This window comes from Citrobacter sp. Marseille-Q3906 (genome assembly GCF_916618775.1).
Taxonomy (GTDB): Bacteria; Pseudomonadota; Gammaproteobacteria; order Enterobacterales; family Enterobacteriaceae; genus Citrobacter; species Citrobacter murliniae.
Genome location: NZ_CAKAKA010000002.1, coordinates 1,672,477 through 1,787,819, shown reverse-complemented (window position 1 = coordinate 1,787,819; position 115,343 = coordinate 1,672,477). Strand labels below are relative to the sequence as shown.

The 115,343-nt window shown below is 50.1% G+C and carries 107 protein-coding genes, 2 tRNA genes, 1 other RNA gene, 3 pseudogenes, 1 riboswitch and 1 other annotated feature (2 of these 115 only partly in view); of the genes and pseudogenes, 55 read left to right on the top strand and 58 right to left on the bottom strand.

Annotated elements, in window-relative coordinates; genetic code table 11:
* Positions 1-85 carry the final stretch of a nucleotidyltransferase family protein gene (locus LG384_RS12645; protein WP_045443742.1) on the top strand. It extends 473 nt beyond the left edge of the window, so 85 of the gene's 558 nt are visible here — the last part of the coding sequence; the start codon falls outside the window, past its left edge; it ends in the stop codon at positions 83-85.
* Positions 86-225: 140 nt separating this feature from the next.
* Here LG384_RS12645 and LG384_RS12640 read toward each other — a convergent pair.
* The 3 genes and pseudogenes from LG384_RS12640 to LG384_RS12630 all read right to left on the bottom strand — a co-directional run bounded on the left by LG384_RS12640 (position 226) and on the right by LG384_RS12630 (position 2,377).
* Positions 226-614, bottom strand: a pseudogene (locus tag LG384_RS12640) (hypothetical protein).
* 161 nt (positions 615-775) lie between these two features.
* The gene (locus LG384_RS12635; protein ID WP_048221354.1) at positions 776-1,186 is read right to left on the bottom strand and encodes a hypothetical protein; all 411 of its coding nucleotides are present in this window, start codon (positions 1,184-1,186) and stop codon (positions 776-778) included.
* A gap of 396 nt (positions 1,187-1,582) precedes the next feature.
* Positions 1,583-2,377, bottom strand: coding sequence for a helix-turn-helix transcriptional regulator (locus LG384_RS12630; RefSeq protein ID WP_225760810.1), 795 nt, complete (start codon positions 2,375-2,377; stop codon positions 1,583-1,585).
* A 105-nt stretch (positions 2,378-2,482) separates the two neighbouring features.
* On the opposite strand from LG384_RS12630, the gene LG384_RS12625 reads away from it, so the two are divergent.
* On the top strand, positions 2,483-3,610 hold the full coding sequence (locus tag LG384_RS12625) for a Bcr/CflA family efflux MFS transporter (protein WP_225760982.1): 1,128 nt from the start codon (positions 2,483-2,485) through the stop codon (positions 3,608-3,610).
* 267 nt (positions 3,611-3,877) lie between these two features.
* On the opposite strand, the pseudogene LG384_RS12620 reads toward LG384_RS12625, so the two are convergent.
* The 3 genes and pseudogenes from LG384_RS12620 to pth all read right to left on the bottom strand — a co-directional run.
* Positions 3,878-4,536: pseudogene (locus LG384_RS12620) on the bottom strand (tyrosine-type recombinase/integrase); the annotation flags it as partial.
* A gap of 166 nt (positions 4,537-4,702) precedes the next feature.
* A complete protein-coding gene (gene ychF, locus LG384_RS12615) occupies positions 4,703-5,797 on the bottom strand; it encodes a redox-regulated ATPase YchF (protein ID WP_200011009.1) in 1,095 nt (364 codons plus the stop codon).
* A gap of 115 nt (positions 5,798-5,912) precedes the next feature.
* Positions 5,913-6,497 carry an aminoacyl-tRNA hydrolase gene (gene pth / locus LG384_RS12610; RefSeq protein WP_225760981.1) on the bottom strand — a complete coding sequence of 195 codons (585 nt, stop codon included), beginning with the start codon at positions 6,495-6,497 and terminating at the stop codon, positions 5,913-5,915.
* A 274-nt stretch (positions 6,498-6,771) separates the two neighbouring features.
* On the opposite strand from pth, the gene ychH reads away from it, so the two are divergent.
* Complete coding sequence (gene ychH / locus LG384_RS12605; RefSeq protein WP_045443721.1) at positions 6,772-7,050, top strand: stress-induced protein YchH; 279 nt, start codon at positions 6,772-6,774, stop codon at positions 7,048-7,050.
* Between the two features lie 45 nt (positions 7,051-7,095).
* Here the strand turns inward: ychH and LG384_RS12600 are convergent, their stop codons facing one another.
* The 12 genes from LG384_RS12600 to lolB all read right to left on the bottom strand — a co-directional run bounded on the left by LG384_RS12600 (position 7,096) and on the right by lolB (position 18,895).
* Positions 7,096-7,905, bottom strand: coding sequence for a cytochrome c1 (locus tag LG384_RS12600; protein WP_045443718.1), 810 nt, complete (start codon positions 7,903-7,905; stop codon positions 7,096-7,098).
* A gap of 4 nt (positions 7,906-7,909) precedes the next feature.
* Positions 7,910-9,082: a cytochrome b N-terminal domain-containing protein gene (locus tag LG384_RS12595; protein ID WP_045443715.1), complete on the bottom strand. Its 1,173-nt coding sequence runs from the start codon at positions 9,080-9,082 to the stop codon at positions 7,910-7,912.
* Between the two features lies 1 nt (position 9,083).
* The gene (gene petA / locus LG384_RS12590) at positions 9,084-9,635 is read right to left on the bottom strand and encodes a ubiquinol-cytochrome c reductase iron-sulfur subunit (protein ID WP_045443712.1); all 552 of its coding nucleotides are present in this window, start codon (positions 9,633-9,635) and stop codon (positions 9,084-9,086) included.
* A 24-nt stretch (positions 9,636-9,659) separates the two neighbouring features.
* Entirely contained in the window at positions 9,660-10,100 is a 441-nt protein-coding gene (locus LG384_RS12585; RefSeq protein WP_045443709.1) for a pseudoazurin, read from the bottom strand.
* Between the two features lie 17 nt (positions 10,101-10,117).
* Entirely contained in the window at positions 10,118-10,939 is an 822-nt protein-coding gene (locus LG384_RS12580) for an ABC transporter ATP-binding protein (protein ID WP_200011001.1), read from the bottom strand.
* Positions 10,936-12,000: an iron ABC transporter permease gene (locus LG384_RS12575; RefSeq protein ID WP_045443703.1), complete on the bottom strand. Its 1,065-nt coding sequence runs from the start codon at positions 11,998-12,000 to the stop codon at positions 10,936-10,938. The genes LG384_RS12580 and LG384_RS12575 overlap by 4 nt, the downstream gene beginning before the upstream one ends.
* 66 nt (positions 12,001-12,066) lie before the next feature.
* On the bottom strand, positions 12,067-13,119 hold the full coding sequence (locus tag LG384_RS12570) for an ABC transporter substrate-binding protein (RefSeq protein ID WP_048221362.1): 1,053 nt from the start codon (positions 13,117-13,119) through the stop codon (positions 12,067-12,069).
* 195 nt (positions 13,120-13,314) lie between these two features.
* A riboswitch (cobalamin riboswitch) is annotated at positions 13,315-13,543 on the bottom strand.
* Positions 13,544-13,776: 233 nt separating this feature from the next.
* On the bottom strand, positions 13,777-14,301 hold the full coding sequence (locus tag LG384_RS12565; RefSeq protein ID WP_225760979.1) for a GNAT family N-acetyltransferase: 525 nt from the start codon (positions 14,299-14,301) through the stop codon (positions 13,777-13,779).
* A gap of 108 nt (positions 14,302-14,409) precedes the next feature.
* Complete coding sequence (gene dauA, locus LG384_RS12560; RefSeq protein WP_225760978.1) at positions 14,410-16,089, bottom strand: C4-dicarboxylic acid transporter DauA; 1,680 nt, start codon at positions 16,087-16,089, stop codon at positions 14,410-14,412.
* Between the two features lie 124 nt (positions 16,090-16,213).
* The gene (prs, locus tag LG384_RS12555) at positions 16,214-17,161 is read right to left on the bottom strand and encodes a ribose-phosphate diphosphokinase (protein WP_001518537.1); all 948 of its coding nucleotides are present in this window, start codon (positions 17,159-17,161) and stop codon (positions 16,214-16,216) included.
* A gap of 262 nt (positions 17,162-17,423) precedes the next feature.
* A complete protein-coding gene (gene ispE, locus LG384_RS12550) occupies positions 17,424-18,275 on the bottom strand; it encodes a 4-(cytidine 5'-diphospho)-2-C-methyl-D-erythritol kinase (protein ID WP_225760977.1) in 852 nt (283 codons plus the stop codon).
* Entirely contained in the window at positions 18,272-18,895 is a 624-nt protein-coding gene (lolB, locus tag LG384_RS12545; protein WP_045443685.1) for a lipoprotein insertase outer membrane protein LolB, read from the bottom strand. Before lolB ends, ispE begins: the two co-directional genes overlap by 4 nt.
* Before the next feature lie 305 nt (positions 18,896-19,200).
* On the opposite strand from lolB, the gene hemA reads away from it, so the two are divergent.
* From hemA to kdsA, 6 genes are read left to right on the top strand one after another with little or no spacing between them, the layout of a single operon-like run.
* Complete coding sequence (gene hemA / locus LG384_RS12540) at positions 19,201-20,457, top strand: glutamyl-tRNA reductase (protein ID WP_045443682.1); 1,257 nt, start codon at positions 19,201-19,203, stop codon at positions 20,455-20,457.
* Positions 20,458-20,498: 41 nt separating this feature from the next.
* On the top strand, positions 20,499-21,581 hold the full coding sequence (gene prfA / locus LG384_RS12535) for a peptide chain release factor 1 (RefSeq protein ID WP_045443679.1): 1,083 nt from the start codon (positions 20,499-20,501) through the stop codon (positions 21,579-21,581).
* Entirely contained in the window at positions 21,581-22,414 is an 834-nt protein-coding gene (gene prmC / locus LG384_RS12530; protein WP_045443676.1) for a peptide chain release factor N(5)-glutamine methyltransferase, read from the top strand. Before prfA ends, prmC begins: the two co-directional genes overlap by 1 nt.
* Positions 22,411-22,803 (top strand): invasion regulator SirB2, encoded by a 393-nt coding sequence (sirB2, locus tag LG384_RS12525; protein WP_045443673.1) that lies wholly within the window; start codon positions 22,411-22,413, stop codon positions 22,801-22,803. Before prmC ends, sirB2 begins: the two co-directional genes overlap by 4 nt.
* A gap of 3 nt (positions 22,804-22,806) precedes the next feature.
* Positions 22,807-23,616, top strand: coding sequence for an invasion regulator SirB1 (gene sirB1 / locus LG384_RS12520; RefSeq protein WP_045443670.1), 810 nt, complete (start codon positions 22,807-22,809; stop codon positions 23,614-23,616).
* A 35-nt stretch (positions 23,617-23,651) separates the two neighbouring features.
* On the top strand, positions 23,652-24,506 hold the full coding sequence (gene kdsA, locus LG384_RS12515) for a 3-deoxy-8-phosphooctulonate synthase (protein ID WP_003020772.1): 855 nt from the start codon (positions 23,652-23,654) through the stop codon (positions 24,504-24,506).
* Positions 24,507-24,614: 108 nt separating this feature from the next.
* Here kdsA and chaA read toward each other — a convergent pair whose 3' ends face one another.
* Complete coding sequence (gene chaA, locus LG384_RS12510; RefSeq protein WP_225760976.1) at positions 24,615-25,715, bottom strand: sodium-potassium/proton antiporter ChaA; 1,101 nt, start codon at positions 25,713-25,715, stop codon at positions 24,615-24,617.
* Between the two features lie 401 nt (positions 25,716-26,116).
* Between chaA and LG384_RS12505 the strand changes: the two genes are divergently transcribed.
* Positions 26,117-26,812 (top strand): gamma-glutamylcyclotransferase, encoded by a 696-nt coding sequence (locus LG384_RS12505; protein WP_045443661.1) that lies wholly within the window; start codon positions 26,117-26,119, stop codon positions 26,810-26,812.
* Positions 26,813-26,873: 61 nt separating this feature from the next.
* On the opposite strand, the gene LG384_RS12500 is transcribed toward LG384_RS12505, so the two are convergent.
* Together LG384_RS12500 and LG384_RS12495 are read right to left on the bottom strand one after the other, a co-directional pair.
* Entirely contained in the window at positions 26,874-27,119 is a 246-nt protein-coding gene (locus LG384_RS12500) for a DUF1883 domain-containing protein (RefSeq protein WP_045443658.1), read from the bottom strand.
* Positions 27,120-27,382: 263 nt separating this feature from the next.
* Positions 27,383-27,736 (bottom strand): DsrE/DsrF/TusD sulfur relay family protein, encoded by a 354-nt coding sequence (locus tag LG384_RS12495; protein ID WP_045443655.1) that lies wholly within the window; start codon positions 27,734-27,736, stop codon positions 27,383-27,385.
* A 223-nt stretch (positions 27,737-27,959) separates the two neighbouring features.
* On the opposite strand from LG384_RS12495, the gene LG384_RS12490 reads away from it, so the two are divergent.
* The gene (locus tag LG384_RS12490) at positions 27,960-29,345 is read left to right on the top strand and encodes a YchO/YchP family invasin (RefSeq protein WP_370637103.1); all 1,386 of its coding nucleotides are present in this window, start codon (positions 27,960-27,962) and stop codon (positions 29,343-29,345) included.
* A gap of 20 nt (positions 29,346-29,365) precedes the next feature.
* Here the strand turns inward: LG384_RS12490 and narL are convergent, their stop codons facing one another.
* Positions 29,366-30,016: a two-component system response regulator NarL gene (narL, locus tag LG384_RS12485; RefSeq protein ID WP_045443652.1), complete on the bottom strand. Its 651-nt coding sequence runs from the start codon at positions 30,014-30,016 to the stop codon at positions 29,366-29,368.
* Positions 30,009-31,805: a nitrate/nitrite two-component system sensor histidine kinase NarX gene (gene narX / locus LG384_RS12480; RefSeq protein ID WP_045443650.1), complete on the bottom strand. Its 1,797-nt coding sequence runs from the start codon at positions 31,803-31,805 to the stop codon at positions 30,009-30,011. The genes narL and narX overlap by 8 nt, the downstream gene beginning before the upstream one ends.
* 340 nt (positions 31,806-32,145) lie before the next feature.
* Between narX and LG384_RS12475 the strand changes: the two genes are divergently transcribed.
* The 5 genes from LG384_RS12475 (at position 32,146) to narI (ending at position 40,591) form a co-directional block, all read left to right on the top strand.
* Positions 32,146-33,537 carry a NarK family nitrate/nitrite MFS transporter gene (locus tag LG384_RS12475; protein ID WP_045443647.1) on the top strand — a complete coding sequence of 464 codons (1,392 nt, stop codon included), beginning with the start codon at positions 32,146-32,148 and terminating at the stop codon, positions 33,535-33,537.
* 391 nt (positions 33,538-33,928) lie between these two features.
* The gene (locus LG384_RS12470) at positions 33,929-37,672 is read left to right on the top strand and encodes a nitrate reductase subunit alpha (RefSeq protein WP_225760975.1); all 3,744 of its coding nucleotides are present in this window, start codon (positions 33,929-33,931) and stop codon (positions 37,670-37,672) included.
* The gene (gene narH / locus LG384_RS12465) at positions 37,669-39,207 is read left to right on the top strand and encodes a nitrate reductase subunit beta (RefSeq protein WP_045443641.1); all 1,539 of its coding nucleotides are present in this window, start codon (positions 37,669-37,671) and stop codon (positions 39,205-39,207) included. Before LG384_RS12470 ends, narH begins: the two co-directional genes overlap by 4 nt.
* A complete protein-coding gene (narJ, locus tag LG384_RS12460) occupies positions 39,204-39,914 on the top strand; it encodes a nitrate reductase molybdenum cofactor assembly chaperone (protein WP_225760974.1) in 711 nt (236 codons plus the stop codon). The genes narH and narJ overlap by 4 nt, the downstream gene beginning before the upstream one ends.
* On the top strand, positions 39,914-40,591 hold the full coding sequence (narI, locus tag LG384_RS12455; protein ID WP_045443634.1) for a respiratory nitrate reductase subunit gamma: 678 nt from the start codon (positions 39,914-39,916) through the stop codon (positions 40,589-40,591). The genes narJ and narI overlap by 1 nt, the downstream gene beginning before the upstream one ends.
* Before the next feature lie 208 nt (positions 40,592-40,799).
* On the opposite strand, the gene LG384_RS12450 is transcribed toward narI, so the two are convergent.
* The 5 genes from LG384_RS12450 to LG384_RS12430 form a co-directional block, all read right to left on the bottom strand.
* Positions 40,800-40,930, bottom strand: a non-coding RNA gene (locus LG384_RS12450) — RtT sRNA.
* 44 nt (positions 40,931-40,974) lie between these two features.
* A tRNA-Tyr gene (locus LG384_RS12445) sits at positions 40,975-41,059 on the bottom strand.
* Between the two features lie 35 nt (positions 41,060-41,094).
* Positions 41,095-41,179, bottom strand: a tRNA-Tyr gene (locus LG384_RS12440).
* Between the two features lie 156 nt (positions 41,180-41,335).
* Entirely contained in the window at positions 41,336-42,178 is an 843-nt protein-coding gene (purU, locus tag LG384_RS12435; protein WP_045443630.1) for a formyltetrahydrofolate deformylase, read from the bottom strand.
* A 56-nt stretch (positions 42,179-42,234) separates the two neighbouring features.
* Positions 42,235-42,690, bottom strand: a complete 456-nt coding sequence (locus LG384_RS12430; protein ID WP_045443627.1) for a YchJ family protein — start codon at positions 42,688-42,690, stop codon at positions 42,235-42,237.
* Positions 42,691-42,801: 111 nt separating this feature from the next.
* On the opposite strand from LG384_RS12430, the gene rssA reads away from it, so the two are divergent.
* From rssA to galU, 3 genes are all read left to right on the top strand, one after another.
* Positions 42,802-43,707: a patatin-like phospholipase RssA gene (rssA, locus tag LG384_RS12425; RefSeq protein ID WP_045443623.1), complete on the top strand. Its 906-nt coding sequence runs from the start codon at positions 42,802-42,804 to the stop codon at positions 43,705-43,707.
* Between the two features lie 90 nt (positions 43,708-43,797).
* Entirely contained in the window at positions 43,798-44,811 is a 1,014-nt protein-coding gene (gene rssB / locus LG384_RS12420; RefSeq protein WP_045443620.1) for a two-component system response regulator RssB, read from the top strand.
* 204 nt (positions 44,812-45,015) lie between these two features.
* On the top strand, positions 45,016-45,924 hold the full coding sequence (gene galU / locus LG384_RS12415; protein WP_045443617.1) for a UTP--glucose-1-phosphate uridylyltransferase GalU: 909 nt from the start codon (positions 45,016-45,018) through the stop codon (positions 45,922-45,924).
* Between the two features lie 138 nt (positions 45,925-46,062).
* Here galU and hns read toward each other — a convergent pair whose 3' ends face one another.
* Positions 46,063-46,476, bottom strand: a complete 414-nt coding sequence (hns, locus tag LG384_RS12410; protein WP_006684280.1) for a histone-like nucleoid-structuring protein H-NS — start codon at positions 46,474-46,476, stop codon at positions 46,063-46,065.
* 644 nt (positions 46,477-47,120) lie between these two features.
* On the opposite strand from hns, the gene tdk reads away from it, so the two are divergent.
* Complete coding sequence (tdk, locus tag LG384_RS12405; RefSeq protein WP_225761304.1) at positions 47,121-47,738, top strand: thymidine kinase; 618 nt, start codon at positions 47,121-47,123, stop codon at positions 47,736-47,738.
* Positions 47,739-47,964: 226 nt separating this feature from the next.
* Here the strand turns inward: tdk and adhE are convergent, their stop codons facing one another.
* Entirely contained in the window at positions 47,965-50,643 is a 2,679-nt protein-coding gene (gene adhE / locus LG384_RS12400; protein WP_045443611.1) for a bifunctional acetaldehyde-CoA/alcohol dehydrogenase, read from the bottom strand.
* 487 nt (positions 50,644-51,130) lie between these two features.
* Here adhE and ychE point away from each other — a divergent pair, with 487 nt between their 5' ends.
* From ychE to LG384_RS12365, 7 genes are all read left to right on the top strand, one after another.
* Positions 51,131-51,778, top strand: a complete 648-nt coding sequence (gene ychE, locus LG384_RS12395) for an NAAT family transporter YchE (RefSeq protein ID WP_045449650.1) — start codon at positions 51,131-51,133, stop codon at positions 51,776-51,778.
* Positions 51,779-52,550: 772 nt separating this feature from the next.
* On the top strand, positions 52,551-54,182 hold the full coding sequence (gene oppA / locus LG384_RS12390; protein WP_048221368.1) for an oligopeptide ABC transporter substrate-binding protein OppA: 1,632 nt from the start codon (positions 52,551-52,553) through the stop codon (positions 54,180-54,182).
* 123 nt (positions 54,183-54,305) lie between these two features.
* A complete protein-coding gene (gene oppB / locus LG384_RS12385; RefSeq protein WP_005126405.1) occupies positions 54,306-55,226 on the top strand; it encodes an oligopeptide ABC transporter permease OppB in 921 nt (306 codons plus the stop codon).
* A gap of 14 nt (positions 55,227-55,240) precedes the next feature.
* Positions 55,241-56,149, top strand: a complete 909-nt coding sequence (gene oppC / locus LG384_RS12380; RefSeq protein ID WP_045443607.1) for an oligopeptide ABC transporter permease OppC — start codon at positions 55,241-55,243, stop codon at positions 56,147-56,149.
* A gap of 11 nt (positions 56,150-56,160) precedes the next feature.
* Positions 56,161-57,174 (top strand): murein tripeptide/oligopeptide ABC transporter ATP-binding protein OppD, encoded by a 1,014-nt coding sequence (gene oppD / locus LG384_RS12375; RefSeq protein ID WP_225760973.1) that lies wholly within the window; start codon positions 56,161-56,163, stop codon positions 57,172-57,174.
* The gene (gene oppF, locus LG384_RS12370; protein ID WP_045443601.1) at positions 57,171-58,175 is read left to right on the top strand and encodes a murein tripeptide/oligopeptide ABC transporter ATP-binding protein OppF; all 1,005 of its coding nucleotides are present in this window, start codon (positions 57,171-57,173) and stop codon (positions 58,173-58,175) included. Before oppD ends, oppF begins: the two co-directional genes overlap by 4 nt.
* Positions 58,176-58,221: 46 nt before the next feature.
* Complete coding sequence (locus LG384_RS12365; protein ID WP_048221370.1) at positions 58,222-59,058, top strand: ion transporter; 837 nt, start codon at positions 58,222-58,224, stop codon at positions 59,056-59,058.
* A 35-nt stretch (positions 59,059-59,093) separates the two neighbouring features.
* On the opposite strand, the gene LG384_RS12360 is transcribed toward LG384_RS12365, so the two are convergent.
* On the bottom strand, positions 59,094-59,423 hold the full coding sequence (locus tag LG384_RS12360; protein ID WP_003020691.1) for an HI1450 family dsDNA-mimic protein: 330 nt from the start codon (positions 59,421-59,423) through the stop codon (positions 59,094-59,096).
* 34 nt (positions 59,424-59,457) lie between these two features.
* The gene (gene cls, locus LG384_RS12355; RefSeq protein ID WP_045443598.1) at positions 59,458-60,918 is read right to left on the bottom strand and encodes a cardiolipin synthase; all 1,461 of its coding nucleotides are present in this window, start codon (positions 60,916-60,918) and stop codon (positions 59,458-59,460) included.
* 142 nt (positions 60,919-61,060) lie between these two features.
* Between cls and LG384_RS12350 the strand changes: the two genes are divergently transcribed.
* Positions 61,061-61,234 carry a YciY family protein gene (locus LG384_RS12350; protein ID WP_135322069.1) on the top strand — a complete coding sequence of 58 codons (174 nt, stop codon included), beginning with the start codon at positions 61,061-61,063 and terminating at the stop codon, positions 61,232-61,234.
* A gap of 55 nt (positions 61,235-61,289) precedes the next feature.
* On the opposite strand, the gene LG384_RS12345 is transcribed toward LG384_RS12350, so the two are convergent.
* Positions 61,290-61,586, bottom strand: a complete 297-nt coding sequence (locus LG384_RS12345) for a YciI family protein (protein ID WP_003020675.1) — start codon at positions 61,584-61,586, stop codon at positions 61,290-61,292.
* A 224-nt stretch (positions 61,587-61,810) separates the two neighbouring features.
* Here LG384_RS12345 and tonB point away from each other — a divergent pair, with 224 nt between their 5' ends.
* A complete protein-coding gene (gene tonB / locus LG384_RS12340; RefSeq protein WP_045449648.1) occupies positions 61,811-62,527 on the top strand; it encodes a TonB system transport protein TonB in 717 nt (238 codons plus the stop codon).
* Between the two features lie 41 nt (positions 62,528-62,568).
* On the opposite strand, the gene yciA is transcribed toward tonB, so the two are convergent.
* The 4 genes and pseudogenes from yciA to LG384_RS12320 form a co-directional block, all read right to left on the bottom strand.
* The gene (gene yciA, locus LG384_RS12335; RefSeq protein ID WP_048221371.1) at positions 62,569-62,970 is read right to left on the bottom strand and encodes an acyl-CoA thioester hydrolase YciA; all 402 of its coding nucleotides are present in this window, start codon (positions 62,968-62,970) and stop codon (positions 62,569-62,571) included.
* A gap of 164 nt (positions 62,971-63,134) precedes the next feature.
* The gene (locus LG384_RS12330; protein WP_045443592.1) at positions 63,135-63,674 is read right to left on the bottom strand and encodes a septation protein A; all 540 of its coding nucleotides are present in this window, start codon (positions 63,672-63,674) and stop codon (positions 63,135-63,137) included.
* 56 nt (positions 63,675-63,730) lie between these two features.
* Positions 63,731-64,474, bottom strand: coding sequence for a YciC family protein (locus LG384_RS12325; RefSeq protein WP_045443590.1), 744 nt, complete (start codon positions 64,472-64,474; stop codon positions 63,731-63,733).
* Between the two features lie 28 nt (positions 64,475-64,502).
* Positions 64,503-64,589: pseudogene (locus LG384_RS12320) on the bottom strand (YkgJ family cysteine cluster protein); the annotation flags it as partial.
* 256 nt (positions 64,590-64,845) lie between these two features.
* On the opposite strand from LG384_RS12320, the gene ompW reads away from it, so the two are divergent.
* A complete protein-coding gene (ompW, locus tag LG384_RS12315; RefSeq protein ID WP_225760972.1) occupies positions 64,846-65,487 on the top strand; it encodes an outer membrane protein OmpW in 642 nt (213 codons plus the stop codon).
* 701 nt (positions 65,488-66,188) lie between these two features.
* The gene (locus LG384_RS12310) at positions 66,189-67,601 is read left to right on the top strand and encodes a hypothetical protein (RefSeq protein ID WP_048221372.1); all 1,413 of its coding nucleotides are present in this window, start codon (positions 66,189-66,191) and stop codon (positions 67,599-67,601) included.
* Between the two features lie 91 nt (positions 67,602-67,692).
* On the opposite strand, the gene LG384_RS12305 is transcribed toward LG384_RS12310, so the two are convergent.
* Positions 67,693-68,040: a colicin E1 family microcin immunity protein gene (locus LG384_RS12305; protein WP_045443573.1), complete on the bottom strand. Its 348-nt coding sequence runs from the start codon at positions 68,038-68,040 to the stop codon at positions 67,693-67,695.
* A gap of 404 nt (positions 68,041-68,444) precedes the next feature.
* Here LG384_RS12305 and nikA point away from each other — a divergent pair, with 404 nt between their 5' ends.
* From nikA to nikE, 5 genes are read left to right on the top strand one after another with little or no spacing between them, the layout of a single operon-like run.
* Positions 68,445-70,019 (top strand): nickel ABC transporter substrate-binding protein, encoded by a 1,575-nt coding sequence (gene nikA, locus LG384_RS12300; RefSeq protein ID WP_048221373.1) that lies wholly within the window; start codon positions 68,445-68,447, stop codon positions 70,017-70,019.
* Positions 70,019-70,963 (top strand): nickel ABC transporter permease subunit NikB, encoded by a 945-nt coding sequence (gene nikB / locus LG384_RS12295; protein WP_045443567.1) that lies wholly within the window; start codon positions 70,019-70,021, stop codon positions 70,961-70,963. Before nikA ends, nikB begins: the two co-directional genes overlap by 1 nt.
* On the top strand, positions 70,960-71,793 hold the full coding sequence (nikC, locus tag LG384_RS12290) for a nickel ABC transporter permease subunit NikC (RefSeq protein ID WP_045443564.1): 834 nt from the start codon (positions 70,960-70,962) through the stop codon (positions 71,791-71,793). Before nikB ends, nikC begins: the two co-directional genes overlap by 4 nt.
* Complete coding sequence (nikD, locus tag LG384_RS12285) at positions 71,793-72,557, top strand: nickel import ATP-binding protein NikD (RefSeq protein ID WP_225760971.1); 765 nt, start codon at positions 71,793-71,795, stop codon at positions 72,555-72,557. Before nikC ends, nikD begins: the two co-directional genes overlap by 1 nt.
* Complete coding sequence (gene nikE / locus LG384_RS12280) at positions 72,554-73,354, top strand: nickel import ATP-binding protein NikE (protein ID WP_225760970.1); 801 nt, start codon at positions 72,554-72,556, stop codon at positions 73,352-73,354. Before nikD ends, nikE begins: the two co-directional genes overlap by 4 nt.
* Before the next feature lie 31 nt (positions 73,355-73,385).
* On the opposite strand, the gene LG384_RS12275 is transcribed toward nikE, so the two are convergent.
* Complete coding sequence (locus LG384_RS12275; protein WP_225760969.1) at positions 73,386-74,864, bottom strand: PLP-dependent aminotransferase family protein; 1,479 nt, start codon at positions 74,862-74,864, stop codon at positions 73,386-73,388.
* Between the two features lie 109 nt (positions 74,865-74,973).
* Between LG384_RS12275 and LG384_RS12270 the strand changes: the two genes are divergently transcribed.
* From LG384_RS12270 to LG384_RS12255, 4 genes are all read left to right on the top strand, one after another.
* Positions 74,974-75,711, top strand: a complete 738-nt coding sequence (locus tag LG384_RS12270; RefSeq protein ID WP_200010975.1) for a GNAT family N-acetyltransferase — start codon at positions 74,974-74,976, stop codon at positions 75,709-75,711.
* A gap of 99 nt (positions 75,712-75,810) precedes the next feature.
* A complete protein-coding gene (locus tag LG384_RS12265) occupies positions 75,811-76,230 on the top strand; it encodes a translesion error-prone DNA polymerase V autoproteolytic subunit (protein WP_200010972.1) in 420 nt (139 codons plus the stop codon).
* Positions 76,231-76,232: 2 nt separating this feature from the next.
* Positions 76,233-77,501 (top strand): Y-family DNA polymerase, encoded by a 1,269-nt coding sequence (locus tag LG384_RS12260; protein WP_048221377.1) that lies wholly within the window; start codon positions 76,233-76,235, stop codon positions 77,499-77,501.
* 864 nt (positions 77,502-78,365) lie between these two features.
* Positions 78,366-79,832, top strand: coding sequence for a GGDEF domain-containing protein (locus tag LG384_RS12255; protein ID WP_048221379.1), 1,467 nt, complete (start codon positions 78,366-78,368; stop codon positions 79,830-79,832).
* Positions 79,833-79,866: 34 nt separating this feature from the next.
* Here the strand turns inward: LG384_RS12255 and trpA are convergent, their stop codons facing one another.
* The 6 genes from trpA to trpL all read right to left on the bottom strand — a co-directional run bounded on the left by trpA (position 79,867) and on the right by trpL (position 86,535).
* Complete coding sequence (gene trpA, locus LG384_RS12250) at positions 79,867-80,673, bottom strand: tryptophan synthase subunit alpha (RefSeq protein WP_045443540.1); 807 nt, start codon at positions 80,671-80,673, stop codon at positions 79,867-79,869.
* Entirely contained in the window at positions 80,673-81,866 is a 1,194-nt protein-coding gene (trpB, locus tag LG384_RS12245) for a tryptophan synthase subunit beta (RefSeq protein ID WP_045443538.1), read from the bottom strand. The genes trpA and trpB overlap by 1 nt, the downstream gene beginning before the upstream one ends.
* Before the next feature lie 10 nt (positions 81,867-81,876).
* On the bottom strand, positions 81,877-83,238 hold the full coding sequence (gene trpCF, locus LG384_RS12240) for a bifunctional indole-3-glycerol-phosphate synthase TrpC/phosphoribosylanthranilate isomerase TrpF (protein ID WP_225760968.1): 1,362 nt from the start codon (positions 83,236-83,238) through the stop codon (positions 81,877-81,879).
* Entirely contained in the window at positions 83,239-84,834 is a 1,596-nt protein-coding gene (trpD, locus tag LG384_RS12235) for a bifunctional anthranilate synthase glutamate amidotransferase component TrpG/anthranilate phosphoribosyltransferase TrpD (protein ID WP_045443535.1), read from the bottom strand. It abuts the gene before it with no gap.
* The gene (locus tag LG384_RS12230; protein WP_225760967.1) at positions 84,834-86,396 is read right to left on the bottom strand and encodes an anthranilate synthase component 1; all 1,563 of its coding nucleotides are present in this window, start codon (positions 86,394-86,396) and stop codon (positions 84,834-84,836) included. The genes trpD and LG384_RS12230 overlap by 1 nt, the downstream gene beginning before the upstream one ends.
* A 23-nt stretch (positions 86,397-86,419) precedes the next feature.
* Positions 86,420-86,514: a sequence feature (Trp leader region), on the bottom strand.
* Complete coding sequence (gene trpL / locus LG384_RS12225) at positions 86,491-86,535, bottom strand: trp operon leader peptide (protein WP_012905981.1); 45 nt, start codon at positions 86,533-86,535, stop codon at positions 86,491-86,493. Its footprint overlaps the feature before it by 24 nt.
* A gap of 135 nt (positions 86,536-86,670) precedes the next feature.
* On the opposite strand from trpL, the gene rnm reads away from it, so the two are divergent.
* The 3 genes from rnm to rluB all read left to right on the top strand — a co-directional run bounded on the left by rnm (position 86,671) and on the right by rluB (position 89,142).
* On the top strand, positions 86,671-87,549 hold the full coding sequence (gene rnm / locus LG384_RS12220; RefSeq protein ID WP_200042262.1) for an RNase AM: 879 nt from the start codon (positions 86,671-86,673) through the stop codon (positions 87,547-87,549).
* Complete coding sequence (locus LG384_RS12215) at positions 87,546-88,166, top strand: L-threonylcarbamoyladenylate synthase (protein WP_045443527.1); 621 nt, start codon at positions 87,546-87,548, stop codon at positions 88,164-88,166. Before rnm ends, LG384_RS12215 begins: the two co-directional genes overlap by 4 nt.
* Positions 88,167-88,266: 100 nt before the next feature.
* Positions 88,267-89,142 (top strand): 23S rRNA pseudouridine(2605) synthase RluB, encoded by an 876-nt coding sequence (gene rluB / locus LG384_RS12210; protein WP_045443524.1) that lies wholly within the window; start codon positions 88,267-88,269, stop codon positions 89,140-89,142.
* 83 nt (positions 89,143-89,225) lie between these two features.
* Here rluB and cobO read toward each other — a convergent pair whose 3' ends face one another.
* On the bottom strand, positions 89,226-89,816 hold the full coding sequence (cobO, locus tag LG384_RS12205) for a cob(I)yrinic acid a,c-diamide adenosyltransferase (RefSeq protein WP_048221382.1): 591 nt from the start codon (positions 89,814-89,816) through the stop codon (positions 89,226-89,228).
* A complete protein-coding gene (locus tag LG384_RS12200) occupies positions 89,813-90,574 on the bottom strand; it encodes a YciK family oxidoreductase (protein WP_225760966.1) in 762 nt (253 codons plus the stop codon). The genes cobO and LG384_RS12200 overlap by 4 nt, the downstream gene beginning before the upstream one ends.
* Positions 90,575-90,796: 222 nt before the next feature.
* Here LG384_RS12200 and sohB point away from each other — a divergent pair, with 222 nt between their 5' ends.
* Entirely contained in the window at positions 90,797-91,843 is a 1,047-nt protein-coding gene (sohB, locus tag LG384_RS12195; RefSeq protein ID WP_225760965.1) for a protease SohB, read from the top strand.
* A 52-nt stretch (positions 91,844-91,895) separates the two neighbouring features.
* Here sohB and LG384_RS12190 read toward each other — a convergent pair whose 3' ends face one another.
* On the bottom strand, positions 91,896-92,147 hold the full coding sequence (locus tag LG384_RS12190; RefSeq protein WP_003020616.1) for a YciN family protein: 252 nt from the start codon (positions 92,145-92,147) through the stop codon (positions 91,896-91,898).
* Between the two features lie 399 nt (positions 92,148-92,546).
* Here LG384_RS12190 and topA point away from each other — a divergent pair, with 399 nt between their 5' ends.
* From topA to acnA, 5 genes are all read left to right on the top strand, one after another.
* On the top strand, positions 92,547-95,144 hold the full coding sequence (gene topA, locus LG384_RS12185; RefSeq protein WP_045443510.1) for a type I DNA topoisomerase: 2,598 nt from the start codon (positions 92,547-92,549) through the stop codon (positions 95,142-95,144).
* 209 nt (positions 95,145-95,353) lie between these two features.
* Positions 95,354-96,328: an HTH-type transcriptional regulator CysB gene (cysB, locus tag LG384_RS12180; RefSeq protein ID WP_045443507.1), complete on the top strand. Its 975-nt coding sequence runs from the start codon at positions 95,354-95,356 to the stop codon at positions 96,326-96,328.
* Positions 96,329-96,641: 313 nt separating this feature from the next.
* Positions 96,642-96,782: a YmiA family putative membrane protein gene (locus tag LG384_RS12175; protein ID WP_223306996.1), complete on the top strand. Its 141-nt coding sequence runs from the start codon at positions 96,642-96,644 to the stop codon at positions 96,780-96,782.
* A 2-nt stretch (positions 96,783-96,784) separates the two neighbouring features.
* Positions 96,785-96,952, top strand: a complete 168-nt coding sequence (locus tag LG384_RS12170; RefSeq protein WP_190284562.1) for a hypothetical protein — start codon at positions 96,785-96,787, stop codon at positions 96,950-96,952.
* A 304-nt stretch (positions 96,953-97,256) separates the two neighbouring features.
* Positions 97,257-99,932 carry an aconitate hydratase AcnA gene (gene acnA / locus LG384_RS12165; protein WP_225760964.1) on the top strand — a complete coding sequence of 892 codons (2,676 nt, stop codon included), beginning with the start codon at positions 97,257-97,259 and terminating at the stop codon, positions 99,930-99,932.
* A 69-nt stretch (positions 99,933-100,001) separates the two neighbouring features.
* Here acnA and ribA read toward each other — a convergent pair whose 3' ends face one another.
* The gene (gene ribA, locus LG384_RS12160) at positions 100,002-100,592 is read right to left on the bottom strand and encodes a GTP cyclohydrolase II (RefSeq protein WP_005126450.1); all 591 of its coding nucleotides are present in this window, start codon (positions 100,590-100,592) and stop codon (positions 100,002-100,004) included.
* Positions 100,593-100,789: 197 nt separating this feature from the next.
* On the opposite strand from ribA, the gene pgpB reads away from it, so the two are divergent.
* From pgpB to yciH, 5 genes are all read left to right on the top strand, one after another.
* A complete protein-coding gene (pgpB, locus tag LG384_RS12155) occupies positions 100,790-101,554 on the top strand; it encodes a phosphatidylglycerophosphatase B (RefSeq protein WP_225760963.1) in 765 nt (254 codons plus the stop codon).
* Positions 101,555-101,703: 149 nt separating this feature from the next.
* On the top strand, positions 101,704-102,012 hold the full coding sequence (locus LG384_RS12150) for a LapA family protein (RefSeq protein WP_006684318.1): 309 nt from the start codon (positions 101,704-101,706) through the stop codon (positions 102,010-102,012).
* A 6-nt stretch (positions 102,013-102,018) separates the two neighbouring features.
* Complete coding sequence (gene lapB / locus LG384_RS12145; protein WP_045443489.1) at positions 102,019-103,188, top strand: lipopolysaccharide assembly protein LapB; 1,170 nt, start codon at positions 102,019-102,021, stop codon at positions 103,186-103,188.
* 188 nt (positions 103,189-103,376) lie between these two features.
* Positions 103,377-104,114 carry an orotidine-5'-phosphate decarboxylase gene (gene pyrF / locus LG384_RS12140; RefSeq protein ID WP_045443475.1) on the top strand — a complete coding sequence of 246 codons (738 nt, stop codon included), beginning with the start codon at positions 103,377-103,379 and terminating at the stop codon, positions 104,112-104,114.
* Positions 104,115-104,441, top strand: a complete 327-nt coding sequence (gene yciH, locus LG384_RS12135; protein ID WP_045443472.1) for a stress response translation initiation inhibitor YciH — start codon at positions 104,115-104,117, stop codon at positions 104,439-104,441.
* 108 nt (positions 104,442-104,549) lie between these two features.
* Here the strand turns inward: yciH and osmB are convergent, their stop codons facing one another.
* From osmB to fabI, 7 genes are all read right to left on the bottom strand, one after another.
* On the bottom strand, positions 104,550-104,768 hold the full coding sequence (osmB, locus tag LG384_RS12130) for an osmotically-inducible lipoprotein OsmB (protein WP_045443469.1): 219 nt from the start codon (positions 104,766-104,768) through the stop codon (positions 104,550-104,552).
* 264 nt (positions 104,769-105,032) lie between these two features.
* Positions 105,033-105,785 (bottom strand): DNA-binding transcriptional regulator YciT, encoded by a 753-nt coding sequence (locus LG384_RS12125; RefSeq protein ID WP_045443466.1) that lies wholly within the window; start codon positions 105,783-105,785, stop codon positions 105,033-105,035.
* Between the two features lie 97 nt (positions 105,786-105,882).
* The gene (locus tag LG384_RS12120; RefSeq protein ID WP_045443463.1) at positions 105,883-106,065 is read right to left on the bottom strand and encodes a hypothetical protein; all 183 of its coding nucleotides are present in this window, start codon (positions 106,063-106,065) and stop codon (positions 105,883-105,885) included.
* A 183-nt stretch (positions 106,066-106,248) separates the two neighbouring features.
* Positions 106,249-108,240 (bottom strand): cyclic di-GMP phosphodiesterase, encoded by a 1,992-nt coding sequence (gene pdeR, locus LG384_RS12115; RefSeq protein ID WP_045443460.1) that lies wholly within the window; start codon positions 108,238-108,240, stop codon positions 106,249-106,251.
* 263 nt (positions 108,241-108,503) lie between these two features.
* A complete protein-coding gene (locus LG384_RS12110) occupies positions 108,504-110,438 on the bottom strand; it encodes an exoribonuclease II (RefSeq protein WP_048221387.1) in 1,935 nt (644 codons plus the stop codon).
* A gap of 89 nt (positions 110,439-110,527) precedes the next feature.
* Positions 110,528-111,670 carry a carboxymuconolactone decarboxylase family protein gene (locus LG384_RS12105; protein WP_225760962.1) on the bottom strand — a complete coding sequence of 381 codons (1,143 nt, stop codon included), beginning with the start codon at positions 111,668-111,670 and terminating at the stop codon, positions 110,528-110,530.
* Between the two features lie 217 nt (positions 111,671-111,887).
* Positions 111,888-112,676 (bottom strand): enoyl-ACP reductase FabI, encoded by a 789-nt coding sequence (gene fabI / locus LG384_RS12100; protein ID WP_045443452.1) that lies wholly within the window; start codon positions 112,674-112,676, stop codon positions 111,888-111,890.
* 512 nt (positions 112,677-113,188) lie between these two features.
* Here fabI and LG384_RS12095 point away from each other — a divergent pair.
* Positions 113,189-113,878: an EAL domain-containing protein gene (locus tag LG384_RS12095; RefSeq protein ID WP_045449640.1), complete on the top strand. Its 690-nt coding sequence runs from the start codon at positions 113,189-113,191 to the stop codon at positions 113,876-113,878.
* 42 nt (positions 113,879-113,920) lie between these two features.
* Here LG384_RS12095 and sapF read toward each other — a convergent pair whose 3' ends face one another.
* Together sapF and sapD are read right to left on the bottom strand one after the other, a co-directional pair.
* Positions 113,921-114,727, bottom strand: a complete 807-nt coding sequence (gene sapF, locus LG384_RS12090) for a peptide ABC transporter ATP-binding protein SapF (protein WP_048221389.1) — start codon at positions 114,725-114,727, stop codon at positions 113,921-113,923.
* Position 114,728: 1 nt separating this feature from the next.
* Positions 114,729-115,343, bottom strand: the 3' portion of a protein-coding gene (sapD, locus tag LG384_RS12085) for a peptide ABC transporter ATP-binding protein SapD (protein WP_045443447.1). Its footprint extends 378 nt past the window's final position; the window shows 615 of its 993 coding nt (coding positions 379-993); its start codon lies off the right edge, out of view; the stop codon is at positions 114,729-114,731.

The following is a 115,343-nucleotide window of genomic DNA, read 5'->3' as shown; positions in this document are numbered from 1 at the left end:
AAAGTTGGACTCTTTCAAACAACGGGTCACTACAAAGCAATGGTTGGAACGTTATCCCAGATTACAGCTCATCGTTTCCTTATAACCTCTATACGCAGATATCCCGGCTATTGCAGTTCGATTGTATGATTGACAGTCCGATGTGAGCGAGGAGCGGAAGTTCGCAACTCCCACAACTACATGACTTACCTTGAGGTGTCGTAATCAACGGAGAGCAGGTCATAGTCACTTTAGCTGCTTCAAGGGATAAGAGTTCGTGGTACTGGAACCGTCACTGTAGAGCTCGGTAATAATTATTTTTTACCATCAATAGCATATTTGACTGTACTGTCTGCAGGATCATCACGCCAGCGACCGGTACTGTCAGGATTGTCAGATGCCCACATAACTTGATCACCTATAAGTTTGCACTTAATTGCCCAACGGGTGCTATCGTTCTGTCGGATATAATGTACGTAGGCAATACCTGATTCGACTTTATCCAGTTGCATGATCTTATGGTCACGTCCAAACATCGCAGCAGAAGCAGCCTTGCAAACCTGACCTACCGTGACTTCAGAAGCCTGTACCGGCGTAGTAAACACCAGCGGAAAAAGAAGTAAGAGTTTCTTCATACGGATCAATCCATTTTGTTTATTTTCAGGAATTACGCTAAATGTACATTTCGGCAATCTAAAGCGTTTCTTGACGCTAATTTAGCGTTGCGATGAAAGGACTGATTAACTTAGTCCCTAGCGTAATCTCAAGCTCTGCCTGACTGTCAGCTTGGTTCCTGCTATGCGTCCTCAGCATGGTAAGCAAATAAAAGATCAGGCATGAGACCAGTTTTCTCTATGGTTGTCAGCACGGACTGAGTAGATACTTCAGCGATAACCTTCATTGCCTCATCACGGATTTCAACATACGCAGGGTTATCTCGGGGCACAAATGGCTCAAGGAGGTGGCCAATCGCTTTACCGTTAACAGAGAGGCTGAACGTGCCAGCAACACGATCCACATTCCAGATATAAATGAGAGGACCTAGCCCAATATCCTCACAATCATCTTCGTTACGGATCCCCGGGAGATAGACAGGCATAGACAGCTTTTCATCACTCAGCGTCAGCGCAATAAACTGTTTTGCCGTGATTGAGGAACCCTGTCCGGGCTCAGTTTCAGGTCTTTTCTTTCTAAAGAATCCGAACATACCTTTTCCTTGTTAATGGTGAATCAGAAAGATAATTAGCAATCCTACAGTACTAAGTGTTCAGGTCAATGGAATGGCCCGTTCCCCGTTGAACTACACAGATTGTTGTAAGCCATTTCCGCACCTAGACACAGAAGAAATTCATGCTCAGCAAGGTCTGTAGTGAGCGAGAAGCGGACCTTCGCACACATGACACCACTGTCTGATAGAAATCAGAATCTCAATTAACCGCCTTCCTGATGAGTCTCAGAGAGAATGCATTCAGAACGTTATCATGCCCAAAAATATCCAGGACACCTTCTACGATCAACTCTCGACTCACCCTCTGCCAGCGCACATCGGCTAAATATGGAAGAACGCAATGACAGCTCGATTAAAATAGGTTCGTACTGGCTGTTAAACCGAAGATACGTCCTGATGTTCAGCAATTGAATTCCGGAGGTAGCGGGTCGGCGTTGTCCCCGTATATTGGCGGAAGAAGACAATAAAGGCACTGTCACTGACAAAATCAAGCTGCTGTGCAACCTGACTTAGCGACCAACCGGCACACAACATTTCCATCGCTTTCAGCAGCCTCCACTGTTGCCTCCAGCTCTGATAACTCATTCCCGTTTCCCGGATAAATATACGGCTTATCGTGCGTTCACATGCACCGACCTTCTGGACTAACTGGCCCAGCCGTGGGGGTAATTCGCCTTTGCGGACCGTGTCCAGCCAGGTATTAAGTCGACTATCTGAAGGAAACCATAACGTCCAGTTTTCACGTTGAGCATTTTTAATTTCTTCACAGAAAACAGTGATTAGACTGCTTTGTCGTTCTGCGGGCATTCCCCATTGCCAGAATGCCATCCGCTCGATCACCTCAAAGAACAGGGGATTAACTTCTACAATCTGCAGGGGAAATGCCGATAGCGGTAAGCTATTTGAAAAGTAAAGAGAACGATAGGCCATTGAACCATTCATAATGGCACGATGAACCGTGCCGGCAGGAATCCAGGCAGCACGCCGGGGTGGGAGCAGGCAAAGGGTATTATCCAGCTCAATTGTGATACTTCCCGCGGCCGAAAAAAGTAACTGATGACGAAGATGGCTATGCATCCCTGAATCATGTATCCCCATATCGGATGCGATTCCGATAACCGGTTCATCGTACTGATCCGGATCGAAAGAATCTTCAGGGCTTATCTTCATTTTTTATGTCCGATTTTAAATATATACAGTCCTTATAATGATAAGGTGACAAGAAAATTTCCACAATAATAGCCGCATGTTCTGCTTATTTAAGGGATTAATGTTATGAATACCAATAAGCAGCCACCGTTGTGGCTACTGACAATACTGATTATGTTTCCCCAACTGGTGGAAACCATATACAGCCCTGCATTGCCTGACATCGCCCGTGCTTTTCAGGTAGGCAGTGAACGTGCCGCGCAGACACTTTCAGTCTATTTTGTCGCGTTTGCCGTCGGCGTTGCACTCTGGGGCTGGCTAAGCGACCGTATTGGTCGGCGACCGGCGATGATGGCCGGACTTCTGTGCTACGGGACCGGTTCCGCACTGGCGCTTGTAACTCCAGACTTTAGTGTTTTACTCCTGGCTCGCATGGTGGCGGCCATGGGGGCAGCTGCCGGGTCCGTTGTCGTTCAGACCATGTTACGGGATAGTTACGAATCAACGGCCTTAGCCCGTGTCTTTTCCGTAATGGGAGCGGCGCTGGCAATAAGCCCGGTTTTCGGTCTGGTAAGTGGAGGTTGGCTGGTTAGCCTGTACGGACATACAGGCGTGTTCGTTGCGCTGGTGACACTGGCCCTGGCGCTGCTGACACTGATCGCATTACTGCTGCCTGAAACGCGGTCGGAAAATACTTCCAGTGCCCGTTTTGGCGGGCTGGGTTACCGAATGGCGGGTGATGGAAGGCTGTGGAAAAATGCAATGCTTGTTGCGCTGCTCAATACGATGCTTTTCAGTTACTACAGCCTGGCACCGTTTCTTTTCGGGCAACTGGGCTGGAGTCCCCGTGCTTTCGGATGGACGGGGATTTTACTGGCTTTAGCTTCCCTGTCGGGCAGCCTCTGGAACCGGAAACTGTTGTCTATCGGTTTGTCACCAGAAAAACTGGTGAAGAATGCCTGCCTGCTGGCCCTGTTATCCGGTATCGCAGCATGGATATTACAGCATTCTGTCTGGATCCTTTTGCCGATGGCCGGGATTGTGGTTGCCTATGGCATCGCGATTCCAAACGTGCTCAGCCAGGCCCTGAGCCAATACCGTGAACAGGCCGGAGCGGCCGGAGCGTTGTTTGGATTAGTCTACTATATGTTGCTGGGAATGATGTTGGGACTTGCCGGTATCGTGCAACAACTGGGATTGGTTCTGACCGCTTGTGCAGTAATAGCCTGGTTTTGCAGCCTTTCACGCCACTAAGCCTGCTGGCTTTAATATTGACCCGGGAACCTGTTAGAGAATGGGTTCCCGGTGCAATACTGAATGGTTTACGCCAACTGCAGTCCGGTCAGCTAAGAACTACTTTTAGCAATTATTGCTTCCTTGAGCCAGTAATGTCCGCTTCTGGCACAAAGCGGACATTGAGGAAGGAGTTCAATCCTCGAGGTTTACTAAGTGCAATAAGTTCTACTCGAATCCTGCTACCCCTTTGCCCAGCTTATCAGCCCATTCCTGCATCATAACCTTTCACTCATCAAGATAAGTTACATGGTTGTATGTGCGACGAACATTGTTGGTATCAGCGAACGCAAGTTGGGCCTCAATAGCGTCGGGTTGATAGCCCATCTCGTTTAAACGTGTTCTTCCTGTAGTTCTGGTATATAGGTACCACTCCAGCCGAGGCTTTTAAGTAGCCGACACAGAGAGTGCGATGTCATTGGGCTTAGCGGATTATCCCTGCCCGGAAAAAGGTGCTGCCGATGCCCGGTTAATCCCTGTAGTGTTCTGAGCTTTTTGACAGCTTGGGAGGGCAGGGGAATAACGTGTTCTCTACAAGCTTTCATTCGCGCTGCCGGAATGGTCCACAGGGCGCTATCAAGATCGATTCTGCTTCGGTAACTTCAGCGGGACGCGCAAGTGTCCACCACATTAACCACATGCAATAGTTTACTTGGTACGAGCCATGACTATTGTCAAAACAGCTCAATAATCTCCCGATTTGCTGTGGGTTTAATGCCTGTTTGTGTTTTATTAGCAGGAAGCGGCTTGCGCGCAGGCCAGACGGGATCGCTATCAGCTCCAGGCGTCGCGACTGCTAACTCGAAAATTGATGAAACGGTGCGGCGAGCTTCCGCAGCAACTGTCGGGGCTCCCCGTTTAGCTGTTTCCTGAAGAATTTCAAGGATGAAGATGGAAGAATGTTGTACTCATCCGCGCACTCATTTTTGACTGCGTTGCTACGAGATGAATTGAGACTCTGTGAAATGAAAAATCCACGCAATTGCGTGGATTTTAAAGGTTTTTGTGGTTTTGATGAGATTCAGTGAAACCTCATGAGACGACAAATTTTATTTAGACGTTGAACAGGAAGTTCATTACGTCGCCATCTTTAACGATGTAATCTTTACCTTCTGCACGCATTTTACCGGCTTCTTTCGCGCCTTGCTCACCCTTGTAGGTGATGAAATCTTCAAATGCGATGGTTTGTGCGCGGATAAAGCCTTTCTCGAAGTCGGTATGGATTTTACCGGCAGCCTGTGGCGCGGTGGCGCCAACAGGGATTGTCCATGCGCGGACTTCTTTCACACCAGCGGTGAAGTAGGTCTGCAGGTTAAGTAGTTCGTAACCGGCACGGATCACGCGGTTCAGGCCCGGTTCTTCCAGACCCAGCTCTGCCATAAATTCGTCACGATCGGCATCGTCAAGTTCTGCGATATCGGATTCAACTGCAGCACAAACGGCAACGACCACAGAACCTTCAGCGGCGGCGATTTCACGCACTTTATCGAGATATGGGTTGTTCTCAAAACCATCTTCGTTGACGTTGGCAATATACATAGTTGGCTTCAGGGTCAGGAAGCTCAGGTATTTGATAGCCGCTTTGTCTTCGTCAGTCAGGTTTTTCAGTGCACGTAACATACCGGCGTTTTCCAGCTGTGGCAGGCATTTTTCCAGTGCAGCCAGTTCTGCTTTAGCGTCTTTGTCGCCACCTTTGGCTTTCTTCTGCACGCGGTGGATAGCGCGCTCACAGGTATCAAGGTCGGATAAAGCCAGTTCGGTGTTGATAACGTCGATATCGTCAGCCGGATCCACTTTATTATTAACATGGATAATGTTGTCGTTTTCGAAGCAGCGAACTACGTGACCGATAGCTTCTGTTTCACGGATGTTGGTCAGGAACTGGTTGCCCAGACCTTCACCTTTGGACGCGCCTTTTACCAGGCCCGCGATATCCACAAATTCCATTGTGGTTGGCAGGATACGCTGTGGTTTTACGATTTCGGCCAGTTGATCCAGACGCGGATCGGGCATCGGAACAACACCGGTGTTCGGCTCGATAGTACAGAACGGGAAGTTTGCCGCTTCAATACCCGCTTTTGTGAGCGCGTTGAACAGGGTGGATTTGCCTACGTTTGGCAAACCGACGATACCGCATTTGAATCCCATGTTTAAATCACCTTAATCTTTTGATATTCAACCTGTTATAGAAAACAGATTGTAGAAAAGTAAATAACTCTGCCTATTATACACAGCACGCGAGAAAAATGCCGCACATCACTGCTTATTGAGCTTTAAAGGTATGTAAGCGGCTCGTTGCTTTCGTCAGGCCATCTTTGAATAAAATCTCGGTACAACGAGCCGCTTCGTCAATAGCTTCATCAATTAACTTCTGTTCTGAAACAGGCGGTTTACCTAAAACAAAGCCGACAACTTTGTTTTTATCGCCAGGATGGCCAATTCCGACGCGTAAACGATGAAAGTTCGGGTTATTGCCTAACTTGCTGATGATGTCCTTCAGGCCATTGTGCCCACCATGACCACCGCCAAGCTTAAATTTTGCGACGCCCGGGGGCAGATCCAATTCGTCGTGGGCGACTAAAATTTCATCGGGGTTAATGCGATAAAAATTGGCCATCGCGCCGACGGCCTTGCCGCTCAGATTCATAAATGTGGTCGGCACCAGCAAACGGACATCTTCACCTTCGAGCGTCACTCTGGAGGTGTAACCGAAGAATTTCGGCTCATCGCGCAGGGGGGCTCGTAATCTCTCTGCCAGTAGATCGACGTACCATGCGCCTGCATTATGTCGCGTTGCCGCATACTCTGCGCCGGGGTTCGCCAGGCCGACAATCAATTTAATCGTCACGTATTTTGTCCTGAGTGTGTCTATAACCGGCGTGTAGTTTACTGTCTGTCGGTGCGCTTGACAAAAAACTGCGTGCGTAACTGCAAAATCTGAATAATTGCCCAAATGGACTATTAGAAAATGAGGTTGTTCAGTAGCTTATTTGTAAAGTTTTGTTGCATTGGTGTTTGTAATTGTGATCGCTCCCGCACATGCAAACGGCAGTGTTGTCTATACTTTACACATAAGGATTAGGGGTATTCCCTGTAGCAACCCAAAGTTCCGGAGGTGACACATGAAACGCAAAAATGCTTCGTTACTCGGTAACGTGCTCATGGCTTTAGGGTTGGTGGTGATGGTTGTCGGTGTTGGCTATTCTATTTTAAATCAGTTGCCGCAATTTAATCTGCCACAGTTTTTCGCACATGGTGCTGTGCTCAGTATTTTTGTTGGTGGTGTTCTCTGGCTGGCGGGGGCCCGCGTCGGTGGGCATGAACAAATCAGCGACCGCTACTGGTGGGTTCGTCATTACGACAAACGCTGTCGCCGGAATAACAGCCAACGCCACAGCTAAGCGGTGACGTTATTGTAGACCAGTCAGCTTTATGCTGACTGGTTGTTAGTTCGCCTTGTTTCTGCGCGAGCGGGAACGGATGCGCTGTAATAACACGACTAGCGCCAAAACAACCGCCAGATATCCCATAGCATACATTCCCTGATGCTTTCTCGACTCCAGCTGCGGATCGGCTACCCACGCCAGAAATGCGGTGACATCGCGTGCGTACTGTTCTTCCGTTTGGGGTATGTGTGTTTGCGTAGCCCAGATTACCTCACCGTCTGTCAGTGGTTTTGGCATATTGATAATCCCGCCCGGGAAATACCGGTTAGCCTTCATCTCAGGATCATCGGGAACATACCCCGTCAGCAATGCATAAATATAATCAGCCCCTTGTTCGGAATAAGGAATAAACGCATCCAGTAAAAATTGTGGAAATCCGCGATCGTAGGTTCGTGCCCGAACGATATAGCTCAAATCTACCGGCAGCGCGCCATTGTTGAGGTATTTGGCTTCCTGCTCATTGAGATAAGGGGAAGCAAAGACATCATTCAGATTGCCATCCCGTTCGCCGGGTTGCCCGTCGTCCTCCACGGTTGCAAAGACGTAACCGCTCGCCATTGTTTTAGCTTCAGCTTGACTCAGCTCCGGCCCTCCCGGTTTGGTCAGCGTTCGGAACGTCAGATATTTCATGCTGTGGCAGGCCCGACATTTTTCTTCGTAAACCTGCAGACCGCGTCGTAACTGCTCTGTGTCGTATTTGCCGTTCGCACCGCTAAAAGACCACGTCTGCGGTGGCGGTTGCTGCGCACTGAGTACGTTGCTGAAGAACAGACCCAGACTGAGGGTGGTGTACGTTAAAAATCGTCCCATAATGTCAGTCCTGTTTTTCCAGTAAGCGTCGACACGGCAGAACAATCAGAAACCATGCGAAATAGACCAGCGTTGAAAGCTGAGATGCTGCACGGATCCAGCCCTCGTCATGATTAAACCCATCAACTAAATCCGGACCAACCAACGCTTTTGATCCCAGCCAGCCTAAAAAGAAGGCGTTGCCTACCCAAATCCAGAAGCTGACTTTAACCAGCTTGCTATAGTTGCGAAACCGCGCACGTGACGTATCCAGCCAGGGGAGAAAATAGAAAATCAGTACCGAGGCGCACATCGCAGTAATACCCGCCAGCTCATTGGGAAAGCAGCGCAAAATAGAGAAGAAGGGCAGAAAGTACCATTCCGGTGCGACGATGGCCGGCGTGACTGTCGGGTCGGCGGGAATAAAGTTATCGGCGCTGCTGAGATAATGGGGCGCGAAGAAGAGAAACCAGGTAAATAACATTAAAAAGAGAGTGAGTTTAATGGCATCGCTCTCGGTGACGCGAAAATCAAACAGCAGCCGTTGAGACTCTTGTGCGGAAAATGTTTTCTTCATCGCATGGGCAAAAGCCGACTGAACGGTGCGTACATGCCATATCGTCACCGCGACAATCGCGAATGGAATAATAAAGTGAAGCACATAAAAACGCCCAAGTGTTGGTGTACCGGGCGCATATCCACCGACTAAATAGGTATACAGCGAATCCCCGATAAACGGAATTGCCCGGGCAAAACTGGTAATAACCGTGGCTGCCCAGTAGCTTTTTTGCCCCCAAATAAGGCTATAGCCCAGAAAAGCAGTGATCATCAGCAGCACATATAACGTCACGCTGATGGTCCACATCTTCAGATAGGGTTTGCGGTAAACGTTGTAATACATCGCGCGGAAAATATGCAAATAACAGGCAAAGAAAAAGAGTGAAGCGCCAGTTGCATGCATGTTGCGCACCAGTTCACCGTGCCTGACTGAACGCATAATATGAATAATGGAATCAAATGCGGACTCCGCCGTAGGTACGTAGAACATTGCCAGTACAATGCCCGACAGGATTTGGACACCCAGCATCACCAGCAATATCAAACCGATAGCAAATACCCACAGCCCGGAAACGGAGCGGGGAAGCGGAAGGCGAAACTGAAAGTTGCGCCATGACGTCGTTATATCAGAAGTGCTCATATCAGGCATCCTTTGCACCAATACGTACGCTCAGACCATCGGCAGACAAGGTATAGTCCGGGATTGCCAGATTCGCAGTGGCTGGACCGCGCGTCACACGTCCGGAGGTATCAAACTCTGAACCATGACACGGACAGATCCATCCCTGGCCACTGGGGTTGGCGTTAGGAACACACCCTGCATGAGGGCAGTAGCCCTGTATAACCAGCCACTGTGGATGTGCCGCTGTAACCCGTTCGCTATCTGCCTGAGGAGCCAGCAGTAATCGATTATCTGCCTGTTGCGCCGCTGCAATCTCTTGCGGAGTTCGGTGGTGAATGAGGATCAGTTTTCCCTGCCAGATACGCTTCACTGTCTGGCCTGCTGCTACGCCTGCAAGAGAGACATCAATTGGCTCATTTTCTGCCTCGGTTTTATCATCCGGACCCAGTGCTGAGATGAGCGGCCAGGCGGCGGCGGTGACACCCGCCACGCCGACAAATTTTGTCAGTTTGCACAGGCAGTCACGTCGCCCGGTCTGGATCGTTTCACTATCGGGTTTTTTATCCACCACCAGTATTCTCCCTTTATCGTGGCGTTACTGTTTATCGATGCGGGTATAAATATCCTGAAAGCGTTTATCCGCAAGGCCCGGTGCTTTAAACGCGCGGTAGTTGTCGGGCAATACGGCGTCACCGACTTTGATCAGCATGATCATGCCCTGGGCATAGTGGGGTGAGCATTTGATGCCGTAGAAGCCTGCGTTGTCGTATTTGACTTCAATCTCTTCATCGATTTTGCCAATGAAACCGGGATAGCCTGCGGGTGAGAGTTCGGCAATCGAGGCTGCATTGTGGCTCTTATGTTTGCGGATAAACTTCACGCTATCGCCCGGTTGGATCGCCAGATAGTCCGGCTCGTAGACCATTGGCCCACCAGCACCTCGGTTTTTCATCAGCACTTCATGCGTTTGTGCAAAAGCCGTGGAGGTGAAGGCTAACAGGCACAGGATTTGCAGACTTTGCTTAATACATTTCATATCAGTTCCTTTGGTATTTACGCTGGTCGTTGGTAGCGGATGAAGCAGCTCGCCCCATCAGGTGGACGTTCGACAATTGCATCGATGCCAAACCAGCAGTTAAGGTTTTCTCGGGTGAACACTGCAGAAGGATTGCCCTGCATCGCCAGTTGTCCGGCTTTCATCACCATGATGCGATCGCAGAACATTGCGGCATGATTCAGGTCGTGCAGGGCAGCAATAACGGTAAGTTTCTCGCGTTTGACAAGGTTGAGCAGGCCAATCTGATGTTGGATATCGAGATGATTTGTCGGCTCATCCATCAGCAGTACCTGGGGTTGTTGCGCCAACGCCCTGGCTATATGCAGGCGCTGGCGTTCGCCCCCGGAGAATGTATGCCAGCAGCGATGCTGTACGTTTTGCATGGAGACTTTTTCCAGCATCGCTTGCACAATCTCATCGTCAGAACGCGACCATGGCGACAACAGGCTTAGAAATGGTGTGCGGCCAAGAGAAACGGCCTGAATGGCGGTAAGACGCTCGCTGGTTTCTGCCTGTTGTTCAACAAGAGCCACTTTTTGCGCCAAATGGCGCCGCGAATAGCAGTGAACGTCTTTGTTGTTCAGCAAAACCTTGCCTGCGGAGGGTTTCAGTAAACCGGCCAGAAGCGAAATCAGTGATGTTTTCCCGGAACCATTGGGGCCGATAATCCCAACAAACTCCCCGGGAGAAACCTGAAAAGAGACATCATTTACAATTGCCTTGCCTTTCACTTCCCAGTGCAGATTTTGCGCGCAAACCACATGATTGGCCGCATTCGCTCTGCGTAGAGGTGATGTAAAGCATGGGTTAACGGTCATTTGCTCGGATTCCCTCGTATCAATATGAGTGAAAATGCGGGAGCGCCGACCAGGGCGGTGATCACGCCGATTGGCAAAACTTGCCCTGGAAGCAGGGTTCGGGAGATGACATCCGCCACGATGAGAAAAATAGCGCCAATAAAGGCGCTTACGGGCAATAAGCGGTGATGCTGGTTTCCCACCAGTAAACGGGCGGCATGAGGAATGACCAGCCCGACAAAACCAATAGCGCCTACAATCGATACCATAATGGCCGTCATTCCCGTCACTGCGGTAATAAGTACGACGCGGGTGCGTTTAACCGGAATACCCAGCGATGCGGCCGATTCAGCGCCAAAGGAAAATGCATCAAGATGGCGGGCGTAGCAAAAGCAGATAATTATGCCGACCAGCGCAGTTGGGATAGCCAGAACCACATCTGGCCAGCGAACGCCGCTAAGGTTGCCCAGTAGCCAGAACATAATGCCGCGAGCCTGCTCGGCATTGGCTGAGCGGGTGATAATCAGTGAAGTGATGGCATTGAACAACTGTGAGCTGGCAATCCCGGCGAGAATGATTTGCGTGGTGGCGGAACCGTGTTTTCCCCGCGCAGCCATCGCCAGCAGTGCGACAAACAAAAACGCCGTCAAGGCGCCGATAAAGGCGCCGAGAGACATGCTGACGATCCCTGCACCCAGTCCGGTTAATGCAATGAGCACGGCTCCGGTTGACGCTCCGGCGGAAATCCCCAGCAGATAGGGTTCGGCCAGCGCATTACGTAGCAGTGACTGTAACACTACCCCGGAAACCGCCAGACATGCGCCGCAACAGGCGGAAACCAGCGCGCGAGTCAGACGGTAGTTCCAGATAATCCCGGCATCCAACGCGTCCACCATATACTGGGTGTCAAACAGTCGGTTTGCCAGCGTATGGATAACGTGCTGCCACGGAATAAATGTTTCACCGATGGAGATCCCTGCCAGAAGAACGCCACACATCACCACACTGACCCACAGGCTGTGTAGCACTGCCCGGTTTGTTAATTGACGAATGGCCTGGCGCGTCCTGCGTAATTCACTCATTATTTTACGGCTGCCCTGAGTACAAAAGGGCGTTATGCCTGCAAAAGGCATAACGCGCGACGAGGATTAATGAGTGGCTTTTGGATGTGCCAGGCCGTACTGCACCAGCGCATCAGCGAGTTTCTCAAGACCATCGATAGTTCTTATCCCGGCATTCATGGTTTGCACGTCGATCACTGGCAGGTGGTTTTCTTTAACTGCCGGGATCAGGCTGGTGACAGGATCAGACTTGAGGTATTCCATTTTGACTTTCCAGTCATCAGCTGGGAAACGGCGACGTCCCATTTCGCCCAGAACGATAACCGATGGATCCGCTTTGGCGATGGTCTCCCAGCCTACAGTTGGCCACTCTTCGGCGGAATCAATGACGTTTTTCACCCCAAGTGATTGGGCGATCCACGCGGCGGGGCCAAATTTTCCTGCGACATACGGGTCAAGTTGCAGATCGGCGCTGGAGAACCAAAAGACGGCGGAAACGTTGTTGTCCATACCGGTAATTTTGGATTTTGCCGCAGCCTCACGTGCTTTGAGGCTGGCAATCAGTTCATCACCTTTGTCCTGAACATCGAAAATTTTTGCCAGATCTGCGACTTCCTGGTAAACCATGGCGATATCAAACATCCCCTTACGTACACCATCTCCGCCGTCTTCGTTATCTTTGGCACAATCGGCGGGAGCGGTATAAACCGGAACTTTCAATTCGCTGAATTGTTCGTAGGACGCGACCGTACCGGCAGGGCCAATTTGCCATTCAAACTGGCTGGCTACTAAATCTGGCTTTTTAGCAATAATCCCTTCAAAGCTCGGGATGTTCTGTGCAATGACCGCAATTTTATCATTCACCGCCTTGTACTGTTCCGGGACGGGACCGAACCAGAGTGACGTTCCGACAACACGATCGGCCAGACCCAGAGAATAGAGTATTTCAGTGCTATTTTGCCCTACGGTGGTAACTCGCTGGGGAGCTTTATTAAAAGTAATATCCCGGCCACAGTTTTTGATAGTCAGTGGATATTCTGTTTTGGCCGCAGAAGCCATATTACTGGCCAGGAAAAGTGCGGCGCCAGTCAAGGCCAGAAGTGAAAGTTTGGAATAAGAAGAGGTAATGTCAACGTGCATTATAATTGTCCCTTTCATGCCAGAATCTGATCGTCTGGTATATAATTTCGGGACAGGCGCATGACGATAGATGACATCGAATCATGATGTACAGACAAGATAATATGAAAAAAAAGTATATTCTCGTCTACCAGGTCAGGAATCACGATCATTAGTTCGTCAAATAAATCACCCCATGGACCATCCCGTCCACTCAATGTATACAACCTTGACAGTAGGTCTCCTGGCTCGCGGCAATCAGAATATCGGCCTTCCCATAAATAAATCTTTACAGTGACCTATGGTGATTTATTACCATACGAAGATATTCTGTATCCGCTTACAGTTGCGGGGGCAGCTATGGCATAAGATTGAAATAATCCGCACCATATTCCGTTTCAAAATAATAAGTACATTCTGAAATACTGTCATCGGCGAATGTATCGGCATCCAATTATCGCGTCAACCGCTTGAATAAGTAGGGGTATTTGTTTTGCTATTGTTAATTCCTTTAAAAACATAGTGTTATGAGAATATTTTTTAGTGTGTTCTATGTTGATGGTGAATATCAGATAAATTAAATGAGAATTATTTGATTCTGATCAATTAATTTTGCTGCGATAAAAATGACCGGAATTAATAGTGCGGATGCACAATTATTTAATTATTTGCACAATGTCACATTCCGATAGCATATTTCTCCATATGCACAATTTGTTGTTCTCCACCTTCATCTAAAAGCTCGGTGAAATGATGGCGTAGCCAAAACGGATAACCGCCAGGTAAAAAATGATGGGTGTGCAGGTAGAGTGTTTTATATTGTTGACGCAGGCAAAATTGTTCTGCCAATGAAACTAACTGACCGCCTATTCCCTGGCGACGATAATTTTGTTCAACGTAACAACGACAAATCTCAGCGGTTGTAGATAAATTATAACGCCCACGTAATGTCGATATTCTGTCATCGTACTGGCATACCGCCAGCGTGGCGATAAGCTGTTGTTGTTCATCCCATACGCCGATCAACAGATTTCGTGGCTGGTGAATGTATTGTGAACGTAACGCTAACACATCCTGACTTGAGTCGGGGAGTGGCCTGTTGGCATTAAAATAGAGATTCAGATGCCGGATAATAAACGATTGCACGGCTGGAATATCAGTCTCGGTGATTTCGCGATAGACAAATGTAGAGTCAGATTTCATGGCTACAGGTATCGTCAGAGAGCAGGAGAGATGATGATAACAACTCAGACGTGTTTACAGAAGAGAAGTGTTACCGGCAGGCAAGAGCATGCCGGTAACAGATGAACATTAAATATCCGCCAACGCTGCGTCGCGGTTCGGGAAGAATGCCAGACGGCCCGGGATCGGTTGGATGCCCGCGCGCGCCATCGTGCGCAGCGGCTGGAATTCCAGATTGCTGATGCGTAATTCACAGCCTTCCGGAAGACGTTTTACAAAACGCTGGAAGGCGTCAAGGCCACCAGCATCCAGTACCGGTACAGCGTCCCATTTCAGCACCACAATGCGTTTGCCTTCAATACGAGACTCGAGATCGGTAAATAGTCCCTCAGCTGCGGCAAAGAACAGTGGGCCAATCACGCGCAGTACCAGCACATCATCCGGTACAACCACGTTCACCGGTGCCAGACGGGTCATGCGGGCAATACGGCGCATAAACAACAGGGAGGCAAGAACGATACCGACGCTGATGGCGACCACCATATCGAACAGAACTGTCAGCGACATACACATCAGCATGACGATGATATCGTCTTTCGGTGCGTGGCGCAGCAGATCCACCACTTTATGGGCTTCGCTCATGTTCCACGCCACCATCAACAGCAGTGCAGCCATTGCCGAGAGGGGTAACCAGGAGAGCAACGGCGCTAACACCAGCAGAGCGAGGATCACAAGAATTGCGTGGATGACTGCGGAAACTGGTGAGGTTGCCCCGGCACGGACGTTAGCCGCAGAGCGGGCAATTGCAGCGGTAGCCGTTATGCCGCCAAAGAACGGTGCGACAATATTCCCCAGGCCCTGACCAATCAGTTCACTGTTGGCTTTGTGTTTGGTTCCGGTCATACCGTCGAGCACCACGGCGCACAACAGGGATTCAATTGCCCCCAGCATCGCCATAGAGAAAGCCGCGGGTAACAGTGCCTGTAATGAACTCCAGCTTAGCGTGAAGTCTGAATCCGGCAGGTTCCACGGCAATACCAGTTGCGGCAACAGTTGTGGGATACCGTTACCCTGGGAACCGTCAGCCAGAATATAGTGGAACTGAGAACCGATGGTCGCCACATGGCCGCCCATCAGGTTAACAATGCCCATCACCGCACAACCGGCCAGCAGTGCAGGAAGATGGCCTGGCAGACGGATCCCCAGACGAGGCCAGAAAATCAGGATCCCAAGCGTGACCACACCAATAGCGGCATCGCCGAGGTTGATGGTCGGTAATGCCATAAACAGTGCACCTACCTTTTGCAGGTAGTGCTCCGGTACATGAGCCATTTGCAGACCAAGAAAGTCTTTAATCTGCATGGTACCGATGGTGATACCAATACCGGATGTAAAACCTAAGGTGACAGACACGGGGATATATTCGATCAGGCGACCAAAGCGGGCGAGGCCGAAAAGGATCAGAAATATCCCGGACATGAGCGTGGCAACCAACAGGCCTGCCAATCCGAACTGCTGCGATACCGGATACAGGATCACCACGAAGGCGGCGGTCGGACCAGAAACGCTAAAGCGTGACCCCCCGGTGAGGGCAATAACAATCCCAGCAACGGCTGAGGTATACAAGCCGTACTGTGGCGCAACGCCGCTGCCAATTGCCAGTGCCATCGCCAGCGGGATAGCAATGATCCCAACGGTTATCCCGGCGATCAAATCACGGGTAAAGCGTGAGACGGTATATTTTTCTTTCCAGCAAGCGTCGATGAGAGCGCGGAAAGGCATCACATGTGAGGAAAGTAATCTGTTCACAATAATGTTTCATCCATGAGCGCATCATCTGTCAACTAAATGGCAGGTGAAGGAGGCATAAGTCATACAAATAAATGTTGCAGATAAAAAAACCCGCCGCAGCGGGTTTTTGAGCCGGGCTCGATTAATGCTCGAACATAGCAGAGATGGATTCTTCGTTGCTGATACGACGAATCGCTTCGGCCAGCATACCCGACAGGGTCAACGTACGCACGTTCGGCAGTGCTTTGATTTCATCAGTCAGTGGAATGGTGTCACAGACAACGACTTCATCAATCACAGAGTTGCGCAGGTTGTTTGCCGCATTGCCTGAGAAGATCGGGTGGGTAGCGTAAGCGAATACGCGTTTTGCACCACGTTCTTTCAGCGCTTCTGCTGCTTTGCACAGCGTACCGCCGGTATCGATCATATCATCAACCAGCACGCAGTCACGACCTGCTACGTCACCAATGATGTGCATCACCTGAGAAACGTTCGCACGTGGGCGACGTTTATCGATGATAGCCATATCGGTATCGTTCAGCAGCTTAGCGATAGCACGGGCACGCACGACGCCACCGATGTCCGGAGAAACCACAATTGGGTTGTCCAGATTCAGCTGCAGCATGTCTTCTAACAGAATTGGGCTACCGAATACGTTATCAACCGGTACATCAAAGAAGCCCTGGATCTGTTCAGCATGCAGGTCAACGGTGAGGACGCGGTCAACGCCAACGCTGGACAGGAAGTCCGCGACGACTTTTGCGGTAATCGGTACACGAGCGGAACGTACGCGACGATCCTGACGTGCATAGCCGAAGTAAGGAATAACGGCGGTGATACGGCCTGCGGAAGCACGGCGCAGAGCATCGACCATAACGACCAATTCCATCAGGTTGTCGTTAGTAGGGGCACAAGTGGACTGGATGATGAAAATATCACCACCGCGTACATTTTCATTAATTTGTACGCTGACTTCGCCGTCGCTAAAGCGACCTACAGCGGCGTCGCCGAGTGAAGTGTACAGGCGGTTGGCAATACGTTGTGCTAGTTCCGGGGTGGCGTTACCAGCAAAAAGCTTCATATCAGGCACGAGAAGAACCTCAGGCATGCGTCCATTGGTGGAAAGAATCTGCCGAAAACTGTGCGGGCCAGGCAGTATCCTCTCCAGGCGGTGTATTAAAGAGCGCGATGCAACGTCTGGAACAGGGTGACGTTGTCACCGCAACTCAGCTTGCCCGGCTTACTCATCGTCATTCACGTTTCATGTCTGCTGGCATCAATGATTCACACCGTCACATTTTGTATGCTTCCGGGGATTCGCCATCTTACCATTTTCCTGAAACCCGAATGATTTAAAGTAACGCTCTGTGCAATGGGGAGAGGTTGACACCTTTCGCCACAAAGCCTTGGAGCCATTCCGGGGCTTGCTCAAGCACCTGGCGAGCACGGGACTCTGTGTCAAATTCAGCAAAGACACAAGCCCCTGTACCAGTCAGGCGCGACGGCGCGTATTCTAACAGCCAGGAAAGCGCTGCATCAACCTCGCGAAAACGTTTTCTTGCGATAACCTCGCAATCATTGCTGAATTCACATTTTAGTAACGTTTCTATTGACCTTTTTGGCGTGTTGCGCGGCAGTTGCGGATCTTTAAAAATAAACGGTGTTGGAATGCTGACGCCAGGATGGGCGACCAGATACCATTTTTCGGGGGGATTAACCGGTGTAAGGACTTCGCCTACACCTTCGGCGAAAGCGGCCTGTCCGCGCACGAATACCGGTACGTCGGCGCCTAACGTTAATCCAATCGCCGCCAGCTCATCTTGTGACAGCCCACAACCCCAAAGATGATTTAGCGCAACCAGCACGGTAGCGGCATTCGATGAGCCACCTCCAAGACCGCCGCCCATCGGCAGACGTTTCTTAATACTGATGTCAGCGCCGCTTCCTGTGGGCAGGCGCCCACTCCCAGCGGCGGTTTTCATCAGTAAACGTGCTGCGCGAACGATTAGGTTATCTTCATGCTCCACGCCTTCAACTGCGGTTAGCAGGTGAATTTCACCGTCGCTACGCACATCGATAGTGATGTCGTCACCATAATCGAGAAACTGGAACAGCGTCTGTAGCGTGTGGTAACCATCTGCACGTTGTCCAGTAATGTACAAAAACAGATTCAGTTTTGCCGGGGAGGGCCAGTGGGTCATCATTTCACAATCCAGTTATCCATTTTCAACTTAATGCGTTGAGCGCCGTCCGACAGTTCCATATTAGCGGGCATAGCGGGCTGCGTTTTACTGTCATAGCTGCTATAGACCACTTTCCAGTTCTTACCGTCCTGACTGTAGTTCACTTCACTCAGACGGTATTTCTCATCGAGTTTGTAATCAGTAGCCTCGCCAGGCAGACCGAGGATCCACTGACGCAGACTGTTTAAAGGAATTGGCATTCCGGTCAATTTACCGATCATCTCTTCGGCGTCGTCAGCGGTGTAATGCTTACCTTTGTTATCGACAAGCTCTACATTGCCTGGCTGGGCATTCAGCTCCAGTTCGGTGCTGCCCAGTGGGTTAGTCAACAAAAGACGATAGCGATCCTGACCGGTTTGCTGCCAGAAAAAGCGGGCATAGACTTTCTGCTGGTCGGAAATGTAGGCAAACGCGCCGCGCGTCTGATACTGATGTAGTGCGCGCACTTCCTGCTGGTGTTGACGCCATTCTGGGGAGTCGGGGCTTTTGCCAGGACCTTTCGGCGCGTTGAGCGTACAGGCGGTGAGGACCAGACTTGCCAGCGGCAGCAGGCGGATCAAGCGAAAATCAGGCAGGGTCATAATGATGACAAATCCTTGTAGTACGGTGCAATAATTGCCTGATGGCGCTACGACTCATCAGGCCTACAAACTCAACCCGTAGGCCGGATAAGGCTAATTTTTAGCCATCCGGCAAAATCTTGCCATCGGTTGCAGTTATAACCCTTAATGCTAGCGCCGAGCGGGTATATCGTCTACGTTCACGTTATCTTAATTTAAACCGTAAGCTATTACTCCAAAAGGGGGCTGTCTCTTTTATTGACCGCACGCATCCTGTATGATGCCCCCAGTCTAACCTTATCAACGCTGGTACTATTCCCGCACACATGACCCTTTTAGCGCTTGGTATTAACCATAAAACGGCACCTGTATCGCTGCGAGAACGCGTAACGTTTTCGCCGGACACGCTCGATCAGGCGCTGGACAGCCTGCTTGCGCAGCCAATGGTGCAGGGCGGGGTGGTGCTGTCGACGTGTAACCGTACGGAGCTTTACCTCAGCGTCGAGGAGCAGGATAACCTGCAAGAGGCGCTGATTCGTTGGTTGTGTGAATACCATAATCTGAATGAAGACGATCTGCGCAGCAGCCTTTACTGGCACCAGGACAACGACGCCGTCAGCCATTTGATGCGTGTTGCCAGCGGCCTGGATTCGCTGGTGCTCGGTGAGCCACAAATTCTGGGTCAAGTGAAAAAAGCGTTTGCGGATTCGCAAAAAGGTCACCTGAACGCCAGTGCGCTGGAACGCATGTTCCAGAAATCCTTCTCGGTTGCCAAGCGCGTTCGAACTGAAACCGATATCGGCGCCAGCGCGGTATCCGTTGCTTTTGCCGCCTGTACACTGGCGCGTCAGATATTTGAATCTCTTTCCACGGTGACCGTGCTGTTGGTCGGCGCAGGTGAAACCATCGAGCTGGTGGCGCGTCATCTGCGTGAACACAAAGTGAAGAAGATGATTATTGCCAACCGCACGCGTGAACGCGCACAGGTTCTGGCAGATGAGGTCGGTGCCGAGGTGATCTCACTGAGTGAAATCGACGAGCGTTTGCAGGACGCCGATATCATTATTAGTTCCACAGCCAGCCCACTACCGATTATCGGTAAAGGAATGGTGGAACGCGCGCTTAAAAATCGCCGCAATCAGCCGATGCTGCTGGTCGATATCGCTGTACCGCGCGATGTTGAGCCGGAAGTTGGCAAACTGTCTAACGCCTACCTGTATAGCGTTGACGACCTGCAAAGTATCATTTCGCATAACCTGGCGCAGCGCAAAGCGGCGGCAGTGGAGGCTGAGACGATCGTTGAGCAGGAAACCAGCGAGTTTATGGCCTGGCTGCGCGCCCAGAGCGCAAGTGAAACCATCCGCGAATACCGCAGTCAGTCAGAACAGGTTCGTGATGAACTGACCGCCAAAGCGTTGGCTGCTCTTGAACAGGGCGGTGATGCGCAAGCTATTATGCAGGATCTGGCCTGGAAACTGACTAACCGCCTGATCCATGCACCAACCAAATCACTTCAACAGGCTGCCCGTGACGGGGATAGTGAACGCCTGAATATTCTGCGCGACAGCCTCGGGCTGGAGTAGCAGCACACCAATCTCATTTTTTACAGGGTGCATTTACGCCTATGAAGCCTTCTATCGTTGCCAAACTGGAAGCCCTGCATGAACGCCATGAAGAAGTTCAGGCGCTGCTCGGCGATGCGGGAACTATCGCAGACCAGGAACGCTTTCGTGCATTGTCGCGCGAATATGCCCAATTAAGCGATGTATCTCGCTGTTTTACGGACTGGCAACAGGTTCAGGATGATATCGAAACGGCACAGATGATGCTCGACGATCCTGAAATGCGTGAGATGGCGCAGGATGAACTGCGCGAAGCAAAAGAAAAATGTGAACAGCTGGAACAGCATCTGCAGGTTCTGCTGCTGCCAAAAGATCCGGATGATGAACGCAACGCGTTCCTGGAAGTTCGCGCGGGTACCGGCGGCGATGAGGCCGCACTGTTTGCCGGCGATCTGTTCCGTATGTACAGCCGTTACGCTGAATCACGCCGTTGGCGCGTCGAGATCATGAGCGCCAATGAAGGTGAACATGGCGGTTACAAAGAAATTATTGCCAAGGTGAGCGGCGACGGTGTGTATGGTCGTCTGAAGTTCGAGTCTGGTGGTCACCGTGTACAGCGCGTACCGGCCACGGAATCGCAGGGGCGTATTCATACCTCCGCCTGTACGGTAGCGGTGATGCCGGAACTGCCAGAGGCCGAACTGCCGGACATCAACCCGGCCGATTTGCGTATTGACACCTTCCGTTCATCGGGGGCGGGTGGTCAGCACGTTAACACCACCGACTCGGCAATCCGTATTACCCACTTGCCGACCGGTATTGTGGTGGAGTGCCAGGACGAACGTTCGCAGCATAAAAACAAAGCGAAAGCGATGTCGGTGCTGGGGGCGCGTATTCGTGCAGCCGAAGTGGCAAGACGTCAGCAGGCAGAAGCTTCTGAGCGTCGTAACCTCTTGGGTAGCGGCGATCGCAGCGATCGTAACCGCACCTATAACTTCCCGCAGGGGCGCGTGACAGACCATCGCATCAATCTGACGCTTTACCGTCTGGACGAAGCGATGGAAGGTAAGCTGGACATGCTCATTGAGCCAATTGTCCAGGAATATCAAGCCGACCAACTGGCGGCATTGTCCGAGCAGGATTAATGGACTATCAGCACTGGCTGCGTGAGGCGATAAGCCAATTACAGGACAGCGAAAGCCCGCGCCGTGACGCCGAGATCATACTCGAGCATGTCACTGGCAAGGGGCGGACTTTTATTCTGGCATTTGGCGAAACGGAATTAACCGGGGCGCAGCGTGAACAGCTGGACTCTCTGGTGGCGCGCCGCCAGCGGGGAGAGCCTGTGGCACACTTGACCGGTATTCGCGAGTTCTGGTCGCTGCCGCTGTTTGTTTCTCCGGCAACGCTAATACCGCGCCCGGATACCGAATGTCTGGTTGAACAGGCGTTGGCGCGTCTACCAGCCTCGCCGTGTCGTATTCTTGATTTGGGGACCGGCACGGGGGCAATTGCGCTGGCGTTGGCTACCGAGCGCCCGGATTGCGCGGTAACTGCAGTTGACCGCATGCCAGATGCTGTTGATCTGGCGACGCGTAACGCACAGCACCTGACCGTCAGTAATGTTCGCGTATTGCAAAGCAACTGGTTTAGCGCCCTGCAGGGGGAACAGTTTGACATGATTGTCAGCAATCCGCCGTATATCGATGAGCAGGACCCGCACCTGGCGCAAGGCGATGTGCGCTTTGAGCCGTTATCAGCACTGGTGGCGGGCGATCATGGTCTTGCAGATATTGTGCATATCATCGACCAGTCGCGCAGCGTATTAATTCCCGGTGGTTACCTGTTACTGGAACATGGCTGGCAGCAGGGGCAGGCAGTGCGCGATGCTTTTCTTCGCGCGGGTTACCAGGCTGTTGAAACCTGTCGCGACTACGGCGGCAACGAACGAATTACGTTCGGACACACCGCATTATGACTACATTCAGCGTGCTACTTAGCATTCATCTTATCAGCATCGCGCTTTCTGTCGGTCTGTTAACGTTACGTTTCTGGTGGCGTTATACCGACGGACGCCTTGCATCTGCGCGCTGGTCGCGTATTGTGCCACCGATCATTGATACCGTTTTATTACTTAGCGGCGTGGCGTTGATCGTTAAAACGCACATCCTGCCATTCACCGGGCAGGGGACATGGCTGACTGAAAAGCTGTTTGGGGTTATCATTTACATCGTTTTGGGTTTTATTGCGCTCGATTATCGTCGGGCGCGCAGCCAGCAGGCGCGATTAATCGCTTTTCCGCTGGCGCTGGTGGTGCTGTACATCATCATTAAACTCGCCACCACAAAAATACCGTTACTGGGGTAAGTCATGAGGTCGTTAGCTGATTTCGAATTTAATAAAGCGCCATTGTGCGAAGGAATGATCCTGGCATCGGAATCTATCCGCCTGGATTTCCCTACACAGTCTGTCTATGCCGAACTGGAACGTCTGGCAAGTCTGGCGCATGAAGAAATTAGCCAGCTCCTGTCTCAGGATGAGCAACTGGAAAAACTGCTGGCACTTTTTTACGGCGAATGGGGGTTTACGGATACCCGCGGCGTCTATCGTCTTTCTGATGCACTATGGCTCGACCAGGTTCTGAAAAATCGCCAGGGTAGCGCTGTGTCGCTTGGCGCAATCTTATTGTGGATTGCCAATCGGCTTGATCTCCCGCTGGTCCCGGTGATTTTCCCGACGCAGTTAATTCTGCGTATTGAATCGCTGGATGGCGAAATGTGGCTGATCAATCCGTTCAATGGCGAAACGTTAAATGAGCACACTCTGGAAGTGTGGCTGAAGGGGAATATCAGCCCGGTTGCTGAGTTATTTAACGAAGATCTGGATGAAGCGGATAATGCGGAAGTGATCCGCAAACTGCTCGATACGCTGAAATCTTCGCTAATGGAAGAGCGTCAAATGGAGCTGGCACTACGCGCCAGCGAAGCGTTATTGCAGTTTAATCCTGAAGACCCGTATGAAATACGCGATCGCGGATTGATTTACGCGCAACTGGAATGTGAACATGTTGCATTAAATGATTTAAGTTATTTCGTTGAGCAGTGTCCGGAAGACCCGATCAGCGAAATGATCCGTGCGCAGATCAATACTATTTCGCACAAACAAATTGTATTGCATTGATTAATGACACTTTACCTACCGTTTAAGGCGATCCTATGAAACAAAAAGTGGTTAGCATTGGCGACATCAACGTGGCAAATGACCTGCCGTTCGTGCTGTTTGGCGGAATGAACGTGCTGGAATCCCGCGATCTGGCGATGCGCATTTGTGAGCACTACGTAACCGTTACTCAAAAACTGGGTATCCCTTACGTGTTCAAAGCCTCCTTTGATAAAGCTAACCGTTCTTCCATCCACTCATACCGTGGACCAGGCCTTGAAGAAGGGATGAAAATCTTCCAGGAACTGAAGCAAACTTTTGGCGTAAAAGTGATCACCGACGTTCATGAAGCCAGCCAGGCACAGCCAGTTGCTGACGTTGTGGATGTAATTCAGCTTCCGGCATTCCTTGCTCGTCAGACCGATCTGGTGGAAGCCATGGCGAAGACCGGTGCCGTTATCAACGTGAAAAAACCGCAGTTCGTAAGCCCTGGTCAAATGGGTAACATCGTGGATAAATTCCATGAAGGCGGTAACGATAAAGTTATTCTGTGCGATCGTGGTGCCAATTTTGGTTACGACAACCTGGTTGTGGATATGCTGGGCTTTAGCGTGATGAAAAAAGTTTCCGGCAACTCTCCGGTTATTTTTGACGTCACTCACGCACTGCAGTGCCGCGATCCGTTTGGCGCAGCTTCCGGCGGTCGTCGTGCGCAGGTTACCGAACTGGCGCGCGCTGGTATGGCGGTAGGTCTGGCTGGTCTGTTTATTGAAGCACACCCGGATCCAGCGAATGCGAAATGTGATGGTCCGTCCGCGCTGCCGCTGGCGAAGCTGGAACAGTTCCTGACGCAGATTAAAGCGATTGATGATCTGGTGAAAAGTTTCGACGAACTGGATACTGAAAACTAAACTGCGGTTTTTGTCTGCCGGATAACACGCCTGAGCGTTTTATCCGGCCTGCAAAACCAGGCATGTAAGCCCGATATGCGTTAACGCTTATCGGGCTTTTTTACACGGTCAGGCAAATATCGTCATCAGATAGGCGATGAAAAGTGCCAGATGTGCCGCACCGTTTAGCACGTTAGTGCGCCCCGTTGAGAAGGAAATATGGCACAGCACCAACGAAGAAACCATCACGATCATCTCTGGCGCGCCTAAGCCAAATACCAGATCGTTCCCCGTCGCCCATGCAATCAGTGTCACCACCGGTACTGTCAGTGAGATGGTGGCTAATACTGAGCCGAAGAACAAATTCATCGCACGCTGTACTTGATTGCTGAGCACCGCTTTTAGTGCTCCCAGCCCTTCCGGGGAGAGGATCAACAGAGCAACCAGGAAACCGGTAAAGGCGACCGGTGCATTCAACTCAGTTAACAGAGTCTCCAGAGGATTGGCATTCATTTTGGTCACGGCGATGACCGCAATTAAATGGATGATAAGCCAGGCCGCATGCCACATATTGCTGTGTGCTGATGGTTTACCGTGATGCGGATCGTCGTCGTCGCTTTCATCCTCATGCTCGTAAATAAACAAGCTCTGGTGTGTTTTGGTCTGAATCAGCAGAAATACGCCATACATTGCCGCAGAGATTAACGCTACCAGCAGCGCTTGCGCGGTAGTGAAGTTTGCTTCCGGCAATGCCATCGGGAAGACCAACACAATAATAGCCAGCGGGAACAAAGCAATTAAATACTGCTTAATTCCAAACAGGTTCATATACTGAGTGGCAAATTTTTGTCCACCCAGCAGTAATGAAAAACCGACCAGACCGCCGGTAACAATCATAATGATGGAGTAGAGCGTATCGCGCATTAGCGTCGGTGCGGCATCACCAGTTGCCATTAATGCGGAAATTAAACTAACTTCAAGAATAACTACCGAAAGGCTCAGGATTAACGAGCCATAAGGTTCGCCCAGACGGTGGGCTAATACGTCAGCATGACGGACAACGCTAAAAGCGCTGCTTAATATACCAACAAGGGCAAGAGCATTAATGCCTATGACCACTGGTAGTGACTGACTGCTCCCCCATAAGAACAGGACTACCAGCGCCAAAATCGGGAAGACGAGCGAGGTCTCCTTGTGGCGGGGTTTAACCGCCTCATGTGCATGTGTCATTTAATTAATTCTCCATCTCTGCAGGTATTTATAATTATAAATGTATTAAAGAATGTAAAAAATAACAGATCTCTCGGTATTTCCGATCTGTTTTTACGTAATTTTACGGCATGAGTCAGTTTTTGCCTCAAAGTGAGTAAAATCGTTTATCTTGTTTATAGAGTGTTTAAATAACAAAGTGTTAGCTTCCATTGGGCACAAAAATTGACAATGATAATGATGCAAATACTCGGACAATTGGGGTCATCGGAACAGGATATAAAGTGCCGTTGAGCCTTTGTTGTCTTGCAAGCTGTCGGTGAATTGCCTATTGTCCTGGTATTGGTTTCAAAATGAGCAGTAAAAAAGCCCGGAAGGCGTCAAAAGTTGTCGCAGGGAAGTCGCAGTGGCGGAGGTGTAAGGTGTTAACGCGTGATTTTTTGTTGAATGCCGACTGTAAAACGGCATTTGGTACAATTGAAGAATCACTACTCTGGTCAGCGGAACAACGGGCAGCCTCACTGGCAGCCACGCTCTCTTGCCGACCTGATGATGGACCGGTGTGGATCTTTGGTTATGGATCGTTGATGTGGAACCCGGCTTTAGAGTTTGAAGAGTCCTGTACCGGGACGTTGGTTGGCTGGCATCGGGCTTTTTGTCTGCGTCTGACGGCGGGGCGAGGAACGGCGTGTCAGCCAGGACGTATGCTGGCTCTGAAGGAGGGCGGGCGCACGACCGGTGTCGCATATCGCTTACCGGATGCCACCCTGGAACAAGAGCTTTCCCTGCTGTGGAAGCGTGAAATGATTACTGGCTGTTATCTTCCAACCTGGTGTCAGCTGGCGCTGGATGATGGCAGGACGGTCAATGCGCTGGTCTTTATTATGGATCCGCGTCACCCACTGTTTGAGTCCGATACCCGAGCGCAGGTCATCGCGCCGCTTATCGCTGCCGCCAGTGGGCCATTAGGGACTAACGCACAGTATTTGTTCTCACTGGAACAAGAGCTTTCCAGATTGGGAATGAAGGATGATTGTCTTAACGATCTGGTGATAACCGTCAAAAGATTGTTGGGTGAGGATCTGCCGGAAGGAGTTATGCGACCAGGATATGCGTAAGCGAGGTCCCGCTTACCTGTAAGATGCCCGATAAGCGTATGCGCTATCGGGCATCTTACAATCAGGCTGCAATATAACTGATTGAGTGCTCCAGCGACTGGCTGTGACTGTCGATCAGCACATTCCAGACGCCTGTGTACGGTACGGTCAGCCACGCGTTATCACGATCCTGCACGCTTAAAATGTCAGTCTGCATGTCTTTGACGTGATTTTTCTCGCTCATCAGGTGGATGTGACAGCGCTCAGAGCAGCGCACAACCACCGTATCTCCACCAAATAACTTTAAACTTGCCTTCACTAATGCCATTTTTCACCCCGTTCTTGAAAACAACGTACTCTCTTTCGAAAGTGCTGCGTGATGTTGTTCACATTTCACTCATTGCATAACACCAAAGGGGGAGTAACAGGATGCTGATTTTGATCAAAAAATGGCATAACGATTAAACAAAAATGACAAAATACCTCAGAAGCGTTGAAAGGGCGTGCTAACTTTCAGTGAAACCACGCCCATGTAAGATTAAATCGGGGAATAGCTGCTCCTGGTAGTGCGCTTGCCTGAAACTTAGCGAATCAGAAGGTCAGAACCTTATCTGCCGCCAGCGTCCACTGTGCCAGTTCTACCAGCGTACCGACTTCCACTCCGTCGATTAATGGCAATGCGGTGATCCCGCGTCCATCGGTACAGGTTTTGCAGAGTTTTACCGGCACATTTTGCGCGGTCAGAATCTCCAGCATTTGCTGAATATTGTAGCCTTCCGCAGGTTTTTGCCCACGTAACCCAGCCGTCACTGCGTCCGACATCAAAAACAGACGTAGCTCCAGGCTACTCTCCTGTTCGCGCAGCGCAATGGCCAGACGCAGACTATTGAATAACGATTCGCTTCCATAGGCCGCACCGTTCGCGATGATCACAATCTTTTGCATTTTGACTCCGGTTGTCAGGGGACAGGATTACTCATCAGCATCTATGTTACTCCGTGTTGTTTGTATGGAAAAGGAAGCATGAGTAAAGGGGCGGGTCACAAGTACTTTTCGTCCAGGGATAATCCGGAAAAGAGAGAGCAGGGCTGCAAATATTGCGTGAAAACGCTATGGTTTAGGATATGTATGCCGCTGTAATTTATTGATGTAAGAAACAACTGACGTTTTGAGCCGTATAGTCTGTAGTCCGCTGTATCTCCTCCTACTCTTGCCGCCGGCAGGCGGTATTGCCAGCGCACACCCTTCCTTTCTTCAGAAAGCTGAAAACCCTTTCGACAATAATAATGATGGTCTGCCTGACCTTGGCATGGCACCGGAGTCCAGGGCAGGAGAAAAGCATTTTGCTGAAATGGTTAAAGCGTTTGGCGAAGCCAGTATGACCGACAACGGGCTTGATACGGGCGAGCAGGCGAAGCAGTTCGCGTTTGGCCAGGTGCGTGACACGGTGAGTGAACAGGTTAATCAGCAGCTTGAATCATGGCTTTCTCCCTGGGGAAGAGCCAGCGTTGGGCTCCAGATTGATAATGAGGGCAGTTTTAGCGGCAGTCGTGGTAACTGGTTTATACCCTGGCAGGATAATCAGCGTTACCTTACCTGGAGCCAGTTGGGGCTGACTCAACAGGATGAGGGATTAGTCAGTAATGTGGGTATCGGACAACGCTGGGTGCGGGACGGTTGGTTGCTGGGCTACAACACCTTTTACGATAACCTGTTGGATGAAAATCTGTCCCGGGGCGGATTGGGGGCAGAAGCGTGGGGAGAGTATCTGCGCTTATCCGCGAATTACTATCAACCGTTCTCTGCCTGGCAGGAGCGTTCAGCGACGCAAGAGCAGCGGATGGCGCGTGGGTATGACCTTACCGCCCTGATGCGGGTGCCATTTTATGAGCACCTCAATACCAGTGTCAGCGTTGAACAATATTTCGGCGATCGGGTGGATCTGTTTCATTCCGGAGCCGGATACCACAACCCTGTAGCGGTCAAACTGGGGCTAAGCTATACGCCGGTCCCACTGATAACATTGACCGCACAGCACAAGCAGGGGGAAAGTGGAGTGAGTCAAAATAACCTTGGATTAAACCTCAATTATCGTTTTGGCGTCCCGCTGAAAAAACAGCTGATGGTCAGTGAAGTGGCGAGCAGCCAGTCACTGCGTGGCAGTCGTTATGACTTTCCGCAACGTGATAATCTGCCAACGATGGAATATCGCCAACGCAAATCTCTTTCCGTCTTTTTGGCAACGCCGCCCTGGGATCTCAAACCGGGTGAAACGGTGGTACTGAAGCTTGAGGTCCGTAGTCTGCATGGTATTCGCCATCTGGCGTGGCAGGGGGATACGCAGGCACTGAGCTTAACGGCCGGGACAAATACCCACAGTGCGGAAGGCTGGACGATTATTATGCCGAAGTGGGACGGTAGCGAAGGGGCAACAAACCGCTGGCGGTTGTCAGTGGTAGTGGAAGACGGGCAGGGCCAGCGTGTCTCTTCCAATGAGATCACGCTATCGCTGGCCGAACCGTTCATCACCGTGTCGGAAAATGATCCTCGTTAAAATACTTCAGGAACTCATTATCAGAATATACGTTCCTGATGCACCCACACCGCTGCTTCAACGCGTGATTTGAGTTTCATCTTCTTCAGCATATGCTTAACATGCACTTTTACCGTGCTTTCGGTGATGTCCAGACGACGGGCAATCATCTTGTTTGGTAGGCCCTGGGCAATCAGCTTCAGAATGTCGCGCTCGCGTGGCGTCAACTGGGTAACGTCCCGGTCGGAAGTCGCACGGTTCGCCCGCAGACTGGCAGCCAGAACAGGTGTCAGGGCTTCGCTTAGTACCATTTCACCTGCTGCTGCCTGCTGCAACGCTTTCAGCAGATCTTCCGGTTCCATGTCTTTTAGCAGATAGCCATCTGCGCCGCGTTTCAGTGCGGTAACAACGTCTTCTTCATGGTTAGATACGCTGAAAACCACGATGCGGCCGGAAAGTGATTTTTCTCGCAACTTATCGAGTGTTTCCAGACCGTTCATTCCGGGCATGTTCAGATCCAGCAGAATCAGATCCGGATCAAGGGATTCAGCCAGCTCGATACCCTGCTCGCCATTACTGGCTTCACCGACCACGGTAATATCGGGCGCCATGCTGACAAGCTGTTTTACACCGGTTCGTAGCATCGGATGATCGTCGATCAACAGGATGGTTGCCGGTTCCTGATTACTCATGGGTATCTCCTTGGACATCTGTGAAGTTTGTTTCGGGAATAAAAGTGACAGTAACTTCAGTACCGCCTGTCTCGCGACGGCGAACGCGGCAATCGCCGCGCAAGCTCTGCGCACGGTCACGCATTATTATCATGCCGTAGTGGTTACTGCGTTCGGCGTTTTCCGGTACGCCGCAGCCGTTATCTTGTACAGTCAGTTTGACCTGCTTGCCATTTTGCACCACCGTCACGATAACGTCATCGGCCTGGGAGTGTTTAAGGGCATTACTCAGGGCTTCGCGGGCAATTTGCAGCAAGTGAATCGCCTGATGGGAAGGCACCAGACGTGGTGGCAATTGATAATCCAGCTTCACCGTAAAGCCAAAGCGGGCGCTGTATTCCTGACAGCTGGCTTCCAGCGCAGGCCGCAATCCAGGTTCCGTTAGCTGCAAACGGAAGGTGGTTAACAGTTCGCGCAACTGCGCCCACGAGGCGTTCAGTTCGTTACGTATTTGACTCAACAGCTCGCGGCTGTTTTCTGGTAGCGCGTCACCCTGCATCTGCAAGCAACTGACCTGCATTTTCATACAAGAGAGAGATTGTGCAATAGAATCATGCAGTTCGCGAGCAATGGTGGCACGCTCCTCCATAACAATCAACTGCTGCTGGCGCTCCTGGTGCCTGTCCAGCGCCAGCGTAGCGGTCAGTTGTTCAACCAGCGTGTCCACCAGTTGCTGTTGGTCGTGGCTGAGATGGCGTCCGTATGGCAAGGTGGCGAGCAGAATACCGTACTGGGTATGTGCATCGGTTAGCCGCCATTTCAGCGTAATTCCCCCGTCAATTGCGGGTTGAATGCCGCGTGGACACAGGTGACACCCTTTTTCATCACAGCTGACAGTAGACTGACAGGTAAACTCCTGATGGTTATCTTCATCCTCCAGATCGTAAACCCGCAGTTCAATATCATGCAGTAATGTTAAATTTTGCAGGCCGTTGAGTACCGGGGAAAGGCGTTCACAAAGTGGTATCTGGGAGTGCAGACGACGATTAGCTTGCCACAGGAAAGAGAGGATCTGATTTTTATGTTCCAGACCTGCTGTTTTCTCCTGGACCCGCTGTTCCAGTACCGCGTAACTTTCGGCCAGTTCCTCTGACATATTATTCAGTGCCGATCCCAGTGCGGCCATTTCATTACGGCCACTGATATGTGCGCGTTGGGTGAAGTCGCGCTGACTGACTGCACGAGCCATCGCCAGCAGTTGTTTCCACGGCTGCAACAGGCGCACGCGTAGCCAGATAATGGTGAAGACCAGCAGCAATGCCATAAATATCGCCATCAGGCGATGCAGCATGACCACGCGTTCAATACGCAGTTCGGTGGTGTGGTCGAAGGCCGTGACCAGTTGATCCAACCCTGTCACGAAACGTGAAACGTCCCCGGCCACCGCTGCGCCATTTTGTGCATGCGCGAGCCCTGGCGCCAGTTCGGTGTGCCAGTAATTCTGCAATGCTTTCAACTGTTCCTGCTGCCCGTCACGGAGCGCGGCGCGAGTCAGTTCCGGGCTAAACGCGGTTTTTTCCATCTCTTCCAGCAGCGGTTGGTCGTCGGCATCCAGTGGCACCGCTGCCAGCAGGCGATAGCTTTGCATTCGCAGTGAACCCGCTTTGTTGATCGCATGGGCGCTGCCCTGAACCCCCTGAACCAGCCAGCCGGAGACAGCCATACCCGCCACGCCAATAGCAGTGGACAGTAAAACAATAAGCGCCACCTGGTTGACCAGCGTAAGCGGTGAGAGACAACGTTTAAACATGGTGACTTCTTCCTTCGGGTTTTCATTGAGCAGAAAACCTTATTGAATGACGATTCTGCTGCAGGCAGTGGCGTTATTCTCAGCTATACACTGGAGTATACCCATACCTCAAACGGGCTACCCCTTAATTGCCACTGGTGGGAGCGATTCCTGACAGAGGGGAGTAGCGTGCGACAGAAGCGTGAAAAACCACATCTTTTTTACCGATGTTAGCTACTCATTTGGGGTAATGATAAATTTTAAGCATCAATAATGACACCTTTTCCTTTGATTTATATCAACTTACCACCGGCTGTAAACCCTAATGTGGCAGGCATCGAAACAAGTATCAGAGGTGTCTATGAGTCACTCATCTGCCCCGGAAAGGGCATCTGGAGCTGTAATTACAGAATGGCGGCCGGAAGATCCCGTCTTCTGGCAACAGCGTGGTCAACGAGTTGCCAGCCGTAACCTGTGGATTTCCGTCCCTTGTCTGCTGCTGGCGTTTTGTGTGTGGATGTTATTCAGCGCTGTTGCGGTGAATCTGCCGAAGGTCGGTTTCGACTTCACAACCGAACAGCTGTTTATGCTGACGGCGTTACCATCGGTTTCCGGCGCACTGTTGCGCGTACCGTACTCCTTTATGGTTCCACTATTTGGTGGACGCCGCTGGACGGCATTCAGCACCGGTATCCTGATCATCCCTTGCGTATGGTTAGGTTTTGCCGTGCAGGATACCACCACGCCTTTTAGTACCTTTATTGTGATCTCCTTGTTGTGCGGTTTTGCGGGTGCAAACTTTGCTTCCAGCATGGCAAACATCAGTTTCTTCTTTCCAAAACAGAAACAGGGTGGTGCGCTGGGTCTGAATGGCGGTTTGGGCAATATGGGCGTCAGCGTGATGCAACTGGTTGCGCCGCTGGTGGTTTCGTTGTCCATTTTCGCCGTATTTGGCAGTCATGGCGTGGAACAACCGGATGGCACGCAATTGTATCTGGCAAACGCTGCATGGGTTTGGGTACCGTTCCTGGCGGTGTTCACGCTGGCGGCATGGTTCGGTATGAACGAACTGGCAACCTCGAAAGCGTCGCTGAAAGAGCAACTTCCGGTGCTGAAACGTGGGCATCTGTGGATTATGAGCCTGCTGTATCTGGCGACCTTTGGCTCCTTCATCGGCTTCTCTGCCGGTTTCGCGATGCTGTCAAAAACTCAGTTTCCGGATGTGCAGATCCTGCATTACGCCTTCTTTGGTCCGCTGATTGGTGCCCTGGCTCGTTCTGCGGGCGGTGCAATCTCTGACCGACTGGGCGGGACGCGCGTTACGCTGGTGAACTTTGTACTGATGGCAGTTTTCAGCGCCTTGCTGTTCCTGACCTTGCCTGTAAACGGTGAGGGTGGCAACTTTATGGCCTTCTTCGTCGTGTTCCTGGCGTTGTTCTTGACAGCCGGTCTGGGCAGTGGCTCTACCTTCCAGATGATCTCTGTCATCTTCCGTAAGCTGACGATGGACAGGGTTAAAGCGGAAGGTGGTTCTGAAGAGAAAGCGATGCGTGAAGCGGCAACTGATACAGCGGCAGCGTTGGGCTTTATCTCAGCCATTGGCGCAATTGGCGGCTTTTTTATTCCAAAAGCATTTGGTACTTCTCTGGCGTTAACCGGTTCGCCTGTGGGGGCGATGAAAGTCTTTCTAATCTTCTATGTCGCCTGCGTGGTAATCACCTGGGTGGTATACGGACGGCATTCTAAAAAGTAAAAAAATAACAATTGATTATCCATTGCGCGGTGTTAGACCGCGCTTTTTTTTGTCTGGTTTTAGTTACAACATACTAATGAGTTATTTCAAGGTGACCGCCTGAGATAGTGTGCATGCAATATGCCAGGCAGGGGGCATACCCCTTAATACCCGCTTGTAAAGAAATTAACATTTGTATGATGAGTGTTATTAATAATATTATTTAATATCAATAAGTTAGATTCAATAAAAATATCCCACTTAGGGGGTATATGAAAATTAACCTTCATTTTTCATCCCTGTCTGCCTTGATCGTTATCAATTCCTACGTGCTTTCAGAGCGTTAACTTCGCAGGCAATCAAGCAATGTCGATTTATCAGAGAGCCGTCAGGCTCCTACAGGAGACAACCGATGAGTAAATTCCTGGACCGGTTTCGCTACTTCAAACAGAAGGGCGAAACCTTTGCCGATGGGCACGGCCAGCTTCTCGATACTAACAGGGACTGGGAGGATGGATACCGCCAGCGTTGGCAGCATGACAAAGTCGTGCGCTCAACCCATGGGGTAAACTGCACCGGTTCATGCAGCTGGAAAATCTACGTGAAGAATGGTCTGGTGACCTGGGAAACTCAGCAAACTGACTATCCGCGTACCCGTCCTGATCTGCCGAACCACGAACCACGCGGCTGCCCGCGCGGTGCGAGCTATTCCTGGTATCTCTACAGCGCTAACCGTCTCAAATATCCGCTGATGCGCAAACGTCTGATGAAGATGTGGCGTGAAGCGAAAAGACTGCACAGCGATCCGGTAGACGCATGGGCATCCATCATTGAAGACGCCGATAAAGCAAAAAGCTTCAAACAAGCGCGTGGTCGTGGTGGGTTTGTCCGTTCTTCCTGGCAGGAAGTGAATGAACTGATTGCGGCTTCCAACGTTTACACGGTCAAAACCTACGGTCCTGACCGTGTCGCTGGTTTCTCTCCGATCCCGGCAATGTCGATGGTTTCTTACGCTTCCGGCGCACGCTACCTGTCCCTGATTGGCGGTACCTGCCTGAGCTTCTACGACTGGTACTGCGACCTGCCGCCTGCGTCTCCACAGACCTGGGGTGAACAGACCGACGTACCTGAATCTGCTGACTGGTACAACTCCAGCTATATCATCGCCTGGGGCTCTAACGTTCCGCAGACCCGTACTCCGGACGCCCACTTCTTCACGGAAGTTCGTTACAAAGGCACCAAAACCGTTGCGATTACGCCGGACTATGCAGAAATCGCCAAGCTGTGCGACTTGTGGCTGGCGCCGAAGCAGGGTACCGATGCCGCGATGGCACTGGCGATGGGCCACGTTATGTTGCGTGAGTTCCACCTCGATAATCCGAGCCAGTATTTTACCGACTACGTGCGTCGTTATACCGACATGCCGATGCTGGTAATGCTTGAAGAGCGTGACGGCTACTATGCTGCGGGCCGTATGCTGCGTGCTGCGGATCTTGTTGATTCTCTGGGTCAGGAAAACAACCCGGAATGGAAAACTGTCGCGATTAATACCAATGGCGATATGGTCGCGCCAAACGGCTCAATCGGTTTCCGTTGGGGCGAAAAAGGCAAATGGAATCTTGAGCAGCGTGACGGCACGTCTGGTGAAGAAACCGAACTGCAGCTCAGCCTGCTGGGTAGTCAGGATGATATCGCTGAAGTTGGTTTCCCGTACTTCGGCGGTGAAGGTACAGAACACTTCAATAAAGTCGAACTGGAAAATGTTCTGCTGCATAAACTGCCGGTGAAACGCCTGCATCTGGCAGATGGTTCTACTGCACTGGTGACTACAGTTTACGATCTGACCATGGCTAACTACGGTCTGGAACGCGGTCTGAACGATGAAAACTGTGCGACCAGCTACGATGACATCAAAGCGTATACCCCAGCGTGGGCAGAAAAAATCACCGGTGTTTCCCGCTCACAGATCGTCCGTATCGCGCGTGAATTTGCCGATAACGCGGATAAAACGCACGGTCGTTCGATGATTATCGTCGGTGCGGGTCTGAACCACTGGTATCACCTTGATATGAACTATCGTGGTCTGATCAACATGCTGGTGTTCTGCGGCTGTGTCGGCCAGAGCGGTGGCGGTTGGGCACACTACGTCGGCCAGGAAAAACTGCGTCCGCAGACTGGCTGGCAGCCACTGGCGTTTGGTCTGGACTGGCAGCGTCCGGCGCGTCATATGAACAGCACCTCGTACTTCTATAACCACTCCAGCCAATGGCGCTACGAGTCGGTTACGGCGCAAGAACTGCTGTCACCGCTGGCGGATAAATCCCGTTACACCGGCCATCTGCTGGATTTCAACGTTCGCGCAGAACGTATGGGGTGGTTGCCGTCTGCACCGCAGTTAGGCACTAACCCACTGCGTATCGCCGATGAAGCGGAAAAAGCCGGAATGACACCGGTAGACTACACCGTCAAAGCGTTGAAAGAGGGCACTATTCGCTTTGCGGCCGAGCAGCCTGAAAACGGTAAAAACCATCCACGTAACCTGTTTATCTGGCGTTCAAACCTGCTGGGCTCATCCGGTAAAGGCCATGAATATATGCTGAAGTACCTGCTGGGTACCGAGCACGGTATTCAGGGGCTGGATCTGGGCAAACAGGGCGGTGTGAAGCCGGAAGAAGTGGAATGGCAGGATAACGGTCTCGACGGCAAACTGGATCTGGTGGTGACGTTGGACTTCCGTCTGTCAAGCACCTGCCTCTATTCCGACATCGTGCTGCCAACCGCGACCTGGTACGAAAAAGACGACATGAATACCTCGGATATGCATCCGTTTATTCATCCTTTGTCTGCCGCCGTTGACCCGGCATGGGAATCGAAAAGCGACTGGGAAATCTATAAAGCCATCGCGAAGAAATTCTCTGAAGTTTGTGTTGGCCATCTCGGTAAAGAAACTGATGTGGTTACACTGCCTATCCAGCACGATTCTGCCGCCGAACTGGCGCAGCCGCTGGATGTAAAAGACTGGAAGAAAGGCGAATGTGATCTGATACCAGGCGTAACTGCACCGCACATCATGACCGTTGAGCGGGATTATCCGGCCACCTACGAGCGTTTCACCTCTATTGGCCCGCTGATGGATAAAGTCGGTAACGGTGGTAAAGGGATTGCCTGGAATACCCAGAGTGAAATGGATCTGCTGCGTAAGCTCAATTACACCAAGGCAGAAGGTCCGGCTAAAGGCCAACCTATGCTGAATACGGCGATTGATGCGGCAGAGATGATCCTCACCCTAGCGCCGGAAACGAACGGTCAGGTGGCGGTGAAAGCCTGGGCGGCGCTGAGCGAGTTTACCGGTCGGGACCATACGCACCTGGCTCTCAATAAAGAAGACGAGAAAATCCGCTTCCGTGATATTCAGGCACAGCCGCGCAAAATTATCTCCAGTCCGACATGGTCTGGTCTGGAAGATGAACACGTTTCTTACAATGCCGGTTATACCAACGTTCACGAGCTGATCCCATGGCGTACGCTGACGGGTCGCCAGCAACTGTATCAGGATCATCAGTGGATGCGCGACTTCGGTGAAAGCCTGCTGGTCTATCGTCCGCCAATCGATACCCGTTCGGTGAAAGAGGTGATGGGTGAGAAATCCAATGGCAACCCGGAAAAAGCGCTCAACTTCCTGACGCCACACCAGAAGTGGGGTATCCACTCCACCTACAGTGACAACCTGCTGATGCTGACTTTAGGCCGCGGTGGTCCGGTTGTATGGATGAGTGAAGAGGATGCCAAAGAGATTGGTATTGAAGACAACGACTGGATTGAAGTCTTCAACAGCAATGGTGCGCTGACCGCTCGTGCTGTAGTAAGCCAGCGTGTTCCTGCCGGGATGACCATGATGTACCACGCACAGGAACGTATCGTTAACCTGCCTGGCTCTGAAATTACCGGTCAACGTGGTGGTATCCATAACTCGGTGACCCGCATTACGCCGAAACCGACCCATATGATTGGCGGTTATGCGCACCTGGCATACGGCTTTAACTACTACGGTACCGTAGGTTCAAACCGTGATGAGTTCGTGGTTGTACGTAAGATGAAGAACATTAACTGGTTGGATGGCGAAGGCAATGACCAGGTACAGGAGAGCGTAAAATGAAAATTCGTTCACAAGTCGGCATGGTGCTGAATCTCGATAAGTGCATCGGCTGTCATACCTGCTCAGTCACCTGTAAAAACGTCTGGACCAGCCGTGAAGGGACCGAGTATGCGTGGTTCAACAATGTTGAAACCAAGCCGGGTACCGGTTTCCCGACTGACTGGGAAAACCAGGAGAAAATGAAAGGCGGTTGGGTTCGTAAGATCAACGGTAAACTGCAGCCGCGTATGGGTAACCGCGCGATGCTTCTGGGTAAAATCTTTGCCAACCCGCACCTGCCGGGCCTGGATGATTACTACGAACCGTTTGATTTCGACTACCAGACGCTGCATAACACGCCAGCTGACAGCAAGGCGCAGCCGATTGCTCGTCCTCGTTCGCTGATCACCGGCAAGCGTATGGATAAAATCACCAAGGGTCCGAACTGGGAAGATGATCTGGGTGGTGAGTTTGAGAAGCTGTCGAAAGACAAAAACTTCGAGAACATGCAGAAGGCGATGTACGGTCAGTTCGAGAACACCTTCATGATGTATCTGCCGCGTCTGTGTGAGCATTGCCTTAACCCGGCGTGCGTGGCGACCTGCCCAAGCGGCGCCATCTACAAGCGTGAAGAAGATGGCATCGTACTGATTGACCAGGATAAGTGCCGTGGCTGGCGTATGTGCATCACAGGTTGTCCGTACAAAAAAATCTACTTCAACTGGAAGAGCGGCAAATCCGAGAAATGCATTTTCTGCTACCCGCGTATCGAAGCTGGTCAGCCGACCATTTGTTCCGAAACATGCGTAGGTCGTATTCGCTACCTCGGCGTGCTGTTGTATGACGCGGACGCGATTGAAAGCGCGGCAAGCACGGAAAACGAGAAAGACCTGTACCAGCGTCAACTGGATGTATTCCTCGATCCGAACGATCCGGCGATCATTGAACAGGCGCTGAAAGATGGCATCCCACTGAGCGTGATTGACGCGGCACAGCAGTCTCCGGTGTACAAAATGGCGATGGACTGGAAACTGGCACTGCCGCTACATCCGGAGTATCGCACATTGCCAATGGTCTGGTATGTGCCGCCATTGTCACCGATTCAGTCAGCGGCTGACGCGGGCGAACTGGGCAGCAATGGCATTCTGCCGGATGTAGACAGCCTGCGTATTCCGGTTCAGTACCTGGCAAACCTGCTGACTGCCGGCGATACCCAGCCGGTGCTGTTGGCACTAAAACGTATGCTGGCGATGCGTCACTACAAACGTGCGGAAACGGTTGACGGTAAAGTCGACACCCGTGCGCTGGAAGAGGTCGGACTGACTGAAGCTCAGGCACAGGAGATGTATCGTTACCTGGCGATTGCTAACTACGAAGATCGTTTCGTCGTGCCGAGCAGCCATCGTGAACTGGCGCGCGAAGCGTTCCCGGAGAAAGGGGGTTGCGGCTTTAGCTTTGGTGATGGTTGTCATGGTTCTGACACAAAATTCAATCTGTTCAACAGCCGCCGCATCGATGCTGTCGATGTGACCAGTAAAACGGAGCCGCACCAATGATTGAACTCGTCATTGTTTCGCGCCTGCTCGAATACCCAGATGCTGCCCTGTGGCAGCATCAGCAGGAACTTTTCGATGCACTCGCATCATCTGAGAACCTGGACAAAGAGGATGCTCAGACCCTGGGCATCTTCCTGCGTGATTTAACCGCGCAGGATATGCTGGATGTGCAGGCAAGCTACAGCGAGCTGTTCGACCGTGGTCGTGCAACCTCTCTGCTGTTGTTTGAACATGTTCATGGAGAATCCCGCGATCGCGGTCAGGCGATGGTAGACCTGATGGCTCAGTACGAGCAACACGGTTTACAGCTCGACAGCCGCGAGCTGCCAGATCATCTTCCGTTATATCTGGAATATCTGGCTCAGTTGCCGAAGGAAGAAGCGTTGGGTGGCCTGCAGGATATCGCACCGATTCTGGCGCTGCTCAGTGCGCGTCTGCAACAGCGCGAGAGCCGCTACGCCGTGCTGTTCGATCTGTTGTTGAAACTGGCTAACGCTGCTATCGACAGCAACAAAGTGGCTGAAAAAATTGCGGATGAAGTTCGTGACGACACTCCACAGGCGCTGGATGCGGTCTGGGAAGAAGAGCAGGTGAAATTCTTTGCCGACCAGGGGTGCGGCGAATCTGAAATCTCCGCTCACCAGCGTCGTTTTGCCGGGGCCGTTGCGCCGCAGTACCTGAATATCACCACCGGAGGACAGCAATAATGCACTTCCTGAATACGTTCTTCTTTGACATCTATCCGTACATCGCGGGTTCTGTCTTCCTGATTGGTAGTTGGCTGCGTTATGACTACGGTCAGTACACCTGGCGCGCGGCTTCCAGCCAGATGCTGGATCGTAAAGGAATGAACCTGGCGTCAAACCTGTTCCACATCGGGATCCTGGGTATTTTCGCTGGTCACTTCCTTGGTATGCTGACGCCGCACTGGATGTACGAAGCGTGGCTGCCTTTGGAAGTAAAACAAAAGATGGCAATGTTTGCTGGCGGTGCATCCGGTGTGATGTGCCTGGTGGGGGGCGTATTACTGCTTAAACGCCGTCTGTTCAGCCCACGCGTACGCGCAACCACTACTGGCGCGGATATTCTGGTGCTATCTGTCCTGGTTATCCAGTGTGCGTTGGGTCTGCTGACTATCCCATTCTCTGCCCAGCATATGGACGGCAGCGAGATGATGAAGCTGGTGAACTGGGCACAGTCCGTGGTGACTTTCCACGGCGGCGCTTCTCAATATCTGGACGGTGTGGCGTTCATCTTCCGTATGCACCTGGTGCTCGGTATGACGTTGTTCCTGTTGTTCCCGTTCTCGCGTCTGGTGCATATCTGGAGTGTTCCTGTCGAGTATCTGACGCGTAAATACCAGATTGTGCGCGCACGTCACTAATCCGTTATTTCCGTAAGACAAAACCCTGCTTCGGCGGGGTTTTTTTATAACTGTTTGCAGGATGGTGAATGCAGGCGTTTTTTGTAAGTCTGATAAGCATCGTGCATCAGGCAAATGGTGTGCTCGAATCGAAGCTTCTCATCCTTCCCGCATGGGCAGAATATAGGGGATTGTGATTTGATTGGGTTGAAATGCTACAGGGAAGTGATGGTGGTGGGGGAAGGATTACTCAGCGCTGCGCGCTTCGCCCTTCGGGTCGTTGCCTGCGGCAACGCTTTCTCGCTACGCTCGAATCGAACCTTAGTCGAAGATTCTCGTCCTTCCCCAAGGGCAGAACATTAAGCAGTAGTTTTTGAGTTGGTTATTGTGCTACAGGGAAGTGATGGTGGTGGGGGAAGGATTCGAACCTTCGAAGTCGATGACGGCAGATTTACAGTCTGCTCCCTTTGGCCGCTCGGGAACCCCACCAGGGGTAATTCAAATTGTAGGACGATACTTTGAAATGGTGGTGGGGGAAGGATTCGAACCTTCGAAGTCGATGACGGCAGATTTACAGTCTGCTCCCTTTGGCCGCTCGGGAACCCCACCACGGGGTAATGCTTGTACTGGCCTGCTTCCGGTGGGAAGCGGGGCGCATCATATCAAATGACGCGCCGCTGTAAAGTATTCCGTTGATAAAAAAGAACTGGTTGCCTGATTTTTACGCGTAAAGATGTAAAGGTAACCAATTTAATTATCAATCGATTACAGAATAATCGTTCGGTTACCGTAGACAAAGACTCGCTGGGCCAGAACCTGATACAAGGCCCGGCTTAAAACATTTTTTTCTACGTCGCGGCCCGCACGCATCATATCTTCTGCGGTATAGGTGTGATCCACATGAATCACGTCCTGCATAATAATTGGGCCTTCGTCGAGATTATCATTCACGTAGTGAGCCGTTGCACCGATAATTTTAACACCGCGCTCATAAGCCTGATGGTACGGACGTGCACCAATAAAGGCTGGCAGGAACGAGTGGTGAATATTAATGATCTTATTCGGAAAGCGTGAAACAAATTCTGGGGTCAAAACACGCATATATTTCGCCAATACAACATAATCGGGCTGATGTGCGTCGATGGCATCGGCCATTTTCTGATCGTGTTCTTCGCGTGTTAATCCTTCGTGGCTGACCAGCTCAAAGGGAATATCAAAACGCTCAACCAGAGAACGCAGCGTATCGTGGTTGCCAATAACCGCAGCAATTTCAACATCGAGTCCGCCATAATTGGCTTTCATTAACAGGTCACCCAGACAATGTGCTTCCTTGGTGACCAATATAACAATGCGGCGACGTCCTGCCGGCGTTAGTTCGCGAATTGAACCTTCTGGTAAGGCGCTGTCCAGATCGGTCAGTAGCGTGACGTCATTAAAAATACCTTCCAGTTCCGTGCGCATAAAAAAGCGCCCGGTGCGATGGTCAACAAATTCATTGTTTTGCACGATGTTCAGTTCATGCTTGTAACAAATATTGGTGATCCGTGCGATCAAACCTTTTTGATCGGGACAGATAGTGCGAAGAACTTTACGTTGTTGTGAATGCATTGCCGGGGTAATCCTGTTGAGAATGTTTGCATCATTGATGCGCTGTCGGGCATTGGCTAGCCGCAGCACTTTTTAAATTTTTTACCTGACCCGCAAGGGCAGGGATCGTTTCGGCCTGGTTGAGGGCGCGTACCATCAATATAATACCACTGGCCGTTTTCCTTTAAAAAACGAGATCGCTCGATAATTGCGCCTGTTTTCCCCTGTTCAGAAAAACGCGCAACGAAGCTGACATATCCGACATTGTCTGTGTCTGACGTCGCCTGTTCAAAAATGGTCAGTCCGAGCCATTCGGTATGGGCAAACCCTGCGATAATATCATCCCGATAAGCGGCTGCATTACAGTCCGGGTGCCAGGTTTTAATCAGGTAATCTGCGTCTTTCATCACAAAAGCACAGTAACGAGAACGCATGAGGTGTGACGGCGTAGGTGCTACTTGCGCGCCGGACACATAACGGTAGCAACATAGGCTATACTCGACAGCGCTACCACAGGGACAAAGCTGAGACACAAATTACTCCCTGGAATAAAAAAACGGCGTAAAAACGCCACGGTGGCACTATGTTAACTGAGCCGTGGCGATGTTGCTACGTCTGCAAGCCAGGGGAAGTCTGTAGGTACAATGAGAAAAATTAAAATTGGGCTGGCGCTAGGTTCCGGCGCAGCACGAGGCTGGTCGCACATCGGTGTGATTAAGGCCCTTAAACACATGGGCATTGATATTGATATTGTGGCAGGGTGTTCCATCGGTTCGCTGGTCGGGGCCGCCTACGCTTGCAACAAATTACCCGCCCTTGAGCAGTGGGTCTGCTCATTTAGCTACTGGGATGTGTTACGTCTGATGGATCTCTCGTGGCGCAGGGGGGGATTACTGCGCGGTGAACGGGTATTTAACCAGTATCGTAATGTCATGCCGGTGGAAGCCATCGAACAATGCTCTCGCCGTTTTGCAACTGTTGCGACCAATTTGAGTACTGGCCGGGAGCTATGGTTTACGGAAGGTGACTTGCACCTTGCAGTCCGAGCCTCCTGTAGTATTCCTGGCCTGATGTCTCCGGTTGCACATAATGGCTACTGGTTGGTTGATGGCGCAGTAGTTAACCCCGTGCCAGTCTCTCTCACGCGAGCGATGGGCGCTGATATCGTCATTGCAGTCGATCTGCAACATGATGCGCATCTCATGCAACAAGATCTGCTCTCCTTCAACGTCAGCAATGACACAGAGTCGAGTGATGATGAGCTTTCGTGGCATGCTCGCCTGAAAGAGCGGTTGAGTAATATTACTGCGCGACGTGCAGTAACCGCGCCGACGGCGATGGAGATCATGACGACCTCAATTCAGGTTCTGGAAAACCGTCTTAAACGCAACCGCATGGCCGGTGATCCGCCAGATATCCTTATTCAGCCATTTTGTCCGCAAATATCCACGCTGGATTTTCACCGCGCGAGCGCCGCGATTGCTGCCGGGCAGTTAGCGGTAGAGAAGAAAATGGATGAACTTTTGCCCCTGGTGAAGACCAACGTTTAACGCATTTTTTATCAACACTTAAGTAAATTCTGACAGGCGTGAGTAGCAATAGCATGCCACTATTTATTAAAGCCAGTCAGGGGGGAGAATATGACGCAGCCATTGGTCGGAAAACAGATTCTTATTGTTGAAGATGAGCCTGTATTTCGCTCGCTTCTGGATTCATGGTTTTCCTCTTTGGGAGCGACAACGGCTGTAGCAGGCGATGGGCTTGATGCGCTGGAGTTACTTGGACACTTCACACCTGATTTGATGATCTGCGATCTTGCTATGCCGAGAATGAACGGTCTTAAACTGGTCGAATATTTGCGTAATCGCGGCGATCAAACGCCGATTCTGGTTATCTCTGCAACGGAAAATATGGCTGATATTGCCAAAGCGCTGCGACTCGGAGTGGACGATGTACTGCTAAAGCCAGTAAAGGACCTCAACCGCCTGCGTGAAACGGTCTTTGCGTGTCTCTATCCCAACATGTTTAACTCGCGTGTAGAAGAAGAGGAGCGGTTGTTCCGTGACTGGGATGCAATGGTAGATGACCCTGCGGCGGCTGCAAAACTGCTGCAGGAGTTACAGCCTCCGGTTCAGCAAGTTATCTCTCAATGTCGAATTAATTATCGACAACTGGTTGCCGCCGACCAACCGGGGTTGGTGCTTGATATCGCGCCGCTGTCAGACCACGACCTCGCTTTCTATTGTCTGGATGTGACTCGAGCGGGGGACAATGGTGTTTTGGCCGCACTATTATTGCGTGCATTGTTTAATGGACTGCTGCAGGAACAACTGGCACATCAAAATCAACGGTTGCCGGAACTGGGAACATTATTGAAACAGGTTAACCATCTGCTGCGACAGGCCAACTTACCGGGTCAGTTTCCGTTGCTGGTGGGGTATTATCATAGTGGATTAAAAAATCTGATACTGGTATCCGCGGGTCTGAATGCGACATTAAATACAGGCTCACATCACGTACAAATCAGTAATGGTGTTCCCCTGGGGACATTAGGTAATACTTATCTTAACCAGCTAAGTCAACGCTGTGAGTCCTGGCAGTGCCAAATTTGGGGGGCTGGAGGACGCCTGCGTCTGATGTTGTCTGCGGAATGAACAATCGAATAGGAGGAGAATAAAATTACTTCACCTCCTTGTCTGCGTGAGTGCTACTATCAGCGCCAGATTTATTGGTAATTGTCTTAATTATTCCGACCCGCGTCCTTTTCAGACCTGATGCTTGTCGCGGTACTGATATACTCGGATGCGATACAGATTAATGAACACGTTCAATACATGAACAGTCCAGGAGAGTTTTAAATGGCTGCCCTAAATTCAAAAGTCAAAAAGGCCGTTATCCCGGTAGCGGGATTAGGAACCAGGATGCTACCGGCTACGAAAGCAATCCCGAAAGAGATGCTTCCACTGGTTGATAAGCCATTAATTCAGTACGTCGTAAACGAATGTATTGCTGCGGGTATCACTGAAATTGTGCTGGTGACTCATTCGTCTAAAAATTCAATTGAAAACCACTTCGATACAAGCTTTGAACTTGAAGCTATGCTGGAAAAACGTGTAAAACGTCAGCTTCTCGAAGAGGTTCAATCTATTTGCCCGCCACACGTGACTATTATGCAAGTTCGTCAAGGGCTGGCTAAAGGTCTGGGCCACGCGGTATTGTGCGCGCATCCGGTTGTTGGCGATGAACCCGTTGCGGTCATTCTGCCAGACGTTATTCTTGATGAATACGAATCTGATTTATCCCGCGATAACCTCGCTGAAATGATCCACCGTTTCGATGAAACTGGCAGCAGTCAGATTATGGTGGAACCTGTAGCGGATGTGACGGCTTACGGTGTTGTTGATTGTAAAGGCGTTGAATTAACACCGGGTGAAAGCGTACCGATGGTTGGTGTAGTTGAAAAACCAAAAGCCGATGTTGCACCTTCTAATCTTGCTGTTGTCGGACGTTATGTTCTCAGCGCAGATATCTGGCCTCTGCTGGCAAAAACACCTCCGGGAGCCGGTGATGAAATTCAGTTGACCGATGCCATCGATATGCTGATTGAAAAAGAAACAGTTGAAGCCTACCATATGAAGGGCAAAAGCCATGACTGTGGTAATAAGCTAGGTTATATGCAGGCGTTCGTTGAATATGGTATTCGCCATAATACGCTTGGCGCTGAATTTAAAGCCTGGCTCGAAGACGAGATGGGTATTAAGAAGTAACAGTCCGGTATTAATCAGGACGAAACGGCGCTGTTAATCCAGCGCCGTTTTTTTATACCTAATCCGGGTGGGGTGTTGTACGAAGTACAGATAAAAAAATCCCGCCACAGGCGGGATTTTAAGCAAACTAATTCTGAATTAATCCTTGATCAGGAAATCGTCCAGTTGTTTACCTTGTTCTTCCATTGCTTTCTTGATCACAGCCGGTGTACGACCCTGACCAGTCCAGGTTTTGGTTTCACCATTTTCGTCTACATAGCTATATTTAGCCGGACGTGCTGCGCGCTTAGCTTTGGTGCCAGATTTAACAGCAGCCATGCTATTCAGCAGTTCGTTAGGGTCAATACCGTCAGCAATCAGCATTTCACGATATTGTTGCAGTTTACGAGTACGCTCTTCAACTTCAGCAGCGGCAGCGCTTTCTTCTTCGCGACGCTCGCTAACGACAACTTCTAATTTTTCCAGCATTTCTTCAAGCGTTTCCAGAGTACATTCTCTTGCCTGCGCACGAAGAGTACGGATGTTGTTCAGAATTTTAAGTGCTTCGCTCATTTTAGTAATCTCAAACTTATATTGGGGTGGTTTGTTGAGCTAATAATAGAGCTATAAATTCAGTTGTGCAATAGCCAGGAATGTAAGGAATTCAAAATTGCGCTTTATTTAGTATCATTATTTATTCTCCAGTCTTAAATTTTACCTGATGAACGGCATAAAAAAGGCTTATTGGTGAGGGGGCTTCTCATCAGGGGAGAGTAAAAATTCAGGATTCAGGTCACATTTTTACCGTGTTGTAATAGTATCTCTTTGCAGCAATTTCAACCTTTTGTATTAGTTTTGCTTACGGAAATTCGCTATTACGAGGTTGTCACAGCGAGAGGCAATAACAATAAGAGCAAGGGTTCTTTATTGATCTGTGACGATAAGTAGCATTGATGAATTTTGTTAGCACTATTTGTGAAAGAGTGTGTATATACGCGTCATACTTCATGTCACTTGCACTTTGGTTGTGCGCATTTACACCATTACACACTTAAGAATGCTCCCGCGAACACTTACTGTACCCACATTATTTAGGGGGAGGAGGGTGATGAGTGTCCGTTCTTTTATACCTTCTGGTGACGACGAACACCGACAAGTTTGCGAGTTATGCTACAATCCTGCGCATATTTATTTCCCCAGGTGAGGGCTTACGGTCAATGGCACAGCTATATTTTTACTATTCTGCAATGAATGCAGGTAAGTCGACTGCATTGCTGCAATCTTCGTACAATTATCAGGAACGCGGTATGCGTGCTGTTGTATATACAGCGGAAATTGATGATCGCTTTGGTGCGGGAAAAGTAAGTTCACGTATAGGACTGTCGTCACCTGCAAAATTGTTTAACCAAAATTCATCATTGTTCGAAGAGATTCGTGCGGAGAATGCGCAGCAAAGAATACATTGTGTGCTGGTGGACGAGTCTCAGTTTTTGACACGACAACAGGTTTATGAATTATCAGAGGTGGTCGATCAGCTCGATATTCCTGTTTTATGTTACGGTTTACGCACCGATTTTCGTGGTGAATTATTTGGTGGCAGCGAATACCTGCTCGCATGGTCAGATAAGCTGGTTGAATTAAAGACCATTTGCTTCTGTGGCCGCAAGGCGAGCATGGTATTACGACTTGATCAGGCTGGGCGACCTTTTAATGAGGGCGAGCAGGTCGTAATAGGCGGGAATGAGCGTTATGTATCGGTATGCCGCAAGCATTATAAAGAAGCGCAGTCTGAAGGCTCTTTAACGGCCATTCAGGAACGACACAGCCACAATTAATCCCTCAAGCGATCATAAGCGCTGATACACCCTGGGTAGGTCTATTGGTCTACCCTGACCATACTCTCTCTTCTGACGCCGTTCTCGCCTTCTATGTACGATTTTCTGTTAGTGCCATTGACCAGCAATGTCTGATGCCAGAACCGTTTGAATTTGTAAGATTCAGACGAAAAAAAACGGTCCCATCGGGACCGTTTATGGTAATGCTAAAATTTATGCGTGGGAATTAAGCGGATTTTTTCGCTTTTTTCTCAGCTTTTGGCGCAGCAGTTACTTCTGTTTTAGCGACAGTTTCACCTTCGTTGTATTCACGACCGTAGTAAGTATCCATCAGGATCTGTTTCAGTTCAGAAATCAGCGGATAACGCGGGTTAGCACCAGTACACTGGTCATCAAACGCATCTTCAGACAGTTTGTCAACGTGTGCCAGGAAGTCAGCTTCCTGAACGCCAGCTTCACGGATAGACTTAGGAATACCCAGCTCAGCTTTGATTTCTTCCAGCCATGCCAGCAGTTTCTGGATTTTTGCTGCTGTACGGTCGCCCGGAGCACTCAGACCCAGATGATCTGCGATTTCAGCGTAGCGACGACGTGCCTGAGGGCGGTCGTATTGGCTGAATGCAGTCTGCTTAGTTGGGTTGTCGTTCGCGTTATAGCGGATAACGTTGCTGATCAACAGGGCGTTCGCCAGACCGTGAGGAATGTGGAACTGAGAACCCAATTTGTGCGCCATTGAGTGACATACGCCCAGGAAGGCGTTAGCAAACGCGATACCGGCAATAGTCGCTGCACTGTGTACACGTTCACGAGCTACCGGGTTCTTAGAACCTTCATGGTAGGACGCTGGCAGGTTTTCTTTCAGCAGTTTCAGCGCTTGCAGAGCCTGGCCATCGGAGAATTCAGAAGCCAGCACGGAAACGTAAGCTTCCAGAGCGTGAGTTACAGCATCCAGACCACCGAAAGCACACAGAGACTTCGGCATATCCATCACCAGGTTGGCGTCGACAATCGCCATATCCGGGGTCAGAGCGTAATCTGCCAGCGGATATTTCTGACCGGTTGCATCGTCGGTAACAACCGCAAACGGCGTTACTTCAGAACCCGTACCGGAAGTGGTAGTGACAGCGATCATTTTCGCTTTCACACCCATTTTCGGGAACTTGTAGATACGTTTACGAATATCCATAAAGCGCAGCGCCAGTTCTTCGAAGTGGGTTTCCGGATGTTCGTACATTACCCACATGATCTTCGCGGCGTCCATCGGGGAACCACCACCCAGCGCAATGATAACGTCTGGTTTGAAGGAGTTAGCCAGCTCAGCGCCTTTGCGAACAACGGTCAGAGTCGGGTCAGCTTCAACTTCAAAGAACACTTCAGTTTCAACACCAGCAGCTTTCAGAACGGAGGTGATCTGGTCAGCGTAACCGTTGTTGAACAGGAAGCGGTCGGTCACGATCAGAGCACGTTTGTGACCATCGGTAATCACTTCATCCAGTGCGATTGGCAGTGAGCCACGACGGAAGTAGATAGATTTCGGAAGTTTGTGCCACAACATGTTTTCAGCTCGCTTAGCAACGGTTTTCTTGTTGATCAGGTGCTTAGGACCAACGTTTTCAGAGATGGAGTTACCACCCCAGGAACCACAACCCAGAGTCAGGGAAGGCGCGAGTTTAAAGTTGTACAGGTCACCGATACCACCCTGAGAAGCAGGGGTGTTAATCAGGATACGTGCGGTTTTCATCATCTGACCGAAGTGAGCAACGCGTTCTGGCTGGTTGTCCTGGTCAGTGTACAGGCACGAGGTGTGACCGATGCCGCCCATTGCAACCAATTTTTCTGCTTTCTCAACAGCGTCTTCGAAGTCTTTAGCACGGTACATTGCCAGCGTTGGTGACAGTTTCTCGTGTGCAAACGGTTCGCTTTCATCAACAACTTTAACTTCACCAATCAGAATCTTGGTGGTAGTCGGTACTGAGAAACCTGCCAGCTCAGCAATTTTGTATGCCGGTTGACCAACGATAGCAGCATTCAGCGCGCCATTTTTCAGGATAACATCCTGAACAGCTTTCAGCTCTTTGCCCTGCAGCATGTAGCCGCCGTGGCTGGCGAAACGTTCGCGAACAGCGTCATAGACAGAATCAACAACCACAACGGACTGCTCGGAAGCACAGATTACGCCGTTATCGAAGGTTTTGGACATCAGTACAGATGCAACAGCACGTTTGATATCAGCCGTTTCGTCGATAACAACAGGAGTGTTACCTGCGCCTACGCCGATTGCCGGTTTACCAGAGCTGTATGCTGCTTTAACCATGCCTGGACCACCGGTCGCAAGGATCAGGTTGATGTCCGGGTGATGCATCAGGGCGTTAGACAGTTCAACGGAAGGTTGATCGATCCAGCCGATCAGATCTTTCGGTGCACCAGCAGCGATAGCAGCCTGCAGAACAATATCAGCTGCTTTGTTGGTTGCATCTTTAGCACGTGGGTGCGGAGAAAAGATGATGGCGTTACGGGTCTTCAGGCTGATCAGCGATTTGAAGATAGCGGTAGAAGTCGGGTTAGTAGTTGGTACGATACCGCAGATAATGCCGATAGGTTCAGCAATAGTGATAGTACCGAAGGTGTGGTCTTCAGCTAAGACACCACAGGTTTTTTCATCTTTATAAGCGTTATAGATGTATTCGGAAGCAAAGTGGTTTTTAATCACTTTATCTTCGACGATACCCATGCCGGATTCGGCAACGGCCATCTTCGCGAGAGGGATTCGAGCATCTGCGGCAGCCAGAGCGGCGGCGCGGAAGATTTTGTCGACTTGTTCTTGAGTGAAACTGGCATATTCACGCTGGGCTTTTTTTACGCGCTCTACAAGTGCGTTAAGTTCAGCGACATTAGTAACAGCCATAATGCTCTCCTGATAATGTTAAACTTTTTTAGTAAATCATCTGCTCGATACGAGAGTATAGACAGATCGACGAAAATTTGTGTAACGTTTTGAAAATCAAACGGTTAATTAACGTCCATTTACATTGATTTACTAAAAGAGCTTATACGCTAGCGTCATTTAACTCTAACGCGTTACCTCCAGGTGGCGTAAGCAAGGTTACTCACTTCTGAGTAGTAATTGCGTGATCTGGATCAAAATTACGCAAAGCTGACACCTTTCAGCAGGCCCTTTTAGCGTTTATCGGTAAGTGTTAATAAATTGATGTGATGGATGAGTGTAACATTATCATATTTAATACATATTAATAACACTGAGTAATGGTAGCGTGTTTACACACATATACACAGATAGAAGGTGAACTATGCTGCTAAAAGGCGTATCTTCAGCGCGGTTTTAATCAATTTTTATGACTCATTTTTATCCGGCTAACGCTTCGGAGCTAACCGTGATCCAAACGCTATTTGATTTTCCTGTTTATTTTAAATTTTTCATTGGGTTATTTGCGTTGGTCAACCCCGTAGGGATCATCCCTGTTTTCATCAGCATGACCAGCTACCAAACCGCTGCGGCGCGTAATAAAACAAACCTCACGGCGAACCTGTCAGTTGCTATCATCCTGTGGATCTCTTTGTTCCTTGGTGACGGTATTCTGCAACTCTTCGGTATTTCGATTGATTCGTTCAGGATTGCCGGTGGGATTCTGGTTGTCACCATTGCGATGTCGATGATCAGCGGAAAACTCGGGGAAGATAAGCAAAACAAACAGGAAAAATCAGAGACCGCCATACGTGAAAGTATCGGTGTTGTCCCGCTGGCATTGCCGTTGATGGCGGGGCCGGGGGCGATAAGTTCAACCATCGTCTGGGGAACTCGTTATCACAGTGCAATAAACCTGTTCGGTTTCTTTGTAGCAATTGCGTTGTTTGCCTTGTGTTGTTGGGGACTTTTCCGCATGGCACCCTGGCTGGTTCGCCTGCTGGGGCAAACAGGTATCAACGTCATTACGCGAATTATGGGGTTATTGCTTATGGCATTGGGTATCGAATTCATTGTCACCGGGATAAAATCCATCTTCCCTGGCTTGCTTGCCTGACGAGTTTGTTTACTGCAAACGGAGCTGATTCCAGCTCCGTTTCTTTTCATTATTAGTAAAACCTCTCACTAAAGTTGAAAACCAGCACTGGAATGATTGAAGCTGCTGGTTGTGTATATTTACATTATGTATTGATTTTAAAGATAATTATTTTAAAGGCATTACGGTTGAGCTGCGGAGTCATTGTTATTTTATTAACATCATACTCTGGGGCTTGCTGTAGGATTATCGAAATGTTATTAGTTATTTCAGCATCTATTTTAGATGAATGTGCTAATTAATAACCAATTGTTAATTTTATGTACATTTTGACGTCAAGCAGAGACCGGACAGGGTTGTTTACTGCGAATTTGACATATCTAGTTGATTTTGTTGTTTTTATTATAAGCTCTCTCTTTTGTTGAGACTCTGTTTAGTACGATTTATTTTCGATAAAAGAGAATTGGTTAACAAATCTGTAAAATGTATTGGCGGTTAAGAAACGCATTTGGTACTTTCCGGCCAGGTATTTTGCAGAAGATTTCACGTTGATGAGAATAATTTTCAATTAGTTTCTCACAGCAAAGTAGTAGCGTGCTTCCGGCAGGGGAGGTACGTAGATAATCGACGCAAGGCGGTCGTACGAATCGCCAGAATAAATAAAGTCGGTGATAGCGAGCAGTAAACAATAAACCACCTGACGGCAGAAAATCTCCGGTGCTGTACAGGAATCCTAACAGGATTAACAGTCTGGTTATAAAACCAGCCATAATAATGAGGGAGTACAAACACAATGTCTAACATCACAAAAAAAAGTTTAGTAGCTGCGGGGATCCTAACTGCGCTAATAGCCGGGAATGTTGCTACGGCGGCAGTTGTGCCAGCTGGTGTTCAGCTTGCTGAAAAACAGACGCTGGTGCGTAATAATGGCTCGGAAGTTCAGTCACTCGATCCACATAAAATCGAAGGTGTACCGGAATCCAACATTAACCGTGACTTATTCGAAGGTTTATTAATCAGTGACGTTGATGGCAAACCATCACCAGGCGTGGCTGAGAAATGGGAAAATAAAGATTTTAAAGTCTGGACATTCCATCTGCGTAAAGACGCAAAATGGTCTGACGGAACACCTGTTACTGCACAAGATTTCGTCTATAGCTGGCAGCGTCTGGCCAATCCGAATACCGCATCACCGTATGCCAGTTATTTGCAGTACGGTCATATTGTCAATATTGATGATATTATCGCCGGTAAAAAGCCGGTAACAGACCTCGGTGTAAAAGCGGTTGATGACCATACCTTTGAAGTGACCCTTAGTGAACCAGTTCCTTATTTTTATAAACTGCTTGTTCACTCTTCCGTTTCACCAGTCCCTAAAGCCGTTGTTGAAAAATTTGGTGATAAATGGACCCAGCCAGCTAACATCGTTTCTAACGGGTCATACAAACTGAAAGATTGGGTAGTTAACGAACGCATTGTGCTTGAGCGTAATACCAACTACTGGGACAACGATAAAACGGTTATTAACCAGGTAACCTACCTGCCTATTTCCTCTGAAGTCACTGACGTTAACCGCTATCGCAGTGGTGAAATCGACATGACCTATAACAACATGCCGATTGAGTTATTCCAGAAGCTGAAAAAAGAGATCCCGAACGAAGTTCACGTTGATCCGTATCTGTGTACCTACTATTACGAAATTAACAACCAGAAAGCACCGTTCAATGATGTTCGTGTTCGTACCGCACTGAAGCTGGCGCTGGATCGTGACATTATCGTCAACAAAGTAAAAAACCAGGGTGATCTACCGGCTTATAGCTTTACACCGCCATATACCGATGGCGCGAAACTGGTTGAACCAGAGTGGTTCAAATGGTCACAGGAAAAACGTAACGAAGAAGCTAAAAAACTGCTGGCTGAAGCAGGCTTCACTGCTGAAAAACCACTGACCTTCGATCTGCTGTATAACACCTCTGATCTGCATAAGAAACTGGCTATCGCTGCGGCATCTATCTGGAAGAAAAATCTGGGCGCAAACGTGAAGCTGGAAAACCAGGAGTGGAAGACTTTCCTCGATACGCGTCATCAGGGCAACTATGATGTTTCGCGTGCAGGCTGGTGTGCGGATTACAACGAGCCGACCTCTTTCCTGAATATGGTGCTGTCTGACAGCTCCAACAACACCGTCCACTATAAGAGCCCTGCATTTGACAAGCTGATTGCAGATACTCTGAAAGCTACGGATGAAGCGCAGCGTAGTGAGCTGTATTCGAAAGCAGAGCAGCAGCTTGATGCCGACTCTGCGATTGTACCGGTTTATTACTATGTTAACGCCCGCCTGGTGAAACCATGGGTAGGCGGATACTCCGGTAAAGACCCGATGGATAATATCCACGTTAAAGACTTGTATATTATCAAGCATTAATGGCAAGACGTGGGGCAATCTTTTTTTGCCCCACAGTGTCTTTTTTCATTGAACTATAAACACCTCTTTGCCATGACGTTTGGGTGAAAGAGGTGTAAAGGCACACGCCAGAAGGTACGGGCAATGTTGAAATTTATATTACGCCGCTGTCTGGAAGCGATTCCGACGCTGTTTATTCTTATTACGATTTCATTCTTTATGATGCGCCTTGCACCGGGAAGTCCTTTCACCGGGGAGCGCGCGCTGCCGCCAGAAGTTCTGGCGAATATTGAAGCTAAATACCATCTTAATGACCCGATCTCGACACAGTACTTCAGCTACCTGAAGCAACTGGCGCATGGTGATTTTGGACCCTCATTTAAATATAAAGACTACACGGTTAATGACCTGGTCGCTTCAAGCTTTCCGGTTTCTGCGAAGTTGGGTGCTGCCGCCTTTATTCTCGCGGTTGTTATCGGGGTGAGTGCCGGTGTGATTGCCGCATTGAAGCAAAATACCCGCTGGGATTACACGGTAATGGGGGTAGCGATGACCGGGGTGGTGATCCCCAGTTTCGTTGTTGCTCCCTTATTAGTCATGATATTTGCGATAACGCTGAAATGGTTACCCGGCGGAGGCTGGAACGGTGGGGCGCTGAAATTCATGATCCTGCCGATGGTGGCGTTATCACTCGCTTATATCGCCAGTATCGCCCGTATTACTCGCGGCTCGATGATTGAAGTGTTGCACTCTAACTTTATTCGTACTGCGCGAGCCAAAGGGCTGCCGATGCGACGCATTATTTTCCGCCACGCATTAAAACCCGCGCTGTTGCCCGTACTGTCCTATATGGGCCCGGCATTCGTCGGTATTATTACCGGTTCAATGGTTATTGAAACTATTTATGGCTTACCAGGTATTGGACAGTTGTTCGTGAATGGCGCGCTGAACCGCGATTACTCGCTGGTATTGAGTCTGACCATCCTGGTGGGGGCGCTGACCATCGTGTTTAATGCGATTGTCGATGTGCTGTATGCCGTTATCGACCCGAAAATTCGTTACTGATACTGGAGCTCGCTATGATGTTAAGTAAGAAAAACAGCGAGACACTGGAGAATTTCAGTGAAAAGCTGGAGGTCGAAGGTCGCAGCCTTTGGCAGGATGCTCGTCGACGCTTTATGCATAACCGCGCGGCGGTGGCAAGCCTGATAGTGCTGGTCATCATTGCGCTCTTTGTAACGCTGGCGCCTATGTTGTCGCAGTTTACCTACTTCGATACCGACTGGGGAATGATGTCCAGCGCGCCGGATACAGAGTCCGGACACTATTTCGGTACTGACTCCTCAGGACGCGATCTGCTGGTGCGTGTGGCGATTGGCGGGCGTATCTCGCTGATGGTTGGGATTGCTGCGGCGCTGGTGGCGGTGATTGTGGGCACATTGTACGGGTCGCTGTCGGGTTATCTGGGCGGCAAAATTGACTCTGTAATGATGCGTCTGCTGGAAATTCTCAACTCCTTCCCGTTTATGTTCTTCGTGATTTTGTTGGTCACCTTCTTTGGACAGAATATCCTGCTGATTTTTGTGGCGATTGGGATGGTATCCTGGTTGGATATGGCACGTATCGTGCGTGGCCAAACCCTGAGTCTGAAGCGCAAGGAGTTTATCGAAGCGGCGCAGGTGGGTGGGGTGTCTACCGTGCGTATCGTTATCCGTCACATTGTGCCGAACGTGTTGGGTGTGGTGGTGGTTTACGCTTCGCTACTGGTACCAAGCATGATCCTGTTTGAATCCTTCCTGAGCTTTCTCGGCTTAGGTACTCAGGAACCGTTAAGCAGTTGGGGCGCACTACTAAGCGATGGCGCTAACTCGATGGAAGTCTCTCCGTGGCTGCTGTTGTTCCCGGCAGGTTTCCTGGTGGTCACTTTGTTCTGTTTCAACTTTATTGGCGATGGCTTGCGTGATGCCCTCGATCCGAAAGACCGTTAAGGAGTGCTGCCATGAGCGTAATTGAAACCTCAACCGTGCCGCTCGCGCAACAAAAGGCTAACGCACTGCTGGACGTTAAAGACCTTCGCGTGACGTTTGAAACCCCTGATGGTGACGTAACTGCGGTAAACGATTTGAACTTCACGCTGCGTGCCGGTGAAACGCTGGGCATTGTGGGAGAGTCTGGTTCAGGGAAATCACAAACGGCGTTTGCCCTGATGGGATTGCTGGCGGCGAATGGCCGCATTGGTGGCTCTGCAACATTTAACGGGCGTGAAATTCTGAATTTACCCGAGCGCGAGCTGAACAAACTGCGTGCCGAGCAAATTTCGATGATCTTTCAGGACCCGATGACCTCTCTGAATCCGTATATGCGGGTCGGGGAGCAGTTAATGGAAGTTCTGATGCTACACAAAGGCATGAGTAAAGCGGAAGCCTTTGAAGAATCCGTCAGAATGCTGGATGCGGTAAAAATGCCGGAAGCACGCAAGCGCATGAAAATGTATCCGCATGAATTCTCCGGCGGGATGCGCCAGCGTGTGATGATTGCCATGGCGCTGCTCTGTCGGCCAAAGCTACTGATAGCTGATGAGCCGACTACTGCGCTGGATGTGACGGTTCAGGCACAAATTATGACGCTACTGAATGAGCTTAAAAGTGAATTCAATACCGCGATCATTATGATCACCCACGACCTGGGCGTGGTCGCGGGTATCTGCGACAAGGTTCTGGTGATGTATGCCGGGCGTACCATGGAATATGGCAGCGCGCGCGATGTCTTTTATAAGCCCGTTCATCCGTATTCTATCGGCTTGCTCAATGCGGTGCCGCGCCTGGATGCTGAAGGCGAAGAGATGCTGACTATCCCGGGCAATCCACCAAACCTGTTGCGTTTGCCAAAAGGGTGTCCGTTCCAGCCACGTTGTCCGCATGCTATGGAAATTTGTAGCAGTGCTCCGCCACTGGAAGAGTTTAGTCCGGGCCGTCTGCGCGCCTGCTTTAAACCGGTGGAGGAACTGGTATGACAGCGGTTACTGAACAACGTAAAGTGCTCCTCGAAATAGCCGACCTCAAAGTCCATTTCGATATCAAAGACGGTAAACAGTGGTTTTGGCAGCCATCGAAAACCCTGAAGGCAGTTGATGGCGTAACCCTGCGACTGTATGAAGGTGAAACGTTAGGCGTAGTGGGTGAGTCCGGTTGTGGTAAATCGACGTTTGCGCGGGCGATTATCGGCCTGGTGAAAGCCACCGATGGCAAGGTTGCCTGGCTGGGTAAAGATCTGCTGGGTATGAAGCCTGATGAGTGGCGGGAAGTACGCAGCGACATTCAGATGATTTTCCAGGATCCGCTGGCATCATTAAATCCGCGTATGACCATTGGCGAAATTATTGCCGAACCGCTACGAACTTATCATCCTGGTCTGCCTGGTCAGGAAGTTCGCGATCGCGTGAAGGCTATGATGATGAAGGTCGGTTTGCTGCCAAACCTGATTAACCGTTACCCGCATGAGTTTTCGGGCGGACAATGCCAGCGTATCGGTATTGCTCGTGCACTTATCCTTGAGCCGAAGCTGATTATTTGCGATGAACCGGTTTCCGCGTTGGACGTGTCAATTCAGGCGCAGGTGGTAAACCTGCTGCAACAGCTACAGCGTGAAATGGGATTGTCGTTAATCTTTATTGCCCACGATTTGGCAGTGGTTAAACACATTTCCGATCGCGTGCTGGTGATGTATCTGGGGCATGCGGTGGAATTAGGCACTTATGATGAGGTGTACCATAATCCGCTGCATCCTTACACCAAAGCCCTGATGTCGGCGGTGCCAATTCCCGACCCTGATCTGGAAAGGAACAAGACTATCCAGTTGCTGGAAGGCGAACTGCCGTCACCGATTAATCCTCCGTCAGGTTGCGTGTTCCGCACGCGCTGCCCGATTGCCGGACCTGAATGTGCGAAAACGCGGCCGGTTCTTGAGGGGAGTTTCCGCCATGCGGTTTCCTGCCTGAAAGTAGACCCGCTATAATCGAGAGGGCTGACAAAAGTCAGCCCTTCTTTCAGGTGAGGTGAATGTGTCTGGCTTAGTGTCTTCTGTCCGGCGTGCGCTCTATCGTAAATTATTCGATTTAAACACGCGTTCAGGCCGTCGTTTTGAAGGCATGTGTGCGTTGTTTGCGTTGCTCAGCGTCATTGTTATCTTCGTTGAGTCAGGCGTTGGGACGCAATACCATTTAACTTTTGATGAATGGCGTTCTTTCGTTTGGCTGGAGATATTTATTACCCTGGTTTTCACAATCGAATACCTGCTTCGATTGTGCTGCTGGGCTAATCCGGCTAAATACGTGTTTAGCTTTTGGGGAATTATTGATCTGGCCACCATATTACCGCTGTATGTGATGTGGCTATGGCCTGAAATCAGTCTTAATTATGTTTTTGCCTGGCGAGCGATGCGTGCCATTCGTGTGCTGCGTATCCTCAAACTCCTGCGCTTTATGCCATCATTGCGCGTATTCTGGAGTGCCATCAAAAGTGCGCGTCATCAGCTGATCCTGTTCTATTCATTTATTGCCATTCTGATGATTATTTTCGGCGCGTTGATGTACCTTATTGAAGGGCCAAAATATGGCTTTACTACGCTGAATGCGTCGGTCTACTGGGCAATAGTGACGGTAACGACGGTGGGGTATGGCGACATCACTCCACATACGCCATTAGGTCGCATGGTAGCGTCGGTGCTTATTTTGATTGGTTATTCGGTGATTGCGATACCGACGGGGTTGATTACGACGCATATGAGCAGTGCGTTTCAACATCGCCAGAATCAACGTAAATGCTCTCAGTGCCAGCAGAGCCAGCACGAACACAGCGCACAATTTTGTAATCGCTGTGGAAGTAAACTGCCTGATTAAATAAAAAAAGCTGCGAGAGCAGCTTTTTTGTTTGATTATTCGCGCCAGAGAATGTGGCAGAGTTTGTGATCTTTTTCGCGGCATAACAGAACGCGCGCGAAAATATCGTTAATCTCACCATCTTCGGTATCGGCCAGACCGATCACTACTTCGGCAAAAAAGTCAGGATTCAGGTCAAAATCGACGTGCTCCTGCCAGTCTTCCGCCGGGTCAAATAATTCTGCGCCGCCACGCTCTTCAAATTGCAAATTGAACAGAATGATGTCAGCAGGATCAAGGTTGTCTGCTGCCAGTTCGAGAAAAATATCATAAGCCTGCTCAAGCGTTTCATCTTCAGTCAGGCGATTGTTCAAATCCATATCCATAATGACTACCTGTTTACCGTCTCTTGGGCACGTTTTACAGCAACGGGCTAAAGAAGTAAAACAGTCGCTCGGTGATCCGCTGCCAGAGTGGTCGTTTTACCCATAAACGCGCATCAAGCAGGCGGGAACGGGAGATGTAATCGTCCTGTACCGCTGCAAGATCGGCACCAAACCCGGCATCGTCAATCACTAACGTGATTTCAAAGTTCAGCCACAGACTACGCATATCCAGGTTCACAGTACCGACCAGACTCAACTCGCCATCGACCAGCACGCTCTTGGTGTGTAACAGGCCGCCTTCAAACTGGTAAATTTTGACGCCAGCAGCCAGCAGCTCGGTGAAAAATGCCCGGCTTGCCCAACCCACCAACATTGAGTCATTTTTGCGGGGAAGAATAATACTGACATCGACTCCACGCTGTGCCGCCGTACAGATGGCGTGCAACAGATCGTCGCTGGGGACGAAGTAGGGCGTGGTCATAATTAAATATTCGCGTGCGGAATACGCAGCGGTCAATAAAGCCTGATGAATTAAATCTTCAGGAAAACCCGGACCTGACGCAATGGTGTGAATTGTGTGCCCGCTGGCCTGCTCAAAAGGCATAATATTGACGTCAGGTGGCGGTGGTAAAATGCGCTTACCGGTCTCAATTTCCCAGTCACAGGAGTAGACGATCCCCATGGCTGTCGCTACCGGGCCTTCCATCCTCGCCATCAGATCAACCCATTGGCCGACACCTGAATCCTGTTTAAAGAAACGTGGATCCACCATGTTCATGCTGCCGGTATAAGCGATGTAATTATCGATCATGACCATTTTACGGTGCTGGCGCAGGTCCATGCGGCGCAAAAAGACACGCATTAGGTTAACTTTCAGCGCCTCGACAACTTCGATGCCGGCGTTACGCATCATGGCGGCCCACGGACTACGGAAGAAGGCCACGCTGCCTGCGGAATCCAGCATCAAACGACAGTGGATCCCCCGACGTGCTGCCGCCATTAATGATTCAGCGACCTGATCGGCCATACCGCCAGGTTGCCAGATGTAAAACACCATCTCAATATTATGCCGTGCCAGTTGTATGTCGCGGATAAGCGCCTGCATAACGTCGTCAGAACTGGTGAGAAGCTGAAGCTGATTCCCCTTAACACCTGCAATTCCCTGACGTCGTTCGCACAGCTTAAATAAAGATGCGGCGACGCTGCTGTTCTCCTGAGCAAAAATATGCTTACAAGCTTTGAGATCGTTCAGCCACTTGGCCGTTGAAGGCCACATCGCCCTGGCCCGTTCGGCGCGGCGCTTACCGAGGTGGAGTTCACCAAAGGACAAATAAGCAATGATCCCTACTAATGGCAGAATATAGATGATCAAAAGCCAGGCCATTGCTGAGGGTACTGCGCGTCGCTTCATCAGAATGCGTAATGTTACGCCAGCAATGAGTACCCAGTATCCCAGAATGACCAGCCAACTCACCACCGTGTAGAAGGTTGTCATAAATTTAAAAATCCTTTTGAAAGCGTATTGTTAAGAGTTTACGCATCAAGATTCATCTGGCAAATAAAAACACGGGAAAACCACTGGCCTGCGTTCGGTCTGGCGGTATAATGCCCACTCTGTGACTGGAAGAGTAGTTAACATGAAGCGTAGTAGAACGGAAGTAGGGCGCTGGCGGATGCAGCGTCAGGCCAGCCGCCGTAAAGCGCGTTGGCTTGAAGGACAATCGCGTCGTAATATGCGTATCCATACCATCAGAAAGTGTATTCTCAACCATCAACGTAACTCGTTACTGTTTGCGATCCACGGAATCTGATCGAAAAAGGGCACCCCAGTGGTGCCCAATGTATTTCTATCGCTTTCTTTCTAAATCAAAATACTTTTTTGTACGGCTTCACTGAAACCTGTGCATAGACCCCTGCTGCCACGTACGGGTCCGCTTCAGCCCACGCTTGTGCTGCTTCTAAAGATTCAAATTCGGCAATCACTGTTGAACCCGTAAATCCCGCAGCTCCCGGATCGTTGCTGTCAACTGCCGGCATTGGGCCTGCGGTCAGAAGACGACCTTCGTCATGGAGAAGCTGTAGACGAGCCAGATGAGCTGGACGCACGGAAAGACGTTTTTCGAGAGAGTCGGCGATATCTTGAGCATAAATAACGTACAGCACGGGAAGAGCTCCTTAATCGGTAAAAGTCGTTAATTACGTTATTGGAAAGGTCTGGTAACTGCAACGTAAAGATAACCGATTTGTTAAGACCACATTATAATGATGGTTTATTTACATGAAATTGCGTTTTAAATGCCGCTTACTTCACTGGCCTTATTGAATATGATTGCTATTTGCATTTAAAATCAGGGCCTGGTTTTTTAACTGAAACGATTATGACTTCAATGACCCTTGATTTACCTCGTCGCTTTCCCTGGCCGACGTTACTTTCCGTCGGCATTCACGGTGCTGTAGTGGCAGGTCTGCTGTATACCTCGGTACATCAGGTTATTGAACTGCCTGCGCCTGCGCAGCCAATCTCCATCACAATGGTTGCGCCCGCCGATCTCGAACCACCTCAGGTAGTTCAGCCGCCGCCGGAACCTGTCGTGGAGCCTGAACCGGAACCTGAGCCAATCCCGGAGCCACCGAAAGAGGCGCCGGTAGTGATTGAGAAACCGAAGCCTAAACCAAAACCGAAACCAAAACCGGTGAAAAAGGTACAAGAACAGCCGAAGCGTGACGTTAAACCGGCTGAACCACGTACGGCTTCGCTGTTTGAAAATACCGCGCCTGCTCGTCCGACTACCAGTACCGCGCCGGCAACCAGTAAACCTGCAGTGAGCGTACCCGCTGGTCCGCGTGCGTTGAGCCGTAATCAACCGCAGTATCCGCCGCGTGCGCAGGCCCTGCGTATTGAAGGCCGCGTAAAAGTTAAATTTGACGTCACATCAGATGGTCGGGTGGAGAATGTGGAAGTACTTTCCGCACAGCCTGCCAATATGTTTGAGCGTGAAGTGAAGAATGCGATGCGCAGATGGCGCTATGAGGCAGGAAAACCTGGATCTGGCCTGGTGGTGAACATTGTCTTCCGAATGAATGGCACCACGCAAATAGAGTAAGAAAAACAAACAAAAAAGCCTCCATTGGAGGCTTTTTTGTATTACGCCTGAACCGGTATCGGACGAGGCTTGCCGTCTTTATCAACCGCTACGTAGATAAACAGGGCTTCAGTAGCCTTATAGCGCTGACCGATAGGCTCTGACGCCACTTTCTTTACCCAGACTTCAATATTAATGCTGATCGAAGTAGTGCCGCGTTTCACGCAACGTGCATAGCAGCAGACTACATCACCCACGGCAACCGGGCGCAAAAAACTCATTCCTTCAACTCGCACCGTCACCACACGGCCATGTGCGATCTCTTTGGCCTGAATAGCGCCACCAATATCCATCTGTGACATCAGCCAGCCGCCAAAAATATCGCCGTTAGCATTTGTATCAGCAGGCATGGCCAGAGTGCGTAAAACCAGTTCACCCTGAGGGGTGTTATTCGTTGTTGTCATTGTAGAACCGACTGTAGAGAAAGATTACAGGCGCGATGCTACTATGATTTGCGGGCTGAGAACAGAGCTGATGCGGTGTGCAGAGCAGTGGAAAAGAGGGGATATGGCAATGAGGAATGCTTCCGGATGAAAATTCGCCAGATCCGCAGATCTGGCGAAAGATATTACGATTTGTCTTCCTGCGGCAGGTGGCGGTAAATATAAACTCCGCTCAGCAGCGTGAAGAACAGCGTTAGCGCGGTCAAACCAAATACTTTGAAATTGACCCAAATGTTTTGTGGTAGCCAAAATGCGATGTAGATATTTGCAAGGCCGCACAGGATGAAAAAGACGGCCCAGGCTAAGTTAAGCTTTGACCATACCGGCTGTGGCAGCGTCAACTCTTTGCCTAACATGCGCTGAATCAGCGGTTTTTTCATCACCCACTGGCTAAATAACAGCGCGCCAGCAAACAGACCATAAATCACAGTTACCTTCCATTTAATGAATTCATCGTTGTGGAAGAAAATGGTCAGGCCGCCAAATACGGCAACCAGAACAAAAGTGATTAACGCCATCTTCTCGACCTTGCGATAGCGGACCCAACTGTAAATCAAAACCACTGCGGTAGCGACAATGAGCGCTGTAGTCGCCGCATAGATGTCGTAGAGCTTATAAAAAGCGAAAAAGACAACCAGCGGTAAAAAATCAAGAAACTGCTTCATTCTTCAATTCCGTAATCAAAAAAGCACCGGCCAGGAAGGCCGGATGCGTTCAGGGTTTACTGGCGAATCAGCATATACAGGCGGAACAAATAGATCAGCAGCACGGCAGAAATCATATTGCTCAGCGTATTCGCCAGCACCGCGCCAACGTTCGGCGTTAGTACTGCAAAACTTGGCGCAAACAGCAACAGCAGCGTTTTTGCCAACAGCCAACCGATTACTGCAGGCGCTACCAGTCGCATATTAGACCATGCCAGACGCATACTGTTGCGCATGGCCGCAAAGACACCCATTTTATCCTGAACCATCATCACTGGCGCGAGGGCAAGCAGAATAGCCAGCAGAATGCCGGGGACGACAACCAGCATAATACCGACTTGCACCAGCAAGGTAGTCAGAAAAATCAGAATAAACAGCTTGGGCAATACCGGTGCACTGGCACCAATGGCGCGTAATGCGCTGACCCGATGGCCTGCTGAAATCAACTGAATCATCAGAATGACGCCGCCCGCGAGGATGGCATTACCAATAAGTCCAGAAAATGTCGATGCTGCAGACGCGCGTAACAGGATTTGCTGTTGTTCTGGCGTCATGTTTTGCACCAGATCAAACAGACCCACGCTGCTGGTTAACTGATCTCCTTCGCTGAGTTGCGCAATCTGTGCGTCGCTGGGAGAAAAGGCATGCCCTAACACCACTGTGATAAACGCACACAATAACGATACCAGCAAGATGGTAATAAATTGATTACGGAAAAAGTTTCCCGTGTCACGGTAAACGGATTTCGCCGTGATAGACATGCACTCTCCTTGAGTTTTGCAGGTGTTCATTTGCGGGCAATTGTACCCTGGATAACTCTACAGTGGCAGCATCGCAAGATGTATTGAAAAGCATATCTTTGTAAAGCTCCGGTAATTTTTGGCTATGACTTCAGCACCCTGCAACAACGTTGTGTGTTCTCTGTACAGTACACGGGCGAAAATACTTGCGTGGCGAAAATATATCAAAATTGATCTGAATTAATTTAACCTGGATTTTGAATGCAAGTTCTAACTTAATCTGGATCAATAAATGTTAAATTACTGGCCTCAATGTGATCTGTGTTAGATCATTTATTACTCCATTGTAGGTATATTCACTCCGCTTTTATAACCATAACGATGGAGCGGACATGAAAAAATTAACAGTTGCAGCATTGGCTTTAACAACTCTTCTCTCTGGAAACGCATTTGCGCATGAAGCCGGGGAGTTCTTTATTCGTGCAGGTTCTGCAACAGTAAGACCAACGGAAGGCGCGGGTGGTACGCTGGGAAGCTTAGGCGGCTTTGATGTCAGCAATAACACTCAGTTGGGACTGACATTCACCTATATGGCAACTGACAATATTGGTGTTGAATTGCTGGCAGCGACGCCGTTCCGTCATAAAATCGGAACGGCAACAACGGGGGATATTGCAACCGTTCATCACTTACCGCCGACGTTAATGGCGCAGTGGTACTTTGGTGACTCCAGCAGCAAACTGCGTCCTTATGTTGGTGTCGGTGTTAACTACACCACTTTCTTTGACGAAGGGTTTAATAATAACGGCAAAGAAAACAATGAATTATCGGACCTGAGCCTGAAAGACTCCTGGGGCGCAGCGGGGCAGGTGGGTATGGATTATCTGATCGATCGTGACTGGTTGATTAACATGTCTGTGTGGTACATGGATATCGATACCACCGCGAGCTATAAACTGGCTGGTGCTCAGCAGCATGACAGTGTGCGCCTCGATCCGTGGGTGTTTATGTTCTCTGCGGGTTATCGTTTTTAAGCTCTTCTGCAAAACTCCTCTGTAAAACTGGTCGTTTACCGGCCAGTTTTACCCACTCTTTCCCACGTGTATCGTTGTAATGTTCACGTATTGCTTTACTGCGATGACCTAACAAAATTTGTATGTCGATCCCTTGCTCACTGGATATCCTTTCAGCCAAAGAACGTTGCTCATGGAAAGAACAAGGGCTCTGGTGGTAGAGTAAATACGGGCTAAGTATCCTGTCCCGGCACTGAGCGATCACATTCTCAAGAGAAATGTTGGACTTGTTACAGTGTCACTTTAAAGGTGTCGTGATTTTTGCACCTGTTTGCCTTGTTCAACGAAGAGGTGATTATCTCGGACATCTGAACATTTCATATTACAAAGATCGGCCAACCGCTGCCCTGTGATGATGGCCAGCAACATCCTTTGTCTGCAGGAAGTCATTATCTTTAGCGGTAAGTGGGGCGTTTTTCTGTTTAAGCGTTTCTCCGGTTTCGTAGATGTGGGTTCTTAAAGGAGATTATTGTCCGCATGAAAGGATTTGCACCTCCACTGCCGATACCTCCATAACGGTGCGCTACCTCACCAGGGCTGATAAGTGCCAGGAGCGTCCGTCACTATCCTCACGCGAGTTTAGTGATAGGATGCGTCAGACTAATAATTTATCCCTTGATGCCGATACCTTTATTTCTTAATCAATATATGAAGGAACATATATGTATTGTATTCGACCTTTAGTGCGTCCACTTTGTTTTCTGGCGCTGTTGCCGTTTTCTCTCGTTCAGGCTACTGATAAACCTGCATTGATAGGTGGTGGTGTTAACCCCTTGTCTGTAACCAGAATTCACGATCGTGTGAATTATATGGTGTCGCTAAACTTCAATAACGGAAAAACGGCTCAGCAATGGCGTTCCGTTGATTGTAAACAGGGTAAGGCACAGCTTCTCTACAAGGATTTATTGAATGAGGAGGGATTTACCAAAGCTCGCTATTACGGCAACAGTTACCTCCGTTATGCTCCTGCTCAAGATGATAAGCAAATGACGGAAGAGGATATACGCGCGGTTTGCCAGCTACCGATAAAAGATGCAATCTGGGAAAGATTATCTCCCACGGATACAGTCGGCATTACCGAACTTGTCGATGTTAATAACATCCAGCGCATTGGTGATATTTTGTCGGTACGTATGGGGTATGACTTTGCTGATATCATCTGGGAACCGCCTTATGATGCACCGTTGGAATTAAAGATTGAGCATTACTTATATAATTGTAAAACGCATCAAGGAGATGCTGTAGCGTTAATGAACTTCGACAGTGAGGGTCGCGTTACGGACTCACTTATCACTGCTGATATTGTCCGTCGTAAAAGTGACTTCAAAATTAACACGCAAAAGGCACAACGCTTTGAGCAACTCTGCCAGTTACCCGCGGGGAAATCATTCAAAGCCGAAGGGCATTTTATACCCGCCGCTAACAAGCAAGCCTCAACATTGATGGGGCCATCAATGCCCGAACTGAGTAATAATAATCCGCAGTGGCTGAATAAATTCCCTCTGTCTGCTGCTATTGAGCACCAGACTCAGTCATTGATCAAACCATGGGCGATTCCTCGCTTTAAACAGATTCGTTATACCGAAGTTAGTGCGCTTGGCAAGACCAAAGTACAACTGGATGCACAACCGGATGGATATATACGCAAGCTGGAAGATTATGGTATCTGGACGGTGCAACGTTTAACTCTGGGTAATCAGCTACAGCTGAAGTTCACCATGTCTATTAGTAGTAGCACTACATTGCTTAACACATTGCAGACGGACCTGCGTTTCCCGTTAGTGGCTGGTCAACAATATCAGGCTCAATGGGACAGTATTGACTCCAATAAGAAAGTCACTGCATCAGCGCTACGTTGCGACGTAACGGAAGAGGGAGATGCACATAGCATTGCACCTGAGTTTAGTGGGAAATATCTATTAGTGGAGTGTCATGCAACTAATGAAGGGCAACCGGGAAGTCGTGACAAACTTGCCTGGCTGCAAGATCTCAACGTCTTCGTGCCGGTTACTCAGCAATTGGGAGATAAACCTGAAAATCCAGTGAAACTGGAAAATGTTAGTGTGATACGTTAATAACCAAACGAGCTCACCGCTTTAGCCGGTGAGCCTTTTATGACCGGCTCCCCATTTGATTAAGAGACCGAGACATTTAAGCATTAAAATCTCATAATTTTGAAAGGGTTTTAACAGATTTCACAGCTAAAAATAATATGCAAACTGGAATTGTCAGGATAAAACAGAAAAATTCAAAAATAACGACTAAACTGCCACCTGTGGAGCTAGTGAAGAAGTCTCGTTGCCAGAATTCTTTTTTTGAAAACAAAAGGGCGGTTTTTTCAATAATATACTTTGAAAAAGGGAATAAAAACGAGTTAATCAACACAGCGAGGAATAACTGATATGTCAACTCACTCTCGGGGTTGTTCATCCAGGAATAGAAAAATACGCCAATTACTATTACGCTCCACACACTATTTTTAAGATAGTATTTGAGTGTCATCCCTGATTCCATAAGGCTCCGCTCCTGTAGTTAACAACGTTCCATCCGCAAGCAGCATGCTAACAAGATCGAAAGGAAAATCAATAACGATAATCATTCTCAGTCGTGATGATGGTATCTCGCAGGGGCATTATTGATTGCGGACTTCTCACTTAACCCATACGACGATTTGGTTCTGATTTGTGATCTTGATGATAGCCAGGCGATATGAAGGCCTTTTACCGACCAGTTTTCTCTATTCTTTCCCACATGTCGCTGTCGTAGCCAGTCGCGAATTTCCTGCTACTTCCCAACAAAATTTATTGATAACGAAAAGCTTATTTATACTGGCATTGATCCCGAACAATTAAAAAGTATGATGAATTACTAAAATCATCATACTTTTTTAACTTACATCTATCGTCTTCGGGGGCACCATCTTGTCCAGACTAAACCGCACACTCATAGCGCTGCTGGCATGCGCGCCTTTTTTTGCACAGGCAGCAGCCTCCGATGAAATCACCACTGCATGGCCGGTGAATGTGGGGCCGTTAAACCCACATCTTTATACACCTAACCAGATGTTTGCTCAGAGCATGGTTTATGAGCCGTTGGTGAAATATCAGGCGGATGGTTCGGTAATTCCGTGGCTGGCAAAAAGCTGGAGTCACTCGGAAGACGGTAAAACCTGGACTTTCAACTTACGTGATGATGTTAAATTCTCTAACGGTGAAGAATTTGATGCTCAGGCCGCAGTGGAAAACTTCCGCGCAGTACTGGATAACCGTAAACGGCATGCCTGGCTGGAGTTAACCAATCAAATCACGGATGTTAAAGCGTTAAGTAAAAATGAACTGCAAATCACACTGAAGGATGCGTACTATCCTTTCCTGCAAGAGTTGACCCTGCCGCGACCTTTCCGTTTTATTGCACCTTCTCAGTTTAAAAATAACGAAACCCTGAACGGAATTAAAGCGCCGGTTGGCACCGGGCCCTGGGTGCTGAAAGAATCGAAACTCAACCAGTATGATGTGCTGGTGCGCAATGAGCATTACTGGGGTGGAAAACCTCAAATTCAAAAGGTTACTGTCAAAGTGATCCCGGATCCAACCACACGGGCTGTCGCTTTTGAAACAGGTAATATCGATCTGTTATATGGAAATGAAGGGCTACTGCCTCTTGATACCTTCGCACGCTTCAGTCAGAACCCTGAATACAGAACGCAGCTTTCAGCACCTGTTGAAACCGTGATGCTGGCGCTCAACTCAGCAAAAGCACCAACTAATGAACTGGCTGTGCGTGAAGCATTAAATTATGCAGTTGATAAAAAAACGCTGATAAAAAATGCGTTGTACGGTACTCAGCAGGTAGCAGATACGCTGTTTGCGCCATCCGTCCCTTACGCCAATATCGGTTTGAAGCCGCGCGAATACGATCCACAGCACGCAAAGTCTTTGCTGGAACAAGCTGGCTGGACTCTGCCCGCCGGAAAAACAATTCGAGAAAAAGCCGGTCAACCGTTACATATCGAACTGGCCTATGTCGGTACCGATGCTCTCAGCAAATCAATGTCTGAGATTATGCAGGCAAATATGCGCCAGATTGGTGTGGATGTTGCTCTGGTCGGGGAAGAGGAGAGCAGTATATACGCCCGTCAGCGCGATGGTCGCTTTGGTATGATTTTCAATCGCACCTGGGGGGCGCCGTATGATCCACATGCTTTCATGAGTTCAATGCGTGTACCATCCCATGCTGACTACCAGGCCCAGCTTGGTCTTCCCGACAAAGCGCAAATCGACAAAGAGATTGGTGACGTGCTGATTTCCACAGATAAAACTCAGCGTCAGGAGCTGTATCGTGACATTCTGACCCGTTTGCATAATGAAGCGGTTTACTTACCAATCAGTTATATGTCGATGATGGTGGTCGCTAAACCTGGCCTGGGGGAGATCCCTTACGCACCGATTGCCTCGGAAATCCCGTTTGAACAGATAAAACCGGTGAAACACTGATGCTGCGTTATGCTATACGGCGAATTCTGCTGCTGATTCCGATGATTTTCGCCGCGTCAGTGGTTATCTTTTTAATGTTGCGTTTGGGAACCGGCGACCCGGCACTTGATTACTTACGTTTATCTAACCTGCCCCCAACGCCTGATATGGTGGCTTCCACACGAGTCATGCTTGGGTTGGATCAACCACTCATTGTGCAGTACGGTCGCTGGCTGTGGAAGGCCGTGCATCTGGATTTTGGTATCTCTTTTGCTACTCAGCGCCCGGTGCTGGATGATGTGATGCACTTTCTGCCTGCCACTTTACAGCTGGCGGGCGCTGCACTGGTACTGATCCTGCTAACTTCTGTACCGTTGGGAATTTGGGCTGCTCGTCATCGCGACCGCCTGCCAGATTTTGTTGTGCGGATAATCGCCTTTCTTGGTGTATCAATGCCCAACTTCTGGCTCGCTTTTCTGCTGGTCATGTTCTTCTCGGTTTATTTGAAGTGGCTGCCCGCGCTGGGCTACGGCGGCTGGCAGTACATCATTCTTCCTGCTGTGTCGATTGCTTTTATGTCGCTGGCGATTAATGCCCGCTTGCTGCGTGCAAGCATGCTAGAGGTTGCCGGGCAGCGTCATGTTACCTGGGCGCGTCTGCGCGGCCTGAACGAGAAGCAAATCGAACGCCGTCATATTCTGCGTAATGCCTCGTTACCGATGATCACCGCTGTGGGAATGCACATTGGCGAATTGATTGGTGGAACGATGATTATTGAGAATATCTTTGCCTGGCCAGGCGTTGGACGTTATGCCGTATCGGCAATTTTCAACCGTGATTATCCGGTGATCCAATGCTTTACGCTAATTATGGTGGTGGTATTTGTTGTTTGTAATCTGGTAGTTGATTTACTGAATGCCGCAGTAGATCCACGTATTCGCCGTCATGAAGGAGCGCATTCTTGAACTTTTACCTCTCTTCACGCTGGTCGGTACGTCTGGCACTGATCGTTATTGTTTTGCTGGCTGTGATTGCGCTTACCAGCCAGTGGTGGTTACCCTATGATCCGCAGTCAATTGATTTGCCATCGCGTCTGTTAGCCCCCGATAGCCAGCATTGGCTGGGGACTGATCATCTGGGGCGCGATATCTTCTCCCGCTTGCTGGCAGCAACCCGGGTGTCGCTCGGTTCGGTCATGGCCTGTTTAATTCTGGTACTGACATTGGGGCTGATCGTCGGAGGAAGCGCAGGATTGATTGGCGGCCGTGTCGATCAGGCCACAATGCGTGTCGCGGATATGTTTATGACTTTTCCGACTTCAATCCTCTCTTTTTTCCTCGTCGGTGTGCTGGGTACAGGACTGACCAATGTCATTATAGCTATCGCTCTGTCGCATTGGGCATGGTATGCACGAATGGTACGTAGCCTGGTTATCTCCTTACGCCAACGTGAATTTGTGCTCGCTTCCCGACTTTCCGGCGCCGGTAATGTCAGAATATTTATCGACCATCTGGCCGGAGCGGTGATCCCCTCATTGCTCGTCCTGGCAACTCTGGATATTGGTCATATGATGCTGCACGTGGCGGGAATGTCATTTCTTGGCCTCGGTGTGACCGCGCCAACTGCCGAATGGGGTGTCATGATCAACGACGCTCGCCAGTATATCTGGACTCAGCCGCTACAAATGTTCTGGCCAGGGTTGGCGCTGTTTATCAGCGTAATGGCCTTCAATCTGGTGGGGGATGCACTGCGTGATCATCTGGATCCCCATCTCGTCACGGAGCATGCCCACTGATGCCACAACAAATTGAGCTGCAAAATCTTGTTCTGCATGCAGAGAAACCGCTGGTCAACGGCGTGTCACTGTCGCTTAAACGCGGACGTGTACTGGCACTGGTAGGGGGAAGTGGAAGCGGAAAATCGCTAACCTGTGCCGCCGCGCTCGGCATTCTTCCGTCGGGTGTCCATCAAACTGCGGGAGCCGTTCTTGCAGATGGTAAACCGGTTTCCCCTGGCGATCTGCGTGGTGTAAAAGTTGCGACAATTATGCAGAACCCACGCAGCGCATTTAATCCGCTGCGAACCATGGCTGCACATGCGCGGGAAAGCTGCATCGTGCTTGGGAAACCTGCAGATGATGCCACGCTTATCACGACTCTGGAGGCCGTGGGGTTAGAGGATGCCGCTCGTGTTCTCACTCTTTATCCCTTTGAAATGAGTGGTGGTATGTTGCAACGCATGATGATTGCAATGGCGGTGCTGTGTGATGCGCCGTTTATTGTGGCAGATGAACCGACAACCGATCTGGACGTGGTCGCGCAAGCGCGCATTCTCGATTTGCTGGACAGCATTATGCAAACTCGTGCGCCAGGGATGCTGCTGGTGACCCATGATATGGGCGTAGTGGCGCGACTGGCCGACGAGGTGGCGGTAATGGATCATGGCAATATCGTTGAGTACGGCGACGTTCAAACTCTGTTTCGGACGCCTCAACATACCGTCACGCGTAATCTGGTTTCTGCACATCTTGCTTTGTACGGCATGGAGTTAGTCTTATGACACTACTGACGGTCACGGGTATTTCACATCAATATGCCCATGCGAATTTGAGCGGCAGACACCAGCATCAGTCTGTATTAAAGGATGTTTCATTAACACTTAAAAGCGGTGAAACGGTTGCTTTGCTGGGGCGCAGTGGTTGTGGCAAAAGCACACTGGCACGTTTGCTTGTTGGTTTAGAATCTCCGACTCAGGGTTGCGTCAGTTGGCGGGGAGAGCCACTCACCCGGTTGAATCGGACAAAGCAAAAAGCATTTCGCCGGGATATTCAGATGGTATTTCAGGACTCCATTAGTGCCGTTAACCCACGTAAAACCGTACGTGATATTTTACGTGAACCCATGCGCCACCTGCTATCACTTAGTAAAACAGAACAACTCGCGCGTGCAAACGAAATGCTTAAAGCGGTTGATCTGGACGACAGCATACTCGACAAACGTCCACCACAGCTCAGCGGTGGTCAGCTACAGCGTGTCTGTCTCGCACGGGCGTTGAGCGTTGAGCCTAAGCTATTAATTCTGGACGAAGCGGTGTCTAACCTTGATCTGGTGCTGCAAGCAGGCGTAATTCGCTTGCTCAAAAAACTGCAACAGCAGTTTGGCACTGCCTGCCTGTTTATTACCCATGATTTACGCCTTGTCGAACGTTTTTGCCACCGGGTAATGGTGATGGACGACGGGAGAATTGTTGAAACGCAAATCGTGGGTGAGACATTAACTTTCTCTTCTGATGCCGGACGAGTACTACAGAATGCGGTACTCCCCGCATTCCCTGTGCGTCACACTCATGCATCATAAGGTTTAAATTGGATGTTACGTACGCTCACGCTTAACTGCGGCATGTTTTGACGTTCCGCTCTTGTTTAATCAGGTTTGTAAGCATGCCGATCGCCGCCGGAATATCGTTACTGGAGGTATTTCCGTAGCCAATCACAAGACCAGAAACCGCGCCGGGCCTCGTACAGAATGATGACAAAGCCTGAACGCCCAGACCATGCTGGTGGGCTAATTCAGCGATCCTTTTGTCATCATCTCCCGCTGCCAGCTTCAGCGTCAGGTGCATTCCTGATTTACCCCCGAGAATCTGAACCGGTGAAAAGTCGGCTATCAGCGCCTCGCGTAAAATACGCTGGCGCTCGCGGTAGAGTCGTCGCATCCGCCCCAGATGTCGGCCAAACTCTCCACTTTTCATGAAATCAGCCATAGCCATCTGCTGCAATTGTTGGCCATTTCGGAGAATTTCATTCAATACCGTTTTTGCCTGTGCCATTACGCGCGCAGGAAGTACAAGGAATCCCAGCTTTAAGGAGGGAAACATCGTCTTACTGAACGAGCCGATGTAGAGTACAGGCGTATGTGATACGAGTCCCTGCATGCTGGCTATCGGTCCGCCAGAGTGCCTGAAGTCGCCATCGTAGTCGTCTTCTATCAACCATGCTCCGGTGCGGCTGGCTTTTGAAATCAGCGCCAGTCGTCTGGCGACGGACATCACCGCCCCGGTGGGATATTGATGGGCAGGGGAGGTATAAATTAGCCTTGGTGTATGGGTCGTCCATGCATCCTTTGGTACGCGTATACCTTCTTCGTCCACCGCCATCAATACCGTATGCAAATTACCAGCAGAGAATGCTGCCTTTGCCCCACGATAGCCGGGGTCTTCCATCCAGACCGTATCGCCAGGATCTGTCAGCAGCGTTACGCAAAGCTCCAGCGCCTGTTTTGCTCCCTCGGTCACGATTATCTGGGAAACATCGCAACGCACTCCGCGCGCAACATACAGATGCGTTGCTATCGCTTCTCGTAGAGTGCGTTCGCCTGCCGGTTCGCTATAGCCCAGCGAGTGGGATTGCAACTGTCTGACCGCCCGGTCAAGGGAGCGTCGCCAGGCAGCCAGCGGAAATTCCCTGATTGCGGGCATGCCGGGAGATAACAGTGCATCGTGTACCGGTTGTAACGGGGTTTCCAGAATCGGTCTGAGGCGATCAGCCAGACGGACTGCGGGCGTGTCCGGCGATACCGGGGAGACGTTTTTGCGGTCGGCGCCTGACAGGGATGCCACACGAGTGCCCTGGCGATCGGCCAGAATATACCCTTCTGCTGCCAGGTGTTCATAAACGTTCACAACGGTATTCCGCGATACACCGAGCTCTTTTGCCAGCGTTCGGGATGATATCAGGCTCGAGCCCGCTGGCAGGTGGCCACTCAGAATCGCCTGCTGAATACGCTCTGTAAGCTGTTTTTGCAGAGATAGCGGTTCACCGCCTGGGGAGATTACCCCCGGCGTCAGAGGGGCGGTGATATCAAACATATGTCGTGGACCTATCAAAAACTAAAACCGTGGCTCTTTTCAGGATACCACAATTATTTCATCCTCTGACTCTGTTAATGATCCCGTCTCAAAGGAGCTGATCGTCACCATGACTAATATAATGAATCGCTTTAACCAGCCTGTCGGCGCCGAACTCTCTGGCTGGAGTGGCGCGAAACTTCCCGGTGAAAAATCACTGGAAGGTCGCTATTGTCGGCTTGAACGCATCAGCGCTGAACGTCATGCAGCTGATCTTTATGAGGCATACTGCGAAGCGCCGGATGAGCGCGACTGGACCTATCTGCCGTCAGGACCTTTCGAGAGTGAAGTATCCTACCGCACCAGTCTGCAGAGTGCCGAAACGTTGCGCGATCCGCTGCATTACGCTGTGATTGATAAGGCCAGCGGCAAGCCGTCTGGTACGGTTGCACTTATGCGGATTGATCCCGCTAACGGGGTCATTGAGGTCGGCTATGTGACCTATTCGCCGCGCATGAAGCGTACGCGTATATCTACGGAGGTTATGGCGCTGCTGCTTCGCTATGTTTTTGAGGAGCTCCGTTATCGCCGGCTGGAATGGAAGTGCGACTCACTCAATGCTCCGTCCCGAGCGGCGGCAGAACGCTTCGGCTTCCGATTTGAAGGCATTTTCCGCCAGGCCGTTGTGTACCGCGGGCGCAACCGTGACACCGCCTGGTATTCAATCATTGACGGTGAGTATCCTGCGTTGCGCATCGCCTACGAAAAATGGTTAGCGGCAGATAACTTCGATGATGATGGTAATCAACAGGAAAAACTCGGTAACTTGATTGCAAAAATGCGACAGGATGAACCGCAATATCGTTAAGCCTGCAGCAGGCAAAATCAGCATGGACATCCCTTTCTTGATCTGTTTTCCATAAAATACTACTGTATATAAATACAGTTATTGTGAAGGCAGATCATCATGTTGTTTTTCCAGCCTGCGGAACCCCGCGAAATCAAAAGCTTCCCGCTATTCAGTGACCATGTGCCCTGCGGATTCCCCTCGCCAGCTCAGGACTATGTTGAGAAGCGTATTGACCTGAATGAGTTGTTAGTGCGTCACCCCAGCGCAACGTATTTTGTAAAATCTTCCGGGGATTCCATGATTGGGGCAGGGATCAGTAATGGTGATTTGCTGGTCGTCGACAGTTCCAGAAAAGCAGTTCATGGCGATATTGTTATTGCTGCCATCGATGGTGAATTCACGGTTAAACGCCTGCAACTTCACCCGACAGTTATGCTTAAACCGGAGAACAGCGCCTACGCTCCTATTCTGCTGGGTAGCGAGGAGACGCTGGATGTCTTTGGTGTGGTGACGTTTATCGTAAAAGCGACTGTCTAATCATGTTTGCACTGGTTGATGTGAACGCGTTTTATGCCAGGTGTGAGACGGCATTCCGGCCAGATTTGAAGGGAAGGCCGGTTGTCGTTCTGTCAAACAACGATGGCTGTGTTATAGCCCGAAGTCCTGAAGCAAAAGCCGTTGGGGTAAAAATGGGCGATCCATATTTCAAACAAAAGGATTTGTTTCGCCGCTGCGGAGTAGTGTGTTTTAGCAGTAATTATGAACTCTACGCGGATATGAGTCTCCGGGTGATGTCCACACTGGAAGAGTTGTCCCCCCGCGTGGAGATGTACAGTATAGATGAGGCGTTCTGCGATCTGACGGGCGTAAGGAATTGTCGTGATCTGACCGACTTCGGCAGGGAAATCTGCGCAACGATACAACAGCGCACTCACCTCGCCGTCGGGGTCGGCATTGCCCAGACCAAAACGTTGGCCAAGCTGGCTAACCATGCGGCAAAAAAGTGGCCGCGGCAGACGGGCGGTGTTGTGGACTTATCGAATCTTGAGCGACAGCGCAAACTCATGGCTGCATTGCCTGTCGATGAAGTCTGGGGGGTGGGTCGCCGTATCAGCAAAAAACTGGACAGCATGGGGATTAAAACGGTTCTGGATCTGGCTGATACCGACATCCGTTTTATTCGCAAGCATTTCACTGTCGTACTCGAAAGAACGGTACGTGAATTGCGTGCTGAACCTTGTCTGGCGCTGGAAGAATTTGCACCGGCTAAACAGGAAATAGTCTGTTCCCGGTCGTTTGGTGAATGGATCACCGGATATGAGGCTATGCGTCAGGCTATCTGCAGCTATGCGTCGCGAGCTGCGGAAAAACTGCGTAGCGAACATCAATATTGCCGGTTCATATCCGTTTTCGTTAAAACCTCGCCATTTGCGCTGAATGAACCGTTTTACAGTAACAGTGCATCGGTGAAGCTGCTTACTCCAACTCAGGACAGCAGGGATATCATTGCTGCAGCGATACGAAGCCTGGATGCCATATGGAAAACTGGATATCGCTATCAGAAAGCGGGAGTCATGCTGGGTGATTTTTACAGCCAGGGCGTGGCCCAACTCAATTTGTTTGATGATAACGCACCGCGTGCAGGCAGTGAAAAATTGATGGAGGTACTGGATCTCCTGAATGCTAAAGAGGGCAGAGGGACGTTGTATTTCGCCGGGCAAGGGATTCAGCAACAGTGGCAGATGAAGCGAGAAATGCTCTCTCCTCGTTATACCACCAGATACGCAGATCTTCTTCGAGTCCGCTAGACTTATGAAGCCAGGAAAGTCCGGTGATTCACACCCAGACAGCTACGCTTATAGAGGTATCAAATATCGGGAGGGGTTATGCTAACTCACTCTGAAGCAAAACGATGGGCCACCTTAATGCTCAAGGCAGCATTATGTGATGGTATGAAGCACGAAGAAATTTCCCGACAGGTGCATCTTGTCTGTGATCATCATGGAAAGGAGTGCCTTGAAGAACTCATAGAGGAAATTCTGATAGAGGCAGGTCGAATAGGACCTAAACATAGCAATGGACAACTGAGACATCATTGAGTCTCAACTTCCGCTGCTTCCCTCTCAAAGCGTTTAATTTAGGGGGGAACCAAAGCAAGGGAAAATCGGCGCGGTATTGACAGAGGATGCACCCATTCTGGTCCCTGATTTTCTGTATTGCCAACGACTTATGTCACGAGGGTAATGCGAATTGGCCAGCCAGTGCCGCGCCATCATTACTGGCACTTCCGTCTCCTTTTTTTATGTTCTGTACTTCTCATCCGGCCTTTTCCCCTTCAATGTAATGCTACTCTTTAAGCAAACTTATCGCCTGAAACAAATTCTCGCTGCAGCGCCAGCCCTGTCTGTGAAATCGAAACTGGTTATGTTGCGGGCGTAAGCGATTGTCGGGCGGTCTGTCCGATCGCTGGTGATAGCTAACTCTTGATTTTTGTTAACAAAACATGTTCTTTTTTTAAATAAATCTGTAACTTTATCTCTCGGAGACGGTGTGACTTCACCTTATCATCAGTAACAGAATAATTGACATCTTTGACAAGCACTCAGGGCTGTTATGCAACAATATAAGCGGGTAATTGGTTTGGTCATACTGTTAACTATCAGGGTGGGTTCGTGAAGATTGTGCAGGATAAGCTCAGAAACAGGCAGGCATTGCTGGTATCGGGCCTGATTACTCTGATATTTACCTCGTTGTTCCTGTTTATCATTTACGAACAACGTATGGCCACTGCGAGTGAAGGGATCAACCGTCTGCAATCGCGCATGATGGACATTTTTAACGACAATGAACTTCTCTCTGATGCAATTGGGGAACGCTATCATCACATCAGAAATGCCGGGCAATGTGGCGATATGTCGCAATTCGTTCCGCGGAATAAGGATGAATGGGGAATCAATGCCGATCGAGCGCGGGTACATTCGGCATCGGGGAGTATTATCGCCAAAAAAATCAGTAGTCAGGCTCTGTGTATGTACACGGCGGCTGAGTTTATTCGAGGGAAGGTGAACGAGCTGAATCCGGGGACCTTCGATGCACATCGTTATATCATCGCCAAGGATGCTGACTATTTTTACTGGTTTATGCCTGCCGATGCTCGTAACTTCAATTATTCTGATTCTGAGATGGCGAAGGATGTTTCCAGTTTTTTCTATCCGCCCGTCGATTTTTATACCCGATTACTGCAAAAAAATGTCAAAAACAAAGCTCTCAGTTCAACGAACTTTTATACCGATAAAATTACCGGTGAAAAGGCGTTTAGCGTGGTGAGTTATATCTACGATCTTTCAGGTAAAGAAGTCACTGACCATATTGTGGCGTACCTGGTTTATGACCATGCGAAGCCGGAACTAAAGGAGGCGCTGGCGAACGCGTTTGAGTATCGGATCCCGGCGGGACTTAACGTGGCGCTGGTCAATTTACTCAACCTGGAGAGTCTTTGTTTATCCGGAAAATGTAATGGCGCCCACTACTCGGTCAGAAGTTTGTCAGAAAAATATGCCCTGCATTATTCAATCTCACTCAGCCGATTTATGGTGCGGGATCCCCAGGCCGGGATTGTTATTCTCCTGGCGCCATTCTTCTTCATTATGATCAGCTTTTCGTTGAAAACATGGCTTAATGAGAGTGATCTCAAGGTATATATCGACTCCCTGACCGGCTGTTTTAATCGCAAGATCCTCGACATTATCAAACGACGGGATTTATCACACTGTTCAGTGGTGCTGCTGGACTGTAATAAGTTCAAGGCTGTCAACGACACCTGGGGCCATGCGGCTGGGGATCGTGCGCTGCAAACTATTGCCAACAGAATGCTGTCTAACACCCGAACCAGTCACGATATCGTGATCCGCACCGGTGGGGATGAATTTATGATCCTGCTGTTTCGCTCCCAGGCGAGTGATGCTCTTGCCATAGCCGAGCGTATTAGTGGGCAGGTCAACAGCCACGTATTTGTGGTGGATGGTCATACAGTGCCGCTGTCGGTGTCATGGGGTATTGCAGAAGTTAATGGTGAGCTGGATGTGGCAATCCAGAATGCGGATAACGAAATGTATAAGATGAAACTGGCAAAAGTATAAAAGCCGCCAGAGGAAGTTCTGGCGGCTTTATAAATTACTGACGGGTGGCGGCTTTCATCGCACTGGCAAAAGCTTTCAGTTCAGACAGCATCTGTTCCGGAGCTGAAACATTTTTTTCGATGATTTTTACAACCGCTGAGCCGGAAATGGCGCCAGCAGCACCTGCTTCAATCGCCCCTTTTACCTGCTCAGGCGCAGAGATACCAAAGCCCTGTAAGGCGGGAGGCGCATTGTATTCTTTCAATTTTTCGACCAGATGGTGCAACGGTAACGCTGCCCGATTTTCTGCACCTGTTACGCCTGCCCGCGAAAGCAGGTAGGTATAACCGCGTCCACTGGCGGCAATCTGTTGTAACAGTTCGTCGTCAGCGTTCGGCGGGCAGATGAAAATAGGTGCAACGTTATGGCGTAATGCAGCAGCCCTGAACGGTGCTGACTCTTCAATTGGCACATCAGCCACTAACACAGAATCCACGCCGACTTTTTCACACTGAGCGTAAAACTCGTCAATACCTTTGCTGAAGACCAGATTGGCGTACATCAGCAAGCCAATAGGAATGGCAGGGTGCTTCTGACGAATCAGCGCCAGCATTTCAAAACACTGCGACGGTGTGACGCCTGCTGCAAACGCACGTAATGTGGCTTCCTGAATTGTCGGGCCGTCAGCCAGTGGGTCAGAGAACGGAATACCAAGTTCAAGCGCGTCGGCACCGGCGTCGATCAATGTATCAATAATTTTCAGTGACTGTTCAACAGAAGGATCGCCGAGGGTGACGAAAGGGACAAAAGCGCCTTCCTTGCGGTCTTTCAACTGGGTAAACAGGCTTTCATAACGTTCCATCAGATTTCCCCTCGCGCTTTCAGAATATCGTGTACGGTGAAAATGTCTTTGTCGCCGCGACCGGAGAGATTGACCACCAGCAACTGCTCTTTTTCCGGGTTTTCATGCATCATTTTCAATGCGTGTGCCAGGGCGTGAGAAGATTCCAGTGCTGGAATAATTCCCTCATGGAGACACAGCGTTTTAAAGGCTTCCAGCGCTTCGTCATCGGTAATCGAAACATAGTCAGCACGACCGATGCTGTTCAGATAAGCATGCTGTGGCCCGACTGACGGGAAGTCCAGGCCCGCGGAAATCGAGTAGGACTCTTCAATCTGTCCCTCTTCGGTCTGCATCATGGGGGATTTCATACCGAAGTAAATCCCGACGCGACCATGCTTTAATGGTGCGCCGTGTTCACCGGATTCAATTCCGTGACCACCCGGCTCAACGCCAATCAGACCGACGCTGGCGTCGTTTATGAAATCAGCAAACATGCCAATAGCATTTGAACCACCGCCGACACAAGCGATAACCGCATCCGGCAGGCGGCCTTCTTTTTCCAGGATCTGCGCTTTGGTTTCTTCCCCGATCATGCGCTGGAATTCACGCACAATGGTTGGGAATGGGTGCGGGCCAGCCGCCGTACCGAGCATATAGTGCGCGGTATCGTAACTGCCAGACCAGTCGCGCAGCGCTTCGTTACATGCATCTTTCAGCGTGGCGGAACCGCTGTGTACCGGGATCACTTCTGCACCCATCAGGCGCATACGGAAGACGTTTGGCGACTGGCGTTCGACGTCTTTTGCACCCATGTAAATGCGGCACTTGAGGCCCAGCAGAGCACTGGCGAGAGCAGACGCAACACCGTGCTGACCCGCGCCGGTCTCCGCGATGATTTCGGTTTTCCCCATGCGTTTTGCCAGTAACGCCTGGCCCAACACCTGGTTGGTTTTGTGCGCACCGCCGTGCAGCAGATCTTCACGCTTGAGATACAGCGTGGTGTTTGTGCCTGCGGTGATGTTCTGGCATTTGGTCAGTGCAGTAGGGCGACCCGCATAGTTTTTCAGCAGATCGGTAAACTGAGCCTGGAACTCAGGGTCTTTCTGCGCACTGACGAATGCTTCTTCCAGTTGACGCAGCGCTGGCATCAGAATCTGCGGCACATACATGCCACCAAATTCACCAAAATAGGGGTTGAGTAATGTTGTCATGTCCTTTTCCTTAATATGCGCGCAGTGTTTGAAAGACCGAAGCCAGAAGACGAGCGTCTTTGATGCCCGGCTGCGACTCTACGCCAGAATTGAAATCGAGACCGGCACAGCCGGTTTTAGCTGCCTCAACGCAGTTATCTGCGCCAAGTCCGCCAGCCAGAAGAACGTTATCCAGCGATTGTCCGCCTAAAAGTGTCCAGTCAAAACGTTGACCGCTGCCGCCGAGCCCGTTGTCGAAAATGTATTTATCAACATGTTGATAGCTCCGGGCAGGCAGTGACTCACCAACGCTTAACGCTTTCCAGATTTGCACGTGTTCCGGCAATGTGGCGCGCAGCGTATCGATATATGTCTGATCTTCGTTGCCGTGTAATTGCACGGCTGTGAGCGCCAGATTTTTGACTTTTACACACACGTCATCAATATCGTGATGACGAAACACGCCGACATACTGTAGTGGTGCGCCTGCCATGACCTCACGTGCCTGCTCAACACCAACGACGCGCGGAGAAGAGGGGACAAAAATTAACCCGCCATAGATCGCACCTGCTTCATACGCAGCTTTTGCATCCTGCGCCCGGGTCAGGCCGCACACTTTATTTTCGCCGAGCAGAACGCGACGCACCGCGGCATGGAGATCGTCATGGGACATCAACGCGGATCCAATCAAGAAACCATTGGCGAAGTGACTAAGTTCACGTACCTGGCCGTAGGTATTGATGCCGGACTCGCTGATGACGGTTACGCCGTGACCCAGTCGCGGTGCCAGCTGGCGGGTGCGATTCAGGTCAATCGACAGGTCACGTAAATCACGGTTGTTAATACCGACGACTTTTGCGCCAAGTGCAATCGCGCGTTCCAGTTCCTCTTCGTTACTGACTTCCGTCAGTACGCCCATTTTCAGACTGTGAGCCACGGCGGAGAGCTGGCGATATTGCTCGTCGTCTAATACCGATAACATCAGCAGACAGGCATCCGCCTGGTAATAACGCGCCAGGTAAATCTGGTAAGGATCGATAATAAAGTCCTTACACAGGATCGGCTGCGGTGCGATGCGGCTAACAATTGGCAGGAAATCAAAGCTTCCCTGAAAATATTTCTCGTCGGTCAGTACAGAAATCGCTGAAGCATAATGTTTATACACACCCGCAATTTGAGCCGGATCGAAGTTATCGCGGATCACGCCTTTTGACGGGGACGCTTTTTTACACTCCAGAATAAACGCGGTGCGGGTCCCCTGCAGCGCATCGTAGAAATGACGGGAGCTAGGCTGAACGTCATTTTGAAAGCCGGCCAGTGGTTGTTGCTGTTTGCGGGCGTCTACCCAAATCGCCTTGTCTGCGACAATTTTCGCTAAAACGGTTTGCATCATTTACCCTCTTGCTGCCAGTGCAGTGACACGGTCATAAGCCGCTCCGCTGCGCAGTACGTTAATCACAGTTTGCGCATTGGCTTTTAAATCTTCTTCACCGTGCAGGCGCATTAACATGGCGACATTCGCGGCAACAGCAGCCTCGTGAGCGGCTTCACCTTTACCTTGTAACAAGCGACTGAGAATGTCACGGTTTTCTTCCGGGGTGCCGCCTGCCAGCTGTTCCTGATGGTATGGCGTCAGGCCAAAGTCATCCGCTGTCAGCTGATAACTCTTGATTTCGCCATCATGCAGCTCAGCTACGATGGTTGGCGCATGCAGTGAAACTTCATCCATTCCGCCGCTATGAACCACGGCCGCACGCTGATATCCCAGTACGCGCAGCGTTTCGGCAATCGGCAGTACCAGTTCCGGACTGTAGACACCGATCAGCGCCAGCGGCGGATGCGCCGGGTTAATCAGCGGTCCAAGCACGTTAAACAGCGTGCGGGTTTTTAGCTGCTGGCGGACCGGCATTGCGTGACGAAAACCGGTGTGGTACTTCGGCGCAAACAGAAAGCAGACGCCCAGTTCATCGAGCGCCAGCCGGGATTTATCGGCGTTCATATCCAGATTGATGCCAAATGCCGCCAGCAGATCCGAGGATCCAGACTTACTGGATACGCTGCGGTTACCGTGTTTAGCTACTTTTAACCCACAGGCTGCGGCGACGAACGCGCTGGCGGTGGAAATATTGATACTGTTGCTGCCGTCGCCGCCGGTACCAACGATATCGGCGAACAGATAGTCCGGACGCGGGAACGGTGCGGCATTTTCCAGCAGAGCGGTGGCTGCACCAGCGATTTCATTTGGATGCTCACCACGCACTTTCATACTCACCAGCGCAGCGGCCAGTTGTTCGGGCTTCAGTTCACCACGTACTACGGCGGAAAACAGCTGGTGGCTCTCCTGTTGTGTGAGCGTTTGAGCCTGGTACAGTTTCTCCAGAATTGGCTGCAGGATGTTGGTTTGTTCCAGCTTCTGTTGCGCCCAGGCCAGCGTTTGTTCCAGTAAACGTGCGCCCTGGGTGGTGAGAATCGACTCAGGATGGAACTGGAAACCGCACACGCGATCGGTGTCATGGCGCACCGCCATCACCATGCCGTTAAAGTGGGCGTTAATGGTCAGTCCGGCTGGAACGTTACTGCCTACCAGCGAGTGATAGCGCGCTACCGGCAGCGGATTCGCCAGACCTGCGAACATAGCCTGGCCGTCATGCTCAATGCTGGAGGCTTTGCCGTGCAAAATTTCACCAGCCTGACCCACATATCCACCGTAGGCTTCGACAATCGCCTGATGTCCCAGACAAATGCCGATGATCGGCAGCTTACCGCGCAGACGGGTTAACAGCTCCGGCATACAGCCTGCTTCGCTTGGCGCACCGGGGCCTGGCGAGAGCATCAGTACCGGGTTTTTCATAGTCGCTAACCGGTCAATTAACGTCTGTGCCGGAATATGGTTACGGTAAATGACGACGTTATGACCGTTAGTACGCAGCTGATCTGCCAGGTTATAGGTGAAAGAGTCGATGTTATCGAGCAGCAGAATATCAGCCATTAGAATGTCTCCTGTGCATGGTGCGCGGTAGCGATAGCACGCAGAACCGCACGTGCTTTATTACGAGTTTCATCGGCTTCAGACTGCGGAACAGAATCCAGAACAATCCCGGCACCGGCCTGTACGGTGGCAATGCCGTCTTCCACCAGCGCGGAGCGGATCACAATGCAGGTGTCCAGATCGCCATGGGCAGTGAAATAGCCTACTGCTCCGCCATAGCTACCGCGGCGGCGGCCTTCCGCTTCCGCGATAAGCTGCATGGCGCGAACTTTTGGCGCACCGCTCAGCGTACCCATGTTCATACAGGCGCGGTAAGCATGCAGGACATCTAAATCGTTACGCAGTTCGCCCACGACGCGGGAGACCAGGTGCATAACAAATGAATAGCGGTCAACTTTGGTCAGATCAGCAACGTAGCGGCTGCCCGGTGTACAGATTCGTGCCAGGTCGTTACGTGCAAGGTCCACCAACATCAGGTGCTCAGAAAGTTCTTTGTGATCGGTGCGCATCTCCAGTTCAATACGACTGTCGAGATCGCGATCCAGCGTTCCGTCTGCACGACGACCGCGAGGGCGGGTCCCGGCAATCGGGTAGATCTCAATCTGGCGGCTGGTGGCATCGTATTTCAGTGAGCTTTCCGGGGATGCACCGAACAGTGTGAAATCATTATCCTGCATGAAAAACATGTACGGGCTGGGATTGCTCTTCTTCAGCACATAGTAAGCGGCCAGTGGTGACGGACAAGGAAGCGAAAAACGGCGGGAAGGGACCACCTGGAAAATTTCGCCTGCACGAATGGCTTTTTGCAAGCTACGTACGACTGCACCGAACTCTTCGTCGCTCTGATTGCACTCACAGCGCATGTCTGGTACATCCGTGACCGGTAGCGGCGGCGCAGGTTCGGTTAACTGCTGGCTCAGCTGTGCCAGACGCGCATTCAGACGGCGTTTTTCCTCTTCACTGGGGGTAAATACGCTGGCCTGGATACGAGTGCTTTTTTTCTGGTGGTCGATGACCATCAGTGTTTCAGCCAGGTAGAAGCAGTAGTCAGGGCAACGGTTACCCGCTTCAAGCTGAGGTAAATCTTCAAATCCGGCGACTAAATCGTAGGAAAACAGACCGCCGAAGAACATCGCCTCACGCTCTTGCGCCGGAACGTTGACCAGTTCCTGCAATAAACGAAAAGCGTCAAAAACGGAAAGCGAACATAAGCGGGCATCTTCATCCAGCAATGGGCTTACGGCCGGAAAACGCAACTGGCGGGCGTTTGGCTGTTTCTCATTGTCAACACCTGCGGGCAGGGCGGCATCCAACAGAGGGAGCAGCGATGCACCGTTAGCAGATAACGCCTGAATGGTGACGGTGTCATCTAAAGCGGTAATACGCAACGCGCTGTCGACCAGCAGCAGGCTTTTCAGATCATTTTTGCTGTCGATATCGGCAGACTCCAGCAACAACGTCGCCGGGCGAGCGCCGCAGACCTGATGGAACAATGCTGTCGGATTCTCACGATAGGCGGCATCACAGGCCAGCAGTTCAAGTGTCGGTTTTTGTGTTTGCATCGTTATTCTCATTAATTTTGTTCAAAAAAAAGCCCGCTCATTTAGCGGGCCTGGTATCTGGTTGCATATTGCAGACGTAAGACACTGCCCGAAATCAGGAAGTGCGCCACCAACCATGCAGTACAAATGTTGCTTTCATCTCAGATACCTTCTTCATGTGAACTTGCGTACTAGTTAACTAGTTCGATAGAATAAAGTCAACACCTGATTTCAGTAAATTTGTCGGAACCGCTATGATGAGCGTGATACGACATTTATAGAAACGGGAGCCGCCTTGAGCGACACGAATTACGCAGTGATTTACGACCTGCACAGTCATACAACGGCGTCCGACGGACGATTGACGCCAGAAGCGTTGGTACACCGTGCGGTAGAGATGCGAGTCGGTACACTGGCGATCACCGATCATGACACCACGGCAGCTATTGCGGCGGCAAGAGAAGAAATTTCACGTTCGGGTTTAGCGTTAAACCTGATCTCTGGCGTTGAAATTTCAACAGTCTGGGAGAATCATGAGATTCATATTGTGGGTCTGAATATTGATATTGCACACCCCATGATGCGTGAATTCCTGGCAGAACAAACGGAGCGTCGTCAGCAGCGAGCGCGGTTGATTGCTGAACGACTGGATAAAGCCCATATTCCGGGAGCATGGGAAGGGGCGTTGCGTCTGGCTGATGGCGGAGCTGTCACGCGGGGGCATTTTGCGCGTTTCCTGGTGGAGTGTGGAAAAGCCACCACTATGGCCGATGTATTTAAAAAATATCTTGCCCGCGGGAAAACCGGTTACGTTCCGCCGCAGTGGTGTACAATAGAACAAGCTATTGATGTCATTCATCATTCTGGCGGTAAGGCGGTGCTGGCTCATCCTGGCCGGTACGATCTTAGCGCTAAGTGGCTGAAAAGACTGGTTGCACATTTTGCTGAACATCACGGTGACGCGATGGAAGTCGCGCAGTGTCAACAGTCTCCCAATGAGCGTACCCATCTGGCAACGTTAGCACGCCAGCATCAGTTGTGGGCATCACAAGGGTCTGATTTTCATCAGCCATGCCCGTGGATTGAATTGGGTCGTAAACTCTGGTTGCCCGCAGGCGTTGAAGGCGTCTGGCAGCTTTGGGAACAGCCCGAGACTACAGAGAGGAAAGTATGAGCCAGTTTTTTTATATTCATCCTGATAACCCACAACAGCGACTGATCAACCAGGCCGTTGAGATTGTGCGTAAAGGTGGGGTGATTGTTTATCCAACCGATTCCGGCTATGCGTTAGGCTGTAAAATTGAAGATAAAAGTGCCATGGAGCGCATTTGTCGTATCCGTCATCTGCCCGATGGGCACAATTTTACGCTGATGTGCCGCGATCTGTCCGAGCTGTCGACCTATTCTTTTGTGGATAACGTTGCCTTTCGTTTAATTAAAAACAATACGCCAGGCAACTACACGTTCATCCTGAAAGGGACAAAAGAGGTGCCGCGCCGACTGCTGCAGGAAAAACGCAAAACTATCGGCCTGCGCGTACCATCAAATCCAATCGCGCTGGCGCTGCTGGAGGCACTGGGTGAACCCATGCTCTCCACGTCGCTGATGTTGCCGGGCAGTGAATTTACCGAGTCCGATCCGGAAGAGATCAAAGATCGTCTGGAGAAGCTGGTTGATTTGATTATCCACGGCGGTTATCTCGGGCAGCAGCCGACAACGGTTATCGATTTAACCGATGATTCTCCGGTGGTATTGCGTGAAGGCGTCGGCGACGTTAAACCTTTCTTATAAGGGCGCAACTCGGTATACTACGCGGCCTTAAAATGGCGCTGACTGGCGCCGTTGATTCTCCTGTTCGACGCCTGTGAAGGCGACACCTAAAGGAAGCTCTATGAGCGAAAAGTTACAAAAAGTGCTGGCGCGCGCTGGCCACGGTTCTCGCCGTGAAATTGAATCCATTATTGCAGCGGGTCGCGTGAGCGTTGATGGCAAAATCGCCACGCTCGGCGATCGCGTTGAAGTGACGCCTGGTCTGAAAATCCGTATCGATGGTCATCTGATTTCGGTGAAAGAATCTGCGGAGCAAATCTGTCGCGTTCTGGCGTATTACAAGCCGGAAGGTGAACTGTGTACCCGTAATGACCCGGAAGGTCGCCCGACCGTTTTTGACCGTTTGCCAAAACTGCGCGATGCGCGCTGGATTGCAGTTGGTCGTCTGGATGTGAATACCTGTGGTTTACTGCTGTTTACCACCGATGGTGAGCTGGCGAACCGTCTGATGCACCCAAGCCGCGAAGTTGAACGTGAATACGCGGTGCGCGTGTTCGGTCAGGTTGATGATGCAAAACTGCGTGATCTGAGTCGTGGCGTGCAACTGGAAGATGGTCCGGCAGCATTTAAAACGATCAAATTCAGCGGTGGTGAAGGGATTAACCAGTGGTATAACGTTACGTTGACTGAAGGGCGTAACCGCGAAGTGCGTCGCTTGTGGGAAGCTGTAGGCGTACAGGTTAGTCGTTTGATCCGCGTGCGTTATGGCGATATCCCGCTGCCAAAAGGTTTGCCACGTGGTGGCTGGACCGAGCTGGACCTGGCGCAGACAAACTATTTGCGTGAGCTGGTGGAGTTAAAGCCGGAAACCTCATCGAAAGTCGCCGTTGAGAAAGATCGACGTCGTATGAAAGCGAACCAGATCCGCCGTGCGGTTAAGCGCCACACCCAGGTCGGCAGCAGTCGTCGTCCGGGTGGTCGCAGCAACAACGGCTAATCATGAGTAGGCCTGATAAGCAACGCGCCATCAGGCGTTAGCGTGGAGCCGGATGCGGCGTAAGCGCCTTATCCGGCCTACTGTTAGTAATCGATCCCCATCTGGGCTTTCACGCCCGCTTCAAAGGCGTGCTTAACCGGGCGCAGCTCGCTGACCGTATCCGCTAACTCCAGAATATCGCGATGACATCCACGGCCGGTAATAATGACCGTCTGATGCGAAGGGCGGGTATTTAAGGCGTTGAGAACCTCTTCAAGCGGCAAATAGTCATATGCCACCATATACGTCAGTTCATCCAGTACCACCATATCCAGCTCAGGATCGGCCAGCATGCGTTTACCATGTTCCCACACGGCCAGACAGGCGGCAGTGTCTGATTCACGGTTTTGGGTTTCCCAGGTAAATCCTGTCGCCATTACCTGAAACTCCACGCCGTGGGGTTCCAGTAAGTTTCTTTCACCGTTCGGCCACGTACCTTTAATGAATTGCACTACGCCGACTTTTTTTCCATGACCGACTGCACGCGTGGCGGTACCAAACGCAGCGGTGGTTTTCCCCTTACCGTTGCCAGTAAAGACAATAATAATTCCGCGTTCATCACTGGCTGCGGCAACGCGTGCGTCAACCCGCTCTTTTACGCGTTGTTGGCGCTGCTGATAGCGTTCTTCACTCATTGGGCTATTCCTGGTTTACGGCCCGGTTGGGCGTCGAAGGTCATACCGGTTTTACGGCGGCTGTCGTCGCCCATCAGCCACAGGTACAGCGGCATAATATCGGCGGGTGTTTTTAATTTTAGCGGATCTTCTGTCGGGAATGCGCTGGCTCGCATGCTGGTACGTGTACCGCCGGGATTGATACAGTTAACACGCAGATGGCGGTTCTGGTACTCATCTGCCAGAACCTGCATCATTCCTTCAGTAGCAAACTTGGAGGTAGCATATGCTCCCCAGTTGGCTCGTCCCTGGCGACCGACACTGGAAGACGTAAACACCAGCGACCCGGAATCAGACTGGAGTAATAAAGGTAACAGTGCCTGGGTCAGCATAAAAGTGGCATTCACGTTAACCTGCATCACATCCTGCCAGACCTGTGGATTTTGCTCACTCATAGGGCAGATATCGCCCAGTAATCCGGCATTGTGCAGAACGCCATCCAGGCGTGGATAATGCGCGGCGATACGCTGCGCCAGTTGGTGACACTCTTCAGAAGTGCAGGTCAGCAGATCCAGCGTAAACCACAGTGCTGTAAAGCTACTTTCAGCGGAAATTGCATGGGCGACCTGGCGCAGTTTATCTTCGTTGCGACCCAGCAGAATAACGGTCGCACCGTAGCGCGCGTAGGTTAGTGCGGCTTCACGTCCGATGCCATCACTGGCACCGGTGACCAGAATAATGCGATCGTGTAACAGATCTTGTTTAGGTTGGTAATGCACGGCTACTCCTCGGCGACGCTCTGGCCATCCCGTTCGCTATAACTTGTCGGCTTTATGCCTTAAACCCTGCTATTTTTCAATCAGCCAAAGGTAATAACACCGCAAAATGAACACTTTGTCATGCTTTTTGCTGATTCTGCTGCCGAATGGATGATGCAAGACGAGCAAACACGCCTGTTGTACACTGAGCAAAAGTAGCGTTGTTAAACCAAGGTGGGATACGTGGAATTGTTGTCTGAATATGGGCTGTTTTTGGCAAAAATCATCACTGTCGTGGTGGCAATTGCGGTTATTGTCATGCTGATTGTGAATGCTACTCAACGCAAACGTCAGCGTGGGGAATTACGGGTCATCAATCTCAGTGAGCAATATAAAGAGATGAAAGAGGATTTGTCGATGGCCCTGTTGGACGGTCATCAGCAAAAACTGTGGCATAAAGCGCAGAAAAAAAAACACAAGCTGGAAGCGAAAACTGCCAAAGCAAAAGCGAAGCTGGGGGAAAGTGCATCATCAGACAAACCCCGCGTCTGGGTGCTTGATTTTAAAGGTAGTATGGATGCCCACGAAGTCAGTGCGTTACGCGAAGAGGTCACGGCGGTACTCGCGGTAGTAAAACCTCAGGATCAGGTGGTTGTTCGTCTGGAAAGTCCTGGCGGTGTGGTTCATGGTTATGGACTGGCTGCATCACAGTTACAGCGTCTGCGCGATAAGCAGATCCCGTTGACGGTAACGGTGGATAAAGTTGCGGCCAGCGGCGGATATATGATGGCCTGCGTGGCGGATAAAATTGTCTCAGCGCCGTTTGCCATTGTCGGCTCAATTGGGGTTGTTGCGCAGATCCCTAACTTTAACCGTTTTCTGAAAGGCAAAGACATTGATATTGAGCTACATACTGCCGGACAGTACAAACGGACGCTGACGTTGCTCGGTGAAAATACGGAAGAAGGGCGACAGAAGTTCCGTGAAGATCTGAACGAAACCCATCAGTTGTTTAAAGATTTTGTTCATCGCATGCGTCCGACGTTGGATATTGAACAGGTTGCCACCGGGGAGCACTGGTTTGGACAACAGGCGCTGGAAAATGGGCTGGTGGATGAGGTGAATACCAGCGACGAGGTGATACTGAGCCTGATGGACGGTCGTGAGGTGCTTAACGTTCGCTATATGCAGCGTAAAAAGCTGATGGACCGCTTCACCGGTAGTGCGGCTGAAAGTGCCGATCGCATATTGCTGCGTTGGTGGCAGCGTGGGCAAAAACCACTGATGTAAGCTTTAAGACTATACAAATGAAAACGCGAGGCCTGTGCCTCGCGTTTTGCTTTTAATCGATCAGGTGGTACTTCTCAGAAAGTACGTGCGCCAGATGTTTAAACATATTAAACACAGCTGTACTTTTGGGCGTCGGTAGCCCTTGCTCGTCTAAAAAGTAATCTCCGCTGAAAACCAGCACACCATTACGCTGCGTGACTCCAGTGGCGACAATCCCCGCCAGCGTGTCCTCATGCTCACGAATGATTTTGTTGGCTTCAATCAGCAGTGTTTCGCGATCGATGGGTTGAGTGTCTTTATGCATTATTTACTCCTTAAACAAGGACATTAGTCTACGCCGAGCCCGGCTTTTGGGCAAATATTCCCTGACAAAAACGGTGGTTTTACGACAGTGTCGTTACTGGCGAGATTTGTTTTTGCATGCTAATAAAGTTGCGTAACGCATTTTATCAGGTACAGTGTGACGCTTTCGTCAATCTGGCAACAGATTTGCTTGACATTCGACCAACATTCCGTCGTGCTATAGCGTTTTCGTGCAAAAAATCCTGTTAACTCAGTTACATGAGAGTTACATTACGAACGCGCAATCAGTACAAGGGTTGATATCCGCCGACGCAGAGACCATATCGATGTCTCGTCGCCAGTGGAAGGTGAATCAACGCGCGGCGTATTCCTGGAAGAATCAAATTAGGTAAAGGTGAATATGGGTAAAGCTCTTGTCATCGTTGAGTCCCCGGCAAAAGCCAAAACGATCAACAAGTATCTGGGTAATGACTACGTGGTTAAATCCAGCGTCGGTCATATCCGTGATTTGCCGACCAGTGGCTCAGCAACTAAAAAGAGCGCCGACTCAACCTCCACCAAAACGGCTAAAAAGCCCAAAAAGGATGAACGTGGCGCTCTCGTCAATCGTATGGGTGTTGACCCGTGGCACAACTGGGATGCGCGCTATGAAGTGCTGCCTGGTAAAGAGAAGGTTGTTTCTGAACTGAAACAACTGGCTGAAAAGGCCGACCACATCTATCTCGCAACCGACCTTGACCGCGAAGGGGAAGCCATTGCATGGCACCTGCGGGAAGTGATCGGGGGCGATGACACCCGCTATAGTCGCGTGGTGTTTAACGAAATCACCAAAAATGCGATTCGTCAGGCGTTTGAAAAACCGGGCGAACTGAACATTGATCGTGTTAATGCGCAACAGGCACGCCGCTTTATGGACCGTGTCGTGGGCTATATGGTTTCGCCGCTGCTGTGGAAAAAGATTGCGCGTGGCCTGTCTGCCGGTCGCGTACAGTCGGTAGCCGTGCGGCTGGTCGTTGAGCGTGAACGCGAAATCAAGGCATTCGTACCAGAAGAGTTCTGGGAAATTGATGCTAATACCACCACGCCATCCGGCGATGCATTGCCGCTGGAAGTGACGCATCAGAACGATAAACCGTTCCGCCCGGTTAACCGCGAACAGACGCTTGCCGCAGTAAGTTTGTTGGAGAAAGCGCGTTATAGCGTACTGGAACGTGAAGATAAGCCAACCAGCAGTAAACCTGGTGCGCCGTTCATCACCTCCACGCTACAGCAGGCTGCCAGCACGCGTTTGGGCTTCGGCGTGAAGAAAACCATGATGATGGCGCAGCGCTTGTATGAAGCAGGCTACATCACCTATATGCGTACTGACTCAACGAATTTGAGCCAGGATGCTGTATCTATGGTTCGTGATTATATCAGCGACAATTTTGGCAAAAAATATCTGCCGGAGAGTGCGAACCAGTACGCAAGTAAAGAGAACTCACAGGAAGCGCACGAAGCAATCCGTCCTTCTGATGTCGCCGTGCAGGCGGAATCGCTGAAAGATATGGAAGCTGACGCGCAAAAACTGTATCAGCTGATCTGGCGCCAGTTTGTTGCCTGTCAGATGACACCGGCTAAATATGACTCCACCACGCTGACCGTGGGCGCAGGTGATTTCCGCCTGAAAGCGCGTGGACGTATTCTGCGCTTTGATGGCTGGACTAAAGTTATGCCAGCACTGCGTAAGGGCGATGAAGATCGTATTTTACCTGCAGTGGACAAAGGCGACGAGCTGACGCTAATCGAACTGACGCCAGCGCAACACTTTACCAAACCGCCAGCTCGTTTCAGTGAAGCGTCACTGGTTAAGGAACTGGAAAAACGCGGGATTGGTCGCCCATCCACCTATGCGTCGATCATTTCTACGATCCAGGATCGCGGCTATGTTCGGGTTGAGAACCGTCGTTTCTACGCTGAAAAAATGGGCGAAATCGTCACCGATCGTCTGGAAGAAAACTTCCGCGAACTGATGAATTACGATTTCACCGCACAGATGGAAAACAGTCTCGACCAGGTGGCTAACCACGAAGCCGAATGGAAGGGTGTGCTTGACAACTTCTTCAGTGATTTTACTCAGCAACTGGATAAAGCCGAGAAAGATCCTGAAGAGGGTGGCATGCGTCCTAACCAGATGGTACTGACCAGCATCGACTGCCCGACCTGTAGCCGTAAGATGGGTATTCGTACCGCCAGTACCGGTGTCTTCCTGGGCTGTTCCGGTTACGCACTTTCGCCGAAAGAACGTTGCAAAACCACCATTAACCTGGTGCCAGAAAACGAAGTGTTGAACGTGCTGGAAGGCGACGATGCAGAGACCAACGCCTTACGTGCGAAACGTCGCTGTCAGAAGTGTGGCACGGCGATGGACAGCTATCTCATCGATCCAAAACGTAAACTGCATGTATGTGGTAATAATCCTACTTGCGACGGTTACGAAATCGAAGAGGGCGAGTTCCGTATCAAGGGTTATGACGGTCCGATCGTTGAGTGTGAGAAGTGTGGCTCTGAAATGCACCTGAAAATGGGGCGTTTTGGTAAGTACATGGCTTGTACTAATGACGAGTGTAAAAACACCCGTAAGATCCTGCGTAACGGTGAAGTGGCCCCGCCGAAAGAAGATCCCGTTCCGTTACCGGAGCTGCCTTGCGAAAAATCGGACGCGTATTTTGTGTTACGTGACGGCGCAGCTGGTATCTTCCTGGCCGCCAATACGTTCCCGAAATCACGTGAGACTCGCGCACCGTTAGTGGAAGAGCTGTACCGCTTCCGCGATCGTCTGCCGGAGAAACTGCGTTACCTTGCTGATGCACCGCAGACTGATCCAGACGGTAACAAAGCGATGGTACGTTTTAGCCGTAAAACTAAGCAGCAGTATGTTGCCGCTGAGAAAGACGGTAAAGCGACCGGATGGTCGGCGTTTTTCGTTGACGGAAAATGGGTGGAAGGTAAGAAATAACAACCTGTCAGCTGGATTTCTCCTGAAAGGGTCGCGAAAGCGGCCCTTTTTTATTGAAGGGTTATTATTTTTTGTCATCTCTATACAGCTCAAATTTAAATGATATAGTGGTTATAGTTAATAAGTTTTTTATTATTAAATCGTATTAGCAGCGCGACACTGCCTGCTCTCAAACGATGATCTGATGGCGCTAATCTGGATGGTTTAACATGAAATTACAGCAGCTTCGCTACATTGTTGAGGTGGTTAACCACAACCTTAATGTTTCCTCAACGGCCGAAGGACTCTATACCTCTCAGCCTGGTATTAGTAAGCAAGTTCGTATGCTGGAAGATGAGCTTGGCATCCAGATTTTTGCCCGTAGCGGCAAGCACCTGACGCAGGTGACTCCGGCAGGGCAGGAAGTCATCCGTATTGCTCGAGAAGTTCTGTCTAAAGTGGATGCCATTAAGTCCGTTGCCGGTGAACATACCTGGCCGGATAAAGGTTCCCTGTACATTGCCACGACGCACACCCAGGCGCGTTACGCCTTGCCAAACGTGATTAAAGGCTTTATTGAGCGGTATCCACGCGTGTCTTTGCATATGCATCAGGGGTCGCCGACGCAAATTGCTGAAGCCGTTTCGAAAGGTAATGCGGATTTTGCCATTGCGACGGAAGCGCTGCACCTGTACGACGATCTGGTTATGTTACCGTGCTACCACTGGAATCGTTCGATCGTCGTCACGCCGGATCACCCACTGGCGGGTAAATCATCGGTTTCTATTGAAGAACTGGCGCAATACCCGCTGGTAACCTACACCTTTGGTTTTACCGGTCGTTCGGAGCTTGATACAGCGTTTAACAGAGCAGGTCTGGAGCCACGCATTGTCTTTACCGCGACCGATGCCGATGTGATCAAAACCTATGTAAGACTGGGGCTGGGTGTGGGTGTTATCGCCAGCATGGCGGTCGATCCTGTGTCCGATCCTGACCTGGTACGTGTCGATGCTCATGATGTATTCAGCCATAGCACGACTAAAATCGGTTTTCGTCGCAGCACGTTCTTACGCAGTTATATGTATGATTTTATTCAGCGTTTTGCGCCACATTTGACCCGCGATGTGGTCGATACAGCGGTTGCATTGCGTTCTAACGATGACATTGAAGCCATGTTTAAAGATATTAAATTGCCAGAGAAATAATAACGGATGTTACCTCAACGGTATCGCTAAGCGCATAGCGATACCGCTGGGAAATCTGAATGTATTTATGATTTTCCATAGGGTATATAAACCGTATATTATTTATGGGGAATACCCGCTAAAGTAGTGTCAAATTAGCAAGCTCGCCAAAAACCCTTTCAAATATTTATATCCGATCAAACAATTGATTTATTTAGCTTACCGGATTCGAAAATTAACTGGCTTTTTTTCACCTTTTTCTTTAGGATTTCTCTCATCTGATGATTAATTGTACCAATTGTTTGGTGCCTAAATGATAAGTGATTTCGATAGTATGAGGTTAGCGATGCCTTCTGGAAACCAGCCACAACGCCGGGATCCCGCGCTGAAACGTAAAGCATGGTCCACGGTCTTTCTTGGCTCCGCAGTGTTCTGGATTGTGGTAGCGCTCGTGATTTGGCAAGTTTGGGGATAACCATGTCCGCGCAGGAACAACAATCCTCCTCTGTGCCATCTCATCAGGATAATGAGCAAGAGAAGGAGACCAACACTGAATATGTGATGGATATTCCCGATTCGTGGCAGCTCTCACCACAACAGCGGGCATTTATTGATTTGTTCGATGAAGAAGAACAGAAGAAATAATCAATGTGTAGTTCATAATAATTATTATTAACCTGCCTTTTTGAATTTGGGACGAATACGACGTCGCAGATCCCGTAGATAAAAAACAACGTGTAAGCGATTGCATAACGTACTCTGCTGCATATTCGCAACTTCCATATCTCCTTTACAGTTCATTTCTTTTTGCATAGTTCCCGGTCATTTTGCTGATCTCCTCTTTTATCAATTCGAGTTGTTATCAAAGCGTTACATTTTGTTTGTGTTATCTTTAATACTAACCCTGAGGAAAATCAGGGGATCCAACCCTGTCATTTAAGGAGGAGCTATGTCGTCGACCCTACGAGAAGCCAGTAAGGACACATTGCAGGTTAAAGATAAAACCTACCGCTACTACAGTTTACCTTTGGCTGCCAAATCATTGGGTGATCTCACCCGTTTACCGAAATCACTTAAAGTCTTGCTGGAAAACCTGCTTCGCTGGCAGGACGGTGACTCAGTTACTGAAGAAGATATTCATGCTCTGGCGCGATGGCTGAACAATGCTCATGCCGATCGCGAAATTGCTTATCGACCTGCTCGTGTGCTGATGCAGGACTTTACTGGCGTGCCGGCAGTGGTTGATCTGGCGGCCATGCGCGAGGCGGTTAAGCGCCTGGGTGGTGATACGGCAAAAGTGAATCCGCTTTCACCTGTTGATCTCGTTATTGACCACTCGGTGACCGTCGATCGTTTTGGTGACGATGATGCTTTCGAAGAGAACGTCCGGCTGGAAATGGAGCGCAACCACGAGCGCTATGTGTTTCTGAAATGGGGACAGCAGGCATTCAGCCGCTTCCGTGTTGTGCCGCCGGGGACGGGGATCTGTCACCAGGTCAACCTTGAATACCTGGGAAAAGCGGTCTGGAGTGAACTGCAAAATGGCGAGTGGGTGGCTTACCCGGACACGCTGGTCGGTACAGATTCCCATACCACGATGATCAATGGCCTTGGCGTACTGGGCTGGGGCGTTGGTGGGATTGAAGCCGAAGCCGCCATGCTGGGGCAGCCCGTTTCGATGCTGATCCCGGACGTTGTCGGCTTCAAACTTGTTGGGAAATTACGTGAAGGGATCACTGCTACCGATCTGGTTCTGACCGTTACCCAGATGTTGCGTAAACACGGCGTGGTCGGAAAATTTGTGGAATTCTATGGCGACGGCCTGGATACCCTACCGTTGGCTGATCGGGCGACCATTGCGAATATGGCCCCAGAATATGGTGCAACCTGTGGTTTCTTCCCGATAGATGGCGTGACCCTCGAATACATGCGGCTGAGCGGTCGTAGCGAAGAACAGGTTGGACTGGTTGGTGCCTATGCCAAAGCGCAGGGGATGTGGCGCAACCCTGGTGATGAGCCGGTATTTACCAGCTCTCTGGAACTGGACATGGGCGATGTGGAAGCAAGCCTGGCGGGACCAAAGCGTCCGCAGGATCGCGTTGCATTAGGGGATGTCCCGAAAGCTTTTGCGGCAAGCAATGAACTTGAGGTGAATAGTTCGCAGAAAGACCGTCAACCTGTGGATTATGTGCTGAACGGGCATCAATATCAGTTGCCGGACGGTGCTGTGGTTATTGCGGCAATCACCTCCTGTACCAATACCTCGAACCCGAGTGTATTGATGGCGGCAGGGCTACTGGCGAAAAAAGCGGTCACACTCGGTCTGAAACGCCAGCCGTGGGTGAAAGCCTCGCTGGCACCAGGCTCAAAGGTGGTTTCTGATTATCTGGCGCAGGCAAGACTCACACCGTACCTTGATGAGCTGGGATTCAATCTGGTTGGCTATGGCTGTACCACCTGTATTGGCAATTCAGGTCCGTTACCTGACCCAATCGAAACTGCGATTAAAAAAGGTGATCTGACGGTGGGGGCCGTACTTTCCGGCAACCGTAACTTTGAAGGTCGAATTCATCCGCTGGTAAAAACGAACTGGCTGGCGTCGCCGCCGCTGGTGGTTGCCTATGCGCTGGCGGGAAATATGAACATTGATCTGACGAAAGAGCCGCTCGGACATAACAGAAATGGTGACCCGGTTTATCTGAAAGATATCTGGCCATCTGCACGGGAAATCGCCCGTGCTGTTGAACAGGTCTCTACTGAGATGTTCCATAAAGAGTATGCGGAAGTGTTCGAAGGAACACCTGAATGGAAAACCATCAATGTTGACCGTGCAGACACCTACGGCTGGCAGTCCGACTCGACCTATATTCGCTTATCGCCATTCTTTGATGGCATGCAGGCTAAACCGGATCCGGTACAGGATATTCATGGGGCACGAATCCTGGCGATGCTTGGGGATTCCGTGACGACTGACCATATTTCACCCGCAGGCAGCATTAAACCGGACAGTCCGGCAGGGCGTTATCTTCAGAACCACGGCGTTGAGCGCAAAGATTTTAACTCTTACGGTTCACGACGTGGAAATCACGAAGTGATGATGCGCGGTACGTTCGCCAATATTCGTATTCGTAACGAAATGGTGCCGGGCATTGAAGGGGGAATGACTCGTCATTTGCCGGGGACAGAAGTTGTGGCTATTTACGATGCCGCAATGCGTTATCAACAAGAGAAGGTTCCGTTGGCCGTGATTGCCGGCAAAGAATATGGCTCGGGCTCCAGTCGAGACTGGGCAGCGAAAGGACCACGTCTGCTGGGCATTCGGGTAGTTATCGCGGAGTCCTTTGAGCGAATTCACCGCTCTAATCTGATAGGTATGGGGATCCTGCCTCTGGAGTTCCCACAAGGCGTCACGCGAAAAACACTCGGATTAACCGGTGATGAAGTGATTGATATTACGGAATTGCAAGATATAAAACCGGGTGCAATTATTCCGGTGAATATGGTGCGGGCAGATGGCAGTAAAGAAGTGATTTTGTGTCGTTGTCGTATTGATACCGCCACGGAATTAACCTACTACCAGAACGACGGTATTTTGCACTATGTCATTCGTAATATGCTGAACTAAAATGCGAAAAAGCCTGCAAATTAACTGCAGGCTTTTTTATATGCCGAATTATTCGACAATTATGTGAAATCACTCGCTCAACAAGTGACCCATTTTGGCGGCTTTGGTGTCCAGATAATGTTCATTTTTGGGGTTGCGGCCAACAATCAGTGGTACACGCTCAACAATATTGATACCGGCTTCCGTCAGGATTTCAACTTTCTTCGGATTATTGGTCAACAAACGCACTTCGTCGACACCCAACAGCTTAAACATATCGGCACACAGAGTGAAATCTCGCTCATCTGCCGCGAATCCCAGCTGATGGTTGGCTTCAACGGTGTCATAGCCTTGATCCTGGAGCGCATAGGCGCGGATCTTATTAAGCAGACCGATATTGCGACCTTCCTGGCGGTGATAGAGCAGAATACCGCGTCCTTCTTCAGCAATATGTGTGAGCGCGGCTTCAAGCTGGAAACCACAATCGCAACGCAGGCTGAACAGTGCGTCGCCGGTCAGACATTCGGAATGGACGCGAGCCAGGACAGGCGTCTGGCCTGAGATATCGCCAAAAACCAGTGCGACATGATCGTGTCCGGTTGCCAGTTCTTCAAATCCCACCATCAGGAAATCACCCCATGGGGTTGGCAGTTTGGCTTCTGCCACACGTTTAAGCTGCATGTATTTCTCCAGATTATGCTGGCACCCTGAGTGCCGTCGCCTGTTGGCTTCTGTATTGCGCTATTTTGCCATAAGGCGACGGTGTTCACCTAATTGCGACAACGCATTCGTTTTTGGAATGGCACAAAATTGTCAATTTTCCCGATACATACTTTTTTCAGTTATGATTGTGAGACTTATCGACGAAAGGAGATGCAATGCTGTCTATTGCAAAGCGGACCGCCTCAGGAGCCGCACTGTTGCTGATCATGCCTGTTTCAGTATGGATATCGGGTTGGGAATGGCAACCAGGCCACAATGTCTGGTGGTTAAAATCCTTATATTGGATAACAGAAACGGTGACTCAGCCCTGGGGGATCATTACGCATGTCGTTCTCTGTGCCTGGTTTTTGTGGTGTCTGAGATTTCGTCTGAAAGCTGCACTTATGCTGTTTACTATCCTGGCAGGGGCAATATTACTGGGCCAGGGTGTGAAATCCTGGGTTAAAGACCGGGTACAGGAACCCCGGCCATTTGTTATTTGGCTGGAAAAAACACACCATGTTCCTGTTGATGAGTTCTACACTTTAAAACGTAAAGAACGTGGGCACTTAGTAAAAGAACAACTGTCAGGACAGCAGGATATTCCAACGTTTTTGCGTAAGCACTGGCAAAAAGAAACGGGATTTGCCTTTCCCTCCGGGCATACGATGTTTGCTGCAAGCTGGGCTTTACTGGCGGTAGGATTGTTGTGGCCGCGTAGACGTACTCTGACAATTGTTTTCTTGCTCATCTGGGCGACTGGAGTAATGGGCAGCCGCTTGCTTCTGGGAATGCACTGGCCACGTGATTTAGTCGTCGCAACGTTGATATCCTGGCTGCTGGTGACACTGGCAACCTGGCTTGCACAGTGGGTATGCGGGCCATTAACACCGCCTGCGCAAGAGAAGCAGGAAATAGCAGAGCGCGAGCAAGAAAGCTGACGACGATTGATTTTTCGAAATTTGCCCTCAAATCATAACGTGTAAGGCGCTTTTCCGTTTCGCACTCGTCGTGAAAATGGTAATTTAAAAGGCTTAACGCGGTAAGTTGTTCACGATTTATTCGCTCAAACCACATAACGGGAAGTAATGTGAAATATTTACTCATTTTCTTACTGGTGTTGGCGATTTTTGTTATTTCGGTGACATTAGGTGCGCAAAACGATCAACAGGTAACGTTTAACTATCTGCTGGCTCAGGGTGAGTATCGTATATCTACGCTGCTTGCTGTATTGTTTGCTGCAGGTTTTGCTATTGGTTGGTTAATTTGCGGCCTTTTCTGGCTGAAGGTTCGTGTGTCTCTTGCGCGTGCCGAACGTAAAATCAAACGACTGGAAAACCAGCTTGCGCCTGCGACCGACGTTGCGGTATCTGCCGACTCGTCGGTTGTGAAGGAATAAATATTTATGCTGGAGTTGTTGTTTCTGCTTTTGCCTGTAGCCGCTGCCTATGGGTGGTATATGGGTCGCAGAAGTGCGCAACAAACAAAGCAGGATGAAGCTAACCGTCTGTCGCGTGACTACGTCGCCGGGGTTAACTTCCTCCTCAGCAATCAACAAGATAAAGCGGTGGATTTGTTCCTCGATATGCTGAAAGAGGATACAGGCACCGTTGAGGCTCATCTCACCCTCGGAAACCTGTTCCGCTCTCGCGGTGAAGTCGATCGTGCAATCCGCATCCATCAAACTCTTATGGAAAGTGCATCGCTGACCTATGAGCAGCGTTTACTGGCGGTTCAGCAATTAGGACGCGACTACATGGCCGCGGGGTTATATGACCGCGCGGAGGACATGTTTAATCAGCTGACCGATGAAACGGATTTCCGCGTGGGCGCATTGCAGCAATTATTGCAAATTTACCAGGCAACCAGCGAATGGCAGAAAGCCATTGATGTGGCGGAACGTCTGGTCAAACTCGGCAAAGATAATCAGCGTATAGATATCGCGCATTTTTACTGTGAACTGGCCTTACAGCAAATGGGTAGCGACGATATGGATCGCGCCATGACGTTGCTGAAAAAAGGGGCTGCGGCCGATAAAAACAGTGCCCGCGTTTCCATCATGATGGGGCGCGTGTATATGATGAATGGGGAATATGCAAAGGCAGTCGAAAGCCTGCAACGCGTAATTTCTCAGGATAAAGAGCTGGTCAGCGAAACGCTGGAAATGCTGCAAAGTTGCTATCAGCAGCTCGGTAAGAATGATGAGTGGGCGGAGTTTTTGCGTCGTGCAGTTGAGGAAAATACCGGTGCTGCCGCTGAGCTGATGCTGGCTGATATCCTTGAAGCTCGCGAAGGTAGTGATACCGCTCAGATCTACATTACCCGCCAGTTACAACGTCATCCCACAATGCGCGTTTTCCATAAGCTGATGGACTATCACCTTAATGAAGCGGAAGAAGGGCGCGCCAAAGAAAGTCTGATGGTTCTGCGTGATATGGTCGGTGAGCAGATCCGCAGTAAGCCACGCTATCGTTGCCATAAATGTGGATTTACAGCTTATACGCTGTACTGGCATTGCCCGTCCTGCCGTTCGTGGTCAACCATTAAGCCAATTCGCGGCCTTGATGGACAGTAATTTAAAAAAATGCTTTGTTTAGTTACAACATACTAATGAGTGGTTATCATTCACAGCGTCAAACACCTGTGCCACATCGCCTCGCAGAAATGTAAACGCGCCTGTTAATTTTCTATTACCGCAGGTAGAATGCACGCCGTTTACCCATTTTGTGCCGCAAGCGGCGCCATCTTCAAGAAGGTCTGGTCATGACGTTTACTGCTTCATCTTCTTCCCGTGCTGTTACTGATTCTCCTGTCGTTGTCGCTCTGGATTACAATAACCGCGATAAAGCGTTAGCTTTTGTCGACAGAATTGATCCTCGTGATTGCCGTTTGAAAGTGGGCAAAGAGATGTTCACGCTTTTTGGACCGCAGCTGGTTCGTGACTTACAACAGCGTGGATTCGACGTCTTTCTTGATTTGAAATTTCATGATATTCCCAATACTACGGCGCATGCCGTTGCAGCGGCGGCAGATCTTGGTGTGTGGATGGTAAACGTTCATGCTTCAGGCGGGGCACGCATGATGACTGCAGCGCGTGAAGCATTGGTACCTTTCGGCAAAGACGCTCCGCTACTGATTGCAGTGACGGTTCTGACCAGTATGGAAGCCAGCGATCTGGCAGACCTTGGTGTGACATTGTCACCGGCTGAGCATGCCGAAAGACTGGCACGTTTAACCCAGAATTGTGGGCTGGATGGTGTTGTATGCTCGGCGCAGGAGGCGGTACGATTCAAGCAAGCGTTTGGTCAACCGTTTAAACTGGTCACCCCGGGGATTCGCCCTGCAGGTAGTGAGGCGGGTGATCAACGCCGCATTATGACGCCAGAGCAGGCGCTTTCCGCTGGTGTAGATTACATGGTGATTGGTCGTCCGGTCACACAGTCGAATGATCCGGCGCAGACCTTGAAGATGATCAATGCCTCCCTGAAACGAGGTGCATAAATGAACGACTCTAATTCTCGCCTGGTTTACTCAACTGAGTCCGGACGTATTGATGAACCCAAAGTGGTGCCTGACCGCCCGAAGGGTGATGGCATTGTCCGTATTCAGCGTCAAACTAGCGGTCGGAAAGGTAAGGGTGTTTGCCTGATTACCGGGATTGATCAGGATGATGCTGAATTGGTTAAATTAGCCGCTGAGCTGAAGAAAAAATGTGGCTGTGGTGGTGCAGTGAAAGATGGCGTAATAGAAATTCAGGGTGATAAACGCGACCTGATAAAATCGTTGCTGGAAGCCAAGGGAATGAAAGTTAAATTGGCGGGCGGTTAATCAAAAAAAGCCACGGAATTCGACCGTGGCTTTTTTATAAATAACGAACTAATGGTACAGAGCTGAGAAAAGTAAACGTCTTATTATATCGAGCCAGTCAACAGTAGATTATTTACCCACCTGATGGCCAATAATACCACCTACCGCAGCACCACCCAGCGTCCCCAGCGTGCTGCCATCCGTCAGGACTGCACCACCGATAGCACCTGCACCAGCACCGATCGCGGTGTTACGGTCACGTTTGGACCAGTTGGAGCAAGCGCTCAGAGACATTGCCAGAGTAATCGCCAGAACAGCAGCGGTCATTTTTTTGCTCGTTACAAACATAATACTTTCTCCTGAATTATTGATTCACGGGATCCAGTTCTCTTTAATGATACGCCATATCAGGACGATTAAAGATATTTCCGTGAACTATGTTGCGCAGGGATGACAACTAAATCACGCAGGTGATAGTCACTTCCTGTTATATCGCTAATAGTAATTTTACGACTTTATCCTGTTAACGACAGGTAAAAAGTCTTAATTGGACCGTCAGATAAGTCTCAGAGAGAAGATGATTTGCCTGCTGACAAATCATCTGGTGAAGTATTATGCTTGGGTATCAATGATGTTTACCGTTAAACCCGAGTGTTCTAGCTGCATTTGCACGCTGGCACTGAGTTTTGCATCCGTCACTACGCGGCTGAACCGATCTAACGGACCCAGTGTGTAAGGGTGAATTGCCTCAAATTTTGAGCTGTCGGTAAGCACAATCACCTCTGCACCTTTTTCCAGCACAGCATTGACTACGTCAGAGCGCATCATGTCGCGGCCGGTAAAGCCGGTATCAGCCTGCCAGCCATCAATACCGATAAATGCCTTACTAAAGTGAACCTGCTGAATAAACTGGCGAGTTAGCGGTCCGACCATGCTTTCACTTTTTTTCTGATAGATCCCACCGAGAAGAATGACTTCACAGGGAGTTTCTTTGAGCAGATGAGCGATATAGCTGCTGACCGTAATGATTGTGACGTCTTTTTGTTCCGCCAGTGTTCTGGCCAGAAGCGCATTACTGCTGCCATTCTCAATAAAGACTGATTCGCCAGGATTGACCAGTGATGCGGCAAATTCGGCCAGTTCACGTTTCAGCGTGAAATTGGTCATCATGCGCGTTTCTACATCATCACTGTTCAATGAGACAGCGAAACCGTGCGCACGGCGTAAATAACTCTGTTTTTCCAGTGTGTTCAGATCCTGTCGAATCGTCACTTCTGAAACGCCGGTGACTTTAGCAAGCTCAGCTACACTCATCTGGCCTTTATCGGTCACCATCTGCAAAATAGATTGTTGTCGGGAATTCATAGTATTAATTTTTTATAGCGATATCGTATCGGAAATTAAACGGAGACTGCGTTATCTGAAATCTGATGATAGCAATCACATACAGAGAACGATGCCATCAGATCTCCCACGGGGCCCTGGCTTTTTTTGACAAAGATTCTGTATCTTCTTTGACCGTATTTAACAGTTCAGCCTTAAGAATCTCGAGGTTGTGGATGGCTGAGTGGTAATCGCCAGCAACGAGGATATCCAGCACGGTATCAATACGTTCGGCCAGACGCTGTGCGTCGATATCAGACATGTTCGTCATCCTAATGTCAAAATAGTTAGAATTTCATGATGCAGAAATTCATGACAAAAGAGAAGGGAAAAATAGTATTATCCCGAACGATCGGAGAATAATATATATTCTGTAATTACATACAGATATGATCCATCCAGGAATGTCCATTTTTCCATATTCAATATGTTTACTCCTTCCGCTTTAACGCAACTTTTTATTCAGATAACGCTTATACCAGCGTTCAAATGCGGCGGCCGGCATTGGCTTGGCGAACAAAAAGCCCTGACGCTCGTTGACACCGTTCTTGGTCAGAAAGGCGTCCTCTTTCGCGCTTTCAACACCCTCGGCTATGACTTGTAGATTCAGCGCTTGCGCCACAGCGACAATGGCTCGTACCAACGACTGTGAAATAGATTGTTTGTGAATATCTCTAACAAAGGCCTGATCCAGTTTGATCGCATCAAGTGGGAAGCGGGCAAGTTGCGACAGTGATGAGTATCCTGTCCCAAAATCATCCAAATGAATCTGCGCCCCAAGCTGGCTAAACTGCTGAATAACCGACAGTGCAAGTTGTTCATTTTCAATCAAACTGCTTTCTGTTAGCTCGACGTCGATTGGACAATATTCAAAATTCAGTTCATGAAGCACCTGCTTCAAATCGGTAAAAAGGGTCTGGTCGGCAAGCTGACGAGCCGATACGTTTACCGCTACACGCAGATTTATTCCCTTATCACGCCATTTAGCCACCTGGCGCACGACGTCCAGAATAACCCAGCGTCCCAGCGGAACAATCAGCCCCGACTCTTCGGCATAAGAGATAAACTCCAATGGTGGGATTAGCCCGCGCTCGGGCGATTGCCAACGCACCAGAGCCTCCACGCTACGCACTTCGCCACGCCATGTTATTTTCGGCTGGTAATGAATAAGCAATTGATCATTTTCCAGGGCTTTACGCAGATTGGTATCCAGCCAAAGGTATTCGAATACCCGTTGATTCATTTCAGGGGAGAATACGCAAAATTGTCCGCGGCCACCTTCTTTGGCTGTATACATTGCCGTATCTGCATTGCGAATTACACTTTCGCTATCATTTCCATGCTGAGGGGCGAGGGAAATACCAATAGAACATCCGGTATACACTTCAATAAGGCCGATACGGAAAGGCAGACGCAGGCGTGTCAAAATACGCGATGCCGTGGCCTCCAGTGCGCTCTGGGACGTTTTAGTGGCAAGAACAATAAACTCATCGCCGCCAAAACGAGCCAATAATTGATCTTCCTCGAGACAACTGAGGATTGCCAGCGACACGCTCTGTAACAGCTGATCGCCAAACATGTGCCCGTAGGCATCGTTAACCTTTTTGAAATTATCCAGATCGAGGTAAACAATACCTACCTGAGTGTCTCCCGCGTTGTCGATCGCCTCGCTAATCAATTCATGAATTGCGTTACGGTTGGGTAATCCGGTAATGGAATCGGTATTCGCCAGCACGCGCAGACGCTCCTGAGCGCGTCGTTCTTCAGTGATGTCGGTACCTGAACAGATCAGGAAAATTTCGTTCTTACCGCTGCCGTTATGCACAAACTTATTGCGAAACAGAAACAGGCGCTGACCCTTACAGGTCTTCACCCACCGTTCGACTTCATACGAATTGCCTTCGCGAAAAAAAACGTCGATGTTACGTCTTGAAGCGGCGGCTTCACGGCGGCTCATAAAGAGTGTGAAGACGCTTTGCCCGATCACTTCGCGCTCTCTTAGCCCGGTGTACTCTTCGCACAATCGATTAAATCGCTGAATATTGCCCTGACGATCAAGGATAACGATAACTGAATTAGCCTCAGAGACGACCTGTTCAGCAAAAGAGAGTCCTTGTGCCAGATCGCGCGCAACAGAAGGGGTGTCATCCCACGCGGATGCGCTACCGGCCCATTCGCGTTTATTAATTTTCCGTCCGACCAGGTGAACGGGAATATCATCGTCATCAATGGGAAGAGTCATTAACAGGCTGGACGTAATGACTGTCATCTCCCGAATACGATCGGCTTGTTCCGGTGAGAGCTCGATGGTTTGGTCGGTATCAGTCGCTTCGGCGATAGAAAAATGCAGGATGTTGCAATCCTCTGACAAACGCCAGTAGGGGGTGTGAGTGCCTATATAGCTATACAACGTAACCCTCTCCCGAACGTCTTTCATGATGTGTACTATCCCGTTTAAAGCGCATACAGCCACAAAAATAAGGGTAGCCATGATTCATACAGGTTGATTATGGCTGAACGTATTGTTTTATTTATATATTTATGTGTAATCCAGATTCAGGAAAAAGCAAAGTCAGTGTGCTGAAAATAGAAAAAATAATTCTGACTGGATGAAAGAAGTGTAGTGCGTGGCAGCTAATTGCGCGGAAAAAAAGAAAACGGCCTTTTCGTTACAGAAAAAGGCCGTTGAATCGATGTGTGTTACACGGCAGGACGAGCGATAACGCTGCGGGTTTCCATCCGAACTTCAGCAATAGTTACGTCAATCACGTCGGTGACTTTGTAAACCACTTCACCTTTGATTTGCACCGTTCCGCTTTCCTGGCTACATACCAGTTCATCGCGGACAGCGTGCAGGAATGGTGCCGGAATAAATGCAACAGCGCCATTATCGACTAAACGAACGCGCATACCGCCACGGCTGACGTCAATGATTTCAGCTGCAAAACGGATATCGGTATCGACTTTGTCCTTCAGGAAACGCGCGTACAGCCAGTCACCTACATCACGTTCGGCCATACGGTTCAGGCGACGACGGTCTGCCATTTGCAGGGTGATATCATCCTGCGGACGAGCGATGGTTTCACCTTTGATAACAGCCTTCAGCAGGCGGTGGTTGATCATATCGCCATACTTACGGATAGGGGAAGTCCATGTGGCATATGCTTCCAGACCTAACCCAAAGTGCGGTCCTGGCTCGGTGCTAATCTCTGCATAAGACTGGAACCGGCGAATACGGCTGTCGAGGAAACCAGAAGGCTGGGCATCCAGCTCACGACGCAGTTTGCAGAAGCCTTCCAGGGTTAATACTTCTTCGGCATCGACGTGCATACCATGGGTTTTCAACAGTGCGGCCAGCGCTTCAGCATTCGCCGGATCGAATCCCATGTGTACGTTATAAATACCAAAGCCCAGTTTGTCGCGAAGCACACGTGCCGCACAAATATTTGCCGCAATCATGGACTCTTCCACAATACGGTTTGCGATGCGGCGCGGCTCAGCCACGATGTCCAGGACTTCACCTTTTTCACCCAGAACAAAACGATAATCCGGGCGATCTTTAAATACCAGAGCATGGTTATGACGCCATTCACCACGGCTGAGGCAAATGCGCTGTAGCAGACGGATCTGACCGGCAATCGCGTCGTTTTCAGGCTGCCAGTCCCCGGTGCCTTCCAGCCAGTCGGAAACGTTGTCATACGCCAGCTTGGCTTTGGATTCGATAGTGGCTGCAAAGAAGGTGATGTTGTCCTCGATCGTACCGTCAGCAGCAATAATCATGCGACAAGCCAGAACCGGACGAACTTCGTTAGCGCGCAGGGAACACAAGTCGTCGGACAGTTCGCGCGGTAACATCGGAATATTGAATCCCGGCAGATAGTTGGTGAACGCACGAATTTTCGCCGCGTTATCCAGCTTGCTGCCTTCAGCAATCCAGGCAGTAGGATCGGCAATTGCAACGGTTAATTGCAGTTTACCGTCAGCCAGCTCTTCGGCATACAACGCATCATCCATATCTTCAGTGCTGGCACTGTCGATGGTGACGAAATGGAGAGCAGTTAAATCCTGACGTTCCAGACCTTCATCCAGCATTTCGGTGGCCACGCCATCCGGTGCTTCTTTTTCGAGGTTATGGCGCGCCAGTGTGACCCACCATGGGACGAAGTGATCGTCAGCAAAGGTGATAAACTGAGTTAATTCAGCGTAGAAGGTGCGGTCGCCTTTCAGCGGATGACGGCGCATTTCAGCTACCGCCCAGTCACCCTCTTTAAATTCGTGTTCCACACCGCGAGCAGCGCGGCAGGGAATTGCATCTTTCAGTAACGGATGATCCGGTACAATGGACAAACGGTCATTCTTGCCCTGAACTTTACCCACGAAGCGAGTCAGGAACGGTTCGACCAGTTCTTCCGGCTCGGCAGACTCGCGATCTTTTTCCGTATGGATAACCGCGACAATGCGGTCGCCATGCATCACTTTTTTCATCTGCGGCGGTGGAATAAAATAGCTTTTTTGTGCATCGACTTCCAGGAAGCCAAAGCCTTTTTCCGTGGCTTTTACCACCCCTTCAGCACGTGGCGTTTGGGAATGTAGTTGCTGTTTAAGCTGCGCTAGCAGCGGGTTGTCCTGAAGCATAATTGTCTATTTTCGTGGCCAAAAGAGCGGCTGACAGTTTTACGCGAATCTGCCTGGCGCAGCAAGCGCTCTTTCAGTAAATGGATCGGTTAATGAGTCTCGCCCAGTGCGATTTTCAAGCGATTCAACCATCCGCACAATCCGCTCCAGGCCAGTAGGTTAATAGCCTGTTCTGAAGAGATACCCTGATCGAGTAACGGGGTTAGCAGTGCGGCGCTAAAACGATCGGGCGCCCGGGTCAGCCATTGTACCGCCTGTAGGGTTACGCGCTCAACTGGATGTCGCTGCTCCCAGCGCTGTAATTCGCGTTCCTCATCGCGAAGTAAAGCGATGACGTCGGCCATTTCATGCACCGAATGTGCGTATTCATTAAAGCAGGCAACGCTGCCATTAATACGTGCAGTCAGCAGAGTGGTCAGTGAAAACGTTCTTGATTGCACATCAGTACGCAGTGAGCTGATGACCAGTGATTTGAGTACCGCCAGTATTTCGGGAGAATGAGCCAGTAACGGCGTCAATGCGCGCAGTTCGGGGGGCGAGTGATCCGGGGGCTGCTGACGAGCGGGACAATATTCGACCGGGAAGGATGCGGCATGCCATTTTGCATTGGCATCATTAAATGCTGACGCTAGCGCGTATTGTTGTACATCAAGTCCCGGTATCCGGCGAGCTGGGTGAACAAAGTATGCCTGAAAAATAGCTACTGCACGGGCCTGAAAACCCACAAATCCAATTATTTGATTGATCAGAATAATATCGCCGGTTGTCAGACCAACCTCATCCAGATGCTGACGAGCACGCGCGTTAATAACGGAGGGTGAACTGGCGAGTTGGCGAGCATATTGGGTGATTTGCGCTAGCCGGTGATTGCTCTCCCGCGAGGAGTCCGGGCCTGGAAGCGGTGTTAAACGCGCCGCATAGTGATTACACAATCTCTGGACGCCGTAAACCTGGGCGACAGTTAAAGCGGTGCTCATACGTTCATAGGCGCTGAATGTATGCAACTGGCTCTGGGTAACGTGAGCAGGGAAAAGATGACAGGCAAGTTTACGGGCAGGTTCTAACCAGGACTGAAAGGGTAAAAGCGCGACTTCGGGTATCGTCAAATCCAGTAAAAAACTGTCCTCGACGTGCGCGGCTTCAGGCACCAGTGGCAGGGCATCTTGCAGATACCTGCTGGACTGAGTTTCATGATACCAGTGGCTTTTGCCTTCAATTCGGCGTTGTTCCATGGGCGATCCTTGGTCTAAAAAGTGGCGACCCGGATACGTCGTCATACCCATACGCCGGATCGTTTGTGCTGCATTATCCTGGCGTAAGCGGATGAGGGGATGAAAGACTGTTAGGTGATAATAAATATCAGAAAAGTATATATGGCAGAATGTAGAAGGGCGGAAGAATGGAAAATCATGGGCGACGCAACGCCGCCCATGGAGGTGGTCTGAAAGATTATTTCAGTTCCAGTTCGTTCATTGCAGCGATGCTGAAGCCACCGTCAACGTGAACGACTTCACCGGAGATACCGCCAGACAAGTCGGAGCACAGGAATGCTGCGGAGTTGCCCACATCTTCAATGGTAACAGTGCGGCGAATCGGGGTAACCGCTTCACAATGTGCCAGCATTTTACGGAAATCTTTAATACCGGATGCCGCCAGAGTACGGATAGGACCTGCGGAGATTGCGTTAACACGCACACCTTCAGGACCCATCGCGTTAGCCATGTAACGCACGTTCGCTTCGAGGGAAGCCTTCGCCAGACCCATAACGTTGTAGTTCGGGATTGCGCGCTCTGCGCCCAGGTAGGACAGAGTCAGCAGAGCAGAGCCTGGGTTCAGCATAGTACGGCATGCTTTAGCCATCGCAACAAAGCTGTAGGCGCTGATGTCATGAGCGATTTTAAAGCCTTCGCGGGTGACAGCATTCACATAGTCGCCATCCAACTGATCAGCCGGTGCAAAACCGATGGAGTGCACGAAACCGTCGAATTTCGGCCAGGTTTTGGCCAGCTCAGCGAACATGGTGTCGATACTGGCGTCTTCAGCCACATCGCACTGCAGGACGATGCTGGAACCCAGTTGAGCTGCAAATTCTTCCACGCGGCCTTTCAGTTTGTCGTTCTGGTAGGTGAACGCCAGTTCAGCCCCTTCACGATGCATCGCCTGCGCGATACCCCATGCGATGGACAGTTTACTGGCAAGACCGGTCACCAGAATGCGCTTACCGGAAAGAAAACCCATAGCTTTAATCCTTATAGTCATTACTTATTTTTTAGCAATCAATGAGTTATGATTGCAATTTCAAGGTCACTCGAAATTGGTCTGAAATTATATCCCACTCTCTGCCCCTTGTGTCACGATCTTTCTCTGCGATTCACCACACGGTTACTGGCAGCAAAAAGTATTTCAGGGGGCTGTAGAGTTGTAGTCAGTTATGAGCGGCCTGTCGCTATACATTGCACGTGAGGAGTATATCACTCCCCCCTGGTTCTGCCTCATCCAACCAGCGAAAGGCAGGGCGGCAAGGTGACAGTACTAAGACCCTGAATAGCTAAAATGACATGATTTTATCGCTAGTCGATGTTTATAAACATATCAATGTAAGAAGATTCTTAAAACAAAAATAATGACCATATTCAGTTCGTTATGATATATTGTTTTTATCGATCAATATCTATGTATTGATCGATATTATTGATTGATTGTAATTAGAAGTGCATTATCAGGATGTTATGATCAATTGGAGTGGTCTTATGCACTATCATTTCATCGCGGAACCGATGAGAGACACAATGGATAAGTTGCTGGGTGTTGAGATGCTCACCCGGTTTACTTCAGACACGGTTCACCCGTTACATTCAGATTTCATCATTACAGCGTGGAGTGGTGAACAAAAACGTCATTTTCTGCTCGAACAAATAAAGTTAATCGCTCAAAAGCGAGACTGGTTTGAGAAAAATAACCTTTTCTGCACGCTTAATCTCATTGACGAAATGGCGCTTCTGGCGATTGGCGACCCTGTCATTACATCTGCATTACATGCAATGCCATTTATTGCTCTGCAACTCTCAGAACGATTCTTGTCGAATACAGCATGCCTGAATAATCTGTTAATTAACTCTCTTGGTGATGGTCCAAATGCATTGTGGCTGGGCGATCTGGGGTCTGGCTGCGTCGGGGCGAATCCGCTGGTTAGCGGCGGTTTTGATGTTGTGAAAATGGATCGTAACTTCTTTCTCGCCCAGGTAGAAAAGCCCATGTTTCCGGTTCTCATAAAAAATATCCGGGAATACTGTGATCATGTTGTGGTCGAGGGAATTGACGATGCCCGGTTTATCGACGAAGTCATCAACGCTGGAGTATGGGCGATACAGGGAACTGTATTCCCATCGATCACTTTTACCGATGTAGAAGCGCTAATGCCGGTAAGTGTCTACCATTAAAGGCAAAAAAGAGCCCTCCGGCAGAGGAGGGCATTTGTCCTGCTAACGGTCTTTTCGCCAGGCATCCGCAGTGAGTGCCTCGCCGAAATGCCCGGAAATCAGGCGACGAGTCAGCTCATGCAGGGGAGAGGCAAGAACATCCGCTGTACTACCGCGCTCAACAACTTCTCCCTGATGCATGACCAGTACCTGATCGCTGATGTGTTTCATCATTCCAATATGCTGAGTTACATAAATATATGAAATTCCTTGTTTTTCCTGTAACTCCAGCATCAAATTAATCAGTTGTGAGCGCATCGACATATCGAGAGATGCCAGGGCTTCATCCGCGATGATTACTTTAGGGCGCAAAATAAGAGCGCGGGCGAGCCCCAGACGCTGTTTTTGCCCAGGGGCCAGCATATGCGGGTAGTAGCTGACGTGATCGGGTAGTAGACCGACCATCCGCATCGTTTCAATAATCTGTTTACGCCGCTGCTCTGGCTCCAGATCGGTGTTGAGACGCAGCGGGAAATCGAGGATTTGCGAGATACGCTGGCGCGGGTTAAGTGATGTTGAGGGATCCTGGAAAATCATGCGAATACGCTGGCTACGGAAGGAATAATCGCCGTACTTTAGCGGGTGATCGTCAATCAGCAGTTCGCCGCTGGTAGGCTCAACCATCCCCGCCAGCATTTTTGCCAGCGTGGATTTGCCTGAGCCGTTTTCGCCAATGATGGCAAGAGTTTGTCGCTCACGCAGGGTAAAACTCAGGGGCTTGACGGCCTCGACGGTCTGGCGACGAAACAAGCCGGTCCGGTAGCGAAAGGTTTTGCTCAGATTACGTACTTCGAGCAGTGTTTCTACCATCTCACTCTCTCTCCATGTTCAGCGGGAAATGACAGGCGTAGAGATGATTCTTTGCTCCGGTCAGTCGTGGGGTTTCAATACATTCGCGTTGTGCATAAGGGCAACGTGGTCCCAGGCGGCAACCAATAGGCAATTGCTCTAACAATGGAATTGCTCCCGGCATGGTATTCAGTCGGCTTTTGTGTGGCATCGGACTACCAAAGTCAGGAATGGCACGGATCAACGCCTGGGTATAGGGATGATGCGGAATTGTCACCAGATCTTTACTGGGGGCGGTTTCCACCGTTTGTCCGCAGTACATTACGTTGATTTTGTCTGCCCACTGGCTAAGCATTTGCAGGTCATGGCTGATCAGTAAAATGGTGGTATTGCTGTTTTGATTCAGCCGGGTCAGCAGACGGAAAATTTGTGCCTGCGTCGTGGGTTCCATCGCGTTAGTGGGTTCATCGGCAATCAGCAGGCGCGGCTGGTTAGCCAGTGCGATTGCAATCATCACTTTCTGGCACTCGCCGTCCGTCAGCTCATAGGGGAAGCTGCGCATTGCGTCTTTATGATCTTTGATCCCGACACGGTGCAGCAGCTCAATTGCACGGCGTTTACGCCAGCCAATACGTTG

What these genes read in the sequence shown, in the direction of transcription:
- lapB (WP_045443489.1), top strand. Translation starts at nt 102,019, where the DNA reads ATGCTGGAGTTGTTGTTTCTGCTTTTGCCTGTAGCCGCTGCCTATGGG.
- LG384_RS12580 (WP_200011001.1), bottom strand. Translation starts at nt 10,939, where the DNA reads ATGACCGTTAACCCATGCTTTACATCACCTCTACGCAGAGCGAATGCG.
- tdk (WP_225761304.1), top strand. Translation starts at nt 47,121, where the DNA reads ATGGCACAGCTATATTTTTACTATTCTGCAATGAATGCAGGTAAGTCG.
- LG384_RS12330 (WP_045443592.1), bottom strand. Translation starts at nt 63,674, where the DNA reads ATGAAGCAGTTTCTTGATTTTTTACCGCTGGTTGTCTTTTTCGCTTTT.
- LG384_RS12110 (WP_048221387.1), bottom strand. Translation starts at nt 110,438, where the DNA reads ATGCTTCAGGACAACCCGCTGCTAGCGCAGCTTAAACAGCAACTACAT.
- LG384_RS12105 (WP_225760962.1), bottom strand. Translation starts at nt 111,670, where the DNA reads ATGGAACAACGCCGAATTGAAGGCAAAAGCCACTGGTATCATGAAACT.
- topA (WP_045443510.1), top strand. Translation starts at nt 92,547, where the DNA reads ATGGGTAAAGCTCTTGTCATCGTTGAGTCCCCGGCAAAAGCCAAAACG.
- LG384_RS12170 (WP_190284562.1), top strand. Translation starts at nt 96,785, where the DNA reads ATGTCCGCGCAGGAACAACAATCCTCCTCTGTGCCATCTCATCAGGAT.
- LG384_RS12325 (WP_045443590.1), bottom strand. Translation starts at nt 64,474, where the DNA reads ATGTCTATCACGGCGAAATCCGTTTACCGTGACACGGGAAACTTTTTC.
- LG384_RS12175 (WP_223306996.1), top strand. Translation starts at nt 96,642, where the DNA reads ATGAGGTTAGCGATGCCTTCTGGAAACCAGCCACAACGCCGGGATCCC.
- cobO (WP_048221382.1), bottom strand. Translation starts at nt 89,816, where the DNA reads ATGAGTGAAGAACGCTATCAGCAGCGCCAACAACGCGTAAAAGAGCGG.
- LG384_RS12095 (WP_045449640.1), top strand. Translation starts at nt 113,189, where the DNA reads ATGCACTATCATTTCATCGCGGAACCGATGAGAGACACAATGGATAAG.
- LG384_RS12310 (WP_048221372.1), top strand. Translation starts at nt 66,189, where the DNA reads ATGTATTGTATTCGACCTTTAGTGCGTCCACTTTGTTTTCTGGCGCTG.
- trpB (WP_045443538.1), bottom strand. Translation starts at nt 81,866, where the DNA reads ATGACAACATTACTCAACCCCTATTTTGGTGAATTTGGTGGCATGTAT.
- oppC (WP_045443607.1), top strand. Translation starts at nt 55,241, where the DNA reads ATGATGTTAAGTAAGAAAAACAGCGAGACACTGGAGAATTTCAGTGAA.
- sirB2 (WP_045443673.1), top strand. Translation starts at nt 22,411, where the DNA reads ATGACTACATTCAGCGTGCTACTTAGCATTCATCTTATCAGCATCGCG.
- LG384_RS12595 (WP_045443715.1), bottom strand. Translation starts at nt 9,082, where the DNA reads ATGAGCACTTCTGATATAACGACGTCATGGCGCAACTTTCAGTTTCGC.
- trpA (WP_045443540.1), bottom strand. Translation starts at nt 80,673, where the DNA reads ATGGAACGTTATGAAAGCCTGTTTACCCAGTTGAAAGACCGCAAGGAA.
- narH (WP_045443641.1), top strand. Translation starts at nt 37,669, where the DNA reads ATGAAAATTCGTTCACAAGTCGGCATGGTGCTGAATCTCGATAAGTGC.
- pgpB (WP_225760963.1), top strand. Translation starts at nt 100,790, where the DNA reads ATGCTGTCTATTGCAAAGCGGACCGCCTCAGGAGCCGCACTGTTGCTG.
- LG384_RS12585 (WP_045443709.1), bottom strand. Translation starts at nt 10,100, where the DNA reads ATGAAATGTATTAAGCAAAGTCTGCAAATCCTGTGCCTGTTAGCCTTC.
- narL (WP_045443652.1), bottom strand. Translation starts at nt 30,016, where the DNA reads ATGAGTAATCAGGAACCGGCAACCATCCTGTTGATCGACGATCATCCG.
- oppD (WP_225760973.1), top strand. Translation starts at nt 56,161, where the DNA reads ATGAGCGTAATTGAAACCTCAACCGTGCCGCTCGCGCAACAAAAGGCT.
- LG384_RS12265 (WP_200010972.1), top strand. Translation starts at nt 75,811, where the DNA reads ATGTTGTTTTTCCAGCCTGCGGAACCCCGCGAAATCAAAAGCTTCCCG.
- kdsA (WP_003020772.1), top strand. Translation starts at nt 23,652, where the DNA reads ATGAAACAAAAAGTGGTTAGCATTGGCGACATCAACGTGGCAAATGAC.
- LG384_RS12360 (WP_003020691.1), bottom strand. Translation starts at nt 59,423, where the DNA reads ATGGATATGGATTTGAACAATCGCCTGACTGAAGATGAAACGCTTGAG.
- ychF (WP_200011009.1), bottom strand. Translation starts at nt 5,797, where the DNA reads ATGGGATTCAAATGCGGTATCGTCGGTTTGCCAAACGTAGGCAAATCC.
- LG384_RS12350 (WP_135322069.1), top strand. Translation starts at nt 61,061, where the DNA reads ATGAAGCGTAGTAGAACGGAAGTAGGGCGCTGGCGGATGCAGCGTCAG.
- LG384_RS12565 (WP_225760979.1), bottom strand. Translation starts at nt 14,301, where the DNA reads ATGAAATCTGACTCTACATTTGTCTATCGCGAAATCACCGAGACTGAT.
- pdeR (WP_045443460.1), bottom strand. Translation starts at nt 108,240, where the DNA reads ATGAAAGACGTTCGGGAGAGGGTTACGTTGTATAGCTATATAGGCACT.
- narX (WP_045443650.1), bottom strand. Translation starts at nt 31,805, where the DNA reads ATGTTTAAACGTTGTCTCTCACCGCTTACGCTGGTCAACCAGGTGGCG.
- narJ (WP_225760974.1), top strand. Translation starts at nt 39,204, where the DNA reads ATGATTGAACTCGTCATTGTTTCGCGCCTGCTCGAATACCCAGATGCT.
- LG384_RS12260 (WP_048221377.1), top strand. Translation starts at nt 76,233, where the DNA reads ATGTTTGCACTGGTTGATGTGAACGCGTTTTATGCCAGGTGTGAGACG.
- ompW (WP_225760972.1), top strand. Translation starts at nt 64,846, where the DNA reads ATGAAAAAATTAACAGTTGCAGCATTGGCTTTAACAACTCTTCTCTCT.
- prfA (WP_045443679.1), top strand. Translation starts at nt 20,499, where the DNA reads ATGAAGCCTTCTATCGTTGCCAAACTGGAAGCCCTGCATGAACGCCAT.
- ribA (WP_005126450.1), bottom strand. Translation starts at nt 100,592, where the DNA reads ATGCAGCTTAAACGTGTGGCAGAAGCCAAACTGCCAACCCCATGGGGT.
- hemA (WP_045443682.1), top strand. Translation starts at nt 19,201, where the DNA reads ATGACCCTTTTAGCGCTTGGTATTAACCATAAAACGGCACCTGTATCG.
- yciA (WP_048221371.1), bottom strand. Translation starts at nt 62,970, where the DNA reads ATGACAACAACGAATAACACCCCTCAGGGTGAACTGGTTTTACGCACT.
- cls (WP_045443598.1), bottom strand. Translation starts at nt 60,918, where the DNA reads ATGACAACCTTCTACACGGTGGTGAGTTGGCTGGTCATTCTGGGATAC.
- LG384_RS12600 (WP_045443718.1), bottom strand. Translation starts at nt 7,905, where the DNA reads ATGGGACGATTTTTAACGTACACCACCCTCAGTCTGGGTCTGTTCTTC.
- chaA (WP_225760976.1), bottom strand. Translation starts at nt 25,715, where the DNA reads ATGACACATGCACATGAGGCGGTTAAACCCCGCCACAAGGAGACCTCG.
- fabI (WP_045443452.1), bottom strand. Translation starts at nt 112,676, where the DNA reads ATGGGTTTTCTTTCCGGTAAGCGCATTCTGGTGACCGGTCTTGCCAGT.
- LG384_RS12470 (WP_225760975.1), top strand. Translation starts at nt 33,929, where the DNA reads ATGAGTAAATTCCTGGACCGGTTTCGCTACTTCAAACAGAAGGGCGAA.
- rssA (WP_045443623.1), top strand. Translation starts at nt 42,802, where the DNA reads ATGAGAAAAATTAAAATTGGGCTGGCGCTAGGTTCCGGCGCAGCACGA.
- ispE (WP_225760977.1), bottom strand. Translation starts at nt 18,275, where the DNA reads ATGATGACCCACTGGCCCTCCCCGGCAAAACTGAATCTGTTTTTGTAC.
- LG384_RS12305 (WP_045443573.1), bottom strand. Translation starts at nt 68,040, where the DNA reads ATGGAATCAGGGATGACACTCAAATACTATCTTAAAAATAGTGTGTGG.
- yciH (WP_045443472.1), top strand. Translation starts at nt 104,115, where the DNA reads ATGAACGACTCTAATTCTCGCCTGGTTTACTCAACTGAGTCCGGACGT.
- oppA (WP_048221368.1), top strand. Translation starts at nt 52,551, where the DNA reads ATGTCTAACATCACAAAAAAAAGTTTAGTAGCTGCGGGGATCCTAACT.
- LG384_RS12120 (WP_045443463.1), bottom strand. Translation starts at nt 106,065, where the DNA reads ATGTCTGATATCGACGCACAGCGTCTGGCCGAACGTATTGATACCGTG.
- lolB (WP_045443685.1), bottom strand. Translation starts at nt 18,895, where the DNA reads ATGACCCTGCCTGATTTTCGCTTGATCCGCCTGCTGCCGCTGGCAAGT.
- rluB (WP_045443524.1), top strand. Translation starts at nt 88,267, where the DNA reads ATGAGCGAAAAGTTACAAAAAGTGCTGGCGCGCGCTGGCCACGGTTCT.
- hns (WP_006684280.1), bottom strand. Translation starts at nt 46,476, where the DNA reads ATGAGCGAAGCACTTAAAATTCTGAACAACATCCGTACTCTTCGTGCG.
- LG384_RS12275 (WP_225760969.1), bottom strand. Translation starts at nt 74,864, where the DNA reads ATGTTTGATATCACCGCCCCTCTGACGCCGGGGGTAATCTCCCCAGGC.
- LG384_RS12630 (WP_225760810.1), bottom strand. Translation starts at nt 2,377, where the DNA reads ATGAAGATAAGCCCTGAAGATTCTTTCGATCCGGATCAGTACGATGAA.
- trpD (WP_045443535.1), bottom strand. Translation starts at nt 84,834, where the DNA reads ATGGCTGATATTCTGCTGCTCGATAACATCGACTCTTTCACCTATAAC.
- ychH (WP_045443721.1), top strand. Translation starts at nt 6,772, where the DNA reads ATGAAACGCAAAAATGCTTCGTTACTCGGTAACGTGCTCATGGCTTTA.
- sapF (WP_048221389.1), bottom strand. Translation starts at nt 114,727, where the DNA reads ATGGTAGAAACACTGCTCGAAGTACGTAATCTGAGCAAAACCTTTCGC.
- LG384_RS12270 (WP_200010975.1), top strand. Translation starts at nt 74,974, where the DNA reads ATGACTAATATAATGAATCGCTTTAACCAGCCTGTCGGCGCCGAACTC.
- LG384_RS12475 (WP_045443647.1), top strand. Translation starts at nt 32,146, where the DNA reads ATGAGTCACTCATCTGCCCCGGAAAGGGCATCTGGAGCTGTAATTACA.
- LG384_RS12625 (WP_225760982.1), top strand. Translation starts at nt 2,483, where the DNA reads ATGAATACCAATAAGCAGCCACCGTTGTGGCTACTGACAATACTGATT.
- galU (WP_045443617.1), top strand. Translation starts at nt 45,016, where the DNA reads ATGGCTGCCCTAAATTCAAAAGTCAAAAAGGCCGTTATCCCGGTAGCG.
- prmC (WP_045443676.1), top strand. Translation starts at nt 21,581, where the DNA reads ATGGACTATCAGCACTGGCTGCGTGAGGCGATAAGCCAATTACAGGAC.
- oppB (WP_005126405.1), top strand. Translation starts at nt 54,306, where the DNA reads ATGTTGAAATTTATATTACGCCGCTGTCTGGAAGCGATTCCGACGCTG.
- sirB1 (WP_045443670.1), top strand. Translation starts at nt 22,807, where the DNA reads ATGAGGTCGTTAGCTGATTTCGAATTTAATAAAGCGCCATTGTGCGAA.
- LG384_RS12570 (WP_048221362.1), bottom strand. Translation starts at nt 13,119, where the DNA reads ATGCACGTTGACATTACCTCTTCTTATTCCAAACTTTCACTTCTGGCC.
- LG384_RS12230 (WP_225760967.1), bottom strand. Translation starts at nt 86,396, where the DNA reads ATGCAAACACAAAAACCGACACTTGAACTGCTGGCCTGTGATGCCGCC.
- purU (WP_045443630.1), bottom strand. Translation starts at nt 42,178, where the DNA reads ATGCATTCACAACAACGTAAAGTTCTTCGCACTATCTGTCCCGATCAA.
- acnA (WP_225760964.1), top strand. Translation starts at nt 97,257, where the DNA reads ATGTCGTCGACCCTACGAGAAGCCAGTAAGGACACATTGCAGGTTAAA.
- LG384_RS12635 (WP_048221354.1), bottom strand. Translation starts at nt 1,186, where the DNA reads ATGTTCGGATTCTTTAGAAAGAAAAGACCTGAAACTGAGCCCGGACAG.
- adhE (WP_045443611.1), bottom strand. Translation starts at nt 50,643, where the DNA reads ATGGCTGTTACTAATGTCGCTGAACTTAACGCACTTGTAGAGCGCGTA.
- osmB (WP_045443469.1), bottom strand. Translation starts at nt 104,768, where the DNA reads ATGTTTGTAACGAGCAAAAAAATGACCGCTGCTGTTCTGGCGATTACT.
- oppF (WP_045443601.1), top strand. Translation starts at nt 57,171, where the DNA reads ATGACAGCGGTTACTGAACAACGTAAAGTGCTCCTCGAAATAGCCGAC.
- cysB (WP_045443507.1), top strand. Translation starts at nt 95,354, where the DNA reads ATGAAATTACAGCAGCTTCGCTACATTGTTGAGGTGGTTAACCACAAC.
- nikD (WP_225760971.1), top strand. Translation starts at nt 71,793, where the DNA reads ATGCCACAACAAATTGAGCTGCAAAATCTTGTTCTGCATGCAGAGAAA.
- LG384_RS12190 (WP_003020616.1), bottom strand. Translation starts at nt 92,147, where the DNA reads ATGCATAAAGACACTCAACCCATCGATCGCGAAACACTGCTGATTGAA.
- LG384_RS12575 (WP_045443703.1), bottom strand. Translation starts at nt 12,000, where the DNA reads ATGAGTGAATTACGCAGGACGCGCCAGGCCATTCGTCAATTAACAAAC.
- pyrF (WP_045443475.1), top strand. Translation starts at nt 103,377, where the DNA reads ATGACGTTTACTGCTTCATCTTCTTCCCGTGCTGTTACTGATTCTCCT.
- nikB (WP_045443567.1), top strand. Translation starts at nt 70,019, where the DNA reads ATGCTGCGTTATGCTATACGGCGAATTCTGCTGCTGATTCCGATGATT.
- LG384_RS12215 (WP_045443527.1), top strand. Translation starts at nt 87,546, where the DNA reads ATGAGCCAGTTTTTTTATATTCATCCTGATAACCCACAACAGCGACTG.
- trpCF (WP_225760968.1), bottom strand. Translation starts at nt 83,238, where the DNA reads ATGATGCAAACCGTTTTAGCGAAAATTGTCGCAGACAAGGCGATTTGG.
- rssB (WP_045443620.1), top strand. Translation starts at nt 43,798, where the DNA reads ATGACGCAGCCATTGGTCGGAAAACAGATTCTTATTGTTGAAGATGAG.
- nikE (WP_225760970.1), top strand. Translation starts at nt 72,554, where the DNA reads ATGACACTACTGACGGTCACGGGTATTTCACATCAATATGCCCATGCG.
- tonB (WP_045449648.1), top strand. Translation starts at nt 61,811, where the DNA reads ATGACCCTTGATTTACCTCGTCGCTTTCCCTGGCCGACGTTACTTTCC.
- LG384_RS12495 (WP_045443655.1), bottom strand. Translation starts at nt 27,736, where the DNA reads ATGCAAAAGATTGTGATCATCGCGAACGGTGCGGCCTATGGAAGCGAA.
- narI (WP_045443634.1), top strand. Translation starts at nt 39,914, where the DNA reads ATGCACTTCCTGAATACGTTCTTCTTTGACATCTATCCGTACATCGCG.
- LG384_RS12125 (WP_045443466.1), bottom strand. Translation starts at nt 105,785, where the DNA reads ATGAATTCCCGACAACAATCTATTTTGCAGATGGTGACCGATAAAGGC.
- LG384_RS12500 (WP_045443658.1), bottom strand. Translation starts at nt 27,119, where the DNA reads ATGGCATTAGTGAAGGCAAGTTTAAAGTTATTTGGTGGAGATACGGTG.